This is a genomic window from Nocardia fodinahabitans, from assembly GCF_052983615.1.
Genome location: NZ_JBRJJC010000001.1, coordinates 4,974,165 through 5,087,496, shown reverse-complemented (window position 1 = coordinate 5,087,496; position 113,332 = coordinate 4,974,165). Strand labels below are relative to the sequence as shown.

General features: G+C 68.6%; 111 protein-coding genes and 3 pseudogenes (1 of these 114 running past the window's edge). 48 read left to right on the top strand and 66 right to left on the bottom strand.

The features are described from left to right. Positions 1-287 precede the first annotated feature (287 nt). A complete protein-coding gene (locus tag NV348_RS23645) occupies positions 288-953 on the top strand; it encodes a YcnI family copper-binding membrane protein (RefSeq protein ID WP_098086724.1) in 666 nt (221 codons plus the stop codon). Between the two features lie 43 nt (positions 954-996). Here the strand turns inward: NV348_RS23645 and NV348_RS23640 are convergent, their stop codons facing one another. Next, positions 997-1,596, bottom strand: a complete 600-nt coding sequence (locus NV348_RS23640; protein ID WP_098086723.1) for a TetR/AcrR family transcriptional regulator — start codon at positions 1,594-1,596, stop codon at positions 997-999. A 35-nt stretch (positions 1,597-1,631) separates the two neighbouring features. Between NV348_RS23640 and NV348_RS23635 the strand changes: the two genes are divergently transcribed. After that, positions 1,632-3,068, top strand: a complete 1,437-nt coding sequence (locus NV348_RS23635) for a hypothetical protein (protein ID WP_447148847.1) — start codon at positions 1,632-1,634, stop codon at positions 3,066-3,068. A gap of 5 nt (positions 3,069-3,073) precedes the next feature. On the opposite strand, the gene NV348_RS23630 is transcribed toward NV348_RS23635, so the two are convergent. From NV348_RS23630 to NV348_RS23620, 3 genes are all read right to left on the bottom strand, one after another. Beyond that, on the bottom strand, positions 3,074-4,009 hold the full coding sequence (locus NV348_RS23630) for a M56 family metallopeptidase (protein ID WP_098086721.1): 936 nt from the start codon (positions 4,007-4,009) through the stop codon (positions 3,074-3,076). Between the two features lie 669 nt (positions 4,010-4,678). Further along, positions 4,679-6,265, bottom strand: a complete 1,587-nt coding sequence (gene serA / locus NV348_RS23625) for a phosphoglycerate dehydrogenase (RefSeq protein ID WP_098086720.1) — start codon at positions 6,263-6,265, stop codon at positions 4,679-4,681. 325 nt (positions 6,266-6,590) lie between these two features. Continuing rightward, positions 6,591-7,256 (bottom strand): ArsR/SmtB family transcription factor, encoded by a 666-nt coding sequence (locus NV348_RS23620; RefSeq protein WP_098086719.1) that lies wholly within the window; start codon positions 7,254-7,256, stop codon positions 6,591-6,593. 110 nt (positions 7,257-7,366) lie between these two features. Between NV348_RS23620 and NV348_RS23615 the strand changes: the two genes are divergently transcribed. From NV348_RS23615 to NV348_RS23605, 3 genes are all read left to right on the top strand, one after another. Beyond that, on the top strand, positions 7,367-8,542 hold the full coding sequence (locus NV348_RS23615; protein ID WP_098086718.1) for an NAD(P)/FAD-dependent oxidoreductase: 1,176 nt from the start codon (positions 7,367-7,369) through the stop codon (positions 8,540-8,542). A gap of 42 nt (positions 8,543-8,584) precedes the next feature. Then, positions 8,585-9,847, top strand: a complete 1,263-nt coding sequence (locus tag NV348_RS23610) for an MFS transporter (RefSeq protein WP_098086717.1) — start codon at positions 8,585-8,587, stop codon at positions 9,845-9,847. An 88-nt stretch (positions 9,848-9,935) separates the two neighbouring features. Next, positions 9,936-10,394 carry a hypothetical protein gene (locus NV348_RS23605; protein ID WP_127516345.1) on the top strand — a complete coding sequence of 153 codons (459 nt, stop codon included), beginning with the start codon at positions 9,936-9,938 and terminating at the stop codon, positions 10,392-10,394. An 86-nt stretch (positions 10,395-10,480) separates the two neighbouring features. On the opposite strand, the gene NV348_RS23600 is transcribed toward NV348_RS23605, so the two are convergent. Beyond that, positions 10,481-11,059, bottom strand: a complete 579-nt coding sequence (locus tag NV348_RS23600) for a TetR/AcrR family transcriptional regulator (RefSeq protein WP_216642011.1) — start codon at positions 11,057-11,059, stop codon at positions 10,481-10,483. 250 nt (positions 11,060-11,309) lie between these two features. Here NV348_RS23600 and NV348_RS23595 point away from each other — a divergent pair, with 250 nt between their 5' ends. Next, entirely contained in the window at positions 11,310-12,773 is a 1,464-nt protein-coding gene (locus NV348_RS23595; RefSeq protein WP_172964590.1) for a cellulase family glycosylhydrolase, read from the top strand. Between the two features lie 77 nt (positions 12,774-12,850). On the opposite strand, the gene NV348_RS23590 is transcribed toward NV348_RS23595, so the two are convergent. The 3 genes from NV348_RS23590 to NV348_RS23580 are packed head-to-tail and all read right to left on the bottom strand — an operon-like array spanning position 12,851 to position 15,551. Next, the gene (locus NV348_RS23590; protein WP_253805107.1) at positions 12,851-14,275 is read right to left on the bottom strand and encodes a lipase family protein; all 1,425 of its coding nucleotides are present in this window, start codon (positions 14,273-14,275) and stop codon (positions 12,851-12,853) included. Between the two features lie 45 nt (positions 14,276-14,320). Next, positions 14,321-14,722, bottom strand: coding sequence for a hypothetical protein (locus NV348_RS23585; RefSeq protein WP_098086714.1), 402 nt, complete (start codon positions 14,720-14,722; stop codon positions 14,321-14,323). Then, on the bottom strand, positions 14,703-15,551 hold the full coding sequence (locus NV348_RS23580) for an esterase/lipase family protein (protein ID WP_098086713.1): 849 nt from the start codon (positions 15,549-15,551) through the stop codon (positions 14,703-14,705). The genes NV348_RS23585 and NV348_RS23580 overlap by 20 nt, the downstream gene beginning before the upstream one ends. 266 nt (positions 15,552-15,817) lie before the next feature. Between NV348_RS23580 and NV348_RS23575 the strand changes: the two genes are divergently transcribed. Beyond that, complete coding sequence (locus tag NV348_RS23575) at positions 15,818-16,267, top strand: MarR family winged helix-turn-helix transcriptional regulator (protein WP_447148846.1); 450 nt, start codon at positions 15,818-15,820, stop codon at positions 16,265-16,267. Positions 16,268-17,328: 1,061 nt separating this feature from the next. Here NV348_RS23575 and NV348_RS23570 read toward each other — a convergent pair. The 10 genes from NV348_RS23570 to NV348_RS23525 form a co-directional block, all read right to left on the bottom strand. Next, complete coding sequence (locus NV348_RS23570; protein WP_098086712.1) at positions 17,329-18,330, bottom strand: helix-turn-helix domain-containing protein; 1,002 nt, start codon at positions 18,328-18,330, stop codon at positions 17,329-17,331. 169 nt (positions 18,331-18,499) lie between these two features. Next, complete coding sequence (locus tag NV348_RS23565; protein ID WP_098086711.1) at positions 18,500-19,258, bottom strand: 3-hydroxyacyl-CoA dehydrogenase; 759 nt, start codon at positions 19,256-19,258, stop codon at positions 18,500-18,502. A gap of 31 nt (positions 19,259-19,289) precedes the next feature. Continuing rightward, on the bottom strand, positions 19,290-20,444 hold the full coding sequence (locus NV348_RS23560; protein WP_098086710.1) for an acetyl-CoA C-acetyltransferase: 1,155 nt from the start codon (positions 20,442-20,444) through the stop codon (positions 19,290-19,292). A gap of 23 nt (positions 20,445-20,467) precedes the next feature. Continuing rightward, positions 20,468-20,947, bottom strand: a complete 480-nt coding sequence (locus NV348_RS23555) for a MaoC/PaaZ C-terminal domain-containing protein (RefSeq protein ID WP_253805105.1) — start codon at positions 20,945-20,947, stop codon at positions 20,468-20,470. Beyond that, positions 20,944-22,464, bottom strand: a complete 1,521-nt coding sequence (locus tag NV348_RS23550) for a class I adenylate-forming enzyme family protein (protein WP_098086709.1) — start codon at positions 22,462-22,464, stop codon at positions 20,944-20,946. Before NV348_RS23550 ends, NV348_RS23555 begins: the two co-directional genes overlap by 4 nt. A gap of 392 nt (positions 22,465-22,856) precedes the next feature. Beyond that, a complete protein-coding gene (locus tag NV348_RS23545) occupies positions 22,857-24,017 on the bottom strand; it encodes an acyl-CoA dehydrogenase family protein (RefSeq protein ID WP_098086708.1) in 1,161 nt (386 codons plus the stop codon). Positions 24,018-24,024: 7 nt separating this feature from the next. Beyond that, a complete protein-coding gene (locus NV348_RS23540; RefSeq protein ID WP_098086707.1) occupies positions 24,025-24,807 on the bottom strand; it encodes an enoyl-CoA hydratase/isomerase family protein in 783 nt (260 codons plus the stop codon). Beyond that, positions 24,804-26,471, bottom strand: coding sequence for a long-chain-fatty-acid--CoA ligase (locus NV348_RS23535; RefSeq protein WP_098086706.1), 1,668 nt, complete (start codon positions 26,469-26,471; stop codon positions 24,804-24,806). Before NV348_RS23535 ends, NV348_RS23540 begins: the two co-directional genes overlap by 4 nt. Continuing rightward, positions 26,468-27,658 carry a thiolase family protein gene (locus tag NV348_RS23530; protein ID WP_098086705.1) on the bottom strand — a complete coding sequence of 397 codons (1,191 nt, stop codon included), beginning with the start codon at positions 27,656-27,658 and terminating at the stop codon, positions 26,468-26,470. The genes NV348_RS23535 and NV348_RS23530 overlap by 4 nt, the downstream gene beginning before the upstream one ends. Next, positions 27,655-28,503 (bottom strand): CoA transferase, encoded by an 849-nt coding sequence (locus NV348_RS23525; protein WP_098086704.1) that lies wholly within the window; start codon positions 28,501-28,503, stop codon positions 27,655-27,657. The genes NV348_RS23530 and NV348_RS23525 overlap by 4 nt, the downstream gene beginning before the upstream one ends. 101 nt (positions 28,504-28,604) lie before the next feature. On the opposite strand from NV348_RS23525, the gene NV348_RS23520 reads away from it, so the two are divergent. After that, positions 28,605-29,204: a TetR/AcrR family transcriptional regulator gene (locus NV348_RS23520; protein ID WP_098087157.1), complete on the top strand. Its 600-nt coding sequence runs from the start codon at positions 28,605-28,607 to the stop codon at positions 29,202-29,204. 146 nt (positions 29,205-29,350) lie between these two features. On the opposite strand, the gene NV348_RS23515 is transcribed toward NV348_RS23520, so the two are convergent. Together NV348_RS23515 and NV348_RS23510 are read right to left on the bottom strand one after the other, a co-directional pair. Next, positions 29,351-29,539 carry a hypothetical protein gene (locus NV348_RS23515; protein ID WP_127516341.1) on the bottom strand — a complete coding sequence of 63 codons (189 nt, stop codon included), beginning with the start codon at positions 29,537-29,539 and terminating at the stop codon, positions 29,351-29,353. Positions 29,540-29,558: 19 nt separating this feature from the next. Then, a complete protein-coding gene (locus NV348_RS23510; RefSeq protein WP_098086703.1) occupies positions 29,559-29,894 on the bottom strand; it encodes a DUF4333 domain-containing protein in 336 nt (111 codons plus the stop codon). Between the two features lie 651 nt (positions 29,895-30,545). On the opposite strand from NV348_RS23510, the gene NV348_RS23505 reads away from it, so the two are divergent. Together NV348_RS23505 and NV348_RS23500 are read left to right on the top strand one after the other, a co-directional pair. Continuing rightward, a complete protein-coding gene (locus tag NV348_RS23505; RefSeq protein ID WP_447148845.1) occupies positions 30,546-31,748 on the top strand; it encodes a Fic family protein in 1,203 nt (400 codons plus the stop codon). Between the two features lie 381 nt (positions 31,749-32,129). Further along, a complete protein-coding gene (locus NV348_RS23500) occupies positions 32,130-34,916 on the top strand; it encodes an AAA domain-containing protein (protein WP_447148844.1) in 2,787 nt (928 codons plus the stop codon). Between the two features lie 194 nt (positions 34,917-35,110). On the opposite strand, the gene NV348_RS23495 is transcribed toward NV348_RS23500, so the two are convergent. Further along, on the bottom strand, positions 35,111-35,470 hold the full coding sequence (locus NV348_RS23495; RefSeq protein ID WP_447148843.1) for an Rv2640c family ArsR-like transcriptional regulator: 360 nt from the start codon (positions 35,468-35,470) through the stop codon (positions 35,111-35,113). Positions 35,471-35,569: 99 nt separating this feature from the next. Here NV348_RS23495 and NV348_RS23490 point away from each other — a divergent pair, with 99 nt between their 5' ends. Further along, positions 35,570-36,088 carry an ArsI/CadI family heavy metal resistance metalloenzyme gene (locus tag NV348_RS23490; RefSeq protein WP_447148842.1) on the top strand — a complete coding sequence of 173 codons (519 nt, stop codon included), beginning with the start codon at positions 35,570-35,572 and terminating at the stop codon, positions 36,086-36,088. A 58-nt stretch (positions 36,089-36,146) separates the two neighbouring features. Here the strand turns inward: NV348_RS23490 and trxB are convergent, their stop codons facing one another. After that, positions 36,147-37,580: a thioredoxin-disulfide reductase gene (trxB, locus tag NV348_RS23480; protein WP_495885074.1), complete on the bottom strand. Its 1,434-nt coding sequence runs from the start codon at positions 37,578-37,580 to the stop codon at positions 36,147-36,149. A 116-nt stretch (positions 37,581-37,696) separates the two neighbouring features. On the opposite strand from trxB, the gene NV348_RS23475 reads away from it, so the two are divergent. Then, on the top strand, positions 37,697-38,374 hold the full coding sequence (locus NV348_RS23475; protein ID WP_447148841.1) for an arsenate reductase/protein-tyrosine-phosphatase family protein: 678 nt from the start codon (positions 37,697-37,699) through the stop codon (positions 38,372-38,374). A gap of 246 nt (positions 38,375-38,620) precedes the next feature. On the opposite strand, the gene NV348_RS23470 is transcribed toward NV348_RS23475, so the two are convergent. Beyond that, a complete protein-coding gene (locus NV348_RS23470) occupies positions 38,621-39,856 on the bottom strand; it encodes an MFS transporter (RefSeq protein WP_447148840.1) in 1,236 nt (411 codons plus the stop codon). Positions 39,857-39,859: 3 nt separating this feature from the next. Beyond that, positions 39,860-41,191 (bottom strand): FAD-dependent oxidoreductase, encoded by a 1,332-nt coding sequence (locus tag NV348_RS23465; RefSeq protein WP_447148839.1) that lies wholly within the window; start codon positions 41,189-41,191, stop codon positions 39,860-39,862. Between the two features lie 102 nt (positions 41,192-41,293). On the opposite strand from NV348_RS23465, the gene NV348_RS23460 reads away from it, so the two are divergent. From NV348_RS23460 to arsA, 7 genes are all read left to right on the top strand, one after another. Next, a complete protein-coding gene (locus NV348_RS23460; RefSeq protein WP_447148838.1) occupies positions 41,294-42,163 on the top strand; it encodes a helix-turn-helix domain-containing GNAT family N-acetyltransferase in 870 nt (289 codons plus the stop codon). Positions 42,164-42,260: 97 nt separating this feature from the next. After that, entirely contained in the window at positions 42,261-42,629 is a 369-nt protein-coding gene (locus tag NV348_RS23455; RefSeq protein WP_447148837.1) for an ArsR/SmtB family transcription factor, read from the top strand. Then, the gene (gene arsB, locus NV348_RS23450) at positions 42,626-43,732 is read left to right on the top strand and encodes an ACR3 family arsenite efflux transporter (RefSeq protein WP_447148836.1); all 1,107 of its coding nucleotides are present in this window, start codon (positions 42,626-42,628) and stop codon (positions 43,730-43,732) included. The genes NV348_RS23455 and arsB overlap by 4 nt, the downstream gene beginning before the upstream one ends. A gap of 95 nt (positions 43,733-43,827) precedes the next feature. Beyond that, positions 43,828-44,499, top strand: coding sequence for an arsenate reductase ArsC (locus NV348_RS23445; RefSeq protein WP_447148835.1), 672 nt, complete (start codon positions 43,828-43,830; stop codon positions 44,497-44,499). Positions 44,500-44,531: 32 nt separating this feature from the next. Next, complete coding sequence (locus NV348_RS23440) at positions 44,532-44,942, top strand: arsenate reductase ArsC (protein ID WP_447148834.1); 411 nt, start codon at positions 44,532-44,534, stop codon at positions 44,940-44,942. A gap of 28 nt (positions 44,943-44,970) precedes the next feature. After that, a complete protein-coding gene (gene arsD, locus NV348_RS23435; RefSeq protein ID WP_447148833.1) occupies positions 44,971-45,351 on the top strand; it encodes an arsenite efflux transporter metallochaperone ArsD in 381 nt (126 codons plus the stop codon). Between the two features lie 5 nt (positions 45,352-45,356). After that, positions 45,357-47,135 (top strand): arsenical pump-driving ATPase, encoded by a 1,779-nt coding sequence (gene arsA, locus NV348_RS23430; RefSeq protein WP_447151127.1) that lies wholly within the window; start codon positions 45,357-45,359, stop codon positions 47,133-47,135. Positions 47,136-47,204: 69 nt separating this feature from the next. Here the strand turns inward: arsA and NV348_RS23425 are convergent, their stop codons facing one another. After that, positions 47,205-47,822: a TetR/AcrR family transcriptional regulator gene (locus tag NV348_RS23425; protein WP_447148832.1), complete on the bottom strand. Its 618-nt coding sequence runs from the start codon at positions 47,820-47,822 to the stop codon at positions 47,205-47,207. A gap of 144 nt (positions 47,823-47,966) precedes the next feature. On the opposite strand from NV348_RS23425, the gene NV348_RS23420 reads away from it, so the two are divergent. Beyond that, complete coding sequence (locus NV348_RS23420; RefSeq protein ID WP_447148831.1) at positions 47,967-48,743, top strand: SDR family NAD(P)-dependent oxidoreductase; 777 nt, start codon at positions 47,967-47,969, stop codon at positions 48,741-48,743. A 123-nt stretch (positions 48,744-48,866) separates the two neighbouring features. Here the strand turns inward: NV348_RS23420 and NV348_RS23415 are convergent, their stop codons facing one another. The 10 genes from NV348_RS23415 to NV348_RS23370 all read right to left on the bottom strand — a co-directional run bounded on the left by NV348_RS23415 (position 48,867) and on the right by NV348_RS23370 (position 58,859). Next, positions 48,867-49,556: a winged helix-turn-helix transcriptional regulator gene (locus tag NV348_RS23415; RefSeq protein WP_447148830.1), complete on the bottom strand. Its 690-nt coding sequence runs from the start codon at positions 49,554-49,556 to the stop codon at positions 48,867-48,869. 28 nt (positions 49,557-49,584) lie between these two features. Beyond that, the gene (locus tag NV348_RS23410) at positions 49,585-50,277 is read right to left on the bottom strand and encodes an alpha/beta hydrolase (RefSeq protein ID WP_447148829.1); all 693 of its coding nucleotides are present in this window, start codon (positions 50,275-50,277) and stop codon (positions 49,585-49,587) included. Positions 50,278-50,362: 85 nt separating this feature from the next. Beyond that, complete coding sequence (locus NV348_RS23405; RefSeq protein ID WP_447148828.1) at positions 50,363-50,683, bottom strand: hypothetical protein; 321 nt, start codon at positions 50,681-50,683, stop codon at positions 50,363-50,365. A gap of 98 nt (positions 50,684-50,781) precedes the next feature. Further along, positions 50,782-51,702, bottom strand: a complete 921-nt coding sequence (locus NV348_RS23400) for an SMP-30/gluconolactonase/LRE family protein (protein ID WP_447148827.1) — start codon at positions 51,700-51,702, stop codon at positions 50,782-50,784. Further along, entirely contained in the window at positions 51,699-53,945 is a 2,247-nt protein-coding gene (locus NV348_RS23395; protein WP_447148826.1) for an acyl-CoA dehydrogenase family protein, read from the bottom strand. The genes NV348_RS23400 and NV348_RS23395 overlap by 4 nt, the downstream gene beginning before the upstream one ends. Before the next feature lie 142 nt (positions 53,946-54,087). Then, positions 54,088-54,900 (bottom strand): enoyl-CoA hydratase/isomerase family protein, encoded by an 813-nt coding sequence (locus tag NV348_RS23390; protein WP_447148825.1) that lies wholly within the window; start codon positions 54,898-54,900, stop codon positions 54,088-54,090. A 64-nt stretch (positions 54,901-54,964) separates the two neighbouring features. Continuing rightward, entirely contained in the window at positions 54,965-55,978 is a 1,014-nt protein-coding gene (locus NV348_RS23385) for a TIGR03617 family F420-dependent LLM class oxidoreductase (RefSeq protein WP_447148824.1), read from the bottom strand. A 98-nt stretch (positions 55,979-56,076) separates the two neighbouring features. After that, on the bottom strand, positions 56,077-56,661 hold the full coding sequence (locus NV348_RS23380) for a TetR/AcrR family transcriptional regulator (RefSeq protein WP_447148823.1): 585 nt from the start codon (positions 56,659-56,661) through the stop codon (positions 56,077-56,079). A 54-nt stretch (positions 56,662-56,715) separates the two neighbouring features. Further along, entirely contained in the window at positions 56,716-57,744 is a 1,029-nt protein-coding gene (locus tag NV348_RS23375) for a phosphotransferase family protein (protein ID WP_447148822.1), read from the bottom strand. Continuing rightward, a complete protein-coding gene (locus NV348_RS23370) occupies positions 57,744-58,859 on the bottom strand; it encodes an Rv3169 family protein (RefSeq protein WP_447148821.1) in 1,116 nt (371 codons plus the stop codon). The genes NV348_RS23375 and NV348_RS23370 overlap by 1 nt, the downstream gene beginning before the upstream one ends. A 125-nt stretch (positions 58,860-58,984) precedes the next feature. On the opposite strand from NV348_RS23370, the gene NV348_RS23365 reads away from it, so the two are divergent. Genes NV348_RS23365 through NV348_RS23355 form a run of 3 tightly spaced genes read left to right on the top strand, consistent with a single transcriptional unit; the run spans position 58,985 to position 61,754 of the window. Continuing rightward, positions 58,985-59,593 (top strand): TetR/AcrR family transcriptional regulator, encoded by a 609-nt coding sequence (locus NV348_RS23365; protein ID WP_447148820.1) that lies wholly within the window; start codon positions 58,985-58,987, stop codon positions 59,591-59,593. Continuing rightward, positions 59,590-61,140 (top strand): LVIVD repeat-containing protein, encoded by a 1,551-nt coding sequence (locus tag NV348_RS23360; RefSeq protein ID WP_447148819.1) that lies wholly within the window; start codon positions 59,590-59,592, stop codon positions 61,138-61,140. Before NV348_RS23365 ends, NV348_RS23360 begins: the two co-directional genes overlap by 4 nt. After that, a complete protein-coding gene (locus NV348_RS23355) occupies positions 61,137-61,754 on the top strand; it encodes a DUF305 domain-containing protein (RefSeq protein ID WP_447148818.1) in 618 nt (205 codons plus the stop codon). Before NV348_RS23360 ends, NV348_RS23355 begins: the two co-directional genes overlap by 4 nt. 10 nt (positions 61,755-61,764) lie before the next feature. Here the strand turns inward: NV348_RS23355 and NV348_RS23350 are convergent, their stop codons facing one another. Continuing rightward, positions 61,765-63,009: a helix-turn-helix domain-containing protein gene (locus NV348_RS23350; protein ID WP_447148817.1), complete on the bottom strand. Its 1,245-nt coding sequence runs from the start codon at positions 63,007-63,009 to the stop codon at positions 61,765-61,767. 178 nt (positions 63,010-63,187) lie between these two features. On the opposite strand from NV348_RS23350, the gene NV348_RS23345 reads away from it, so the two are divergent. Genes NV348_RS23345 through NV348_RS23325 form a run of 5 tightly spaced genes read left to right on the top strand, consistent with a single transcriptional unit; the run spans position 63,188 to position 69,137 of the window. After that, positions 63,188-64,198 (top strand): poly(ethylene terephthalate) hydrolase family protein, encoded by a 1,011-nt coding sequence (locus tag NV348_RS23345; RefSeq protein ID WP_447148816.1) that lies wholly within the window; start codon positions 63,188-63,190, stop codon positions 64,196-64,198. 22 nt (positions 64,199-64,220) lie between these two features. After that, positions 64,221-66,605, top strand: coding sequence for a beta-glucosidase (locus NV348_RS23340; protein ID WP_447148815.1), 2,385 nt, complete (start codon positions 64,221-64,223; stop codon positions 66,603-66,605). A gap of 42 nt (positions 66,606-66,647) precedes the next feature. Beyond that, entirely contained in the window at positions 66,648-68,258 is a 1,611-nt protein-coding gene (locus NV348_RS23335) for an MFS transporter (RefSeq protein ID WP_447148814.1), read from the top strand. A 43-nt stretch (positions 68,259-68,301) separates the two neighbouring features. Further along, complete coding sequence (locus NV348_RS23330) at positions 68,302-68,637, top strand: ArsR/SmtB family transcription factor (protein WP_447148813.1); 336 nt, start codon at positions 68,302-68,304, stop codon at positions 68,635-68,637. After that, positions 68,634-69,137 (top strand): SRPBCC family protein, encoded by a 504-nt coding sequence (locus NV348_RS23325; protein ID WP_447148812.1) that lies wholly within the window; start codon positions 68,634-68,636, stop codon positions 69,135-69,137. Before NV348_RS23330 ends, NV348_RS23325 begins: the two co-directional genes overlap by 4 nt. A gap of 176 nt (positions 69,138-69,313) precedes the next feature. Here the strand turns inward: NV348_RS23325 and NV348_RS23320 are convergent, their stop codons facing one another. Genes NV348_RS23320 through NV348_RS23280 form a run of 9 tightly spaced genes read right to left on the bottom strand, consistent with a single transcriptional unit; the run spans position 69,314 to position 78,563 of the window. Further along, complete coding sequence (locus tag NV348_RS23320; RefSeq protein WP_447148811.1) at positions 69,314-69,907, bottom strand: Rv1363c family protein; 594 nt, start codon at positions 69,905-69,907, stop codon at positions 69,314-69,316. A 24-nt stretch (positions 69,908-69,931) separates the two neighbouring features. Beyond that, a complete protein-coding gene (locus tag NV348_RS23315) occupies positions 69,932-71,206 on the bottom strand; it encodes an MlaD family protein (protein ID WP_447148810.1) in 1,275 nt (424 codons plus the stop codon). After that, entirely contained in the window at positions 71,203-72,285 is a 1,083-nt protein-coding gene (locus NV348_RS23310; RefSeq protein WP_447148809.1) for an MCE family protein, read from the bottom strand. The genes NV348_RS23315 and NV348_RS23310 overlap by 4 nt, the downstream gene beginning before the upstream one ends. Next, positions 72,282-73,364, bottom strand: a complete 1,083-nt coding sequence (locus NV348_RS23305; protein ID WP_447148808.1) for an MCE family protein — start codon at positions 73,362-73,364, stop codon at positions 72,282-72,284. The genes NV348_RS23310 and NV348_RS23305 overlap by 4 nt, the downstream gene beginning before the upstream one ends. Next, a complete protein-coding gene (locus NV348_RS23300; protein WP_447148807.1) occupies positions 73,364-74,428 on the bottom strand; it encodes an MCE family protein in 1,065 nt (354 codons plus the stop codon). Before NV348_RS23300 ends, NV348_RS23305 begins: the two co-directional genes overlap by 1 nt. Further along, entirely contained in the window at positions 74,428-75,453 is a 1,026-nt protein-coding gene (locus tag NV348_RS23295; protein ID WP_447148806.1) for an MCE family protein, read from the bottom strand. Before NV348_RS23295 ends, NV348_RS23300 begins: the two co-directional genes overlap by 1 nt. Position 75,454: 1 nt before the next feature. Continuing rightward, the gene (locus tag NV348_RS23290; RefSeq protein WP_447148805.1) at positions 75,455-76,819 is read right to left on the bottom strand and encodes an MlaD family protein; all 1,365 of its coding nucleotides are present in this window, start codon (positions 76,817-76,819) and stop codon (positions 75,455-75,457) included. A 9-nt stretch (positions 76,820-76,828) separates the two neighbouring features. Further along, entirely contained in the window at positions 76,829-77,692 is an 864-nt protein-coding gene (locus tag NV348_RS23285) for an ABC transporter permease (RefSeq protein ID WP_447148804.1), read from the bottom strand. A 1-nt stretch (position 77,693) separates the two neighbouring features. Beyond that, entirely contained in the window at positions 77,694-78,563 is an 870-nt protein-coding gene (locus NV348_RS23280; protein ID WP_447148803.1) for an MlaE family ABC transporter permease, read from the bottom strand. Between the two features lie 221 nt (positions 78,564-78,784). Here NV348_RS23280 and NV348_RS23275 point away from each other — a divergent pair, with 221 nt between their 5' ends. Beyond that, positions 78,785-79,540 (top strand): TetR/AcrR family transcriptional regulator, encoded by a 756-nt coding sequence (locus NV348_RS23275; protein ID WP_447148802.1) that lies wholly within the window; start codon positions 78,785-78,787, stop codon positions 79,538-79,540. On the opposite strand, the gene NV348_RS23270 is transcribed toward NV348_RS23275, so the two are convergent. From NV348_RS23270 to NV348_RS23260, 3 genes and pseudogenes are all read right to left on the bottom strand, one after another. Further along, complete coding sequence (locus NV348_RS23270; protein ID WP_447148801.1) at positions 79,532-79,747, bottom strand: hypothetical protein; 216 nt, start codon at positions 79,745-79,747, stop codon at positions 79,532-79,534. The genes NV348_RS23275 and NV348_RS23270 overlap by 9 nt on opposite strands. Before the next feature lie 11 nt (positions 79,748-79,758). Next, a pseudogene (locus NV348_RS23265) lies at positions 79,759-80,840 on the bottom strand (oxygenase MpaB family protein). A 303-nt stretch (positions 80,841-81,143) separates the two neighbouring features. Then, positions 81,144-81,461: a GYD domain-containing protein gene (locus NV348_RS23260; protein WP_447148800.1), complete on the bottom strand. Its 318-nt coding sequence runs from the start codon at positions 81,459-81,461 to the stop codon at positions 81,144-81,146. A 250-nt stretch (positions 81,462-81,711) separates the two neighbouring features. Between NV348_RS23260 and NV348_RS23255 the strand changes: the two genes are divergently transcribed. The 4 genes from NV348_RS23255 (at position 81,712) to NV348_RS23240 (ending at position 84,139) form a co-directional block, all read left to right on the top strand. Further along, entirely contained in the window at positions 81,712-82,152 is a 441-nt protein-coding gene (locus NV348_RS23255; RefSeq protein ID WP_447148799.1) for an anti-sigma factor, read from the top strand. Positions 82,153-82,246: 94 nt separating this feature from the next. After that, entirely contained in the window at positions 82,247-83,062 is an 816-nt protein-coding gene (locus tag NV348_RS23250) for an RNA polymerase sigma factor SigF (RefSeq protein WP_447148798.1), read from the top strand. Positions 83,063-83,181: 119 nt separating this feature from the next. Beyond that, positions 83,182-83,592 carry an STAS domain-containing protein gene (locus tag NV348_RS23245; RefSeq protein WP_447148797.1) on the top strand — a complete coding sequence of 137 codons (411 nt, stop codon included), beginning with the start codon at positions 83,182-83,184 and terminating at the stop codon, positions 83,590-83,592. Positions 83,593-83,641: 49 nt separating this feature from the next. Continuing rightward, positions 83,642-84,139 carry a hypothetical protein gene (locus NV348_RS23240; protein ID WP_447148796.1) on the top strand — a complete coding sequence of 166 codons (498 nt, stop codon included), beginning with the start codon at positions 83,642-83,644 and terminating at the stop codon, positions 84,137-84,139. A 46-nt stretch (positions 84,140-84,185) separates the two neighbouring features. Here NV348_RS23240 and fadD11 read toward each other — a convergent pair whose 3' ends face one another. The 7 genes from fadD11 to NV348_RS23205 are packed head-to-tail and all read right to left on the bottom strand — an operon-like array spanning position 84,186 to position 92,790. Further along, positions 84,186-85,985 (bottom strand): fatty acid--CoA ligase FadD11, encoded by a 1,800-nt coding sequence (gene fadD11, locus NV348_RS23235; RefSeq protein WP_447148795.1) that lies wholly within the window; start codon positions 85,983-85,985, stop codon positions 84,186-84,188. A 17-nt stretch (positions 85,986-86,002) separates the two neighbouring features. Next, positions 86,003-86,935 (bottom strand): alpha/beta hydrolase, encoded by a 933-nt coding sequence (locus NV348_RS23230; RefSeq protein WP_447148794.1) that lies wholly within the window; start codon positions 86,933-86,935, stop codon positions 86,003-86,005. Further along, positions 86,932-87,813 (bottom strand): short-chain dehydrogenase/reductase, encoded by an 882-nt coding sequence (locus NV348_RS23225; protein WP_447148793.1) that lies wholly within the window; start codon positions 87,811-87,813, stop codon positions 86,932-86,934. The genes NV348_RS23230 and NV348_RS23225 overlap by 4 nt, the downstream gene beginning before the upstream one ends. Next, a complete protein-coding gene (locus tag NV348_RS23220; protein ID WP_447148792.1) occupies positions 87,813-89,267 on the bottom strand; it encodes a flavin-containing monooxygenase in 1,455 nt (484 codons plus the stop codon). The genes NV348_RS23225 and NV348_RS23220 overlap by 1 nt, the downstream gene beginning before the upstream one ends. Positions 89,268-89,269: 2 nt before the next feature. After that, positions 89,270-90,790, bottom strand: a complete 1,521-nt coding sequence (locus NV348_RS23215; protein ID WP_447148791.1) for an aldehyde dehydrogenase family protein — start codon at positions 90,788-90,790, stop codon at positions 89,270-89,272. 27 nt (positions 90,791-90,817) lie between these two features. After that, a complete protein-coding gene (locus tag NV348_RS23210; protein WP_447148790.1) occupies positions 90,818-91,879 on the bottom strand; it encodes a PDR/VanB family oxidoreductase in 1,062 nt (353 codons plus the stop codon). Between the two features lie 17 nt (positions 91,880-91,896). Continuing rightward, on the bottom strand, positions 91,897-92,790 hold the full coding sequence (locus tag NV348_RS23205) for a metal-dependent hydrolase (RefSeq protein WP_447148789.1): 894 nt from the start codon (positions 92,788-92,790) through the stop codon (positions 91,897-91,899). A 97-nt stretch (positions 92,791-92,887) separates the two neighbouring features. Here NV348_RS23205 and NV348_RS23200 point away from each other — a divergent pair, with 97 nt between their 5' ends. After that, positions 92,888-93,502, top strand: a complete 615-nt coding sequence (locus tag NV348_RS23200) for a TetR/AcrR family transcriptional regulator (RefSeq protein WP_447148788.1) — start codon at positions 92,888-92,890, stop codon at positions 93,500-93,502. Between the two features lie 40 nt (positions 93,503-93,542). Here the strand turns inward: NV348_RS23200 and NV348_RS23195 are convergent, their stop codons facing one another. Beyond that, on the bottom strand, positions 93,543-94,004 hold the full coding sequence (locus NV348_RS23195) for a VOC family protein (RefSeq protein WP_447148787.1): 462 nt from the start codon (positions 94,002-94,004) through the stop codon (positions 93,543-93,545). A 93-nt stretch (positions 94,005-94,097) separates the two neighbouring features. On the opposite strand from NV348_RS23195, the gene NV348_RS23190 reads away from it, so the two are divergent. Then, a complete protein-coding gene (locus NV348_RS23190) occupies positions 94,098-95,066 on the top strand; it encodes a helix-turn-helix transcriptional regulator (RefSeq protein WP_447148786.1) in 969 nt (322 codons plus the stop codon). 97 nt (positions 95,067-95,163) lie between these two features. Here NV348_RS23190 and NV348_RS23185 read toward each other — a convergent pair whose 3' ends face one another. After that, positions 95,164-95,733, bottom strand: a complete 570-nt coding sequence (locus NV348_RS23185) for a PadR family transcriptional regulator (protein ID WP_447148785.1) — start codon at positions 95,731-95,733, stop codon at positions 95,164-95,166. Between the two features lie 120 nt (positions 95,734-95,853). Here NV348_RS23185 and NV348_RS23180 point away from each other — a divergent pair, with 120 nt between their 5' ends. Further along, on the top strand, positions 95,854-96,264 hold the full coding sequence (locus tag NV348_RS23180) for a nuclear transport factor 2 family protein (RefSeq protein WP_447148784.1): 411 nt from the start codon (positions 95,854-95,856) through the stop codon (positions 96,262-96,264). Here the strand turns inward: NV348_RS23180 and NV348_RS23175 are convergent. Beyond that, the gene (locus NV348_RS23175; protein ID WP_447148783.1) at positions 96,234-96,785 is read right to left on the bottom strand and encodes a universal stress protein; all 552 of its coding nucleotides are present in this window, start codon (positions 96,783-96,785) and stop codon (positions 96,234-96,236) included. The two genes, NV348_RS23180 and NV348_RS23175, sit on opposite strands and share 31 nt — an antisense overlap. A 165-nt stretch (positions 96,786-96,950) precedes the next feature. Here NV348_RS23175 and NV348_RS23170 point away from each other — a divergent pair, with 165 nt between their 5' ends. Then, positions 96,951-97,520 carry a TetR/AcrR family transcriptional regulator gene (locus tag NV348_RS23170; protein ID WP_447148782.1) on the top strand — a complete coding sequence of 190 codons (570 nt, stop codon included), beginning with the start codon at positions 96,951-96,953 and terminating at the stop codon, positions 97,518-97,520. Positions 97,521-97,594: 74 nt separating this feature from the next. Next, the gene (locus tag NV348_RS23165) at positions 97,595-98,617 is read left to right on the top strand and encodes a medium chain dehydrogenase/reductase family protein (RefSeq protein ID WP_447148781.1); all 1,023 of its coding nucleotides are present in this window, start codon (positions 97,595-97,597) and stop codon (positions 98,615-98,617) included. A 243-nt stretch (positions 98,618-98,860) separates the two neighbouring features. Here the strand turns inward: NV348_RS23165 and NV348_RS23160 are convergent, their stop codons facing one another. After that, positions 98,861-99,661, bottom strand: a complete 801-nt coding sequence (locus NV348_RS23160; RefSeq protein WP_447148780.1) for an alpha/beta fold hydrolase — start codon at positions 99,659-99,661, stop codon at positions 98,861-98,863. Positions 99,662-99,920: 259 nt separating this feature from the next. Between NV348_RS23160 and NV348_RS23155 the strand changes: the two genes are divergently transcribed. Next, on the top strand, positions 99,921-100,118 hold the full coding sequence (locus tag NV348_RS23155) for a three-helix bundle dimerization domain-containing protein (RefSeq protein ID WP_447148779.1): 198 nt from the start codon (positions 99,921-99,923) through the stop codon (positions 100,116-100,118). Positions 100,119-100,198: 80 nt separating this feature from the next. Further along, positions 100,199-101,188 carry an Acg family FMN-binding oxidoreductase gene (locus NV348_RS23150; protein ID WP_447148778.1) on the top strand — a complete coding sequence of 330 codons (990 nt, stop codon included), beginning with the start codon at positions 100,199-100,201 and terminating at the stop codon, positions 101,186-101,188. A gap of 4 nt (positions 101,189-101,192) precedes the next feature. Here NV348_RS23150 and NV348_RS23145 read toward each other — a convergent pair whose 3' ends face one another. Next, positions 101,193-102,875, bottom strand: coding sequence for a SulP family inorganic anion transporter (locus NV348_RS23145; protein WP_447148777.1), 1,683 nt, complete (start codon positions 102,873-102,875; stop codon positions 101,193-101,195). Between the two features lie 162 nt (positions 102,876-103,037). Here NV348_RS23145 and NV348_RS23140 point away from each other — a divergent pair, with 162 nt between their 5' ends. The 4 genes and pseudogenes from NV348_RS23140 to NV348_RS23125 all read left to right on the top strand — a co-directional run bounded on the left by NV348_RS23140 (position 103,038) and on the right by NV348_RS23125 (position 107,038). Continuing rightward, entirely contained in the window at positions 103,038-104,777 is a 1,740-nt protein-coding gene (locus NV348_RS23140) for a GAF domain-containing sensor histidine kinase (RefSeq protein WP_447148776.1), read from the top strand. Between the two features lie 86 nt (positions 104,778-104,863). Then, on the top strand, positions 104,864-105,721 hold the full coding sequence (locus NV348_RS23135; protein WP_447148775.1) for a universal stress protein: 858 nt from the start codon (positions 104,864-104,866) through the stop codon (positions 105,719-105,721). 233 nt (positions 105,722-105,954) lie between these two features. Further along, a pseudogene (locus NV348_RS23130) lies at positions 105,955-106,389 on the top strand (MgtC/SapB family protein); the annotation flags it as partial. 67 nt (positions 106,390-106,456) lie between these two features. Beyond that, positions 106,457-107,038 carry a TerD family protein gene (locus NV348_RS23125; protein ID WP_447148774.1) on the top strand — a complete coding sequence of 194 codons (582 nt, stop codon included), beginning with the start codon at positions 106,457-106,459 and terminating at the stop codon, positions 107,036-107,038. Here the strand turns inward: NV348_RS23125 and NV348_RS23120 are convergent, their stop codons facing one another. After that, positions 107,039-107,893 carry an AraC family transcriptional regulator gene (locus NV348_RS23120; RefSeq protein ID WP_447148773.1) on the bottom strand — a complete coding sequence of 285 codons (855 nt, stop codon included), beginning with the start codon at positions 107,891-107,893 and terminating at the stop codon, positions 107,039-107,041. Positions 107,894-108,038: 145 nt separating this feature from the next. Between NV348_RS23120 and NV348_RS23115 the strand changes: the two genes are divergently transcribed. The 3 genes from NV348_RS23115 (at position 108,039) to NV348_RS23105 (ending at position 109,584) form a co-directional block, all read left to right on the top strand. Then, positions 108,039-108,575: a carboxymuconolactone decarboxylase family protein gene (locus NV348_RS23115; RefSeq protein WP_447148772.1), complete on the top strand. Its 537-nt coding sequence runs from the start codon at positions 108,039-108,041 to the stop codon at positions 108,573-108,575. Positions 108,576-108,696: 121 nt separating this feature from the next. Next, positions 108,697-109,032, top strand: a complete 336-nt coding sequence (locus tag NV348_RS23110) for a hypothetical protein (protein WP_447148771.1) — start codon at positions 108,697-108,699, stop codon at positions 109,030-109,032. Between the two features lie 39 nt (positions 109,033-109,071). Further along, on the top strand, positions 109,072-109,584 hold the full coding sequence (locus tag NV348_RS23105) for a DUF1990 domain-containing protein (protein WP_447148770.1): 513 nt from the start codon (positions 109,072-109,074) through the stop codon (positions 109,582-109,584). Between the two features lie 7 nt (positions 109,585-109,591). Here NV348_RS23105 and NV348_RS23100 read toward each other — a convergent pair. Further along, a pseudogene (locus NV348_RS23100) lies at positions 109,592-110,631 on the bottom strand (beta-ketoacyl-ACP synthase 3). A gap of 89 nt (positions 110,632-110,720) precedes the next feature. Here NV348_RS23100 and NV348_RS23095 point away from each other — a divergent pair. After that, the gene (locus tag NV348_RS23095; RefSeq protein WP_355276659.1) at positions 110,721-111,302 is read left to right on the top strand and encodes a TetR/AcrR family transcriptional regulator; all 582 of its coding nucleotides are present in this window, start codon (positions 110,721-110,723) and stop codon (positions 111,300-111,302) included. Here the strand turns inward: NV348_RS23095 and NV348_RS23090 are convergent. The 4 genes in view from NV348_RS23090 to NV348_RS23075 are tightly spaced (at most 58 nt apart) and all read right to left on the bottom strand, a layout consistent with a single transcriptional unit that may run on beyond the window. Then, positions 111,299-112,195: an alpha/beta hydrolase fold domain-containing protein gene (locus NV348_RS23090; RefSeq protein ID WP_447148769.1), complete on the bottom strand. Its 897-nt coding sequence runs from the start codon at positions 112,193-112,195 to the stop codon at positions 111,299-111,301. The genes NV348_RS23095 and NV348_RS23090 overlap by 4 nt on opposite strands. Positions 112,196-112,253: 58 nt before the next feature. Further along, positions 112,254-112,802 (bottom strand): YaeQ family protein, encoded by a 549-nt coding sequence (locus NV348_RS23085; RefSeq protein WP_447148768.1) that lies wholly within the window; start codon positions 112,800-112,802, stop codon positions 112,254-112,256. Between the two features lie 22 nt (positions 112,803-112,824). Further along, entirely contained in the window at positions 112,825-113,166 is a 342-nt protein-coding gene (locus tag NV348_RS23080; RefSeq protein WP_447148767.1) for an MmcQ/YjbR family DNA-binding protein, read from the bottom strand. A 30-nt stretch (positions 113,167-113,196) separates the two neighbouring features. Further along, a protein-coding gene (locus tag NV348_RS23075) for a hypothetical protein (protein ID WP_447148766.1) crosses the window boundary here: on the bottom strand, positions 113,197-113,332 show its end. Its footprint extends 383 nt past the window's final position; the window shows 136 of its 519 coding nt (coding positions 384-519); its start codon lies beyond the right edge, outside the window; it ends in the stop codon at positions 113,197-113,199.

Genomic DNA, 113,332 nt, shown 5'->3' with positions numbered 1-113,332 from the left:
GTCCACCACGGCGCCATCAACCGCCCGGCGAGAACCGGGCGGGTCGACTCCCCAACGGGGAGCCTCGTCCCTGGCCGAGCACCGGCGACGACCGCCGTGGACATCGCCGCGTCCTGCCGCCCGCTCCGGGTGGGGCGGAGAGGCGCCGCTATCCGGCGGGCCCGCCGGACCAACGGCGGTGAGCGCGAACGCGTTCCGCGCGCGGGCAGCCGGGCAAGCCGACTCGCGCCGAGGTCCCCCAGTCGGGTCTCGGCTCCGTCTCCCGCTCTCTTTCAAGGACACATGACATGAAGACAGTTCTGCGGCGGCTCGCCGTCACCGCCGGGGCCGCCGCGTTCGCGACCGCGTTCGCCGGCGGCGTCGCCTCCGCTCACCTGGCCGTCGAGGCTCCGGGCGCCAAACAAGGCTCCTCATCGGTGCTCTCGTTCCGCATCTCCAACGAGTCCGAGACCGCCTCCACCACCGCCCTCACCGTCGAACTGCCCGGGTTGAAGACCGCGCGCACCGAACCGCTCCCCGGCTGGACCGCCGCCGTCACCCGCGACCCGGCCAAGATGGCCACGTCGGTCACCTGGACCGCCGCACCGGAATCCGGGGTCGGCCCAGGCCAGTTCCAGCGGTTCGTGCTCTACGCGGGACCGCTCCCGACGCGGGAGACGGTGGCGTTCAAGGCCGTTCAGACCTACAGCGACGGCAAGGTCGTCACCTGGGATCAAGCCGCCGCCGCGGGCGCGCCGGAACCGGAGTACCCGCTCCCGGTGCTGGCACTGTCCGCCGCACCGGCAGGCGGCGATCACTCGCACAGCACCGATGCCGCCGCTGAACACGAGGAATCCGAAGCCGGTTCCGACTCCGCGGCGCGTCTGCTCGCCGCGGGCGGCCTCGCATTGGGCACACTCGCGGCGGCAGCCGGACTGACCGCACTGGTGCGAACCCGCCGCACCGCCGGGTAAGCCGACGCGGCCGGCGCGTCCACTCGGCGCACCGGCCGGTCGGTCAGGGTTGGCTACCGGATGGTTCTGGGAGCAGACCGCGCAGCACCAGGTCCAGAATCTGCTGCCGCGCGGTTTCCGGATCCCACTCGTGACCGGCGCGTAGGTGGATATAGCCCCAGCCGACGGTGTTGAACAGCACCGTGGCCGTTACCTCCGGCGCGTCGACCGGTCGCAGGCTGCCGTCCATGGCGCCGTCGCGCAGCAGCCGTTCGAACGGCTCGGCGAACACATCGACGGACAGGGCGCGCGGTCCCGGACGATGGAAGACCTCCCCGTGGGCCAAGAACATCCCGGACAGGGTCGGCAGATGGCTGTCGGCGGTGACACAGACCGCTTCCAAGGCCGCGCGAAGTCGCTCGGCGGCGGTACCGGATCCGGTGAGAGCGGGCCAGATCTGCGTCCGAAAAGTCTCGGCCGCCCGTCCGGTGAGTGCGGCGATGAGGTCCTCACGCGTCACTCCGCGCCGATAGATCGTCGCCCGTGACATGCCCGCCTCCGCCGCCACTCGCTCGAGGGTGATCTCCGAGAGCCCCCACCGGGCGACCGCGGCCTCGGTAGCGGCGATCAAATCGTTGTCTACCAACTCTTGACGCTGTGACATGCCGAAATCATAGTTGATACATGACCGTCTCACGCGTGAGCACCAATCGTCTCGCCCTTCCCGCATGGAGCAGCGCTGTCGCCGCCGTCGCGGGGTTCGTGTCGCTGCTCGCGACCTATTGGGATGACGCGTGGCACACCGATCTAGGCCGGGACGACGCCACGATCGCGCCCCATCTCCTGCTCTACGGCTCGGTAGCCGTCGCGGGCGTCGTCGTAGCGTGGTGGGGTGTCCGGGCCTTGCTGATCACCCGCTCGCTGCCCACCGTGCTGCGGTATGGACCGGTGATGGTCGCGGCGATAGCGGGCGCCGCCACATTGGCAGCCGCACCCCTCGACGCGGCCTGGCACACCGCATTCGGGCGCGACGCCGTGCTGTGGAGTCCGCCCCACATGCTGGTGGTGCTGGCCTCGTCGGCCATGGTGCTCGGGATCGCCGCCGGCGCCCGAGGATCACGGTCCGGCCTGCCCGAAGCGGCGCTGGCCGGATTGTTCCTGGGCGGGCTGATGATGAGCGTGCTCGAGTACGAGACCGATGTCCCGCAGTTCAGCGAGGTTCTCTATCTCCCCGTCGCGCTGGTAGCAGGGCTGTCGGCGGCGGTGGTCGCCCGTCGGCTGGTCCCCGGGCGCGCTCCGGTGACCACGATGGTCGCCGTCTACGTGGTGGTGCGCATCGCGACGATCGCGGTATTGGCCGCGATGGGCAGGACCACCCCGGAGGTGCCGGTGGCCGTGCTAGGACTCGGCCTCCTCGACCTGCCGTGGCGCACGACGCTGCAGCGGTACAGCGCCGCGGCCGCCGCGATGTCGGCATTGGCGTTGACAACGGCGGCGACCGGGTTGTCGGAGCGGCCGGTCTCGGCGGTCGCGGTCGTGGCAGTGCCCGTCATGGCCGTGTTCCTGGCCTCCGTGTTGCTCGACCGACCGCGCTCTACGCCGATGGCCGCCACGATCTCGGTCGTCCTCGCGGGTGCGATCTCGCTCGCCGCGCCGATGCCCGGCGCGTCGGCGCACGATCCCGGCCAGGGCGAATCAGCCGGTGCGGTCACGGTCGGCGGCCGGTCCGACGGCAACGGCCGACTCGAATTGAGTGTCGAAGTGCCCGACACGTGCGCAGACCTCACTCCGGTGCGGATCACAGCCAGAAGGGCAGGCACCACGGTTTTCGGGCCGTTGGGTGCCATGGAGAAGTGCCGGTTCACCGGCACGGTGACCGTTCCCGACGATGGCCGGTGGTTCGTCTACGCCGAATTCCTGACCGGCGGCGGCCCCTTGGAGGTGTGGCTACCGTTGATCGCCGACCAGTCGGACACGGTGGGCGAGGCGCGGCACCTGTATCGACCGGCCGAGGCGACAGCTGCGACGCGCGGCGCCCAGGTAGGAGCGGCGATCGGCATCTACGCGGTGGGAGCCGGCTTACTCGGGGCCGCGGCGTTCGTGTTCGCCCGTCGGTCGCGCGTTCGGAGATTCTGATCGGGTCAGCCGAGGATGCACAGGCCGAGGCCGCCCATCGCGGCAAATGTCGCCGCCAGTGGACCGAGCACCACCGCGACCATCGCCATCGACGAGACCAGTCCACCCGTCGCCGCCGACGGTGACAGCCTGCGCACCCTGTCGACAAGACCCACTTCGATGGACCCGAGGTGCCCTGCCCCCTGCGAATCGGCCAGCGTGAGCAGCGCCTCCCGAACCACCAAAGGCCCGTGCACCCGGGCCGCGGCATCGTCGGCGACCATTTCGACCAGCCGCGCGACCTGAGCGGCCCCGGTCACGAACAGGTCGAGCCGGGGAAACACCCGGGCCAGCGCGCGAGTGACCGCGAGCAGGAAGTGATGATGCCCGGACAGGTGCGCACGCTCGTGTGCCATGACCGCAGCCAGTTGAACGTCGTCGAGGACGGTCACGATTCCCTGGGTCAGCACGATGGCGTGCGGATTCCCCGCGACCGAATACGCGGCAGGCTCAGGGTGATCCAGTACGACGGCATCGTGCCGATGATGACGCCGGCCCACCATGCGCGCCTGCTGCGCGTGCCGATGCGTCACCGATCGCGCCCGCAGCAGCATCCGGGTCAAACGCCACAGCACCACCGCCGCCGCGGTCAGCGCCAGCACCACCAGCGCCGCCAAGCCGAGTCGCACGACCGAGCCGTAAGCGCCCGCCGCCGCGTCGTGCAGCTGGGTGAAACAGCGACCGAGGTCCAGATGCTGCTCCGCGAGCAGGTCCCGCACCACATCGATGACGACGAACACGACCGCCGCCGCCCACGACACGAGGACCGATCCGATCGCGCTCACCCAGGCGACCAGACTCAGACGCGGACGGCGCCCGGCCCGGGTAGAGCGCACCAGCAGTGCCGGCGACAGCACCGCGACGATCATGCTGTAGGCCAGCAGACACACCGCGACACTCATGACGCCCGCGCCATGGCCGCGATCTCCGTAGTCGAGCGGATCCACACAGACGGCACCAAAGGCTCCTTTGCCGGGCCGAAGTCAAGACGCTGACCAGCGGCGTTTTACGTACTTGCAACATACTATCGACTCGCCGAAAGTGGTCGGAAGATCGGGATGGACGCCGCCGAACAGGAACTGGCCAGCGAAATACGGGGTTGCATGAACCACCTCTACTATCTACTATCTACTGACGTAGATAGTATTCGTGTCGTTCGACCAACTCGACACGAAGCCGCCCCGACTGAGCCACGGGACGGTGACCGGCGCGGCGGCTGACGTGATACCCCCTCATCCATCACGTCAGCCTTCTCACGGTCACAGGAGCGGGGATGGCCCACCGAACACCAGCCCCGCGGACTGCTGTCTACGAATCGGGCGCCCCGACAGGATGTCTCATCAGCACCTCGTCGGTCCGCGCCCCGATCCCAGAAGGTGGGGGTGATCCGGTGATATCGCCCCCACCTTCTGCTATCCCACGCTTCGGTGGGCGAGCCGCATCGCCGGCTACGCCCTCACCTCTTCGGCCCAGGTGCCAATTCCACCTCCGACCGCGGATACAGGAGCGCGCCGTCACCGTGAGGTGACGGCGCGCAGCTGCCGATGTCCCGGAGACCGGGACCTCACAACTCAGGCCAGGTCGACCAGGACGACCTTGGCGGCGCCGACGGCCTCGGCGATCGCGGTCTGCACCTCGGCGGGCACCTCGCGGTTGACGCGCAGCACCACGGTGGCGCCCTCGGCGTCCACGTCCTGGCTCAGCTGCGCGGCCAGGATGTCGATCTCGGCCTCGCCCAGCTTGGTGCCGATCTTGCCCAGCGCGCCCGGCTTGTCGCTGTAGTTCAGCACGGCCAGGTTCAGGCCCTCGGCGCGCATGTCGTAGTTGCGGCCGTTGATGTTGACGATCTTCTCGACCAGGTTCGGCTCGGTCAGCGTGCCCGCCACGTTCAGGGTCGAGCCGTCGCCGAACACGGCGCGCAGATCGACGACACTGCGGTGGTTCGGGCTCTCGGTGGCGGTGGTGACCTCGGCGGTGATGCCACGCTCCTTGGCCAGCGCCGGAGCGTTGACGAAGGTGACCTGGTCCTCGACCAGCGCCGAGAACACACCACGCAGCGCCGACAGCTCCAGCACGGCCACGTCCTGCGAGGCCAGCTCACCACGGACCTGCACCTCGACGCTGACGGGCAGCTCGTTGGCGATGGCCCCCAGCAGCGCGCCCTGCTTGCGGACCACGTCCAGCCACGGCGCGACCACGTCGTTGACGGCACCACCGGTGACGTTCACCGCGCCCGGCACGAACTCACCGGCCAGCGCCAGCAGCACCGACTTGGCGACATCGGTGCCCGCGCGGTCCTGGGCCTCGGCGGTGGAAGCGCCCAGGTGCGGGGTCACGACGACCTCGGGCAGCTCGAACAGCGGGCTGTCGGTGCACGGCTCGGTCTCGAACACGTCCAGACCGGCGGCACGCACATGACCGGACTTGATCGCATCAGCCAGCGCCTGCTCGTCGATCAGGCCACCGCGCGCGGCGTTGACAATGATGACGCCCGGCTTGGTCTTGGCCAGGGTCTCGGCGTTGAGCATGCCCTTGGTCTCAGGGGTCTTGGGCAGGTGGATGGAGATGAAGTCGGCGCGCTCGAGCACCTCTTCCAGGCTCAGCAGCTCGATGCCCAGCTGGGCGGCGCGCGCGGGCGAAGTGTAGGGGTCGTAGGCGACGATCTTGGTCTCGAACGCGGCCAGACGCTGCGCGAACAGCTGACCGATGCGGCCCAGACCGATCACGCCGACGGTCTTGCCGAGGATCTCGACACCGTTGAACTTGCTGCGCTTCCAGGTCTTCTCGCGCAGGGTCGCGTCGGCGGCCGGGATCTGGCGCGCGGCGGCGAGCAGCAGGGTGACCGCGTGCTCGGCGGCGGTGTGGATGTTGGAGGTCGGCGCGTTGACGACCATCACGCCACGCTCGGTGGCGGCGGGCACGTCGACATTGTCGAGGCCGACGCCGGCACGGGCGACGATCTGGAGCTTCTTGCCCGCCTCGAGCACCTCGGCGTCGACGGTGGTCGCGGAACGCACGAGCAGCGCGTCGGCCTCGGGCACCGCGGCGAGCAGGGCCGGGCGGTCGGGGCCGTCGACCCAGCGAACCTCGACACCGTCACCGAGCGCGTCGACGGTCGACTGGGCGAGCTTGTCGGCGATCAGAACTACAGGGCTCACTGCGGATACTCCTCTTGGCTTGGTTCGGTGGCGGATTCGCACCGAATATATCTACGTAGTTAGACAGTAGATACCGGCCGGCGGGTGCGGCAACCGAACCACGATGTGGCGCGCGCCATGCGCACGCGTCCACTTCCCGCCCTCGACCACCCTCCGATACCGGCCGCCGGCGGTGCAGCTTCCAGCTCGGCCGGCCGAACACGGAGCCGGGATGCTGACTGCGCAGCTCGCCCCGTAGATCGCATTCGTGCCGGCCAGTCCGGGACACCACACCTATCGTGCAGCGAAGATCACCTCGAGCAGTACGCCTAAGACTGGGATCCGGTCAGGCGACCGGCCCGGTATCCACCGGCAATCCCGCCAGCGCCCATTCCAGCATCCCCTCGTCAAGTCGCTTCATATCTCGGCCCGCGGCGTGGGCGATGCGGACCGCATCGGGCGCCATCACACAGAAGGCACCACGGCAGTAGGCGACGATGTCGTGGTCGGCGGGAAGTTCGGCGAGCCGGTCGGCGAGCTCGGCGACCGGGATGTTGATCGCGCCCGGGATGTGCCCGGCCTCGTATTCCTCGTGCGGCCGGACATCGATCAGGGTGATCTCGCCGGTTTCGCGCCTACCGATGAGCTCCGCACGGGTGACGGCATCGTCGGGCGACCCGAGCACCTCGGCGGCCGAGCGGGCCACATCGGCCAGGTGCGCCTCGGCCACGGTTTGCACGAGAGCGAACAGCCGCGCGACGTCGGCACCCGCGAGCCGGTAGTGCTGGCGGGTGCCGTCGCGCCGGGAGTGGACCAGGCCGCCCGCCTTGAGTGACTGCAGGTTCGCCGAAGCGGTGGTCAGGTTCATGCCGGTCGCCGTGGCGATCGACTCGACCGTCCGTTCACCCTGGGCGAGCAGGTCGAGGATCTGCAGGCGACGACCATTGCCCAGCGCCTTGCCGACGCGGGCGATCTCGTCGAAGAGGGCGGCCTTGCGGGACAGCTCACTCACGCTTGCTTCTCCAATACTCTTTGGAATATCGTATTCCACAGCTCCTTGGAACAACAGGGAACAGCGCGATTGTATTCACCGCCCGCTCTACCCAGAGGAAGCGAGAAGCCATGAGCAAGACCGTCGTCGTTCTCGGCGCGGGTGTGGGTGGGCTCACCACCGCCGCCGAACTTCGCGATGTCCTTCCCGTCCAGGACCGGGTCGTGCTGGTCGACCGTTCCTTCACCGGCCGCCTCGGCCTGTCCTTACTGTGGGTGCTGCGCGGTTGGCGCACCCCCGAGCAGATCACCGTGCGTCCCACCGCGGCGACACTGCCCGGCGTCGACATGATCACCGGCGACGTCGCGCGCATCGACCTCGCGGCGCGAGCGGTGGACTGCGGCGCGGCCGGGATGATTCACTACGACGCGCTCGTAGTCGCACTGGGCGCCGAGCTCGCGCCCTCTCTACTCCCCGGCCTGACAGAGGCGATCGATACGGGCGTGGCGGGCCAGTTCTACACCGTCGACGGTGCCGCCGACCTCCACAAACGCGTCGAGGCGATGGACTCTGGTCGGATCATGGTACTGGTGGCGGCGGTGCCGTTCACCTGCCCCGCCGCGCCGTTCGAAGCCGCGTTCCTGCTCGCGGACCAACTCGACGAGAGCGGGAACCGCGCCGCGGTGCGCGTCGACGCGTTCACGCCGGACCCACTGCCGATGCCGGTGGCGGGACCCGCGATCGGCAACGCGCTGGTGGCCATGATGGAAGTTCACGGCATCGGCTTCCACGGCGGCAAGTCCGCCGTCGGCATCGACCCGGAGGCAAGGACGGTCGAATTCGCCGACGGCACCACCGAATCCTTCGATCTGCTCGCCGTCGTGCCGCCGCACGTACCCGGCGCGGCGGTGACCTCGACCGGTTTGGGTCCGCGGGGCTGGATTCCCGTCGATCCCGCCACGCTGGCCACCACCGCCGCGGGAGTGTTCGCGATCGGCGACAGCACCGCATTGCCGCTGCCCAGCGGCAAACCCCTGCCGAAGGCGGCGATCTTCGCCCGAGCCGAGGCCGAAGTCGCCGCCCACCAGGTAGCCCGCTATCTGGGCTACGACGCCCCCGACACCCGGTTCACCGGCGAGGGCGCATGCCATGTGGAGCTCGGAAGCGGGTTCGCGGCCAAGGCGGACGGCAATTTTCTGGCCCCGCCTACACCACAGGTGAGCCTGCGCGGACCGTCCGTCGCCTATCACGAGGAGAAGGTGCAGCAAGAGCGAGCCTGGCTCGCCCGCTGGAATATCCAGGACTGATCGAACGACTCGCCAACGCTCCGACGTCCAGGAAAGCACCCCGTGTCCCCCAGCACGACCGGCACCACGGCAGATTCCCACCCGCCCGAGACCGCGCAGGCGCAGCGAAAGACCCTGATCGTCCTGGTGTGCGCGCAGATCCTCAGCGGCGCGGGTTTGACCGCCGGCATCACCGTCGGGGCACTACTTGCCCAGGACATGCTCGGCTCCACCAGCCTCGCCGGTCTACCCAGCGCACTGTTCACCGCGGGATCCGCACTCGCCGCGGTCGCCGTCGGGCGCTTCTCCCAGTCCCGGGGTCGCCGTCCCGGGCTGGCCGCCGGGTATCTCACCGGCGCGATCGGCAGTCTCGGTGTCATCGCCGCCGCCGTCCTGGACAACCCCGTTCTGCTGTTCCTGACCTTGTTCGTCTATGGCGCGGGGACCGCGACCAACCTCCAAGCCCGGTATGCCGGAGCCGATCTGGCCACCGCGTCGCATCGCGGCCGTGCGGTGTCCACCGTGCTGGTGGCCACCACCCTCGGCGGTGTCGTCGGCCCCAATCTCGCCGCGCCGACGGGTGCGCTGGCCCGCGCCCTGGGTATCCCGTATCTGGCCGGGCCTTTCCTGCTCGCCGCACTCGCCTACGGCGCCTCCGCGCTCGTGCTGACGATCTGGCTACGACCGGACCCATTGCTGCTGGCACGCGAGCTGTGCGGGGCCGAGATGATCACTGTCCCGGGCCCGGCCGATCCTCCCGTCGCCCACCCAGGAAAGGGAGTAGCGGTGGGCGGTTTCGTGATGGCGGTGACACAGCTGGTCATGGTCGCGATCATGACCATGACCCCGGTTCACATGATCGAGCATGGGCACGGCACCGTGGCGGCCGGTGCGGTGATCGCGGTCCACGTCGGTGCGATGTATCTGCCCTCACCGCTGAGCGGCTGGCTCGTCGACCGCTACGGCCGACTTCCCGTCGCCGCCGCGTCCGGGCTGACATTGCTCGCCGCTGGGACGCTCGCCGCGTCCGCGCCGGAAGACTCGGTCGCGCTACTCGCGCTGGCGCTGGCCATCCTCGGGCTCGGCTGGAACCTCGGCCTGGTGGCGGGCACGGCTGTCGTCACGGACACGGTTCCGCTGGCCATCCGCGCGAAATCCCAAGGTGCGGTAGATGTTTCGATCGCCATCGCCGGAGCCACCGGTGGCATGGGTTCGGGTCTGATAGTCGCCGCCACCAGTTACCCGGCCTTGGCCCTGGCCTGCGGCGTCCTCGCCATGGCCGTGGTCCCGGCAGCGGCCCTCACCACACGATCGCGGCGGTCCTGACCCACCGGCTGCGCGTAGCCCTTTTCCTCCTCTCCCGCGACCGACCGCACCCGGACTCGAATCGCCGACCGGCCCTCGATTGCCGTCGGTGGAGCGACGCCATGTCCCGGGCGGACGGGTACCGTGTGGTCGCAGCTCGACGATCCGCCTGGCCAAGCGCATCGGCGACGGCGGATACGTGGACGCGAACGGCTATGTGTTCGTGGTGGGCCGGCTCGAGGACATGATCATCACCGACGAGGAGAACATGTACTCGGCCGAGGTCGAGAACGCGCCGGCCAAGCACCTGACGGTGGCGCCGCTGGCCGTCATCGGGGTGCCCGACGAACGGTGGGGCGAGCGGGCACACGCGGTGATCGCGGGCCAAATCCGACGAAGCGGCCGCCGAGGAGGAGCTGCGCGATCTCACCCGCGAGCTGATCGCCGGCTACAAGGTGCCTCGGTCGGTATCGTTCGTAGACGCCCTGCCGATGTCGGGTGCGGGCAAGATCCTCAAGAGAGAACGCGCGGTCGGTGCTGGGCCGACAACGCGCGCAACGTCCAGTGAGCTCGCGTCCCTGATCACGTCGACCCCGCCCGGTCACCCCGGGCGGGGTGGCCCGCGGAATGCCACCCCCACGCGGCGACGCCGGGTCAGGTCGCCGGCCCCATGGCGATCCGGGCGAGCAGGCTCACCGCGTCGACGAAGGCGTGGTGGCGGACCCGGTCGGGATCGGTGTGGGCCAGCGCGGCGATTCCGTTCTCCAACCCGAGGACCGCCAGCGCCAATTCCGATGCGGGAGCGGGTAGTTCAATGGCGTTGTGCCGCGCGGCCACCTCGATCGCGTCGGTGTACCAGCTCAGCTGCCGCCGGTCCAGCTCCGCGAGCCGTTCCCTCACCTCCGGTCGGCGCATCGCGTAGAGCCGGAATTCGGTGAGGAGCATGAACTTTCGCCGATCGGCGAATCTGTTGCCCTCGTGGGTCGCCAGTTCGTTCAGCACCTCGTCGGTGCCCCCTGCACTCTGGATCACCTCGCCACCGGCGATCTGCTCGTCGAGCCACAGATCCAGGACCGCGATGGCCAGTTCGTCCTTCCCGGCGAAATGCGCGTATACCGCGCCCCTGGTGTAGCCGGCCCGTTCGGCGATCTGCTCGATCGAGGTGCCCGCGATCCCTTTCTCCGCGAAGACCTCCTGGGCCGCCGTCAGCACCTGAGCCCGGGTGCGGGCCATGCTCTCGGTCCGCGACAACCTAGCCACGCTCACCTCGGCTCGACGTCGCGCTTGACAAGAACATGTGTCGTCCACCACCCTTTCAGAGTCACTGATGTATCTGGATTCAGTATCGACTCGATCGCTGCCTCCGATCCAGTATCCCGAACGGAGATCAGTATTGAGGCGTCCCCGTCTCTCTCGCGCCATTTCGGCCGCACCACCGCAGCACCGACCGCGAGAAGCGCGGCGACGCACCACCGCGGCAGTCGTGCGCACCGCGGGCCTGCTCGCCACCGTCACCCTGACGCTCGGCCTCGTCCCCGCCCTCGACCACGGCACCGCGGCGGCGACGCCGGGACCGGGGCAGACGCTGCAGCGGGCCGGGCGCTGGTTGGTCGACGAGTACGGGCGGGTGGTCATCGTGCACGGCGTGAACCTGGTGTGGAAACACGCACCGTACGTCCCGCCGGACGCGCCAACCGGTTTCACCGCCGCCGACGCCACCTGGCTCGCCGAGCACGGATTCAACGGCGCCCGGCTGGGGACGCTGTGGGCAGGCATCACCCCTGATGCGCCGGACACCGTCGACGCGGGCTATCTCGACGCCTGGGCGCGGATCACCGAACAGCTTGCCGCCCAGCGAATCTGGATGCAGTTCGACCTGCATCAGGACCAGTGGAACGAGGTCTACGGCGGCGAGGGAGCACCGGACTGGGCCGCGCGACGCCCTGTGGGCTACGAGACCGCGCCGGTGTTCGCGCCGCGCTTCCCCCAGGGCTACTTCACGCCCGAGCAGTCGGCGAAGTTCGACGACTTCTGGGCCGGACGAGACGGCCTGCGGGACGGCTGGATCCGAGCGATCGGCGCGCTGGCCGCCCGCTTCCGCGATCACCCCTACTCGATGGGCTACGACCTGCTGAACGAACCCTGGTCCGGGTCCTCCTGGCCCGAGTGCCTGGTCACCGGATGCCCGGACCACTATCGCGACCGCCTGCAACCGGCCATGGAACTGGGCTTGCGGGCGGCCAGGGCGGCCGATCCCGACGGGCTGGTCTGGTTCGAGCCCGACCAGCTGACCGGCGGCCGCGCGACCCCGACGTTCTACGGCCCGGTCGCCGGGGAGAATCAGCTCGGCTACTCGTGGCACAGCTATTGCCCGCAGGGCTTCTTCCGCTCCCAGGGCCTGCCGCTCGGCTCGGTCGAGGACTGCGCCGCGTTCAGCGCCGACATGAACAGCAGGGCCGCGGCGCAGAGTGAGCGGATGAACGCCGTCGGGCTGATGTCCGAGTTCGGCGCGACCGACGATCTCCGGCTGCTCGACATCGACACCGCCGCCGCGGACAGCGCGTTCACCAGCTGGATGTACTGGTCCTACAAGGGCTGGAACGATCCGACGACCGCCGACGGATCACAGGGCCTGTTCACCGAGGACGGCGACCTCACCAGCGGAAAACCGAAGCTGCGCACACTGGTTCGCACCTACCCGCAGGCGACGGCGGGCATCCCGCGGGAGCTGAGTTTCGATCCGGTGACCGGCGACTTCCGCTACAGCTACGCCCCGGCCGAACTGGGCGTGCCCACGGAGATCTTCGTCAGCCCGCTGCACTATCCGAACGGCTACGACGTGATCGTCACCGGCGGCACGGTAGACCCGGCGCCGGAACGCAACCGGGTGCGGGTCGTGGCGACCGGCGTTGACCCGGTGACCGTCACGGTCCGCGGCCGGGCCTGATCCCACGAACTGCGACCACCCGGTCGAGGACGCGATGTCCTCGGCCGGGTGGTCGTCGTCGTGGGTCGACGCGCGGCTCAGCGCGCGCCGATGGCCTTACCGAACAGTGCGGCGACGGTCTCGCCGACCACCGAGGCGAAGTAGGCCTGCTGCTCGGCGTCGCCGACCATGGACGGCACGTCCTGCACCGAGCAACCGGCGTCGACCGGAACCTCGTTCAGGCGATCCCGCAGCCACAGCATGGCGCTCGGGAATCCGGCGATCCCGGCGATCACGTGCTCGCTGAGGTGGTCCCTGGTGTAGCGCACCGTGGCGTCCGGATTCCGGCAGTAGGAGTCGACGAGCTGATCGGTCGCGGCCAGCGGGAGGACCTCGTCCAGGGCGGAGTGCCACAGGAACATCGGCATATCGGGCAGCTCGCTCCCCATCCGGGTCTCGTCGAGCATGGCCGCGACGACGGGCTCACGCAGGGGATCTCCCGGCGTGCGCATCATGCCCTTGATGTTGAGGAACGGCAGCACCGCGCCCTGATACTGCACGCACAGTGGCGCTTTCGCCGCCAGCAGCGTGCGGCCGACGGGGTCCATCTTCTCCTCCAGGAAGGCCTCGAATTCCGGGTATTCGCGGGACAGGCCGAGCACCGCGGCCAGCACCACACCGGAGGTGGCCTGGCCGTTCGCCATGTCCACCGCCATCCCGAGATCGGCGCCGACACCGCCCGCCGCGGCGCCCTTGATGTTCAGTTCGGGCGCGTAGCTGGAGTGCAGTTCGGCGGCGTGGACGGTCGGAATCGACCCGCCGGAGTAGCCGTACATCCCGACCGGCGCCGTGGGCCCGACCTCGAGCGGCGCGAAAGACGTTGCCGCCCTGATGCCGTCGAGGGTGATCCGCGCCGCGAGCGGGCCCGCCGCGAAAGCCGATTCCGGTCCCTGATGGTCGGGGATGACCAGGGCCCAGCCCTGCTGCAATGCCCCCTGCGCGAGGATGAACTCGCCCGGGACGTCGAGCTGTCCGCCCAGCGCTGACAGCGACAGATGCTGCAGCCCGTAGGACGGCGTGCAATACCCGGCGGTGGAGTCCTCCGCGAGCTGCATCGAGAGGAGTTTGCGCGGTTCCGGTGCGACACCACGCGGCTTGATCAGTGTCGCGACCGCCGAAATCGGTTCGTCCCGACTGTTGTTCGATCGATAGGCCACCTGCCAGGCGTCGACATTGAGGGGAAAGACGCTGAAGTTCGCCAGCGTGACCTGGCGGACCGCGATGATCCCGCCGGGCGCGGTCGCCGCGAGAACTTCCGGGGGCTGGTGGTAGAAACCCGGATCGAGTTCCGGCGGCAGGGGTAGCGGTCGCGCCGGCGAAATCACCGGCGGCGCATCGGATTGCCCGGGATCGGCGAACGCGGGCATCGAGACGCCGACGGTCGTCCAGCAGGCGGTGAACGCCACGGCGACCGAGGCGGCGACGACTCGCCGCCTCTGCCTGGTGGGGAGAGTTATCCGCATTGATCTCTTCTCTCTTCATTTTTCGGCGATGAATGCCCGCGACGGCTACCCGCGCGCGAGTTCCTGGATGGCGAGCAGCGCCCGCCGCAACTGCCCCAACTCCTCGGTGAACGACGACATGATCGTCTCCAGGCGGTGCCGAACGGTCCGCTCGTCCTCCAGTTCGGCTGCCAGACAGTCGTTCTCGACTTGCAGGGACCGCCGCCGTTCGATGACAGCCCGCGTCGCGTCGGCGGTCGACACCTGCTCGGCCACCTGCTGCTGAAATCGGCGGACGGCGCCGGAGTGCTGATAGACGACATCGCGGCGCAGCCCGGATTCGGCGATCAGATCACCGATCGTCCGGTCGCCGAGGGGCACGACCGAGGCCGTGTCGGTCAACAGCCGTGCCGCCGCGGCGGCGATCGCTGCCCTGTCGGCGATTCGGTCACGCCGGGCCCGCGCCATGCCGGTCGTTCGTCGCCGCCGCGTCGGCCAGGGTGTCGGCGACCCAGTCGATGACGACCGAGTCCTGGGGCAGCCGAGCATGTTCCACGTACCGGTTCGGCGCGAGATCCTGCAGGAAGACATTGGCCACGGCCGGTTCGTCGATGAACGAGGCCTGCCCGGCCGGGGTGACGACGAGGTCGTCCCGGGTAGCGAGCACCGCGTACCGGATGCCCGGAACCGTCACGGACGGGGTGGCGAGGCGCTGAATGAATGGCGAACCCGCCTGCAGATCGCGGCAGACCGGGCAGACGCCGGCGGCCAGGATGCCGTCCACGGCAGGCCGCGCGCCCGTGCCGTTCGACAGGTCGACCGCGCCATCGAGGGTCGTGCCGTGGGTCGCCGGAGCGAGCAGGACCTCGGTGTCGATCCGGTCCACCAGCGTCGGCTCCTTGGCCAGCGCCAGTGCGATCACCCCGCCCTGCGAATGCCCGACCAGGTCGACGCGCGCCGCGCCGGTCCGGTCGAGTACCAAGGTGACGAAATCCCTTGTCTCACCGACTGATCGCTCGATCGGCGCGTAGCCGTTGATCAGGCCGCCCGTCGCCGGGTCCTTGCCGTAGTCCAGCGCGTAGACGCAGTGTCCCGCCGCGGTCAGCCGAGCGGCGAGCGCGGCCAAGGCCTGCGTGCTGTCGGTGGTCCCGTGCAGCAGCACCACGGGATCAGGATGGGCCGCGGCCGGAACGCAGGCCCGATGATCGGCGAGCGGCCCGTCGGCCGCAGCGACCGCCGTGGCTCCGAGGATCGACGCCGCGGCCACGAGGGGCACCGCCGGGGACAACCACCGCATGGGTTGAGTCCTTCCCTTTTCACATACGTTTGTGTATCCACATCTAGTTGTGTATCCGATAGTGTGGCGTGCGCTACAGGTCGGTGTCAACCGAGCGGGTCTCCGTCTGAGACGCTGCGCTAGCCCATGGACCGATAGGACGCCGTCGTCGAATAGTCCATTCCATGGAATGAATATTCGGGCTCTGCCTGAAGCTGTTTTCCTGCATCTTTACGACATCTCGATTGATACCGTGGAGGAAGAATCAATCTGAGGGATGGATATCAGTGGCAGCCAGCGACCCAGCCACAGCGTTCGACCGTCTTGTGCGCGTCGAGACACTGCTGTGGACCCGACTCGATGAGCGTCTCCGGGCCGAGCACGGCATCCCGCTGTCGTGGTACGAGCCGATGCGGGTCGTCGAGGAGCTCGGGTCGGCCCGCGTCCGTGATATCGCGGACCGGTTGATCATCACCGAGGGCGGCGCCAGCAAGCTCGTCGATCGGCTGCAGAGCGTCGGCCATGTCGAGCGGAAACCGGATCCCGGCGACGGCCGGTCACACCGCATCGCGTTGACAGCATCCGGCGAGCAGGTGCTGGCGGCCGCGGGCGCCACCGTCACCGATGAACTGCACCAGCGCATCGGCACCGTCCTCGGCTCGGGTGCGCTGGCCCAGCTGGATGCGGCGCTCGAACTGTTGCGCGTCAGCAATCTCGGCGACCCACATACCCCCTGACCTGCGGAGAACACATCCGATGGGACAACACGATCGGTCGATCGAGGCCGCGGCGACCTCGGCGGCCGCCGCCCGGCTGCTGACCCGCACGCCACTGATCTCGACCTCGGGAAAACTGACCGTCAGCAAACTCGTCATCGAGTCCGGCCTGTCCCGGCATGCGGTCTACCGCCACCGGTGCATCGTCGAGCAGTTTCGCGAGACCGCGGCCCGAAATACCGCACCCCAGGACGTTTTACGCGACACCATCGACCAGTGCAGCGCGCTCGAACGAGAGCATGCGGCGACTGCGCCAGGAACTCCGAGACGAGCGGGCGATTGGACAGCGGTGGCGCGCCATGGTCACCAGCACAAACACCGAGCTCTTCCGACTGCGCCAGAGCCCCGCCACCATCGCCGACCTGGCCAGACCGATCCCCCGGCACCGGCCGTCCGGACGCAAACTGTCCGGGACAGTTGACGGTCAAGTTCGACGGCCGCTGCGCGGCGTCGCATGACGCGGCCGATCGACGCCGTCGCGACTCGAGTCGGTGCGCCATGGACGCGCTGCGGTCGCTGTCCTGTTATCGAACAGAGACCACGGCATCCCGATGCGCGACAGCTGTCACGTCAGGATCAGCGGTTCGGCCAGGTCTTCGGCGAAGACGGTCGCGTACCTAAGTGTGATGCGTCATATGTGGAGCGTTTTGGACCAGCGTGATGAGGCGGGTGAACCGCAGTGTCCAAGGCGCACTGTCGGAATCGCGGCGACGGAGCCGACGGGAGCAGATCCGATACACAGATCGCGTGATAGGGCGCGAGGTGCGTTGTACGTCCCTCAACAAGGCTACGGGCGCACCTCGCCACGACTACTCGATCACGTACCTCTCGCGCACGACCTCTTTCACGAGTGCCCAAATCAAATGCGACTCGGATCGATTGGACGCGATCTCGATGCCAGCTGTCGAAGAGCCGGCCGCAGCAATGAGTCTCGATCGGAGAGAGTGGCGAACGACTACGGCGACGAGCGCTTGTTCATGAATCCCAAGGACGGGCGCTCGACATCACACCCGGGTCTCATCTCATTCGGCTGCACCCTTGCGTGGATGTCGAAAGGCGATCTCACCGCGTCGGACTGCGTTACCGCTGCGCTGTCTGTAGGTCGCTGGCGGCATCCCGTACATATCTTTGAATGCGCGACTGAAGTGGCTCGCATCTGCGAAGCCGAACCTGGACGCGATCGAAGCAACCGGGATGTCGGTGCGGCACAACTCCGCCCGCGCCCGCACGATCCGGCGTCGGCGAACCATCGCGCCAAGGGATTCACCAGACTCAGCGAAGGCCCGGTGCACCGTTCGCACCGAGACTGCGTGTGCCGCGGCGACTGAAGCCGGGGTGATCTCGTCGAACAGATTGCGCTCGATCCATTGCTCAATCGTCGCGCGAAGCGCAGCCACGGAACTGCAGGCAGAGGCGCCGACATCCGGACGTAGTGCGCCGGACAAAAGCTCGAGGGTGGCGTTCCGGGCGGAAGCCAGAGCCGTGCCCGACAGGTCGGCGACGGACTCGGTCAGCGCGTCGATGAAGTGTGACAGCAGTCGGGTGGCAGGCCCACTCTGGCGCGCAACGACGCCCAGCGGCCCTAACGACACACCGAGGTCTTTGAAGGTCGCCTCAGGAATGAGCAGTACCCGCTTGCTGACGTTGTCGTCGAAGTCGAACCGGACTGGTCGGCGAGTGTCCCACACCGCCAAGTCACCGGGCCTGAGCGCGATTCCGGCATCGCCCTGCGACATTTGCTCCACGCCGCCCCGGATCGCCGCAACCGCTACGAGATCGGTGGCTGCACGCGCAATCGACCGCCTGGTCCGCGAAAGCGTGAGGGGTCCGCAGTGGAAGTCGACAAGAAGGATCTCGTCAAGCGGCGTGTGCCGGTGCAAGTGCTCCGATGCGACGCGAGGGCGGGCCGGTACCGATGCCTCGAGAGCGATCCCGATATTGGATATGGCTTGTTCCCATTGTGCAGCACGCGTCGCCGTCGAGTGGCCGTCGATCTCGACTATTTCGGCACCCGTATCAGTCATTCGATCTGCCCCTTTTGAACGTGATCCCAAGACGGTCTGTAAACGGCGACCGGCGCCGTCTCGGGTGTGTCGAGGCCGCTTTTGCTCAGGGCCGAGGATCACATGGTGATTGTCAACCAGTCCACCGCGGACGTCGAGACGACCGCGGTGGTGACCTGGAGTGTCGGGGTCAGCGTGGCGCCATGCGGATCGCCCCGTCGAGACGAATGGTCTCACCGTTGAGCATGGGGTTGCTGATGATGGATTCCACCAGAAGGGCGTACTCGGCGGGGTTACCGAGACGGGATGGGTGCGGCACCTGGGCGCCGAGCGCTTCCTGCACATGACCGGGGAGGGTGCCGAGCAGCGGAGTCTTGAACAGACCTGGGGCGATGGTGTTCACCCGGATTTGAAGTGACGCGAGGTCACGGGCGATAGGGAGTGTGGCACCGACGATGCCGCCCTTGGATGCCGAATACGCGGCCTGTCCGATCTGTCCCTCGAATGCCGCGACGGATGCAGTGTTGATGATTACACCGCGCTCGCCATCGACGGGCTCGTTCGTCGACATCGCATGCGCAGCAAGGCGAATGACGTTGAAGGTGCCGACGAGGTTGACCTCGATGACCTTCTTGAACGCAGCGAGGGGGAACGGCCCAGTTTTGCCAACGGTCTTGACGGCATTGCCGATGCCTGCACAGTTCACGGTCACGCGCAGGGTGTTGTCGGCATTGGCGAGGGCAACAGCCGAGAGGACGGCATCTTCGTCGGTGACGTCGGCAGGAGCGAATTGCACGGCGTCGCCCAGCGCGTCGAGTGCCTCGGTATTCGCGGTGGATAGGTCGAGTGCGACGACGCGCGCACCAGCTTTGGCAAGCGCGGTCACAGTGGCCAGACCGAGCCCGGAGGCGGCGCCGGTGACGAGGGCTGTGTTTCCTGCAATGTCCATGTCGTTGACTGCTTTCTGGGTGAGAGGAAGGTTAAGAAAGTCGTTCGATGATCGTGACGTTGGCTTGGCCGCCGCCCTCACACATCGTCTGCAGCCCATAACGGCCGCCAGTGCGTTCGAGTTCGTGGAGCAGCGTCGTCATGAGTCGAGTGCCGGTCGCACCGATCGGGTGTCCGAGCGCGATCGCGCCGCCGTTCGGATTCACCCGTTCTGGATCGGCGTCGAGTTCGTTCAGCCAAGCCATGACCACCGGAGCGAACGCTTCGTTGATCTCGACGACATCGATGTCATCGATGGTCAGGCCGGTCCGCTGCAATGCCCGCTGGGTCGCGGGAATCGGGGCGGTGAGCATGAGAACGGGGTCAGCGCCGAGAACGGTCAGGTGGTGGATGCGGGCACGGGGGGTAAGGCCGAACCGGTTCACGGCATCGTGGGATGCGATGAGCACCGCCGACGATGCGTCGGAGATCTGGCTCGACACAGCGGCGGTCAGGCGTCCTCCCGGGGAGAGAGTGCGGAGCGCCGACATCTTCTCCGCAGAGGTGTCCGCGCGTGGACCTTCGTCCGAGGTCACACCTGCGAAGGGGGCGATCTCGGCAGCGAACCGGCCCGCATCGATGGCATGCAGCGCGCGGCGATGGCTTTCGAGCGCAAACTCCTCCATTGCGGATCGCTCGAGACCCCATTGCTCGGCGATCATCTCGGCGCCCCGGAACTGGGAGATCTGTTGATCGCCGAATCGGGCCCGCCACGTTCGCGATCCGGAGTACAGATCCGGTGAGCCGTAGGGCTCGCCCGCGGTGATCGCCGACAGCAGCGGGAACTGGCTCATCTTCTGTACCCCGCCCGCGACGATCAAGTCGGCCGTCCCGCTCATCACAGCTTGTGCGGCGAAATGTACCGCTTGTTGCGACGATCCACACTGACGGTCAAGGGTGACACCGGGGACCGATTCGGGTAGTCCGGCGGCGAGAGCTGCGGTGCGGGCGATGTCGCCGGCCTGTGCACCGATGTTGTCGAGGCAGCCGAAGATGACGTCGTCGATTCCGGTCGGGTCGATGTCGTTGCGCCCCACAAGAGTGGCGATGACGTGCGCGGCAAGATCGATCGGATGGGTTTCGGCGAACCCTCCCCCGCGTCGGCCGACGGGCGTGCGCACAGCGTCGATGATGTATGCGTCGGGCATGAGGCCTCCGGACAGAGTCGTATTCACAAGATGTGCGGTGGTCGGGCACGGACATAGGCCTCGACGTCCACGCTCAACACCGGCCGGGCTTGGCCATCGGTCAGCTCGGCCGCGGTAGTGACGAGGGCCCGATCCCGGTCGTCGAAGGTGACATCCTGGACAACCACGGTGCCGGTGAGCGTGTCCCCCGGCCGGACGGGCCGCAGAAACCGGACCTCGCGCAGTCGTCGTCCGGCGATCACGCTCCAGCCGGAGAACACGTCCAGGACCGCGAGCCGCTGATACACCGCGAGGGTGTGCAGGCCACTGGCAATGAGCCCCTCATATGCCCCGGCCTCAGCTACGTCCTTGTCGACGTGGAAGCCCTGGGGATCCCACAACGCGGCGAAGTCGACCAGAGCGCGCTCGGAAATCGTGTACGTACCCAGCCGGTACTGGCGACCCACCTCGATGTCTTCCCCATACACCACACCGGACTGGACGGTGTCGAAGTAGTCGGTCACTGCGCACGCACCTCCGCCCGGAGAACGTGTTTGAGGATCTTCCCCGATGGGTTGCGAGGGATCGACCGGAGTACGAGGTCACGCGGCAGCTTGTAGTCGGAGACATACTCGGCCGCGAACACGCGGAGATCGTGCAGCGTCACCTCTCGTCCTTCGACCGGTGACACGACGGCGACGATAGTCTCGCCGAACGTGTCGTCGAGGCGGCTGACGATCGCGACGTCCTGCACGTCCGGATGCGCTGCGAGCGCGTTCTCGACCTCGACGGAATAGACGTTGCGGCCTCCGGTGATGATCATGTCCTTGAGGCGGTCGACGATGGTGATGTATCCGTCCGCGTCCCGGACTGCCATATCCCCGCTGTGCAGCCAGCCACCGCGCAGCGTCTCGGCCGTAGCGTCCCGGTTGTTCCAGTATCCCTTCATGATGGTCTCACCGCGCACGATCATCTCGCCGGTTTCGCCGACGGCGACGTCGTTGCCGTCGAGGTCGACGAGCCGCACCTCGGCGTTGGTGATTGCCCACCGCCCCGTGGCGTCGGGACGTGCCTTCACATCATCGGGTGTCGAGTAGATGCCGGTGGGGCCGCCTTCGGTCTGGCCGCACAGCTGAAAGAAGCCCACGTCCGGCAGGGTCGCAACGAGCTTCTCGACCGCGCTCGGCGGCATCGGTGCGGCTCCGAAGAACCCGAGCCGCCACGCCGACAAATCCCGGTCCGGCAGATCGGGCAGCGTCAACAGCATCTGATACATCGTCGGCACACCCAGGAACACGGTGACGCGGTGGTGTTCGAGTGCGTCGAGCACTGCGTTGGGCTCGAATGCCGGCAGCACCACATGCGTAGTGCCCATCGAGAACCCGGCCAGCACCATGAGTACGAGTTCGGCGCAGTGATACATCGGTGCTACGTGCAGCTGCCGGTCGAACGAGTTTAGCCCCAGTGCGCTCATCGAGTGTCCGACCCAAAGCATTCGATGGTGGTCGAACAATGCGCCCTTGGGTGATCCTGTGGTGCCCGAGGTGTAGATGATCATGCAGTCGTCGTGCTCGACGACCTCGACTGACGGCTCACCATCCGGCATCTCCGCGGTGAGCTGAGTGAAGTCGTCAAAGCCGGCCGCTCCGTCCAGCGAGTAGATCCTGGCGGTCGGCTCCGGACCGAGTTGGATCAAACCCCGGACGGCGCTGTCGGTGTCACCGCCGAACAGCAGCATGCACGCGCCGGAATCGTCTAGCAGATATCGCAATTCACGCGCTGTCGCACGCGGGTTCAGTGGGACGGCGATCGCGCCGACCTTCAACGCCGCGTACAATGCGAGCAGGAAGCGGTCGGAGTTCGGCGACAGTACTGCCACACGATCGCCCTTCGTCACACCCAGAGACAGCAGGGCGTGGGCGTACCGATTGATGTCCGCATTCAATTCGCGGTAGCTGCGTTCGGTCTTGCCGAACACAAGCGCGCATCGGTCCGGGTGTCGACGCGCATTGATCGACAGTTGTCCGCCGAGTGTTGCCATGGTTTCTCCGTCAATTGACTGACTGACTTCAGGGTTGGTGGTGGATTTCGCCCGCGCGAGGCAGCGGCGATAAACCTTCGAAGCCCGGAAGGGACCGAAACTTCGATCTGTGGGCCATGTCCTCGCTCCCCGAACCAATTTCGAGGCGCCAAGCGTTGACTCGGGCCGCGCCTCTCTGTCATTTGCAGCTCGCGGTGCAGCCGGGCGGCGAGTGCGCTGGCGCCGGCCTCCAGCTGTGGGTCGGAATTCGTCAGGATGCGAGCCCGGTACTCTCACGGCTTCGGTTGCGCGGAATCGCTCACCGAGCAAGACCGTGGCGCTGACGAGGGACACGCCGGACCGCGGTGGTGCGCCCGGTGACCACGGGGACCGTGGGACCGGTGGCCGCTCGGTTACAGCGTCCGCCCGATCAGCACCTTCATGATCTCGTTGGTGCCGCCGTAGATCTTCTGCACGCGTGCCGCCGCATACATCTGTGCGATGGGGTACTCCATCATGTAGCCGTAGCCGCCGAAGATCTGCAGGCAGCGGTCGATGATCTCGACCTGTCGCTCGGAGCCCCACAGTTTGGCCATCGACGCGGTCGCGGCATCGAGCTTGCCGTCGATGTACTGGGTGATGCAGTGGTCGATCAGCGTCTTACCCGCCAGCACCTCGGTCTTGCATTCGGCGAGGACGAACTGAGTGTTCTGGAAGTCCAGGATGGGCTTACCGAACGCTTGACGCTCTTTGGCGTACTTGATGGTCTCGACAACTGCGGCTTCGGCCATCGCGATTCCCGAGACGCCCAGGATCAAGCGTTCTCGGGGGAGTTGCTCCATCAGCTGGTAGAAGCCCTGGCCTTCGACCCCGCCGAGCAAGTTCTCGGCAGGTACCCGCATGTCGGTGAACGACAGCTCGCGGGTGTCCTGACCGTGCTGGCCGATCTTGTCGAGCACTCGCCCTCGCTCGAATCCCTCGAGATCCCGGGTTTCGGCGACGAGCAGTGAGATGCCTTTGGCGCCGGCCGACGGGTCGGTCTTGGCGACGATGACAAGCAGGTCGCAGTGAGTTGCGTTGGAAATGAAGGTCTTCGAGCCGTTGACGACGTAGTGGTCGCCGTCGCGGATCGCGGTGGTGCGGACCGCCTGCAGATCCGAACCGGTGCCCGGCTCGGTCATGGCGACACCGATGACCATCTCGCCGCCGGCCATCTTCGGGATCCACCGCTTCTTCTGCTCTTCGGTGGCGTAGGCGGCGATGTAGTGCGCGACGATCGTCGAGTGCACATTGAAGCCGAAGGCGGTGTCGTGGGCGAGGGCGAGTTCCTGCTGGACGACCGCTTCGTGGCCGAAATTGCCTCCGCCGCCGCCGTATTCCTCGGGCAGACCGAGGCAGAGCAGTCCGGCGGCTCCAGTTCTGGTCCAGAATTCGCGGTCCACCTGGTGCTGGCGGGCCCATCGTTCCTGGTTGGGGGTGGCTTCCTTGCGGAAGAACTCGGCGGCGTGCTTGCGCAGCACCGCCTGATCGTCGGTCTCCCACGGGGATCGGTAGTCGGGGAACAGTTCGCTCATGACGGGTCTACTTTCCGGTGAATTCGGGCGCGCGTTTGCCGAGGAACGCGGCTTGGCCTTCGTGGCTGTCCGCGGAGCGGAGGGCGATGTCGAAGTTGCGCTTCTCGTGTTCGAGTCCTTGCGACAGTGACGTCTCGAAAGTGCGCACCGCAGCGTCTTTGGCGAGCGCGACGGCCAGCGGTGAGTTCCTCGCGATACGTTCGGCCATCTTCAGTGCGTGGGCGAGTGCTTCGCCGTCCGCGACGACGTCGGCGACGATGCCGGCGTCGCAGGCCTTCCGGGCCGAGACGAGGTCACCTGTCAGCAGCATCGCCATGGCTTTGGACTTGCCGACGGCGTGGACGAGTCGTTGTGTGCCGCCACCCCCGGGGATGACACCGAGTTTGACTTCGGGCACGCCGAACTTCGCGGATTCGCCGGAGATGACGATGTCGCAGGCCAGCGCCAGTTCGCACCCGCCGCCGAGCGCGAGGCCCTCCACGGCCGCGATGACCGGTTTGGGGTAGGTGCCCAGGTCGGCCCAGAGGGTGCCACCCAGGGCAGGCCGGTCACCGAGCAACGGTTGGGCGCGCAGGGTGTCGAAAGCGGTGATATCGGCGCCGGCGCAGAACACCCCGCCGGCGCCGGTGAGCACGACGGCGCGCACGGTGTCGTCGACGCGCAGGCGGGCGAGTTCGGTGTTCAGTGCCGTGAGGAGTTCCTCGTCGAGGCTGTTCTTCGCGGCGGGCCTGCACAGTTCGAGGACCGCTACCGCGCCCTGTCGCGTGCTCTGCAGGACTGTGGTGTTCATCGTGTCTCCGTGTAGATGTCGGCGTGGCGCGCGCGCAGTACCTTCTTGTCGAGCTTGCCGACGCTGGTGCGGGGCAGGTGGTCGACGTACAGGACGATGTCGGGTAGCTGCCACTTGGCGAACTGGCCCGCGAGCAAACCGTGGATCTCCTCGATCGGAAGCTCGTCACCGTCGACGGTGACGACGAGCGCGACGGGACGTTCCTGCCACTTCGGGTGATCGACGCCGATCACGGCGGCCTCGGAGACCTTGGGGTGTCCGACGATCGCGTTCTCCATGTCGATCGACGAGATCCACTCGCCGCCGCTCTTGATGACGTCTTTGAGGCGGTCGGTGAGCTTGAGGTAACCGTTGGGGTAGATCGTGCCGACGTCTCCGCTACGCCAGTAGCCGTCGAGGAACCGGTCGGCATCATCGTCGAGACGGTGGTAGCGCTCGGTGATCCACGGTCCGCGCAGCAGGATCTCGCCTTGGCTGGTGCCGTCGTGCGGCAGGTCGTTGCCGTCGGCGTCGACGATGCGGATGTCGACGCCGTTGACCGGCAGACCCTGGCATCGCTTGAGGTTCCACTTCTCGTCGTCGGAGATCGTGCCCTGCAGTGAACGTTTGAGACCCATGTTCACCGCGACGACGGGCGTGGTCTCGGTAGCGCCATAGGCGTGGATGATGTCGGCTCCGGCGATGTCGTAGAACTCGCGCATCAGCGAGAGCGCGGGTTCGGTTGCGCCCGAGAGCAACCGGGCGCGGCTGAAGTCCGGCGTGACGTCGAGGGTCTTGATGTAGTCGAGCATCGGCTGGAAGATCGCGGGCGCACCGTTGGCGACGGTGACCTCCTCGGCGATCATCGCCTCGACCAGCACCGAGGTGTCCTCTGCCTGGTAGCGGCCGGGGAGCACGATCTTGGCGGCGCTGTAGACCGCGGACTGCGGCAGACCCCAGCTCTGCCCGTGGAACATCGGCGTGATGAGCATGGCGGTGTCGTCGCCGCCCATCCGCAGATTCGCGGCCTGTGCCATGGTGTGCAGATAGATGCCGCGGTGGGAGTAGTAGACGCCCTTCGGCCGCCCGGTGGTTCCGGTGGTGTAGCAGGCGCTGTACGCGGAATGCTCGTCGATGACCGGCCAGTCGTAGGAGTCGGCCGCCTGTTCCATCAACTCCTCGAAATGGCGAACGTTCGGCAACGACGTGACGATCTCCGACAGCGGTTTGTCGGTCATGACGACCCACTCGCGCACCCCAGTCGCCGTGGTCGCCAACGCCTCGGCGACCGGCAGCAGCGTCTCGTCGACGAGCACGACCGACGCACCACTGTGGGCGGCGACGTATCCGAGGTCTTCCGGCGCCAGCCGAAGGTTCATCTGCAGCATCACCGCGCCGGTGCCCGGGATCGCCCAGTACAGCTCGAAGTGCCGCTTACTGTTCCAGTCCAGGATTCCCACCACGTCGCCGGCGCTGACACCGAGCGAGCCGAGCACGTTCGCGGCGCGCTCGATCCGGGTGAACGCCTCGCCGTAGGTGTAGCGGTCCCAGCCGCCGTCCGGGGTGCGGAAGACGATCTCCTGCTCCGGGTAGGTGCGTGCCGAATGGCGGATCAGGGTCGTTGTGTTGAGTTGGTAGCTGTCACCATGGGTCGAGGGCAAGCCCCGGACGATCTCGGCGGTCATTTCGCGCCCTCTCGGATTCGTTCGATGATGGTGGTGTTGGCGGTGCCTGTCGCCTCACAGATCGTCTGCAGGCCGATGTTCGCGCCACTGCGCTCGAGTTCGCAGAGCAGATCGGTGAGCATTCGCGCACCGGTGGAGCCGAGCGGATGGCCGAGCGCGATCGAGCCGCCGTTGACGTTGAACTTGTCGTCGGGCACGCCGAACTCGCTCTGGAACATCAGCGGCACCCCGGCGAAGGCCTCGTTGACCTCGAACAGGTCGATGTCGTCGACCTCGAGCCCCGCGCGCGTCAGCGCCTTGTGGGTGGCGTCGCAGATGGCGGTGAACTGGATGACCGGATCCGCCGCGGCGACCGACAGAGCTCGGAACCGGGCCCGTGGGGTGAGTCCGTGCCGCTCGGCGAACGCACGGTCGGCGATCAGCAGCGCGGCGGCGCCGTCGCTGAGCTGTGAGGAATTGGCGGCCGTCGTTCGGCCGTTCTCCGCGAATACCGAAGTCAGCGAGGCGATCTTCGCGGGGTCGACGTGTTCGCGGATCCCTTCGTCAGCGGTGACCAGCGGGGATGACGGATCGGCCGGATCGCGACGGATCGGTACCAGCTGATCAGCGAACCGGCCCGCGCGGGTTGCCGCGAGGGCCCGCTGGTGGCTGCGAATACTGAAGGCGTCCAGGGTGTCTCGGCCGAGGTCGAACTTCTCGTTCAACAGTTCGGACGAGGCGCCCTGCGCCATCAGCCCACCGTCGTACCGGGCGAGCTCACGTGGACTGTACTGGGGGCCGAGCGGAGCGCCGGGCACCATCGCCGGGGGCATCGGCACCTGCGACATCGACTCCACACCGCAGGCCACGACGAGGTCGTGGGAACCGGCCATGACGGCCTGCGCGGCGAAACTGACCGCCTGCTGCCCCGATCCGCACTGCCGGTCGATCGTCACCGCGGGTACCGACTCCGGGAACCCGGCGGCCAGGACCGCGTGCCTGCCCAGGTTTCCGCTCTGCTGTTCCTGCTGCAACACGCACCCGGCGATCACGTCTTCGATGAGAGCCGGGTCGATGGCCGCCCGCTGGACCAGTTCGGCGAGGGTGGCGCCGAGCAGATCCACCGGATGCCACCGGCTGAGGGCGCCGCCGCGGCGGCCGACCGGGGTCCGCACGGCACCGACGATCACTGCTTCTCTGACGCTCATCCGGCTACTCCTGCGTGTGTACGACGAATTTCGTTGATCGGTATGTCTTTTCGGGTAGCGAGGCTCACCCAATGAGCGGTCGGGCGGGCGCGGAACACCTGCTCGAGTTCCTCGCGGGTCGTGGCACCGACAGCGGCGGTGAGCCGAGCACGAAAATGTGGCTCGATCGCCGCGACGGCCACGTGGCCGTCCGCCGTCGAGTAGATGCCGTACGCGGGATCGGCGCCGCCGAGCGGTGCGTCGTGACCCATCAGCCGGTGCCGCACAGCCGCACCGGCATCGGCCGCCGCATCCTCGAGGACGATGCGCCGAGACTCTCCCCTGCCCGTGCGCTGACGGTTCATCAGCGACAGCAATGCCGCGGCGATCGCCCGTTCCGCGCCGAGCAGGTCGGCCACCGGCACGGTCGGCATCGTCGGCGGAGTCAGCGTGCCGTGGGCGGCCTGATAGGTCAGGTCATGACCTGGGGCTTCGGCGAGTTCTCCGTCATGGCCGACGATCTCGACGATCGAGAGCTCCGGAAAACGCCGCCCGATGTCGTGCAATCCGAGACGTTTCGTCGCGGATGGTCGCATCGCGGTGACGAGAAGATCCGACTGCGCGAGCTCACGGTCGAACAAGGCCCGCTGATCTGGAACCTTGAGGTCCCATCGGACGACCGTTTGCCCGGAGACGAGGTCTGCGTACCAGCGCGGCGCCGCGGAGGCCAGCGGATCTCCGGTCGGCGGCTCCACCTTGATCACCTGCGCCCCCAGCGCGCACAGCCGCGCGACCGCGAGCGGACCGGGCAGGTTGATGGCGAGCGAGACAACACGCACGCCGGCCAGTGGCAAATCTTGTGACAACGAACACTCCCTTCACTGCAATACAACTGTACAGCTTCAAATGCAGATGTAAAGGGAATGGGGTGATCTGTATCATCCATGCTCATGACAGGTGGACAACCGTGACCGACCCCCGCGCCGGCGTCAACGACCTCACGGCAAAAGCGAAGATCCGGAATGCTGCCCTCGATCTCTACGCCGAACAGGGCGAAGACCGCGTTTCGATGCGCGCCGTCGCGGCCGCGGCGGGCGTCACGGTCGGACTGGTTCAGCATCACTTCAAAACCAAGGACGGACTGCGCAACGCTGTCGAGCAACTGGTCGTGGACTATCACGCGCAAGCCATCGCAGATGCGCCCGGCGACGGCTCGCCCGCAGAAGTAGCCGCCGCGCGCGACGAGGCGGTTCGGCGGATGCTCGAGGACCATCCGCCAGTCGTGAACTACCTGCGTCGAGTTCTCCTCGATCCAGCCGGCGCCCACAGTCGACTCCTGGCGCGGCTCACAGAGCTGAGCCGGACCGAGGTGTCCAAGCTCCGCGAGGCAGGCAGCGCCTCCACCCGGAGATCCGAAGCCACCCAAGTCGTCGGCCTCATGATCCGCCAACTAGGGCACCTATTCCTCCAGCCCATGGTCGACTCGATGTGGGAACAACTGGCAACTCCGGAGACACCGGAGACGAGCAAACCCAAGTTGAAGGTACTCATCGAGACCGTCGAGTGACTCCGTAACCCGACCTCCGCGAAACGGGCGAGCTCGTCCCACGCTACGTCCGCGGCTCACGGCCAGGGTGTCGTAGCAACAATCTCGGTTTGCCGCTCAAACAGCGTGGTGATCTGGCCGGCGCCGAGTCCTGATACCGCAAAGCCTCAGAGGCCGGAAACAACGACGCGATGCCCAATCTCGGCATTCTGCTCGGCGAGCGTGACGGCGGGTGACGGATCGAGAGGTTCTACTAACGCGGCGCGGTGTCCCCGATACGGCGCCGCGCTCCCTGCGGACGGTGTTCGTAAGCGACCGTTTTCGAACACGCCGAAACCGAGCAGATGCTGGATCAACTCGAATCCCGGGCTCCTGTCACGACCTAGTGACCTTGATCTCGCCCTGATCGCTGACGATCTCAACATGCGCCTTAACCGAACGCAGGTAATCCCATGTCTCGCAATCGAACTGGTTACCGACGACGACCTGAACGGAACCGGGACAGGTCACCCGGCCCACTGGCTTGTCCCCCACGCCCTGCAACCGGGTTGCCACCAACTGTTCCAGCGCCGCCTGGTCCAGCACCCGCGGTGGTTCGGCTGGGTCGAGATCGGCGCCCGCCACCTTCACCGTCACTACCACCGCGCACACGGCGACCACAACCGATGAGACGGCCATGATGATCCGGGCAACACTCTGCTGATCAGCCACCCGATATTCCTAACCGCCCTCCATCCCGCTGGCAAGAGCCATCAGTACCGGACAGTCATGCCGCTCTCTCTGCGCACTGTGCGGTTATCGAGCATCGGGCCCTCCAGCAGGCTGACATCGTTACAGGCCTGGCGGACGAAATCGAGAAATTGACCCACCGAGGCGCTGGAGTTACCCATGGCCCTGAGCGATGCACACAGCAAGGTCAACCGAACTGCCTCGTGGGGCCAAGGTGATCTGTCACGGGCATTGGGCCAGCGTCGGGTTTCAGATCAGCGCTTGATCGTCTCGATAGACATCGACTACCGTTCGATGCGATCGAACACACCGAATCGGTAGATCTGCCGCACTGAGGGGTTCAAGTCCCCTCTCGCGCACAGATTCCTGGCTTTCGGGCCAGATCAGGGCCCTCCGCGTTCGAGTGCACTCGCACACGGAGTGGACAGGATGACCGCAACGGGCACAGACACACCGAATCTGCCGACGAGTGGCATCGGACTACTCGATTCCGAGGGATACCGCTGGTTGGCGCCGGTGTCCGGCACCGGCAGCAGTGCCGGCGGGGACCAGCGTCGAGGTCCACTGAATCACTTGCCTCAAAGTGACATGATCGAAGCAGCTATGTCACTGAAGTGCCTATAGAGTGACATTGTGGACCTCAGTATGTTCCTCAGCAGCGAAACCGGATCTCTCGTCGACATCTGGGGCACAGATCCAGTCTTCGGTGACTGGAAGCACAAAGCGTTCGTCGCGGCACCACTCCCCGCTGTCATGCCGGAGCTGAGCGTTCCCACCATTCTCGCAACGACCGCAGCGCGAGCCGCTCTGGCTGCGCTCGACAGCACAGCCGCCCAGCTACCGAACCCGCAACTTCTCCGGCTACCGACGCTGCGTCGCGAAGCGCAGAGCACATCCGCACTGGAGGGAACCTACGCGCCGCTCGCCGAGGTGCTGACCGCCGACGAAGAGGCTCCGGCAAGTGCCGAACTCACGGAGATCCTCAACTACGTACGTATGGCCAACTACGCGTTCTCCTGGATCTCCGACGACCGTCCAGTAACCACGTCCCTGCTCAGCAGTCTTCAAGGCATTCTGATGCGACAGACTGCGCTGGAGTCGGAGTCCGGCCGGATCCGCGACCGACAGGTCGTGATCGGCCGCAGAGCGGACGCAACCCCTGGGATGGCGCCAGTGCACGCCGCACGGTTCATCCCACCACCGCCCGACGACAGCTTGAGCATCGGCGTCCAGGACCTCGTCGACTGGATTCGCGAAGACCACTCCGCCATGATCGATCCGGTCGTCGCAGCAGCGATGTCGCACTACCAGTTCGAGTCACTCCATCCCTTTCGCGACGGCAACGGCAGACTCGGTCGCCTGCTGATCGTCATGCACCTCCAGCTCACCCAGGTGCTGGCCGAGCCTACGCTCACTGTCTCACCATGGTTCGAGGCCAGGCGCGACGATTACTACAACCGGCTCCTCGCGGTCAGCACCCGAGGCGACTGGGACAGCTACATCCGGTTCTTCGCGCAAGGTCTGCGAGAGGCAGCGGAATCGACTCGGCGCCAGATGATCGCACTCGTCAGAGTCCAGAGCGAGTTGAAGGAAGTCGTACGAAGCTCGACATTGCGAGCTGATAGCGCGCACACGTTGATCGATCTCGCTATCGCGAACCCATCATTCACCGTGCGCCAAGTCGAGGCCGAGCTCGGAATCTCGTACGGCCGAGCGAACAAGCTCGTCGGTCAGCTCATCGATCTGGGGATACTCCGGGTGGCGAACCCGAACGCCTACAAACGCCGCATCTACGCACCACGAGTCCTCCAGGTACTTACGCAGGCGACCTCCTGAGGCCAACCGCCGGTCGCGTCGGTGTAGCGATCGGCGGGGTCGACGCGACGATCTGTGTCGAGACCGTTGCTCTCCGACAACGCCTGGAGGACTGACGAATTCAACGGCGAGCGGCCGCTGATCCCGTCGACGCCCAGCAGCAATGCACCGGGACCAGGCACAGCTCGGCGCGTTCGAGCAGCGACGTCAACAGCACCGAGCAGGAGTTGCCGCGGCGGCGGGCACCCTGCTGATCCACGTGGTCTCGGCGAAGTCCGCTGCTAGGCAGAGACTTTCGGCCGCGCCCGGTAGCCTTTGCGCTGCGTGCGTATCGAGCCGACGACAAGGCTACGGGTACGAAATCAAGCATGGTCCGCTGGGGAGCTGGGGCGAGGGGGTTCGGTGGTTGATCCAAGGGTTGTCGCGGTTGTCATCCGACGGAGGCAGGACTGGGTCCCCGAGGACAAGACCCTGGAGATCACGGCATACGAACCGGAGCCGCACCGGGTCCGAGTGCGCTTCGGCATGCCGAAGAAATATCTGTTCGGATGGGAGCGAGTAGCGATTCTCGAACAACCCACGCTGGTATCACTCGGGCCCCACGCACGGTTGCTCGTCGACGGGTACCCGCAGGAAGCGACTGCGGCATACCTGTTCACCGGCCCGCCGGAGTTCGGATCGTGGTGGCACGTGACGAACAACAGGGGCGGATGGAACACCTACAGCGCGAATCGGGTGCAAGTGCTGCCGAATGCCGCCGACCTGCCACGTTCCCGCGATGTGCTGGCCTACTGGCGTGCCGTGGCCGAGAAGCTGGGCGGCGACTCCGGTGTCCTGCGCCGAAACCACCAGAACCTGGACTTCGTTCACCCCGACAGTGCATTGGCCCGGATTCTCGCGCAGGCGCCGATCGAGTCGCGGGCTGACGACGAGGTGCCGATGCCGGTGTATCCGTTCCGCACCAACATCAGTCAGAGCGAGGCGGCCCGTAATGCGTTGCGCTCGCCGATATCGGTGATCGATGGGCCACCCGGTACCGGGAAGACGCAAACCATCCTCAACATCATCGCTTCACTGATCTGCCGACCCGGCATGACGATGGGGGTGGTGTCCTTCAGCAACTCCGCCGTCGACAACGTCTTCGAGAAACTGACCGAGGAAGGCTTCGGGATGGTGGCGGCCAATCTGGGACGAGCCGAGAAGCGGCAGGAATTCTTCGACAGGCAGGGACCACGCAACGCGGGTGTCGATGCGCTTCTGCGCGTCCCCATCCCCACGGCCACGGCTACCGATGCCGCCGAGGAACTCGGTAAGGTGAACCAGCGCCTGATGGAACTCCAGGACCAAGACCGTCAGCGCGCCCTGCTACGTCGACAACTGCACGCATACCAGCTGGAACAACAGCACTTCCAGTCGTTCTTCGACCGGCACGAGGTTCCGGACGCCGAGGATCTGCCGCTGCTGCGTCGCTACAGCGCGGCCAAACTGCTCGACTTCATCGCCGACACCGATCCGCGCTGGATCCGCGATAGCGGTTGGGGCCGAATGGTCGACACAATGAATCGGTACTTCAAATACTGGGCGCTGCGCAAGGTCGATGCCGACGATACCGAGGTAGTGCTGCGTATTCAGCGGCTGTATTACGAGAAGAAGATCGCAGAACTCCTGCGGCAGACTCAGCAACTGACCAAGACCCTGGAGGGCAAAAACTTCGACACGCTGCAGGCCGACCAGACGCGGCTGTCCCGGCAGCTGCTCGAGGACGCGCTACGAACCCGCTACGGTGCGCTGCCCCGGACCGTCTACACCGCTCGATATCGACAACAGTTCGGGCAGTTCGCGCAGGACTACCCCCTGATCCTGAGCACCTGCCATTCGCTGCAGAACAGCATCGGGCGTGCGACCCTGCTGGACTACCTGATCATCGACGAAGCATCACAGGTCGATCTGGTGACGGTGGGCCCGGCCCTGGCCTGCGCGCGCAATGTCATCGTGGTCGGTGATCTGGAACAGCTGCCACCGGTCACGAAGAAGCTCACCGACGCGCCCCCCGCGCCGGATCCCGTCTTCGACTACCAGCGCAGCATCCTGTCCTCGATCCTGGACCTCTTCCCCGAGGAACTGCCGCGCCAGCTGCTGCGGGAACACTACCGATGCGATCCCGACATCATCGAGTTCTGCAATCGGAAGTTCTACGACAACGAACTGATCCCTTATACCCGCAGCACACCGGGGCTGGCTTCGATGCGTGTGGTGCGGACCGTTCCGGGCAACCACATGCGCCGTACCTACGGCGACGACGACCCGATGTCGCCGGGACGGAGCAATCAGCGCGAGATCGATGTGATCCGACGCGACGTCATGTCCTGGGTGACCGCCGATATCCCACCACACGAAGTCGGAGTCACCACGCCGTATCGCCGCCAGGCCAACAAAGTGGCCGACGCCCTGATCGAGTCCATCGAATCCGACACCGTGCACAAATTCCAGGGGCGGGAGAAGGACGCGATCGTCATGACGACGGTCCTCGACGACACGCCCAGCGGCGTGGCGGCACTGGAGTTCGCCGACGACCCGAAACTGATCAACGTGGCCGTATCCCGGGCAATGCGTTTGTTCGTCCTGGTCACCCACCCGTCCGAGCTACCCGCGAGCAGACACCTGCGCGACCTGATCGGATACATCCGGTACCGGGACCCCCACAACGCGGTCATCGACAGTGACGTGATGTCGATCTTCGATCTGCTCTACACCGAATACAACGAGCGGCGGCGCACCCATCCCGCTATCGGATGGGGACGAACCAAATGGGATTCCGAGGACATCGCCCTCACGATGCTCGAAGGGGTGCTCACCGAATCCGGTCACGGACATCTGGCATTCCATGCACAGGTCTATCTACAGAATGTATTCCCGCGCAGGCTGGATCGACTCGACGACGAGCACCGCGAATTCATCCGGCACCGAGCGTCGTTCGACTTCGTCCTCTACAACCGGATCACCAACCAGAACATGGGCGCCATCGAAGTAGACGGCTTCAGCACTCATGAAGCGAACCCGGTCCAGCTGGCCCGTGACGTACGGAAAGACGAGATCTGCCGTCGCTACAACTTCCCGCTGCTTCGCCTGCCGACTACCGGAAGCCAGGAAGCTGCGAAGGTCCGCCGGTTCCTCGACCAGCTGACTTGACCAGGCCTCGCCAGAAGGCGGGTTCGGGGCCGCGACAGCCGGTTCGTGGCCTTCGGGCCAAGGGCCCGACCCGGGTCCCCTCCCCGGCCGCGCTCGAGAGACCAGCGCCTGGCACACCCGCTGGAGAAGGGTCCGAGGAGACAGAGCCCGCGTCGCGATGCAGGGCATACCGCCCGGACCATCGAGCGGCGCGGTCAGGTGCAGCAGTTGGGGTCCAGGACCGTGCACAGCGCGGACAGTGCGTCGCGGCGGGCGCGGTGGAAGGTGTTCATCCCACGTCGCTCGGACTCCACCAGGCCGGCCTTGCGGAGCTGGCCGAGATGGTGGGAGACGGTGGACTCGCCCAGACCGACCTCGGCGGCCAAATCGCCGCCGTTGCGTTCCCCCTGCGGGCTGGTGAGCAGCAGCGACAGCAGCTTGACCCGGACCGGGTCGGCGATCGCCTTGAGCCGCAACGCCACCTCGAGGGCGGCGGCGTCGTCGACCGGTCCCGCCGCGACGGGGGCGCAGCAGACCGGGGCGGACATGTCGATCACTGGTAGTGCCTTGGGCATGAAATCGAGACTACCCGCGGTATTGACATATGTCGAAAAGGTGAGCAGACTCGGCAGCAGAAGTTCTTCGATATATGTCACACAAGTGGAGGTTCGATCATGTCTCGCATCCAGCTCGCCCTCAATGTCGACGACCTCGACACCGCTGTGCAGTTCTACTCGACTCTGTTCAACACCGAACCGGCCAAGCGCAAGCCCGGCTACGCCAACTTCGCCATCGCCGAGCCTCCGCTCAAGCTCGTGCTGATCGAGAACGCCGGACAGGGTGGGTCCCTCAATCACCTCGGCGTCGAGGTCGAAAGCTCCGAGCAGGTCCACGGCGAGATCGCCCGGCTCTCGGAAGCGGGCCTGTTCACCGAGGAGCAGATCGCGACCACGTGTTGCTTCGCCACCCAGGACAAGGTGTGGGTGACCGGTCCCGGCGCGGAGCGGTGGGAGGTCTACACCGTGCTGGCCGACAGCGAAACCTTCGGCACCGCACCCGAACTCAGCCCCACCGACGCCGAAGCGGTAGACGTGTGCTGCGGTACCGCCGCCGAAGCCGAGGCCGAAGGCGCCTGCTGCGGCAGCCAGGCGAAGGAGAAAGCCGTCGCCTCCGGCGCGAGCTGCTGCGGCTGACCCGCCCCTCCTCAGGCGAGTGCGCGGCGATCAGGCCGGGTCCATCGGTCGGTATCGCCTATGCCGATACGGTCGACCCGGTCCGGATCCGCTCGGCGAGCTGGGCGACCCGGGCGGCGATGTCGTCGCGGACGAGCCGCATGCGTTCGATCCCGTCGATGCCCCGGTCGGCGGGCTCGTCGGTGATCCAGGTCTGGACGGGAACCCCCTCGGGGGCTTGGACTTTCGCCTCGCGGCCGAGGACGACGACGAGGTCGATGCCGGAGTACAGGTTCTGGTCGATGGGCTTGGGGTGTTCGCCGGCGGTGCCTGCGCCGACTTCGTCGAGTACTCGCACCGACAGGGCGTTGAGGTCGGTGCCGGGATCGGTTCCGGCGGAGTGGACTTCGATGTCGGTTCCGGCGGTCTGTCGCATCAGCGCGGCGGCCATCTGGGATTTGCCGCTGTTGCGCACGCAGACGAACAGCACGCTGGCCGGTTTCGCGGCGGGACCGGCGGTCTGGTGGGCGAGCCAGCGTTCGGTGTCGATCGCCGCGGCGCAGCCGGATCCGGCGGCGGTGATGGCTTGCCGGTACCGGTGGTCGACGAGGTCTCCCGCGGCGAAGACGCCGGGCAGTGAGGTGGCGGTCGAGGCGGGCGCGACAGTGACGTAGCCGTTGTCGTCGAGGTCGACCTGGTCGGCGACGAGTGCGCTGCGTGGCTGGTGACCGATCGCGACGAACACCCCGGTGACGGGCAGTTCGCGGGTGTCGCCGGTGGTGGCGTCGGCGATGGTCAGGCTGGTGACGGCGGCTTCGCCGTTGACGTGCTCGACGGTGGTGTCGGTAAGGAAAGTGATCTTGTCGTTGTGGCGGGCCCGGTCGAGCATGATCCGGGAGGCACGGAAAGTTTCGCTGCGGTGGATGACGGTGACGCTGCGCGCGAACTTGGTGAGGAAGATGGCTTCCTCCATCGCGGAGTCACCACCGCCGATGACGGCGATGTCGTGGTCGCGGAAGAAGAAGCCGTCGCAGGTCGCGCAGGCGCTGACGCCGTGGCCGAGCAGTTCTTGTTCGCCGGGGATGCCGAGGTAGCGCGCAGCGGCACCCATGGCGAGGATCACCGCCCGTGCCCGGTACCGGACGCCCGCGGCGACGATGGTTTTGATCGGGTCGCGCAGGTGGAGTTCTTCGACGTCCTCGGTGCGCAGGTCGGCGCCGAAGCGCTGGGCCTGCTCGCGCATTTCGGTCATCAGTTCGGGGCCGGTGATGCCGGTGCGGAAGCCTGGGAAGTTCTCGACCTCGGTGGTCGTCATCAGCGCGCCGCCGAATTGGGTGCCTTCGAATACCAAGGGCGCGAGTTCGGCGCGGGCGGTGTAGATGGCGGCGGTGTATCCTGCCGGCCCGGATCCCACGATGACGACGTCGTGGACGCGGTCGTCGTCGACCACCGTCGGCACCGGCGGGTCGGTGGTGATGGCGGGGGCCAGGGTGATCCCGAAGTCGGCGGGCATGGGTCAACGCTCCTGAGACGAGGTGATCGCGACAGTCGCCGCGGGATGTCGGTGAAGAGTGCGGACTGCACAGTCCGTCCTTGATTCCACAGTATTAGTCAGTCATCATTGAGTCAATGAACGCTGAGTGGAATGATGATGTCTTGGCGCGGCGGGTCGCGGTCCATGCCGCGCTGGCCGATCCCGCGCGCCTGCGGATCGTCGACGCGTTGTCGGTGGGCGACGCCTCCCCCACGGACCTGGCGACGATGTTGGGAATGCGCTCGAACCTCGTCGCCCACCATCTGCAAACTCTCACCGACGCCGGAGTCGTGACGCGGCGGCGGTCCGAGGGTGATCGCCGCCGCACCTACGTGCGACTGCTGCCGCACGCGCTGGCGCCGTTGTCGGCGTCGACGGTGCTGTCGGCGCGACGCGTGTTGTTCGTGTGCACGGCGAACTCGGCGCGCTCCCAACTGGCGGCAGCCCTGTGGTGTCGGGCCAGCGAGCTCCCGGCAACCTCGGCGGGCACCCATCCTGCCGTGCGGATCAACCCGGGCGCGGTCGGTGTCGCGCAGCGGCGCGGGCTGGCGCTGAAATCGGCAGCGCCACAGCGTCTCGACGAGGTGCTGAGTGAAGGCGATCTGGTGGTGACGGTGTGCGACCGCGCACACGAGGAACTGCCCGATGTTCCGATGCTGCATTGGTCGGTTCCCGACCCGGTCGGCGCGGAAGACGGCGCCGCCTTCGATCTCGCGTTCGACGATCTGTCCACCCGTGTCGACGCCTTGTCCCGGCACGTCCGCTGCGCTTGACCCTCGTCGTCTCGATGCGGCCGATCGAGCGGCGCACCGCCGATCATGGTGCGCCGCTATCGAATAGGCGCAGTCCGCAGAGGCTGGGTGGCGAGGCGGTCGACGAGCCACGCCGCGTCACGTCCGACGCCTCGTAGTGAGGCGGAGGGCAGACTGCGTTGCCGTTCGAGTCCGAGGTAGCCGAGTCCGGAGTGGGTGGAGATGCCTTTGCGGTGGCGCCGACGATCACCGCGTCATAGGTGGTGATCACAAGGTCCTTGACGAGTCGACGGGTTCGGGAGTGCGCGGGATGGTGGCGACGGCGATGACGGCCGCGACCGCCGCGATCAGGGCGAGAACGAGGTAGGTGCGCGACCAGGTGCCGGTCCAGCTCATCAGGGCGGTTCCGGCGAAGGGCGCGGTCGCCATCACGATCACCACGGGGGCCGACAGGAGGCCGTTGAGGCGGCCGTAGTGGGTCGCGCCCCAGCGGTCGGTGATCGCGGTGGCCTGCACCAGGGTCATGATCCCGCGGATCAGGCCCGCGCCGATCGACACCGCGATCAGCGCGAATACCGTTGTCACCCAACCCAATAGTGCGGTAGCGACGGCGGTGGTGGCGAAGGCGCCGATGATGCGCGTTGCGGGGGTGGTGCGGGTCATCAGTGGGAGGTAGCCGAGGCGGCCCAGGACTTGTCCGGCGCCGCCGAGGCCGAGGGTCAACGCGGCCAGCGAGGGCGAGAAACCGCGTTCGATGAGCAGCGGGACCAGGTTGAACACACCGGCGAAGGCCGCGAACGCGCCCAGACTCAGGGCGATCACCAAGGCCAGGAACGCGGGGCTGCGAGCGATCGCCCGGTGGTCGTCGTCGTGCGGCGTGATCGGCGGGGGTGCGGGTGGCCACGGCCCCCGGAGGCCGAACAGATGACCGGGCACGGTCACGACCGCCAGCACGACGGCGAGGACGAGATAGGTCGCGCGCCAATCGGTGCACTGGACCAGGGCCGCGGTCAGCGGCGCGAAGACCGTGCTGGCCAGCCCCGCGGCCAGCGTCAGGATCATCAGAGCCTTGACGTGGTCGGTCCCGAACCAGCGGGTCAGCGCCGCGAACGCGGGCGGGTACAGCACCGCGCCCATGGCGACCCCGGCGGCGAGCCAGCCGAGGAAGAACACCAGCGGATTCGGGGCGAGGGCCACCACGATCAGGGCAGGGATCGCGAGAACCGATCCCGCGGTCATGACGGCGCGTGGGCCGATGCGATCCAGGACGCGCCCGACCGGGATACCGGTCAGCGCGGCGGCGAGCTGGCCCAGCGAGAAGGCGGCGGTGAGCATCGGCAGCGACCAGCCGGTGTCGGCCGAGATCGATACCGACAGCACCGGGAAGGCGTAATAGAGGATGCCCCAGCTGGTGATCTCGGTGAAGCACAACGTGATCAAGACCCGCCGGCGCAGACCGGGTCCGGTGGACCCGGTCTGCGCGGCGATGGTGGTGGTCGCCATGGATCAGCGGCTGACCGCGGGCACACTCAGGGTCAGTACTTCGGGTGCGGAGCCGCAGCAACCACCCGCGGCTGCGTCGTCGGGATCGTCGAACACTCCCGCGCCGCCGCAGACTCCGGTCTCGGGCAGCGTGAGTTCGACCTTGGCGGCGGATTCGTGGTCACCGGCGAGTTCGGCGACGATGGAGCGGACCTGCTCGTAGCCGGTCATCGCCAGGAACGTCGGCGCGCGGCCGTAGCTCTTCATTCCAGCGAGATAGACGCCGGGTTCGGGGTGGGTCAGTTCGGCGACGCCGTGCGGGTAGACGGTGCCGCAGGAGTGCACGTTCGGGTCGATGAGCGGCGCCAATCGGACCGGGGCTTGCAGGACGGGATCCAGGTCGAGCCGTACTTCCGACAGCCAGCCGAGGTCGGGCCGGAAGCCGGTCAGTGCGACGACATTGTCGATGTCGTCGATGCGACGGCCGTCGTCGGCGACGAGCGAGACCCGCCCGTCGTCGCCGGATTCGATTGCCGCGGTGCGGAATCCGGTGACCACCTCGAGCAGTCCGTCCTCGACGGCCTGGCGAGCACGCAGGCCGAGCGCGCCGCGTGCGGGCAGTTCATCGGCTTCGCCGCCACCGAACGTCGCATCGGTGGCGCCTCGCCGCAGCACCCAGGTCAGCCGCGTTCCCTGCCGTTCTCGTGCCACCTGCGACAGCGCGACGATCGCGGTGAGCGCCGAATGTCCGCTGCCCGCGATCACCGTGTGCGCCCCGGCGTAGCGGTCGGCGTGTTCGGCGGACTCGACATCGGGAACCCGGTAGCTCACCACCTCGGCAGCGCGTTCGCCGAGCGCGGGAAGCCCCTCTCCGCCCAGCGGGTTCGGCGTCCCCCAGGTGCCCGAGGCATCGATCACCGCGCGCGCCAGGATCCGGTCCTCGGTTCCGTCGGCACGGCGCAGATGAATCGACAGCGGTTCGCTGTCGCGGCCGGCATCCACGACCCGGTCTCGGCCACGCCGGGCGAGACCGACGACCTCGGTGTCGTAGCGGACGGACGCACCCAGCGCCTCGGCCAGTGGGACCAGGTAGTCGCGCACCCAGTCCTGGCCGGTCGGGTAGTCCTCGTCGGCGGGAGCGGCCCAGCCGCGCTGCTCGAGCAGGCGTCGTCCGGCGGGGGCGATCAGTTCGGCCCAGCGGGAGAACAGCCGCACGTGATTCCACTGCGCGATCGCGGCACTGGCGCGCGGCCCGCGTTCCAGAACCACCACGTTCATGCCGCGTTCGCGCAGTTCCGCGGCTGCTGCCAGGCCCACGGGGCCGGCTCCTACGACGACGACAGGCAGATCGGTCATCACAGACTCCATTCATCGACACTCATCGATCTAATGCGAAGAGACTGTATCGACCAATGTCTATGAATGCAACCATCGATTGTCGTCGATATAATCGCGAACATGACGTCTCTGGACATGCCCGTCGTACGCGACGCAGCCACCGTGCGCGTCGACGCGTTGCCCGTCGACGACGCCACGACCTACGCCGAATGGTTCGCCTGCCTGGCCGACCCGACCCGGGTCCGGCTGCTGCACCTGGTCGCCACCCGACCGGCAGGGATCACGGTGCGCGAGCTGACCGATGCCCTCGACATCACCCAGCCGACGGTGTCGCATCACGTGCGCAAGCTCGCCGACGTCGGCTTCGTCACCACGCACAAGAGCGGAACCTCGACGATCGTGGCGGTCAACCCGACCTGCTGCACGGGCCTCCCCCACGCGGCCGACGCCGTCATGGGGCTGCTCGCGCCACGACCGTGCTGCCCCGACGACCTGCCCGCCGATGTGTCGGTTCGGGCGATGCGCGACGACGACTGGGACTCGGTGTTGCGCATCTACGGCGAAGGCATCGCCACCGAACTGGCGACGTTCGCCACCGAGGTCCCCGATCGGACCACCCTGGATGCCCAGTGGCTGCCCGATCATCGCTGGATCGCCGAGGCCGACGGAGTTGTCGCGGGCTGGGCCACCTTGAGCCCGGTGTCGGGTCGCGCCTGCTACGCGGGTGTGGCCGAGAACTCGGTCTACGTGGCCGAGGGAATGCGCGGCCGCGGTATCGGCACATCACTGCTGCGCGCCCAGGTCGTCGCCGCCGACGACGCGGGCCTGTGGACTCTGCAGAGCGCGATCTTCCCGGAGAACCGCGACAGCATCGCACTGCATCACTCGGCGGGATTCCGAACCGTCGGTGTGCGCGAGCGCATCGCACAGCTCGACGGAATCTGGCGCGACACCGTCCTGCTCGAGCGTCGCCGCGCCACCGATTCCTGACCACCGCCAGCGGTGGTGACCAGCTTCACCTCGCCCCACGCACCTGTTCACCAGACGTTTGCTTGCGCACTGAATCGATGTACATCAATATCGAAGAATGTCTAAGTCCGAGCTGAACCTCACGCCGGTCACGGCGTGCGAGACCGAGCCGGTCGTGCGCGATCCGTTGACCGCCGCCGAGGCCGTCGAACTCGCCGCCGTGTTCAAGGCGCTGTCGGATCCGGTGCGCCTGCGGTTGTTGTCGCTGGTCGCCAGCCGGTCCGGCGGCGAGGCGTGCGTGTGCGATATCTCCGACGGTGTCGAGGTCAGCCAGCCGACGATTTCCCATCACCTCAAGGTGCTGCGCGAAGCCGGCCTGCTCACCAGCGAGCGGCGCGCGTCGTGGGTGTACTACCGCGTCGTACCCGAGGCGTTCGCCCGCGTGTCGAGCACACTGATCGCCGAGACCACGGCGGTGGGAGCGTGAGCGCGACCACCACGCCCGAGCACGCGCCCGTCGTCGGCAAGCTGTCCACCCTGGACCGGTTCCTGCCGCTGTGGATCGGCGCGGCCATGCTCGCCGGAATCCTGCTGGGCCGCATGATCCCCGGACTCGGTGACGCGCTCGGCGCCGTCGAGATCGACGGGGTTTCGCTGCCGATCGCGATCGGCCTGCTGATCATGATGTACCCGGTGCTGGCGAAGGTCCGCTACGACCGCCTCGACACCGTCACCGGCGACCGCAAGCTGATGATCGCCTCGCTGGCGCTGAACTGGATCCTCGGTCCCGCGCTGATGTTCGCCCTGGCCTGGATCTTCCTGCCGGACCTGCCCGAATACCGCACCGGCCTGATCATCGTCGGCCTGGCGCGCTGCATCGCGATGGTCATCATCTGGAACGACCTGGCCTGCGGTGACCGCGAGGCCGCGGCGGTGCTGGTCGCGTTGAACTCGGTGTTCCAGGTGTTCATGTTCGCTGTGCTCGGCTGGTTCTATCTGTCGGTGCTGCCCGGCTGGCTGGGCCTCGAGCAAACCCACATCGATACCTCGCCGTGGCAGATCGCCAAATCGGTGCTGATCTTCCTCGGGATCCCGCTTGTCGCCGGATATCTGACGCGCCGCTTCGGCGAGCGAGCCAAGGGCCGCGCCTGGTACGAGTCGAAGTTCCTGCCCAAGATCGGGCCGTGGGCCCTGTACGGGCTGCTGTTCACGATCGTGATCCTGTTCGCCTTGCAGGGCAAGCAGATCACCTCGCACCCGTGGGATGTGGCGCGCATCGCGCTGCCACTGCTGGTGTACTTCGCCGTGATGTGGGGTGGCGGATACCTGCTCGGTGCGCTGATGGGGTTGGGCTATGCCCGCACCACGACGCTGGCCTTCACCGCCGCGGGCAACAACTTCGAACTCGCCATCGCCGTGGCGATCGCCACCTACGGTGCCACCTCCGGCGAAGCGCTGGCCGGTGTCGTCGGCCCGCTCATCGAGGTGCCGGTGCTGGTCGCCCTGGTCTACGTATCGCTCGCGCTCCGTAAACGCTTTCCCGGCACCGCTGGTGGGCCCGCGACCCAGCCGGTCGCCGCCGCCGAATGAGCGAAGGCCGGGTCGACCCCGTTCCCGGCCTACGAATACCTGTTTTCCGAGATCACCTTCCAACACCACAGCGGACCCGACCAAGGGACAGTGCCATGACCGACAGCCCGGTTGCCCAAGCCCACTACCATCGCGACGATCTGACCCTCGACCAGCGCCATGCCCTCACGACCGCCGCGACCCGGCTCCAGCGGGAGTTCGAGGGAACTTTCGGCATCGAGACGATCGACCGGTTCCTGCACTCCTCCTACGACCAGTTCGCCGGTCGCGCCACGGTGGTGAACTTCCTGCCACTACTCGCCGAGCGGTTCGCCCGTCAGCGACTGGTCGCGTTGGCCCGGGTCGAGGGCAAAGCCAACACCGGCAAGCCGACGGTGCTGTTCCTGTGTACTCACAACGCCGGGCGCTCGCAGATGGCGCTGGGGTTCTTCACGCACCTGGCCGGGGACAACGCGGTGGCCTGGTCGGGTGGTTCCGAACCCGGCGACGAGATCAACCCGGCGGCGGTGGCGGCGATGGCCGAGGTCGGTATCGACATCACCGGCGAATTCCCCAAGCCGTGGACCGAGGAGATCCTGCGGGCCGCGGACGTGATCGTCACGATGGGCTGCGGTGACGCCTGCCCGCTGTACCCGGGTCGTCGCTACGAGGAGTGGCAGCTCGACGATCCGGCCGGTCACGATGTCGCCGCGGTGCGTCCGATCCGCGACGACATCGAGACCCGCGTGCGGCACCTGCTCGCCGAACTCGACATCCCCACCCACTGACGCTTCTCCCCTACCGAAAGGTATTGCACCCCATGTCGACCAAGCCCAGTGTGCTCTTCGTCTGCGTCCACAACGCCGGACGGTCCCAGATGGCACAAGGCTTCCTGAGCCACCTCGCCGGGGACGACATCGAGGTCCGCTCCGCGGGCAGTGCCCCTGGTGATGCCCTCAATCCCGCCGCGGTCGAGGCCATGGCCGAACTCGGTATCGACATCACCGCCCAGACGCCGAAGATCCTGACCCCCGATGCCGTGGAGACCTCGACCGTGGTGATCACCATGGGCTGCGGCGATGCCTGCCCGTATTTCCCGGGTGTCGACTACCGCGACTGGAAGCTCGAGGATCCCGCGGGCAAGGGTGTGGAGTCGGTGCGTCCGATCCGCGACGAGATCAAGAAGCGCATCGAGGAATTGATCTCCGAGCTGCTGCCCGCCCGCGCCTGATTTTCCGACGAGAGAAAGCGATACGTTGATGAGCAAGATCGAGGTATTCGAGCCCGCGCTGTGCTGCAACACCGGCATCTGCGGACCCGACGTCGACCAGGCGCTGGTGAACTTCTCGGCGGATCTGGACTGGTTGCGCAGCCAGGGCGGCGACATCGCCCGGTTCAACATGGCATCGGAGCCGCTGGCCTTCGCGGGCAACGACGCGGTGCGCAGCTTTCTCGAAGTGTCGGGCTCGCAAGGGCTTCCACTGGTCCTGGTCGACGGGGTGACCGCGCTGACCGGCCGCTACCCGACCCGCGAGGAGATCACCCGGTGGTCGCGGACAACGCAGATCAGCGCGCGACCGCAGGGGGTGGCGTTGCTCGACATCGCCGAAGACGGTTGCAGCGGACCCGGGTGCTGCTGATCGCCATGGACGTCCCCGACTTCTTGACCGATGCCCCGCGCTTCGTGTTCTTCACCGGAAAGGGCGGGGTCGGCAAGACCTCGGTCGCGTGCGCCTCGGCTGTCGCGCTCGCGCGCGGCGGTGCCCGGGTGCTGCTGGTCAGCACCGATCCCGCCGCCAATGTCGGACAGGTTTTCGAGACGACCGTCGGCGCGTCGGTCACCGCGATCCCCGCGGTGACCGGTCTGTCGGCGTTGGAGATCGACCCGCACCAGGTCGCGGCGGCCTACCGGGAACGGATCATCGCGCCGGTGCGGGGATTGCTGCCCGCCGCGGAGATCGACGCCATCACCGAGCAGTTGTCGGGCTCGTGCACGACCGAGATCGCCTCGTTCAACGAGTTCACCGCGCTGCTCGATCCGGCGGCGACCCGGTTCTCGCAGTTCGATCACATCGTGTTCGACACCGCCCCGACCGGGCACACCATCCGGTTGCTGCAACTGCCGGGCGCGTGGACGGACTATCTGTCGGGCAGTGGCGATGCCTCCTGCCTCGGGCCGCTGTCGGGGCTGGACGCGCAACGCGAAACCTATGCCGCGGCTGTGCGCGCGTTGACCGACCCCGATCTGACGCGGCTGGTCCTGGTCGCCCGCGCTCAGGAGTCGGCGCTGCGCGAGGTGGCCCGAACCTATGACGAGCTCACCGATATCGGCGTGCGCGCCGGTCACCTGATCATCAATGCCGTGCTGCCGCAGCCCGACACCGGTGACGAGCTCGCGACGGCGATCGCTCGCCGGGAGGCCGCGGCCATCGCGGCGATGCCCGCGTCGCTGGCGCAGCTGCCGTGCGACCGGATCCCTCTCGCGCCGGTCGAGATGGTCGGTGTGGAGGCGCTGAGCACCCTTTTCGGTCCCACCCCCGCCGCAGCCGCACCAGCCGACTCCCCTGAACCGGTCATCGCGTCGGCCCCGCTGGCGGCGCTGGTCGACGAGCTGGCCCTGGACGGCTCGGGCCTGATCATGTGCATGGGCAAGGGCGGCGTCGGCAAAACGACCATCGCCGCGGCGATCGCGACCGGCTTGGCCGCCCGTGGCCACGAGGTGCACCTGAGCACCACCGACCCCGCCGCACATCTGGCCGACACCATCGGCGAAGCCACCGCCACCGTGCGGCTCTCGCGGATCGACCCCGCCGAGGCGACCGAGCAGTACCGGCAGCGAGTGCTGCGCACCCGCGGAGCCGATCTCGACGAACAGGGACGGGCCGCACTCGCCGAGGACCTGCGCTCGCCCTGCACCGAGGAAGTCGCGGTGTTCCAAGCCTTTTCACGGCTGGTTCACGAATCCCGCCGACGCTTCGTCGTCGTCGATACCGCCCCGACCGGGCACACGCTGCTACTACTCGACGCCACCGGCGCCTATCACCGCGAGATCAGTCGCAGTCTCGGCGCCGATCGCGGTTTCACCACGCCACTCATGCGGCTGCAGGATCCCGCGCAGACCAAGATCATTGTGGTCACCGCACCGGAATCGACACCGATCCTCGAATCGGTCGAGCTGTGTGCGGATCTGCAGCGCGCCGGCATCACGCCCTGGGCCTGGGTGGTGAACAACTCCCTCGCCGCCGCCCACCCCACCGATCCCTTGCTGCGCGCCCGGGCCGCGACCGAGCTCACGCATATCGACGATGTCGCGCATCGCCACAGCACCCGGTATGCGATCGTCCCGATGCTGAGCGCGGAGCCGACCGGCTCCGATCGACTGGCCGAGCTGTCCGGCGCGGTCGTGGTGCCGGCGGGCGAATGACCGCCAACAACGAGATGCGTCAACTCGACGAAGCCGGGTGGGCCGGGCCGGTCGAAGACCGCCCGGCAGTCACGTTCCGGCGTTCGCCGGGGCAGGGTCGGCGACCAGGCCGGGGAGCAGGTAGCGGCGCACATAGCGCAGCACGGCGGGGTTGTCGTCGATGTCGATGGTGTCGCCGGGGACGGTGCCGAGGCTGATGAGAACGCGAGCGACCCATTCGGCGACTTCGGCGAGATCGTGGCCGGGATGGATCTCACCGCGCACGACGGCAGCCTGCGCGTAGGGCAGCCAGAACGCGGCGAGGTCGGGGACGAGGCCGGAGACGCCGGCGCCGGTGCACAGGGCGAATTCTTCCGGCTCGTCGTTCCACAGCCGCATCACCAGCGCGCCCGGGTCGTCGTAGGCGCCACGACCCAGACGGACACCGGCCGCGAGTTGTTCGGCGAAGGTGTCGAGCGTGTCGAGTTCGGCGCGCGAACCGGTCCACAGCGCGTCGTTGAGCCGGACGATGGCGGCGCCGAGCAGGGCGGTCTTGTCCGGGAAGTGGCGATAGAGCCAGGCGCGCGAGACGCCGGCTTCCTCGGCGATCTCGATCATCGTCGTCGCCCGGATACCTTTGCGCGCCAGCAACTTCTGAGCCGCGGCGATCAGTCTGTCGCCGACGCTCACTGTTCCCGGCTCGGTCACTCGGCTCAACCCTCCCGGACGGCTCATCAGTCCCGCTCGGACAGAGAATAGCAAGGCGGTAGACATTCTCGAGAATGTGTCTACGATCACTGGACAGTTTCAGAAATCTGTCTAGTGGGCAGTGGCACAGCATCGAGGAGCACCATGACCACCAACCAGCGCACGGCCATGGTGATCGGCGGCGCGTCGGGCATCGGCCTGGCGACCGCGCACGCGTTGACCGCCGACGGTTTCCACGTGATCGTCGCCGATGTCAACGAGGCGGCGGCGGCCGAGGCGGCGACCGCCCTCGGGCCGACGGCGTCGAGCATCCACCTGGACGTCACCGACGAGGCCTCGGTCGAGGCCGGTTTCACCGCCGTCGAGAACCTGACCGCGGTCGTCAGCTGCGCCGGATTGTCGATGACCGGCCCGATCACCGACCTCGAACTCGCCCACTGGCAGCTCACTCTCGACGTCTGCCTGACCGGCACCTTCCTCGTCCTCAAGCATGCTGCCCGGCACATCGCCGATGGCGGCAGCATCACCTGCATCGCCTCGCTCAACGGACGCCAGCCCGGCACCGGCATGGCCGCCTACTGCGCGGCCAAGGCGGGCGTGCTCATGCTGGTCGAGGTGGCGGCATTGGAACTGGCGCAGCGCCAGGTCCGGGTCAACGCCATCTCCCCCGGCCTCGTCGACACCCCGCTGGTGGCGGGCATCGCCTTCGTGCCGGGGCTGACCGAGGACTACCTGGCCAACACCCCACTCGGTCGCAGCGGGCGGCCCGAGGAAATCGCCGACATGGCAGCCTTCCTCGCCTCGGACAAGGCGTCCTGGATGACGGGCTCGGCCGTCGATCTCAACGGCGGCGCCCACCTGCGCCGCTACCCCGATGTGCTCGGCCATGTGCGCGCGCTCATGCAGAACCCGCCTGCCTGATCAGTGCCGATGCCGACCAAACGCCGGGCATGCCCGCGTGACGCGGCCTCAGCTCGACACCGTCTCCGGCCGCCACCCTCGCAAGCTCGTGTCCAAGGCCGAGGAGGCTCCCGAGGCCGGGGTTCATGACGTGGGGCTTTGTGTCGCCGATCGAGGTTGCGGGCGTGGGAGGCGGAACAGTTGATGCAGGCGGCGCAGCGCTTGCCGGTCTCCGGAGGCGGAAGCGGCGCCGTCGCTGATCGCTTCCGCGAGGGTCGACCGGCCGGCGGCGAGGTCGCGAAAGACCTCGCCGCCGATCGTGATGGTCACGTCGGGGTGCTGGGCCGGGCCGTGCACCGTTTCGATGGTGCCGTCGTCGATGCGGGCGTGGAAGATCTCCTCCTCGACCCGGAACTCGTACAGTGCGCGCAGGCCGGTGGCTGCCTCGGCGTCGAAGCACGCTCGCAGGCCGAGCACGGCCCAACCGGGGTGGAAGGTCTCCTGTTCACGGGGTTCGCCCATTGCCCATTTCAGGCCCCACCGGGCCAACGCCAGCACCGCCGGGCCGAGCTCTTCGCCGGCCTGGGTGAGGGCGTAGGCCTGGGTGCGGGCCGGTGGGGGGAGAGTGATCTTCTGGATCAGCCCTTCGCGTTCCAGATGTTTCATCCGCGCGGCCAGTAGGCCGGTGCCCAGGCCGCGCAGGCTCTGCTGCAGGTCGCCGAAGCGTTTTGGGCCGGTCAGCAGTTCGCGGATGAGGAGCAGGGTCCAGCGTTCCCCGACGAGATCGAGGGTGCGCGCGGTCGCGCAGTACTGGTTGTAGGTTCGCTGTTCCACTTCAGCATTCTAGTTCTCGAACTTCTTCTTATTGAACGGCGAAAGCGTGAGCCTCCGTGAGGAGGCGGGCCAGCGCCTGCGGGTGGGTGAGCATCACGTCGTGCGGACCGTCCACGGCGAGGGTCCGGTACCCGATCTCCGTGGCGAACCGGTCGAAGGCGAAAGTCTGCGGCCGGCAGTAGATGCCGGTGCCCGGTATCCGGTCGACGGCGCCACTCAACCGGGTCGTCTCGGTGAAGGTGCGCAGCGGTTGGGGTTGCAGGCGAGGGCCGAGCCAGGCCGCGTCGGCCGCGTCGGTGATGCCGAACATCGCCGGAACAGGTGCTGGGATCTGGTTGTCCGCGCCGGCGTCGGCGGCGGACTGGATCGCGTTGACGAAGGCCGCCGGTGCCAGGCCGAACATACTGGCGCCGTCGGCTCCGGCCCAGCCGTCGACCAGGATGATGTGGTCCACCAGGTCGGGTCGCAGATCGGCTGCCTGCCGGACGACCAAGCCCGCGTAACTGTGCCCGACCAGCACCAGATCGCCGGCCGGGCCTTCTTCGGCTGCGGTATCGAGAGCGGTGACAACCTCCTGGACGTGGGTGTCCAAGCCGATGTCACTGTTCATGGTGAGGGCCGGGGTGACGGTGCGCGCTCCGGTTCGGTGCAGGAACGGGGACAGGCGGTCCCAGGCCCAGGGGCCGTGCCAGGCGCCGTGTACGAGAACGAAGGTGGTCATCGGTGTCCTTTCGTGCGGATCAGGGGCATCACGAGGTCGGCGAACTCTTCCAGTCCGGCGTGGCGGTCGTCGGCTACCAGGCGGATCACCAGGTGGTGCGCGCCGGGCGCCGGCGTAGGCGTCGAGCCAGCCGGGCGGCCGCAGCGGGCGTGCCGGCGAACAGGGTCTGGATGGTCTCGACGGCCGCCAGCGGGGCGTTGTAGTAGCGCTCGATGCCGGCCCGCAATCGCCTGCACGCACGCTCGGGGTCGTCGTCCAGGCACAGCGTCGCGTACAGCGCCGGGGTGAGCGCGCGGGCCGCTGACTGCTCGAGGACGGCCAGATCGCGCGCGTAGCCGTGCGCGGCGGGCGGATAGGGCAGCCGGCCTCGGCCCAACAGCAGGTAGCCGATCTTCACTGGAGTCATGCGGTCGCCTCTCGGAGCCATTCGCCTCCGATACTAGGCGTTCACTTCCTGATTATGAAGTAGCAGATTCATTTTCAGGAATCACACCAGGCGAGCGGCTACCTCCGGCGAGGCGGTGCCGCCAAGGTGGCCGCGGTAATCGCGATCGAGGAAGCCACGTTCGCGGTCATGCCGGGTGCGCGATCACGCGGAGGTGAGCCGGAGCAGGCTGCCGGTGCCCGCGGCGGTGACGAACAGTGCGGGGCCGGGGGCGAGGCAGACGTTGGTGGGCATGCTGCGGGGCGGGGGGGGTGCTGGGTCAGGGGAATGCCTTCGGGAGTGAGGACGTCGATGCGGTCGCCGGTAGTGGTGGCGATCCACAGGCGGCCCGTGGGGTCGACGGCGAGTCCGTCGGGATGCGCCGTGGTGAGGGTGGCGAGGGTTCGGCCGGGTTGGAGCGCGCCGGCGACGACGGGGTAGGCGGTGACGTGCGAGTGCACGGTTTCGGTGACGTAGAGGGTGCGGCGGTCGGGGCTGAAACCGATGCCGTTGACGAAGATCGGGCCCTGCGCCATCAGTTCGGGTCGGCCGGTGTCGAGGTCGATGGCCCAGACCTGGCCGGGTGAGGTGGTTTCCGGGTGGCGGAAGTCGGCGTCGGCGCGGGAGTCGGTGACCCACAGCCGGCCGTCGGGTCCGAAGACCAGGTCGTTCGGTGACTCCAGGCCACGGAACGCGTAGTCGACGCGGCCGTCGCGGATGACCTGGATGCCCGGGGCGGCGGCGCCGCGGGCGGCGAAACGGCCGCCGTTCTGCGCGACGTACAGCGCGCCGTCGGCGCCGACGACGAGACCGTTGGGGCCGCCGCCGGTTCGGTGCTCGGCGGCGACGGTGCCGTCGGGGTCCAGGATCAGGACGCTGCCCCGGCTCATCGAGACCAGGGCGATCCGGCCGTCCGGGAGGACGGCCGGGCCTTCGACGAATCCGAGTCCGTCGGCCACGACCTCCACGCGCAGTGGTCCGTCGCCGAATCGCCCTGTCATCGGGGCAGACTCAGTACACGGCGGGCGATGATGTCGAGCTGGATCTCGATGGTGCCGCCGCCGAAGAGGATGGCGGGCAGGCCGAGGAAGTCGAAGGTGTAGGGCTGTTCGGGGTGGCCGACGGCGGCGCGGGGGCCGAGGACCGAGACCAGGGCGCGGGAGGCGTCGCGCTGGGCGATGGCGTGCCAGACCTTGCGGACACTGTTACCGGAGGTGTTGGCGTCGGCGGTGCCGTTCATCCTGGTCACCGCGTTACGCAGGTTCAGGGCGGCGACCGAGAGCTCGAGCGCGGCATTGCGGCCGAGGACGCGCACGACATCGTCGCGGGTGCCCGCGTGGTCGCCGGATTCCAGGAGCCGGCGGACCAGGGCGCTCGAGCCGTGGCCGAAGGTGGCCGAGCCCATGGCGAGTCGTTCGTTGGACAGGGTGGTGACCGCGATCCGCCAGCCGTCACCGGGGTTCGCGACCACCTGGTTGTCGGGCACGAAGACCTCGTCGAGGAAGACCTCGTTGAACTCCCAGATCCCGGTGACCTGCCGCAGCGGGCGGACATCGACGCCGTCGGCGTTCATCGGGATCAGGAAGTACGTCAGGCCGGCGTGTTTGGGCACGGTGGTGTCGGTGCGGGCCAGGCAGACGGCCCAGTCCGCTTCCACCGCTTGGGAATTCCATACCTTTTGACCCGTGATCACCCACCCGCCGTCCACCTTGCGCGCGGCGGTGGACAGGCCGGCCAGATCCGAGCCCGCGCCGGGTTCGGAGAACAGCTGACACCAGATGATCTTGCCGAGCAGGGAGTCGGCGACGAACCGCGCGCGCTGCTCGTCGTCACCGTGCTCGATCAGCGTGGGCAGCACCCAGCCGCCGATGCCGAGCTCGGGCTGGGCCAGGTCGCGGCGCGCGAATTCCTCGGCGATCACGGCCTGTTCGGCCGGTCCGGCGCCGAGCCCGTACGGCGGCGGGTAGTGCGGGGCGACCAAGCCGTCGGCGGCCAGCCGCGCTCGGCGCGACGCGCCGCGCGCGGGTGCCCAACCCGCCGTGGGGATCTCGTCGTCGGGCAGCGCGAGCACCTCGTCGAGCACGGCGCCGACGGTGGCGCGCAACGCGGGCAAGGTCTCGGCGGTGACGAACCCGAAGTCCCGCTCGGCGCCCAGGCACCGCTCCCCCAGCTCGCGGGCCGCCGCGTCCTCCCCGCCGGCCACGGCGGCCAGCGCGATGGCGCGACGCCAATACAGGTGGGCGTCGTGTTCCCAGGTGAATCCGATGCCACCGAGCAGACTCACGCAGTCGACCGCCTGATCGATGGCGGCGGGCAGTGCGGTCAGCGCGGCGCTCGCGGCGGCGAGGAGCCGCTGCCCGGCCGGTTGGTTCTCGGCGCGGGCCGCGTCCCAGGTCGCCGCGGTCGCCACCTCGGCACGGACCAGCATCAGCGCTGTCTTGTGCTGCACCGCTTGGAAACTGCCGATCGGACGACCGAACTGGTGCCGGACGCGGACGTAGTCGACGGTGGTGTCCAGGCACCAGCGGCAGATCCCGATCGCTTCCGCCGCGGCGAGAGTGGTCGTCCACAACTGAGCCACGGAGGGGTCGATACCGTCGAGCACCCGCGCCGGGTCCACCCGATAGGTGTCGAACGCGACGCGTCCCAGCGATCGGGTCAGGTCGACGGCTTCGGCGGTGGTCAGCTGCACCGCTGCGACTTCGCTGCCGGAAGGGGAGGGCGCGCCGGGGGCGAACCAGAACCACAGGCTCGCTGCCGGATCGCCGTCGATGGCGGCGCGCACCAGCACCCGCTGGGCGCCGGGCAGGCCGATTGCCGGATCGGAGCTCCCGGACACCACCCAGCTGTCGCCGTCGCGCGTAGCTCGCAGACCGGAGCCGGTGGCGATCGCGCCGGTCATGCCCGCGCCGAAGTCCGACAGCAATGACTGGGCGTCCGCCGCCATGGCGAGCGCGCTCGCGGTCACCGTCGGCAGGTACGGACCGGGGAACAGGGCTGTGCTCAGTTGCTCGACGGCCACCGCGAGGGTGGCCAGCCCGCACTCGTCGCCGCCGTAGGCCGCGGGCAGATGCAGTGCGTGCAATCCCTGCTCGCACAACGCCGTCCATACCTCGGCAGGCATGGTGCCCGCCGCGTAGCCGGACAGGTGTTCGCGCGTCTGCGACAGCGGAGCGATCTTGCGCGCGAACGCGGCGACCGATTCCGCCAGTGCCTGCTGATCTGCGTCTACGGCTAGGGACATCTGGGACTCCTGGGGGACTGAAATTCGAGTGCCTGATCGAATGTCGTCAGCACTGTGTGGGTTCGGGATGAATGAACGGGCAGCCGGACGGATTCGCCGGTGATTCGAGCTTCCGGCCGGACGAGCACAGGTCGACCTGGCATCACGGCTGTGGCAAGTCCTGCCATTCGCTCGACAGCTGGGCAGACCACACCGGTGTGCGGTGGTCGAGCCTGGCCCGCATTCCTTCCGAAGCGTCGGGGCTACCCATCACCCGCAGGTGCAGCTCGGTTTCGAGGTCGGCGACGCGGGTGGGGTCGTAGCCGTGGATCGCGGTGTCCCACAGCAGTCTTTTGCTCAGCGCCGCCGACATCGGCGCGACATGGGTGGCCATGTCGGCGGCCATAGTGAGGGCGGCGGGGAGCACGTCGGCGGCGGGCAGGCTGCGGGTGGCGAGGCCGAGGCGGACCGCTTCGGCACCGTCGAAAGTGCGGCCCGACAACAGGATGTCGGCCGCGACCGACATACCGGCGACCTTGGCCACGGTCCAGTGCGCCATCGCGTCGGGCACCACACCGAGGCGCACCTGCGGAATGGCGTAGCGGGCGTCGTCGGCGACCAGGCGAATATCGGCCTGCATCGCCAGGGTGAGCCCGATGCCGATCGCGTGCCCGTTGACCGCGGCGATCACCGGCTTTCGCAGAGCGAAGGCGGGCGGGTCGACCGGCGACGCGGAGAAGGCCGGGCGGTCGGGCCGGTCGAAGGTCGACGTGCCGCCGCCCAGATCCGCTCCGGCGCAGAAGGCCGGGGCGGCGCCGGTCAGCACGATCACCCGGACCGCGTCGTCGGCGTCCAGCTCACGGTAGGCCCGGCCGAGGGCGCGGCCCATCGCGGCGGTGAAAGCGTTGCGGCGCGCGGGCCGGTCCAAGGTCACCACCGCGACGCCGTCGGCGATCTCGATCCGCACCTCGCTCATGCCTCCGCCTCGCCGGCGCTCGGCTGCGGCATGCGCGACGCGCCCTGGCACATAATTCTCTCGCTCACGCGACCTGCAATTCGGTGACCAGGTCCCGGATGTGCGCGTCGGCGACGGGATAACCCGGGAAATAGCAACAGATCCGCTCGGCGACCTTGCCGAAGCGCGCCACGATCTGGGCGGCGCACTCCTCGGGCGTGCCGAAGACGGCGAGGGTCCGCAGCATCCGCTGATCGATCAGCTCGGTCATGGCGGTGACCTCGCCGCGCTTGGACAGCGCGTTCAGCGCGGGCTGGAGCTCACCCCACCCCTCGACCTCGAGGACCGGCCGGTAGGCGGGCGTCGATCCGTAGAAGGCGAGCAGCCGGCGGACACCGACGGCGGCGGCCTCGAGTTCGCCCGCGGTCCGCCCCATCGCGACGATCACCTGCGGATAGATCGCCAGGTCCGCGGCATCGCGCCCGGCGCGCGCGAGACCTTCCCGGATGGCGGGCATGGTGCGCTCGGCGAAATGGCGGGCACTGTTGAACGGCATGACCAGCAGTCCGTCGGCCACCTCGGCCGCGGTTCTCGTCATGATCGGGCCGAGCGCGCCGAGGCAGATCTCGGGCACCCCATAGGGATTGGGGCCGGGATCGAAGGTGGGCGGCATCAGGGTGTGGCGGGTGAATTCGCCCTCGAAGCGCAAGGGGGTGCCGTGCTGCCAGGATTCGAGGATGGCCTTGACCGCCAGGACGATCTCGCGCATCCGCGCCGCAGGCCGGGACCACTCGCCGCCGTACCGCTTGTCGATGTGCGCGCGGGTCTGCGAACCCAGGCCGAGCCGGAACCGGCCGCGACTGAGCAGCTGCAGATCGTAGGCCGTATGCGCCAGGTGCATCGGGCTGCGCGGGAGGGCGATGGCGACATTGGTCATCAAGTCGACTGGTTCGGCGCCGGTGGCCGCCAAAGTCAGTGGCAGGAAGACGTCATGGGGGCCTTCGAAGGTGAACAGGCCGTCGGCGCCACACGCGATCAATTCGGCTGCCCGCGCGACGGCTTCGTCGGGACGGCCGTTCAGCTGGAGATCGACCTTCATCGATCCGCCGTGCACTGCCGGAGCACTACGATCATAATTACATAGTAGCATGTAACGTTATCGAGCGGGTGCCGTGAGTCACAGCCCCCGCGCGGGACTCAGCCCGCGGTCACGAGCGCGTACAGCGCGTCGGCCATCCTCGACACGAACCGGTCGGCCTCTTCGCTCCCCCGCGAGAGCGCGTGGAATGTCGTTGTCCCCGCGAGTATTTCGAAGACGAGTTCGGCATCGGCGCCGCGCCCGATCCGGCCGTCGTCGACCGCGCCCGCCAGCAATTCGGCGAACGCCTTGCGCACCGGCGCCCCGATCGCCAGCAGCCGCCGCCGCGCCTCCTCGGTCTGCGAATCGGCCAGCAGTCCGGGCACCCCGGCGCGCGCGGCGGGACTGTCCGCGCGCGCGAGGAAGATGCGCACCCAGGTCGCCAGGTCGGCGCGCAGGTCCCCGGTCGGCTCGGGCGGCGCGTACGCGCCCGGACCGTGGATGGCCTCCTCCAGCAGGGCCTGCCGAGTCGGCCAGCGCCGGTAGATCGCCGGCGAATTCACCCCGGCGCGCTTGGCGATCGCCACCACCGTGGTCTGCGGGTAGCCCACCTCGGCCAGCAATTGCCGGGCCGCGATGAGCACGGCGAGGTCTTTGTCGGCATCACGCGGCCGACCGGGGCGCGGCGAAGTCTCCGAAGTCACCATTACATACTAAGCTGTAATGTTATTCGGAGCCGCCGCGACCCCTGACCACACCTAATCCTCGGCCAGCAACTGCTCGATCCGCTGCGCGCAGAACGCGGTCACATCGATCTCCGGCGGCAGCTGTAGCCGGTGCGCCATCCGCAGCAACGGGATGCTGAGCAAGACAGCCGCCAGGATCTCGTTGTAGCGCAGGTTGCGCACCTTCATCCCACTGCGCTCTTCGTAGCGCGCGATGGTCTCTTCCCTGGTCGGCGTGCCCGCAAGGCGCTCGGTGTTCTGGAATTCCGAACACGCCCAGTCCAGGAACAACATCCAGGCAAGGTCGGCCTCGTGGTCGCCGATGTAGGCGATCTCCCAGTCGAGCACGCCGGTGACCCGGAAGTCGGTGTCGTAGAGGATGTTCGACATGCGGGCGTCGCCCCAGCACAGCGTGACGTGCTCGGGTTCGTAGAGATTGGCGCGCAGCCAGTCCACGGCCCGGCGCAGCGCGGGCGACTGGGTGGTGGACGCCCAGTCGAGTGCGGCGTCGACATAGCCGATCATCTGTTCGAGCGGCGCCGTCCCGAATTTCGGGAACGACAGGAAGTCCAGATTGAGGGTGCGCCAGTCGAGCTGGTGGATCTCGGCGATGGTGTCGACGCAGCCCCACCACATCTTCGCGCGATCGGCGGGCTCGGCGTCGAAGTACAGTCCGGCCGCGTGGTAGGACGGCAGGTCGCCGGGCGCGCTGCCCTCGATCCGGTCCATCACGAAGTACGGACTGCCGAGGGCGTCGGTACCGCGATCGAGCCAGCGGACGGTGGGAACGGCCACGTCGGTGTCGGCGAGCCGGCGCATGACCAGCACCTGCCGCAGCAGGTCGTAGTCGGGAAACAATGCCACCTCGGGCGGGCGGCGCAGCACCAGCGACACCGGCTCGGCGTCGTCACGTTCCAGGTCGAACAGGAAGGTCTCGGTCGCCAGCCCACGCGGGCTCGCCGACCAGTTCGACACCCGGGCGGAGTCGGCGCCGGGAAATCCGTCGCGCAGCACGGGAACGACGGCGGTGGGCAGATCTTCCGCCGCGGGTCGAGCGGTCATCAGTAGCCCTCGTATCCGTAGCGGGCGTTGCGCCCCATGAACACCATCTCCACCAGGCCGTAGCCGACCTTGCCGTCGCTGCTCTCGACCTTGCAGAAGGTCTCGGTGAGCATGCTGACCTGACGCAGTTCGTCGGTGTCGTCCAGATCGACGGTGAAGCCGTCGCTGTAGGACTCGCCCTTCCAGATGCCCGAGGCGTAGCCGCGGTACATGTCGTAACCGGCCAGGCCGGGCCAGAAGTCGTGCAGCGCGGTGACCGAGAAGGTGCGGACGCTGCCGTCGGCGGCGTTCGTGGTGAAGGCGCCCTCGGTGACGATCCGGAAGTCGTCGCGGAACTTCAGGTCGTGGGTCACGCTGACGATTGGCACGACCGGCGCCTGCGCCTCGATGGGCTGCTGGATGGAACCTTCGAAGTGCCAGCGCTGCCCGTCGGCGGTCTCGCGCTGGGCGAAGTGCACCAGCTCGTCGTCGAACTGGAAGATGCCCATGAAGTACAGGACGCCGTCGGGGATCTCCGAGGGCTGCAGGCCACCGCCTTCACCGAGGCTGCCGCCGCCACCGCCGTGCCGGGTGCCCCACGAGTGGTCGCGACCGAACCACCAGGTGCTCGGATCGATCTCGATGCGCTCGCCGTCGACCTCGAGCCAGCCGGAGATCTCACCGTTCTGGTAGTAGCGCCGCGCGTCCTCGCGGACCCGGCCGCGGGTGCGGAAGAAGGCGGGTTCCTGCTCGTAGGCCGGGAACTGGCCGGCGAAGTTCAGCTCGAGGCGCAGCCCGTGATCGTTGTCGCCGAGGCTCGCGCGCACTCCGCGCAGCGGCTCGGTGATCTCGTAGCGGTAGGGGCCGACCTGCCAGGCGCCCAGGTCGTCGTACTTGCCGCTGATCTCGCGGGACAGGCGCGCCACGTGCGCCTTGCCGTCGATGGTGACCATCGCGTAGGCGTCCATGACATTGCGGTTGGGGTAGCGGGCCATGCCGGTCATGACGCTGACCCGGCCGGTGGTGTCGAAACCGTAGAGCACGATGCGTTCGGTCCAGCGCAAGTCGCTCTGGACGACGTGGTCGAAGGTCGTCGGCAATTGGTGGCAGAGCAGTTCGTCCTGGGGAGTCAGCATGGCGTTTCCTTCACGAGTGGGGGTGGAACAGGTTTCAAGTTAGCTAATTCGAATACACCATGAAGCGTTTTTAATAAGATCCGATCTCGGCTACGCTCGGCCCCACGCCAAAGGAGGAGTGAACGGTGAGTGAACGCCGCGAGGCCCGTCCGGGACCGGGCCGCCCCCGCGACCCACAGCTGGACGACCAGGTGCTACGCGCCACCCAGGAACTGCTGGTGGAGCAAGGTTTTCAGGCCACCACCATCCAGGGTGTCGCGCGCCGGGCCGGGGTGGTCGCCACCTCGATCTATCGGCGCTGGCCGAACAAGATCCACCTCGTCGAGGATGCGATCTTCGCGCTCGAGACCGGCGCTGTCCCGCAGCCCACCGGCGACATCGGCGCGGATCTGCTCGCCTGGACACGGTTGTTCTTCGACGCCGCAAGCCACCCCGCGGCCCGCTCCGGCATTCCCGGTCTGCTCTCGGCCTACCACGACGACGAGCAGAGCTACCGGCGGCTGCGCGAACGCGGCGAGGACCTGGCCCGGGTCGCGCTGCGCGCCACCATCGACGCGGCCATCGACTCCGGTCAGGCCGCCCCCTCCTGCGATCCGGACCTGCTCTTCGAATTCCTGCGCGGCGCCACACTGCTGCGCGCCCTCACCCGCGGCGACGAAGACGGCGAGCAGTTCTGCCGTCAGACCGCCGCGGCCCTGGTCACCCTGGCCACCCACCACGAAAGTACGACATGAGAACTCCCTATCGCCGCCTGCTCACCGCCGCCGCGGCCGTGCTGCTGGTTCCCGCCGCGATCGTCATCGCCGAGCCCGACTCGTCCGGGGTCGTCCTGGAGAGCCGCGATATCGCCGATACCGCCGTCGCCCGCGCGAACTGTGCGGGCGACGCGCTTCCCGAACCCGGCCTGCAGGGCGACGTGCCCGCCGCCGACCGCGACAGCGGCCGCAGCACCCAGGGCTACCGGTGCAATATCAGCCGCATCGGCGGCTACTCGGGTCGCGGCGCCGGGATCACCTCGACGCAGTTCGACCACTGCGTCTACCTGGGTAGCTTCTTCCCCGGCAATCTGCTCGGTCCGGCGCAGGGCGTGCAGGTGATCGACGTCGCCGATCCGGCGAATCCGGTGCTCACCGCCACGCTCACCGAGCCGGCCATGCTGGCGGGTACCTGGGAGAGCCTCAAGGTCAACGCCGAACGGAAGCTGCTGGTCGGTACCGGCGTGCCCGCGTTCACCGGCGCCGGGCTGATCTCGGTCTACGACATCTCCGATTGCGCGCACCCGCGCCTGCTCAACCCGGGCCCCGGCACCGATCTGAACCTGCCGGTGCAGATCACCGCACACGAGGGCGGCTTCTCCCCCGACGGCCGCACCTATTGGGCCTCGGGCGTCATCCCCGGCATCGTCAGCGCCGTCGACCTGACCGATCCGGCCGACCCCCGGGTGATCTGGCAGGGCATGCCGGGCCAGTCCATGCACGGCATGGGCCTGCGCGCCGACGGCAACCGCCTGTACCTGGCCAACAACATGGGCGGGCTGACCATCCTGGACACGTCCGCGGTGCAGCGGCGCGACCCCGACCCGCAGGTCCCGATCATCTCCCAGCTGACCTGGACCGACGGCTGGGCCACCCAGCAGAACGTCCCCGTCACCTACAACGGGGTGCCCTACCTGTTCACCGCCGACGAGGCGGGCTCCGGCGGCGTCAAACTCATCGACATCTCCGACGACACCCACCCGCGCGTGGTGAACACGATCAAGCTGGAGATCAACCTGCCGCGGCACCGCGACAGCGCGATGGCCTCCAGCATGGGCGGCTCGCTGTTCGCCTACGACGCCCACTACTGCTCGTCCGACCGTCCGGTGAACCCCACCGCGCTCGCGTGTGGCTGGATCTCCTCCGGTATCCGGGTCTTCGACGTGCGTGATCCGTTGCAGGTGCGCGAGATCGCCTACTACAACCCGCCCGCGCGCACCGGCCAGAACAGCGAGCTGTGGAACTCCCCGCACGCGCTCGCCTCGATCATCGGTATCCCGCTGCTCAGCGCGCCCTCGGTCATGCAGGCCGTCGAGTCGGGCGCCTTCGATCCCGAGCAGGCGGCGAGCTCGCGCACCGGCGACGTCGCCTTCGGTGACCTCTCCACCGACTGGTGCTTCTCGGCTCCCGAGTGGCGCGGCAATCAGCTGTGGGCCGCCTGCGCCGACAACGGCCTGCTCACCCTGGAGTTGTCGCCCGAGGTGTACACCCCGCCCGCCGACCAGCACTCGACGGTCGGCTCGTGAGTCGGCGGGTACTGCTGGGCGCCGCGGCGGCCGCGTCGATCGTGCTCCTGCTGGTGCTCGGCGCGGCCCTGCGACCGCTCGTGGTATCCGAGACCGCCACGGCCACAACGGTATTGACGCCGACCGAGATCGGTTTCGTGCAGGACATGACCGGCCATCACCAGCAGGCGCTGATGATGGCCGATCGACTCGCCGCCGACGTCGACCCCACCGTGCGGCAACTGGCCGACCAGATCGCCGACGCCCAGCGCCTGGAGATCGGCATGATGCTCGGCTGGCTCCGCCTGGCCGCGGCGACCCCGACCAACCCGCGCCCGATGTCGTGGATGCCCACCGGTCACCACCACACCGCGTCGGCGACGATGCCCGGCATGGCCACCCGGGCCGATCTCGACGCGCTCGCCCAGGCCGACGGCGCCGAAGCGGAGACGATGTTCCTGCGGCTGATGTATCGCCACCACCAGGGCGGCGTCGCCATGGCCCAGACCTTCGACGAGCTGTCCACCGGCGGCCCGGTCGAACAGGCGGCCCGCGACATGATCAGCACCCAGAGTCAGGAGTCCGGGCTGATCGGTCTGCTGCTCGGCCGGCGCGGCGCCACCGCGACCGGCTGAGCACCCGGGCTCAGGGGTGCGCGACCAGCTCGCGGATCGTCGCGCGGACCGCGCCGACGGCCGGGAGCGCGGCGAATTCGGCCGACTCGTGCAGGAAGTCCGACAGCCGGGCGGCCGTGCGGCCGGTCGGGTGGCCGTCCAGCGACAGCGCCGGTCCGATCTGCTCGACCGCCTGCTCGGGCTCGCCGAGCATCAGCTGCAGGCGGGCCGAGGAGATCGCGACCATCGCCGGTGTCAGGAACTCCTGCGGCACCGGTGGGTGGACATCGCCGAAGGCGATCCGGGCCAGGTCGGGGCGGGTGGCGATGAGCCGGCGGTAACTGTGCCCGAGTAACCGCGACTGCTGCCCCGGCCCCGGCCAGTCCCGGCGCGGGCCGAGCAGCATCGCGATGGTGGCCGCGATCAGACTGCGGTCGGCGGGGTGGTCACCGGCCGCGGTCTGCGCGGCTTCGCCACGGCATTCCGCCGCGACGACGATCGCGCGCTGGAACGCGGCCTGTTCGCCGAGGATGCCGTGCGCGTAGGCCTCCAGCTCGGCCAGGGCGACACGCAGCAGGGGTGTCGCCGTGCGGCGCGAGAGATACTGGGCGAGCTGGGCGACCTCCAGGCCTTCCGCCGGACTGCCGCTGTCGAGGAGCTGCCAGGTCGACTCCGTGAGGATCGCGGCGGTCAGCACCGTATCGCCCGCCGTGTGGGCCAGCCGCGCGGCGATGACCGAATACCGGCGCGCGGCGGCGATATCCTCCACGTCCCAGCTCATGGCGGCGGCGATATCGGCCAGTTCCGCACCGACCCGCAGGGCGCGACCGTGCCGATGTCCGTCCGAGAGCAGCTGCAACCGGGGCAGATTCGCGGCCAGCCACGCCGTGACCGCGTGGCGCGGCGCCTGCCCGTCGCCCCACTGCCTGCCCCGCGCCCAGGCCACGAGCTGCTCGGCGGCCACCAGTTCGGTCGTGGCGAAGGTGGGGTGCTCACCGCGCGTGTGCGCGATGGGCGGCAACAGCAGCGACGACAGCTGGGTGGGCAGATCGTCGAGTTCGTTGACCGATTGCACGGTCAGCCGGTCGTGCAGATGATCCAGCGACGTGTGCAGCGCCGACTCGTAGGCGGCCACGTGCTCGGCACGCACCGCTCGGGCCCCGGTCTCGAGCTGACCGAGGTACGGCTTGGAATAGTTCGTACGCGCGGCCATGCCCTGGAGGCTGATCCCCGCCGCCGTGCGCGCGACACGCAGCGCCGAGCCGACCTCGCTCATGACTCCACCGCGCCGGCGCTCGGCTCCGTCGTGACGAGGTCCGCGGCAATGCGGGCCGACTCGTTCATCACTTCGAGAATACGTCGCCGGTATCACCCCACGTGAGGTGTCTGCAAACAGTCTGCAAGACGGCGCGGCACGCCTTGCGCGGCCGTTGACCTCCCTATCGTCCGAGATCGTGAGCAACAACACTGTTTTGTCCGGTCGGCGCCCGCGCGATGGCGCTCGGGCCGCGCTGATCTCCTTCGCGCTGCTGGTCGCCGCGGCGACCGGGGTGACCCCGGCGGCGGCGACGCCCTACCAGCCCGCCGCCCAGGTCGAAGCCACTTATTACGCGCCCGGCCCCTGGGCGGTGGCCGAGCGGACCGGTGTCGACTGCTGCACCTCGACCGGCGACAGCTACGACATCTGGTACCCGGCCGACCTCGGCGCGGGCGGTGTCGTGCACCCGGTCATCACCTGGGGCAACGGCACCATGGCCCACCCGCGCGAGTACGCGTACCTGCTCTCGCACCTCGCGTCGTGGGGATTCGTGGTGATCGCCGCCGACCGCACCGACACCGGCACCGGCGTGCAGATGCTCGACGCGGTGCGGTACCTGGCCGCGGAGAACAGCGACCCGAACAGCGTCTTCCACGGCAAGATCGACGCCACCACCGCCGGCGCGACCGGGCATTCGCAGGGCGGCCTCGGCGCGATCAACGCGCTCACCCGCGGCGGTGGCGCCGTGCGCACGGCGGTGACCCTCGAGATGCCGTTGTCGGCGGTCTGCGCGTCGCTGCCGACGGTCGACGGCCAGAGCTCCTGTATCGATCCCGCCGCGGTGACCTCGGGTTCGGTGCTGCTGGTCAACGGTTCGGCCGACGGTATCTCGCCCGCGACACAGCAGCTGCCCGCGGACCTGATCGGCATGCAGTCGATGCAGGCGTACTACGACGCGCTGCCCGCCGGGATCCCCAAGGCCCGCGCCGCGGTGGTGGGCGCCCAGCACAACGACATCCAGGGCCAGCCGGACTGCACCAACTACAGCTGCACCGAGGGCGTCTACCGCTATCTCGGCTACCTGACCGCCTGGTTCATGGACCGGCTGCGCGGCGATGCCACCGCGCGCAGCGCGTTCCTCACCGGAACCGGCGAGATCCTGCACAACCCGCACTGGTCCGATCAAGCCAGCACCATCACCCGCTGACCGAGGAAAGGCTGCCTCTTCCATGGAAGACCACATCGAGGAACTACTCGCCAAGCTGGATCTGGACGGCAAGCTCCGGCTGATCTCCGGCGCGAGCCTGTTCCGGATGGCCGGCGATCCCGCGCTCGGACTCGCCGAGATGCCGGTCTCCGACGGGCCCTCCGGTGTGCGCGGCGAGAACTGGGACGAACGCGACCCGTCGGTGAGCCTGCCCTCGGGCACCGCGATCGCCGCGACGTGGGATCCCGCGCTGCTCACCGAGATCGGTGCCCTCATCGCCGCCGAGGCCCGCCGCAAGGACGTCTACGCGGTGCTCGGCCCGACGATGAACCTGCACCGGTCCCCGCTGGGCGGCAGGCATTTCGAATGCTTCTCCGAAGACCCGCTGCTCACCGCCGAGATGGCCGAGGCCTACGTGCGCGCCGTGCAGGCGCACGGGGTCAGCGCGTGCCCGAAGCACTACGTGGCCAACGATTCCGAGACCGATCGCTTCACCGTCGACGTCCGCGTCGACGACCGGGCCCTGCGTGAGCTCTACCTGTACCCGTTCGAACGCACCGTCGAGGGGGGCGCGTGGATGATCATGGACGCCTACAACTCCGTCAATGGCACCACCATGACCGAGAACCCCCTGCTCGACGAACCGCTCAAGGGCACGTGGGGCTTCGACGGCGTGGTGGTCTCGGACTGGACCGCCGTGCGCACCACCGAGAGCGCGGCCCTCGGCACCGATCTGTGCATGCCCGGCCCGCCGTACCTGTGGGGTGAGCCGTTGGCCGCCGCCGTGCGAGCGGGCGAGATCGCCGAGTCGGCCATTGACGACAAGGTACGCCGTATCCTGCGCTTCGCCCAGCGGGTCGGCGCCCTGGACGGAACACCCCAGCCCACCCCGGTTTTCAGCGACGAACAAGCCCAGGATCTGGTCCGCCGGGTCGCCGCGCAGGCGATGGTCCTGGTGCGCAACGACGGCGCCCTGCCGCTGGCCCCGGAGACGACCGTCGCCCTGCTCGGCCCGTCGGCGGGCGAACCCCGCTTCCTCGGCGGCGGCAGCGCGACGGTGATCCCCGGCCACACCACCACCCCGGTGGAGGGCCTGACCGGTCGCCTGCCGATGACCCACACCGCCGGTGTGCACCTGTCCGAGGACCTGATTCCGGCGCCGCTGGCGCTCATGACCGATCCCGAGACCGGCGAGCCGGGCATGTCCGCGCGATACCTGAAGGACGACACCGAGCTCGGCACCCAGCACCGCACCACCAGCCGCCTCGTGCTGCTCGGAGAACCGCTGGCCGCGCAGTCGAACATCGTCGAGCTGCGCACCCGCCTGCGGGCCGACCTGGCCGGCGACTGGCAGATCGGTTTCGGCGGCGTCGGCCACATCCGGCTCGACATCGACGGCGAGACCGTGCTGGACGAGGACGTGGCCCTGGATTCCGGCGATCCGGCGGCGGCGCTGCTCAACCCGCCCCAACGTCACGTGACTCGCACGCTCGCGATCGGCGACGAGGTCCACGTGCGGCTCGTGACGAGCATCGAGGACGCGATGCCTGGCCTCGGCATCATTCTCGGCGCCACGCTCGGCATCCGGCGTCCCCAGCGCGACGACGACGAGGAATTCGCGGCCGCGATCGAACTGGCGCGCGCGGCCGAGGTGGCCGTGGTCGTGGTCGGCACCACCGAGCAGATCGAGAGCGAGGGCGTCGACCGCACGTCCCTGCGACTGCCCGGTCGCCAGGACGAACTCGTCGCCGCCGTGGCCGCGGTGAACCCGCGCACCGTCGTGGTGGTGAATTCCGGTGCGCCGGTGGAGATGCCGTGGCGGGACGAGGTCGCCGCGGTGCTGCTGTCCTGGTTCCCCGGTCAGGAGTTCGGCGCGGCGCTGGCCGACGTGCTCACCGGCACCGCCGAACCCGGCGGCCGGCTGCCGACCACCTGGCCCAAGTCCATGGCCGACGTCCCGGTCCTGAGCACCACGCCGGTCGACGGTGTCCTCGACTACCCCGAGGGCATCCACATCGGCTACCGCGCGTGGCTGCGGGCGGGCACCGAACCCGCCTACCCCTTCGGCCACGGTCTCGGCTACACGACCTGGTCGACCGAGGACCTCGCCGTCGACGGGCGCACCGTGTCGATCACAGTGACCAACACCGGTGATCGCGACGGCAAACAGGTCGTGCAGGCCTACCTCTCGCGCCCGGACAGTGCCGTGGATCGACCGGTCCGCTGGCTGGCCGGCTTCACCGCCGTCACCCTGGCGCCCGGCGAATCCCGCACCGTGTCGATCACCCTGCCCGACCGCGCCTTCCAGCACTGGGGCCCCGACGGCTGGGAGACCGAACCGGGCGAATTCACCGTGCGGGTAGGCACTTCCGTCGCCGACCTCCCGCACACCGCACTTCTCTCCTGACCCTTCTGCTAGACCATCTCGACCGAACAACGGAGCGTGGCCATGTCCACCAGTACCTCTCAACTCGACAAAGACGACTACAACGACACCGGGCGGCTGGACGGCGCCTCGCGCGCCAGGGTTTTCACGGTGCTGGCCGTGATCGTCCTGTTCTCCGAGATCGCCCCGATGCAGTACACGATCGTCGCGGCGGCACTGCAGAAGATCGCGCCGAGCTTCCCCGGTGTCGGGGCCAACATCAACTGGGCCATCATCGTTTTCGGGTTGATCGGCGCGGCCGCGTCTCCGTTGATCGGCAAGATGAGTGACGTCTGGGGCAAGAAGCGGATGTTCCTCATCTGCGGTGCCCTGTTCGTCATCGGCTGTCTGCTCGACGCGACCACCTCGAGCTGGGCGGTGTTCCTGTTCGGTCGCTGCCTGCAGGCCACCGCCATCGCCACCGCGGTGATCGCCTACGGCCTCATCCGGGACCTGATGCCGCGCAAGATGATTCCGCTGGCACTCGGACTCACGGCGACCGGTTTCGGGGTCGCCTCCATCGCGGGCCCGATCCTGGGTGGCTACCTGGTCGACAACCACAGCTGGCGGGCCATCTTCTGGGTGCTCGCCGCGTTCACCCTGGCGATGCTGCCGCTGGTGTGGATCATCGTGCCCGAATCCAAGCTGCGGGTGAACGAACGGATCGACGTCGTCGGCGCCGCGCTGCTGTCCGGCGGCGCCGCGCTCACCCTGATCTATGTCGACAAGGGCCACGATTGGGGCTGGTCGGAGCCGACCACGCTGGCCTGGCTGATCGCGGGCATCACCCTGCTCGTGTTGTTCGTCGTCGTCGAAAAGCGTGTGACGACACCGATCATGGACATGCAGCTGCTGTTCCATCCGCGCGTCGCGCTGGTGCTCGGCGGCGCGCTCCTGGCGTCGCTGCAGATCGGCATCGTCTCCTACGCCATCGCCTACATGGCCCAGACCCCGCCGGAGGCGACGGTCGTCGCCGGTGTTCAGCAGGGGACGCTGGCCGAGATCCAGAAGCTGACGGGTCAGGCGCTGCCGCCCGAGGCGGTGCAGGTCGCCCTCGATCCGGGCTACAGCTACGGCAGCGGGTACTCCCTGCTCGAGTTCGCCTTCCGGATCGCGCTGATCGGTTCGGTGATCACGATGATCTTCGGCGTGGTGGCCGGCGTGCTGGCCAAGCGGGTCGGCGCCCGGCTGCCGCTGGTCGTGGCCCTGGTCATCTTCGCCGGTGCCGGCATCGCGTTCGCGGTACTGCCGCTGACCACCACCACCTTCCTGATCGTGAACTCGATCTTCAGCATCGGTTTCGGCATGTACTACGCCTGCATGCCGATCCTGCTGGTCGAGGCGGTGCCGCAGGAGCAGCAGGGCATCAGCCTCGGCATGCTCGGGGTCATGCAGTCCATGGGTGTGGCGATCGGTCTGGCCATCGTCACCGCATTCCTGCACAACTTCGGCATGAGCGCCCTGGTATCCGTCGGCGGGCAAGCCCAGCCGCCCACCCCGCTGCCCGACCTGTTCGGTGATCACGGCTACCGCCTGGGCTTCTGGGTCTGCGCGGTCGCCTCGGCACTCGCCCTCTCCCTGGCCCTGGTGATGAAGCACGGCCGCACCCCGGCCACCGGCGGCACCGCGCACTGACACGGTCTTGCGCCCGAGCTTTAGAAAGCGCACACTTACGAAAGTGGAGGCTTTCAAAGATGTGGATCTGGCGATCCTGGGCGATCCGACCCGCAAGGTGATCTTCGAGCGCCTCGCCCGGCGACCCTCGTCGGTGGGCGAGCTGGCCGAATCGCTGCCGATCACCCGTCAGGCGGTATCGCAGCACCTGCGGGTCCTCAAACAGGGCGGTCTCGTGGTGGCCACACCCGAGGGCACGCGGCGCATCTACCGGATCAACCCCGAAGGCCTCGCCGCGATCCAGGCGTATTTCCAGCACCTCTGGGACGACGCGTTGACCGCTTTTCAGAAGGCCGCCGAGGCGGCGGCCACCGATCCCGAACAGGAGAATCGACCATGAGCAGCACTGGGCAGCAACTTCCCGTCCTGGCCGGACAGGCCACCGTCGCGATGAGCCCGGACCGGGCCTTCGCGTTCTTCACCGAATCGTTCGGCAGCTGGTGGCCGGCCGCCTATCACATCGGCCAGGCCGACATGGCCGACGCGATCCTGGAACCGCGCGAGGGCGGGCGCTGGTTCGAACGCGGCGTCGACGGGACCGAATGCGACTGGGGCCGGGTCCTGGCGTGGGAGCCGCCACACCGGCTGGTGGTGACCTGGCAGATCAACGGACGGTGGGAATTCGACCCCGACCCTGCCCGCGCCAGCGAGATCGAAGTCCGGTTCACCGCCGACGGCCCCGAGCAGACGAGTGTCACCCTCGAACACCGCCATCTCGACCGGCTCGTCGACGGCAAGGCCATCCAGGAGACCATCGTCGAACGCGGTGGCGGGTGGAGCACGGTGCTGGAAATGTTCACCAAGGCCGCCGAAGCGCGCCGCCCGGGTGCGCTGTCGTGAACTTTCCCGCTACCGGGCGCCGCTGACCATGGCATGCACACGCTCGCAGCGATCGACCCCGCGGCGCCGATCGGCATGTGGGGATACTCCGGCGTGGCGTCGGCCGACGGGCCTGACCTATCTGGCCGACCGATTCGCCGCGAAACCGGCGGCAACTACCCGCTGAGCAGCGTGCTTCACTGGTTGGTGCGCAGCAGGGGTGAGGAGACTTTGCTCGTCAGCCATCGGTCGCCGGACTTGTCCAGCGACAACGTGATCGACAGCTGACCGCGGCGAGGCTGCTGCTGCGTGCCGACGCCGGCGATGGATTGGTCGACGACGACGATCGCTTCGGCCGTATCGGTGCCGCTGGTGGCGATCGCGCACTCGACGGTGCCCGCGGTCGATTGCACCTGGCCCTGGATCAGGACCTCGCGCAGGTCGGCACTGGTGGACTCGAATTCTTGTTTCCACGCGCCGGTGGCGCGGTCGAGCACGGCGGCGAAGTAGGAATCGAGATCGGTGGCGTTGTAGGTCGACAGCACCGAGCCGTACGCGCAGGCGGCCGCCCGTGCCTCGGTGCGAGAGCGCTCGAGTTCGCCGACACGGTGGTTCTGCCACCCGAAGTAACCGCCGGTCGCCGTTCCGCCGACGCCGAGGGCGATAGCGAGGGCGACGCCGATCGCGGTGGCACGGTGGCGCGGCGACCGGCTGGTGGATGGTGTTGCGGTAGTGGTGGATTCATCGGATCGGTCCGGCACGGGGCCTGCCGATTCCTCGGTGTCGGTCATGGGGTTCCTCTCGGTAACAGGGGTTCAGCGGCCGGGCAGCGGTACGGACCGCTCGTCGCCGGTGCTTCCCGGCGGCGGTCCGGCGGTGTTGTCGGGCGTATCGGGTCGCGGCGCGTTCGCCGACCCCCGGACCTGCTGTGCGGGATCGCTGGTGACGCAGTAGTTGTAGAGCCGGACGCTGCCGTCGGAGACGGTGGCGGGCGATACCGGGATGGTGTCGTACTCGCAGAACGGTCGCGGCCAGATGTCCACCATCGTGTGGAAGGCATTGTCGTGCGCCGGAACTCCGAGCAGGGCGGTGCCGGATCGCAGTGCGGGGAACAGTGCCGTCAGTGCCGGTGTGCGCAGCCGGGCCGCCCGGGTGATGGCCCGGAGGTTGGTCACCAGATTCGTGATCGGATCGGTGGTCTCGGCGACCACGCCGCCGAGCGTCGCCAGCTGTCCGGGGCCCAGGTCGAGTATTCGCCGCAGTTCCTGGTCGGCGGCGGCGAACTGCCCGAACAGCACTCCCGACCCCGCGACGAGGGTGCGCAGATCCGGCTGGGCGTGCGAGGTGGTCTCCGCGATGATGGACAGCTTCTCGACGAGATTGCGGGTTTGCGGTAGCAATTCCGTCATTCCCACCATGGCCTGGCTGATCCCGCTGATCACGGTGCGCAGCTGATCCGGCCCGCCGGCGAGCGCCCTGTCGAGTTCGGCGACGATGACGTTCAACCGCCGCGGATTCAAGCCGTCGATGAAATCGGCGGTGTTGGTGAGGAACTCGTCGATGGTGACCGGCGTCGCGGTCCGGGCCGACTCGACGACCGCGCCGTCGGTCAGATAGGGAGCGTCGCTGGAATCGGGCCGGATATCGAGGTACTGCTCCCCCGCGGCCGACAGCCGAGCGACGACGACCGCGCCGCCCGCGGGGATGCGGAAACCGGCATCGATGTCGGCCACGGCGGTGACGCCGGTCTCGGACAACTCCAGCGACCGCACCGTGCCGACGCGCACGCCACGGAAGGTGACATCGGAATGCTCCAGCAGCCCACCGGAACCGGTCAGTTCCACCCGGACGGTGAAGGTGTCACGCAACGGGTCGACCCGGATGACATCGACGAGCAGATATCCGCCGCTGACCACCAGCGTCGCCACCAGCCCCGCCGCCGCGACACCGTTGACGTGCCGTTTCGCCCAGCCCGCGGCCCGGAGCAGGAATTCGGCGGCGACCTCGAGCGCCACACCGAGGAGCCGGACACCGAGGGCGACGACGAGCGCCGGCGTGTATCGGACACTGCGGCGGGGATACTCGATCATCGCCCGCCGCCCTGCAACCGGCCGAGGACCCGCGCGAGGACTTCGGCGAGACTGCCGACGAAGGCGCCGGGATCCGATCCGTCGGGCAGCCTGCTCCCGTTCGGGTCGGTCAGGGCGCCGATGCTGAGGTAGGACACCGTCGCCGCGACCGCGAGGCTCGTACCCTGGGTGGTGGCCAGCAGCGACGGGTTCAGCGCGTGCAGCTGGTCCAGCGCCCCGGCCAGGTGGTCGCCCATCTGGGTGAAGCCGATCATCAGGGCCTGCACGCTGTCGAAGAGCCCGACGAAGTCCGCACTGCTGGTGGCGGTGAACTCGCCCAGCGCATCGAGGGTGGTCGAGACCTCGGTGGTGAGTTCGGTGATGGCGCGGTTGTTCTCGGTGAGCACCGAGATCAGCGGCGGGAAGGTGTCCGCCGCCTGGCCGAGCTCGGCCCGGCGCTGGTTGAGGGTGGCGCTGAGCGCGTCGAGCCCGTGCAGCACGGAGTCGATCTGCCCGGTCCGCGCGTTGAGCGCGGTGAGCGTGGCGGTCAGCTCGGTGAGCAGGTGCGAGAGCTGGGGTCCGCGTCCGGCGAACATCGAGTTCGCCTCGCTGGTGATCCGTGCCACCTGGCTGAGCGCACCGCCGTTGAGCAGCATCGACAGCGACATCATCAGTTCCTCGACCGAGGCGCCCGCCGAGGTGTGCTCCTGATCGATGACGTCGCCGTCGGCCAGCATCGGTGTGCCGGAACCGAGTTCGGGCAGCACGATGGCGACGTAGATGTCGCCGAGCGGCGTCGGTTGCCGGAGTTCGGCCCGCGATCCGCGCGGCAGCCGGACGTCGCCGCGGATCTCGAGCTCGACGGCGGCCACGAAATCGATCGTGTCGAGGCCGGTGACGACGCCGATGTCGGTACCGCCGGTCTTCACGTGCGCGCGGTCGGGCAGATTCAGCGCGTTGTCGAACAGTGCCCGCACGGTATAGGTGGGGCCGTCGAGGCCGGGTTTGGGCAAGGGCATGGAGTCGACGGTCACCGCGCAGCCGGCGACCGAGCAGGCCGTCAGCACCAGGACCGCCGCGCGAGCGAGATGGTGTCTCATCGGGTCAGTCCCAACAGCGCGGCGAACAGTCCGAAGTCGGGGCCGAAGTCCTGCAGCTTGCCGGTTCGGCAGCCGTCGGCCCGTAGCTCGACCCGCTGGCAGAACAGCGCGAGCAACTCGTTGTCGAGCAGGCTCTTGTCCGTCAACAGGTGGAGCCGAACGGCCCCGGTTTCGGGACTCACCGCGTTGCCGAGGTTCCCGAGGAACAGCGGTGCGATGTCGACGATCTCGGTGAGTCCCCGCGCGTGGTCGCGCATCTGGGCGGTGATCGTGATCAATCGCAGCAGCGCGTCGGTCAGCGGCTTCTTGTTCTCCCCGACGACCGCGCTGGTGTTGGCGACGAAGTCGTTGATCTGGGCGAGCACGGCCTGTAGTCCCGGCGACTGCTCGCGCATCAGGGTGACCAACTGGGTGAGCCGGGCGCTGAAGTCACGGACCGTCGCGTCGTTGTCGGCGAGGATCTGGGTGACGTCGTTGAGCCGGACGATCGCGTTGGAGATCTGGTCCTTGTTGGCCAGTGTCACCGCGAAGGCACCGGAGAGCGCGTCCAGGGTTTCGCTGATGCGGTCACCGTTGCCGTCGAGCAGCGGGAACAGCACCCGGCTGGCCATCGGTCCGTCGGAGTTGTTGCCCGCCAGCGCCTTTCCGATGTCGTCGAAATTGCGCAGAATCCGGTCCAGCTCGACCGGTGTTCTGGTGCGGGCGAACGGGATGTGGCTGCCGTCGAGCAGGGTGGGGCCGCCGGTGTAGGCGGGGGTGAGTTCGATGTGGCGGTTGGTGATCATCTGTGGTGAGACCAGCGCCGCGATCACGTCGGCGGGCAGATCGACCTCGGCATCGACGACCATGTGCACCTGCACGTACTCGCCTCGGGGGACCAGCGCGGTCACCCGGCCGACGGGCATGCCGAGGACGGAGACTTCGTTGCCGACATACAGCCCGGCGACGTTCTCGAAATCCGCCGTGATGGTCTTCTCCTCGCTCAGCAGCGAGGTCAGGCTGTGCGGCAGCGCCGAGCAGCCCGCCGACAACACGGCGACAGCGGCCAGGACGGCCAGGCGGACGAATGTCGTGCGCATCAGCGGCAACCTTCCACGGCCTGGACGGCACACAGCCAGTTGTCGGGGAACATCCAGGGCAGATAGATCTCCCCGTAGGGCCCGTTGCCGAGCGTGTTGTTGAACTGCCGGAGGGTGACCGGCATGATCTGGAACAGGTTGTCCAGGTTGGCCTTGTTGTTCTGCAGGCCCGCCGCCATCGTGTTCAGATCGGCGATCAGTGGTGCGAGCTGTCCCCCGTTCTCGATGCCCATCTCCTGCAGGTCCTTCGAGACCGCGGCGATGCTGTCGAGCAGCTGGGTGACCAGGGATTGCCGTCGGGCGACCGCGTCACCGATGGCCTGGCCACGGGTCAGCAGCAGCAGGACCGCGTTCTGGTTGTCGGACACCACGCTCGAGACCTTGTCGATATTGCGCAGCAGCTGCTCGACCTCGTCGCGGCGATCACTGATGACCTTCGCCAGCGAACCCACCGAGTCCAGCGCCGCCGCGGTCAGCTGCGGCGAGTCCCCCATCTGTCGAGCGAGCGCGTCCAGCGAGGCCCGCAATGCCACGGGATCCATCCGCTCGAGGTGCTCGAAGGAGTGGGTGTATTTGTCGTCGTTGACGACCTTGGCCAGGTTGTAGGGCACTTCGGTCCGGTGCAACGGAATTCGCCTGCTCTCCGGCGCCGTGGGCGCGCCGGGATCGAGTTCGACGTGCATCCGGCCCAGGATCGTCGACATCTTGATCGCGGCCCTGGCGTCGTCACCGACCCGGATTCCGCTCTCGATCGAGAGCGCGGCTTCGATCCGGTCGCCGGCCAGTCGCGTCGACTTCACCGTGCCGACTTCGATGCCCGCGATAGCGACGCTGTCGCCGACGCGGAGCCCCGCGGTCTGGGCGAATTCGGCGTGCACGGTCCGGTGACCGAGATCGAACCAGGTGAGCGCGCTCGAACCGAACAGCAGCAGCACCACCGCCGCGCCGGCGCCGAGGCCGAGCCACCAGTGGCGATTGCTCGAATAGCTCGGTATCGCCTGCCACACTCGCCGCACGGTGGGCAGCAGCGTGCGCGGGCGCTCGGATGGTCGGGTGGACGTCATTACCGGCATACCTCCGAATGGGAATTGCCACCGATCTGGTCGAACGTCCCGGGCGGCAGCAGCACACCCCACAGCGAGACATCCAGACTGCAGACGTAGGAGTTGATATAGGTGCCGTTGCCGCTGATCCGGGCGAGACCGGCCAGCACGAACGGCAGCTCGGCGGCCGTGATGTCGAGGCGGGCGCCGTTGGAGATCAGCAGGCGCACACCCTCGTTCGCGGACTGCTGCGCCTGCGCGAGTCCGGGTCTGATCCGGGCGATGAGGTCGGCGAGCTGCCTGGTCGACCCCGAGGCCTGCTCGACCGCGGTCGCGAGCGTCGTGCCCTGCTCGTAGAGGTCGACCGTGAGCGTGCGCGTCTGGGTGATCAGCGTTTCCAGCTCACCGCTGCGGTGGGCCAGACCCTCCACCACGCCACCGAGATTGGTGATCACCTGGCCGAGAATCTCGTCACGGTCGCGGAAGGTACCGGCGAGTTGCGCGGCCTGGGTGACCAGCGCGCTCAGCGACACTCCGTCACCCTGGAGGGCTTGGATCAGCGTGTGCGACAAGGAGTTGATGTCGTCGGGTTCCAGGGTGGCGAACAGTGGTTCGAACCCCGCCAGCACCGTGGACACATCGAAGGACGACTCGGTGCGCTCGTAGGGAATAGCGCCCTCCGGCGGCAGACGGTCCCCACCCCGGTCCCCGGCGGCCAGCGCGACATACCGCTGCCCGATCAGGTTCTGATAGCGGATCAACGCCTTGGTGGTGGTCGTGAGCTGTTGGCGTGCCTGCACGCGCAGCACCACCGAGGCGCGCCGGTCCGCGTCGAGCTCGATGGAATCCACCCGGCCGACCCGGATTCCGGCCATCCGGACGTCGTCGCCCACGCGCAACCCGAGGACGTTGCCGAACGTCGCGGTGTAGCGGACGGTATCGCCGCTGACCCCGCGCTGCAAGGTCGAGAAGATGGTGTAGGCGGCGATCAGGGCCAGTCCGGCGAACAGCGCCGAGATCAGCACCGCGGTGCGGGTTTTCATCATGTCAGTTCCCCCGGGGCTGGGCGTCGGCGTAGGTGACGTTGATTTCCCCGTCGGCCAGCACCGGTGTGAGCAGCACCAGTTGCGCGGCGTTCGGCGGTCGACCGACGAGCGCCTCGATGGCCTCGATGCCGCGCAGGGCAGCGGGCCCGGTAGCGGACGCCGGGGCCGCGGCGGGGCCGATCGGTGTCAGGCCGGGGATCGCCGGGAGGGTAGGGAGCCCGGGAACAACGGGGAGCGGGCCCGCAGCTTCCAGTCGGCGCGGCAGCAGCTGCGTCGGAAGATGTTGTTCCGGAGCGGTATACGGCACCGAGGAGCCGCCGCAGCGGGGCCCGGCGAGATCGCCGTATCGGGGGCAGTCCGCGGCGGTGTACTGGGTGAACGGGGTGAAGCTCACGTCGACGACCCAGCGCATCTGCTTGTCGGGTCCCCAGTTGAAGACCGTCGCCAGTCGGCTGAGCGCGGTATCGAGATTGGCGACCGCGGTGCCGATGGCGCCGGAGTCGGCGGCCAGCGCGCCGAAGGTCTCGTGCAGCCCGCCGGCCAGTTCCGGGCCCGCGTCCGGATTGCGCTCGAACAGGGTGTTGGTGACGCCGACCGCGCCACGAGCGGCGGTCAGCAGCGAGATCAGGTTCGCGCGCTTCTCGGTGAGGGTGCGCGCCGCGGTCACCGACGAGACGAGGGTGTCGACCAGTTGCGGCGCGGACTCGTTGACCGCCGAGGCCGCGGCGCCGAGATCGCCGAGCAGATCGCCGATTCCCGGCGTCGCCCGAACCTGGGTGGTCCAGGTGTCGAGTCGTTCGATGGTGGAGCCGGGCATGCGATAGGTGGGGTCGAGCGCGTCGGCCAGCGTGCCGAGCACGGTGGCCAGCCGGATCGGATCGATGGCGTCGAGAACGGTCCGCAGGGTGGTCAAGGTCGTCTGCAACTGGGCGCCCACCGCGCTGGTGTCCTGGGCGATGGTGGCGCCGTCGCGCAATCGGTCCGGCGCGGGTCCGTTGTCGATGAGGACGACGGCCGTGACGCCGAAGATGTTGTTCGGCACCACCCGGGCGGTGACCGTGGCGGGAATGCGTTGGGCCAGCGCCGGTTCGATGCGCAACCGCACCTCCTGGCGCTCGCCGCTGGCGGCGATGCCGGTGCCCGCGGCCTGACCGACCAGCACCCCACGGAAGGTGACGTCGGCGCGCTGGGGCACGCCGTCGCCGGTGCTGGTCATGGCGGCGGTCACCTCGACGGTATCGAGGAACTTGCCGTTGTAGCGCAGTCCGAGCAGGTAGACGACGGTGGCGAGGAGCGCGGCGATGAGCACGCCGAACAGGCCGAGCCGCAGGGCACTCGGGCCGCGGCCGCTGGGGTCGATGATCATGGTCGAGGCCTATCCCGTGATCCTGATACCCGGGTCGATCCCCCAGATCGACAGGGAGATCAGGAGATTGACGAACACGACCGTGACGATGGTCATGCGGATCGCGCGGCCGGAGGCGACTCCGACACCTTCGGGCCCGCCCGCCGCGGTGTAGCCGTAGTAGCACTGGATGAACGTCGCCACGGCGGCGAAGATGATGATCTTGAGGATCGAGTAGGCCACGTCGACCGGGTCGAGGAACTGGTGGAAGTAGTGGTCGTAGGTGCCCAGCGTCGTCCCGCCCAGGACGGCCACGGTGATTCTCGTCGCGATATAGGCGATGGCCAGACCCGCGGTGTAGAGCGGCACGATGGCGACGACGGCCGCCAGCATGCGCGTCGTGATGAGGTAGGGCAACGGCCTGATGGCGATCGACTCCAGAGCGTCGATCTCCTCGGAGATCCGCATCGAGCCCAGTTGCGCGGTGAACCGGCAGCCGGCTTGCGCGCCGAACGCCAAGGTCGCCAGCAGCGGTGCCAGTTCCCGCGTGGTGGCGAATCCGGAGATCGCGCCGGTGAGTGGACTCATGGTGAGCAGGTTCAGCGCGGTGTGCGATTCCATGCCGACGGTGATCCCGCCGAAACCACAGAGGATGACCACGACGCCGATCACCCCACCGCCGACGATCAAGGAGCCGTTGCCGAAGCTCACATCGGTGATCAGCCGCAGCAGTTCCTTGCGATAGTGCTCGAGGACGAAGGGAATCGCCGCGACCGACTGCGCGAACACCAGTCCTTGATGACCGAGCCGCACCGGAACGCTCGCGGACGCGGCGGCCGCGGCGCGCAGCCGGCGCACCGGACGCAACAGGGGCGGAACGTATTCGGCGGCCATCTCAGAGCACCTTCGACGGAAACACCGCGTTGTAGAGCTGGGTGAGGATGATGTTGGCCGCGAACAGGACGATCGCGGAGTTGACGACCCCGGAGTTCACCGCGTCGGCCACGCCCGCCGGTCCGCCCCGGGTGTGCAGCCCGGTGTCACAGGCGATGATCGCCGCCAGCGCACCGAAGACCGCGGCCTTGACCATGGCGACCACCAGATCCGCGGCCACGGCGAACGAGGCGAAGGTGCCGACATAGGAACCCGGCGTCCCGTCCTGGATGTAGACGTTGAACACGTAGCCGGTCGCGAAGCCGACGAACACGACCAGCCCGCACAGCAGGGTGCTGACCACGACCGCCGCGGCGAGGCGAGGGGCGACCAGGCGACGCACCGGATCGACACCCATCACCTTCATGGCGTCGATCTCTTCCCGGATGGTGCGCGAACCGAGATCCGCGCAGATCGCCGAGCCCACCGCGCCGGCGATCATCAGCGAGGTCACCAGCGGGGCGCCCTGGCGGATGATCCCCAGTCCGTTGACCGCGCCGATGAAGGTGGTCGCCCCGACCTGGCTGACGAGCGATCCGACCTGGATCGACACCACGACCGCGATGGGGATCGCGACCAGCAGCGTCGGCGACGCCGACACACTGGCCATGAACGCGCACTGCTTGACGAACTCCGTGGCGGGAAAGCGCCGGGTGAACAGGGCACGGACCAGTTCGGCGAGCGCCCGGACGGTCATCAGGACCTGGCGCCCGGCCGTCTCGACGGCACGTTGCGGGTGTTCGCGCCAGTACGTCAACCCGACGGTGAGGACCTGATCACGGGCATCACCTACCCGCGGCGGAGCTGTTGCCCCGGTGAATTCACCAGACATTCTGGTCGACGACTGCTGCACGATTGTTCACTCTCGGCGGTTGCTGATGGATCGGACCGATCTGTTGCCGTCGCGGCTTTCGAGACCTGAGTTCGGCGCGACGCCTGATTCCCCGCGGACTTTTCTACTTAGTCGTAGTTATTATTACTACGCTAGAGTAGATATGTGGACACTAACAGCGCCGGTGACGCGGCACCAGGGCTTTGGGGGATCATTTCTTGATGAGCATCGAAGAGGACACCGACGGCGTCTGGCGGATCGCCCCACCGCGTCCCGCCCGGCCGCGGCGCCGCAACGGCCCGCGACTACCGCCGGAGGAACGCCGCGAGCAACTGCTCGACGCGGCCCGCGCGGTCGCGGGCCGGGACGGCTTGGCCGAGCTCACGATGCAAGCGGTGGCCAAACAAGCCGGCGTCGCCAAACCCGTGCTGTACGCGATCTATCCCACCGCACCCCAGTTGCTCGACGCGCTGTTGCGGCGCGAACACACCCGGGGCATCGCGCAGGTCCTCGAGGCGCTGCCCGCGGATTTCGACGATTCCGATCCGGACGTGGAGTTCGAGGAAGCCGTCATCGCCTTCCTCACCGCGGTCCAGGAAGATCCGGTGCGCTGGCGATTGATCCTCATGCCCGCCGACGGCGCTCCCGCCTCCTATCGCGGCCTGCTCGCCGGCGCCAGGGAGAAGGTCGTCGCACGCTGCGCCGAACTGCTCGAGACGGGCATCGCGCGGCGCGGTGGCCCCAGCGACGTGGACGTGGAACTGGCCAGTCGCGTCATGCTCGGGTTCATCGAATCGCTCGGCCGACTGGTGCTGTCGAATCCGGAACTCGCTTCCCCTCGCGCACTTCGACCCACGGTGCGGGCACTGACCCGGACATTGCCCAAGGACAGCTCGGGTACTCGGATCCCGGTCGGCGGATCGGTGGTCTCGGCCTGGCAGGCCGAGAACGCGCCCGACCGACCGGCGTCACCGTAACCGGATATCCGCGATCAGCAGCGGTGGCCAGGCGATGACCTCGCCGATCGCCGAGAACAGTTTGTCGATCCCCTGTAGGTCGCCGAGGTGCTCATGGTGGGTCCCCAGCCAGAACAGCCCGATCAGGAAGTACGGCACGCCGAAGGCGATACCGAGGAAGATGAGCTGGCGGAGGCTGATGCGATAGCCGAGCAGTTCTTCGATCATTACCGCACCTCTCACGAAATCTCGCCGAGCACGGCCTGGGACTCGATCAGCCCCTGATCGTCCGGCGCTTCCCCGCGACCGAAGACCCGAGCGCGCTGCTTGTCCCGCAGCGCCTGATGGGCATGCGCGGGAATGTCGTAGCCGTAGCGCTGCTGCGCTTGCCGCGGGGTCATCGTGGTCGCGCTCGCCGGCGGAATCTTCAGCAGGACCGGACCGGCCACCGGAACCGACATCGGCGAGATCAGGCGCAGCAGCTGAACTTGCAGGCGCGCGTTGAGACTCACCAGCGTGAAGGCGACGCTCATCGGCGTCGTGACGAGCGCGTCGAGCAGCCGGCCGGTCGGCAAGCCGGCCATCTCCCGCATCCATCGCGGCATGGTGGCCAGAGTGCCCCGGCGCAGGAAGGCGTACACGACCTTGAACATCGGCCGGAGCGGGAGCGGGATCTCCGGCATCATCACCTCCGCCTGCAGCAGGTGGCGCATCGCCTTGCGGGCGATGTCGGACCCGATCAGCTGCGGACGCATCTGCTCGAAGTACTCGCTGATCCCGGCCCTGGTGCGCGGCACGTCCGCCGGGTCGCAGGTCTGCAACTCGGCCGCACGCGCGCACTCCGCCCAGTACTGGAGTTCGTCGGCCTCGCTAGCCGGCCGGGACCGTATTTCTCGTAGGCGACGAGGATCGAATGCCATGCCGTCAGGTGGATCCACAGCTGCGACCGCGGATCGTTCGCGTCGTAGGACCGCTTGGTGACGGGGTCGACGCCGATTCCCTTGGAGTGGATCTTCACCAGAATGTCGGCCGCGTGCGCGGTCGACCGGCTGTCCGCGAACATCACCATGGCGAAATACCGCAGCGTGCGGTCGTATCGGGTACGCGGCCGGTCGTAGATCGCGTGAGTGGCATCCACCGAGGCCACCAGCGCCGGGTCCAGTTCCTCGATCACCACCGCCCGCTGGAAGCCGACGGTCAAGCTGGTCGGGTAACTCCAGACCCGCCACGCGACCGACTCGGGGCCGAAGAAACCGTAGTCCTCCGCGGGCGTCAGTGGGGGTATCGACAGCCACTCACGCAAGGAAGCACCTGTTGCCATTGCGGGTTTCCCATCATTTCCTACTCATGCGTAGAAGTATTACTACGCGTGAGTAGGAATGATAGTCCTGCGATAGGCCCCGAGTCAACGACCCGAGGGCAACTTGTCGAGGATTGACCCAGACAGCTGAGAACTCAGGCGCCCACTCGAATCGGCTGGCAAACACCTCCTTCACACACGGAGCCGCCCAGCTCCGAGGATTCTCCCCCATCGATCAGGGCACCGTCCGGCAACAAACTCAGACAGAGCTGTCGCACGACGTGGTGACCCTGATCGATCCGAGCGGGGCGAGACCCAGGCTGGTTACTCCGGCGGCCGATAGGTGACATCCAGCGCCGCGGCGGCATCGATCTGTTCGGGAGTGAGCAGACCGACGGTGTGCGAGACGGCGGCACCGGCGGCCGCGGTGCGAATTGCGAGTGCCGCGGCGGCCACCTCGTCCGGGACATCGCCGATCACGAACAGATCGTCGTCACCGAAGGCGAAATAGCAGGCTTCCACCCGCCCACCCACACTCTCGACCATCTCGGTGATGGCCGTCCGGCGTGCGCTACCGCCCTGTGCGAGTAGGCCGTTGGCCCCGTCTTGTAGATAGCTGACCCGCCACATGTACTTGGGCATACCTTCGAGCCTCCTCTGACTGGGACGCGATCTCGGCGACAAAAGCCTAGGTCACTCCCCGCGCGATGGAGCGCGGCGCGAGCAGCCGCGGCCGCAATGATGCGCCAACGTGACGGCGGCGATACCCCCCTGTCCCGGATTGCTACCGCTCGCCTCGGCGCACAGCGATTGGCCGGGCGTGGCGTGGGTATGCGCCGTGTGTAGTTCCTCGCACTGGAGTCAACCGGCCAGCGACCCGAAGGGAGGCGGCGTGCAGGACGACGACCATGACCGAGCGCCGCGGTCGCGAGCTGTCGGCTTCCAGATACCGGCCGACCTCGACCGGTTGACCATGGCGCACGCCCTCGCCGAGACGATCCTGCTCATCGACGGATTCGCCCTGGACGAGGTCACCGATCTGCTGCTGGCGATGGACGAGGTAGTCACCGCTCTGGTGCTGGCCGCGGTCCCGGACACGCACATCGACTGCGTGTTCACCGGGCACGACGGCGCACTCGGCGCGCGGGTCAGCACGCTCGCGCGGGCGCCCTTCGCGATCGACGAGAACGCCTTCGGCTGGCACGTCGTCGCGACCCTGACCGACGCGCTGAACACCGACTACGGCGACTACGACGCGGCGCGGCGCGGCTACCCGACGACCATCGAATTCGGCTGGATTCGCCGAGCTCACAGGCCCGCGCTCCCCGAATAGACCACACTCCGGGCATAGCCGGGGCCCTGATGGGTACCCCATCGACATCCGACTCCGCCCGGAAGCGAGGTACGTGGCGATGGCAGTGGAAACGATGGCAGTGGAAACAACGACAGTCGGCGATACGAGCGTCCGGCGATCCCGGTCCAGCGGTGACAGCTACGACAACATCGAACCCTGGTTCGAGAAGCTGCGGGCACTGCCGCCCGGCGACCCGCAGTACGACGCCCTGCGTGACGAGGTGATCCGGCTGTGCTTGCCGCTGGCCGACCACATCGCCCGCAAGTTCACCGGCCGTGGGGAGGCGTTCGACGATCTGGAGCAGACGGCCCGGGTCGGGCTCGTGCTCGCCGTCGACCGGTTCGACGTCACCCGCGGCTTCACGTTCCTGTCCTTCGCGATCCCCACCATCATGGGTGAGGTCCGCAGGCACTTCCGCGATCGCACCTGGGCCGTGCACGTGCCGCGCAGGCTCAAGGAACTCCAGCTGCGGATCGGCCCGGCCACCGAGGAGCTGTCCCAGCGCCTGGGCCGGATGCCCAACGCGCCCGAGCTGGCCGCGGAACTCGAGGTCGACCTCACCGACGTCACCAAGACGCTCGTGGCGAGCAACGGCTACCAGGCCAACTCGATCGACGGGATCACCGACGACGATCGCGACAGCCCCACCCCGCCGATTACCGAGACCCTCGGTGCCGACGAACCCTGCTACGAGCTGACCGAGAACGCCATCGCGGTGGCACCCTTGATCGCCGCGCTGCCCCGGGAGAGCAAGCGGGTCCTGATCATGCGGTTCGCCGAGAACCTGACGCAGAGCGAGATCGCGCAACGCCTGGGCGTGTCCCAGATGCAGGTCTCGCGCATCCTCGCCAAGACGCTGGGCGAGCTCCGCGAACAGGCGCTGGGCTGAACCCACGGGGTCGGTGACAGCGGCGCCCGCGCGTGCCAGAATTGTCCCCGGTTGAGACTTCCAGCCGACCGGCTCTTCGCCGACCCGGCGATCCGGTGTGCTCTTGTGTCGGAGGTCGGATGTCTGTCCTGACGGGTCGTCGGCGTGCGAGCCGACTGCGCTGGTATCCCGGACCGCCGCGCGGCGGTCTGGTCCAGCGGCTGCGCCGCCGTGCCAGGCCGGGATGCTGGGTGCTTTTCGCGGGAAACGAGCTCGATGCCGCCCATCAGCCCCACCTTCGCGCGCTGCTCGAGCGCTCGATCCGGGACCGTGCCCGGGTGATGGTGCTCGACCTGCGCGAGACGGAATTCTTGAGCATTCGGGTGGCGGGCTCGCTGTCGGCGGCCAAGGCCGAGGCCTGGGGACACGGCGTCGAGCTGCGCCTGCTCGCCGGCGGGCCGGGCGTGGAACGGGCGCTGGAGCTGGTCGGTGTTCGCCCGCTGTTCCGCTACTACACCTCGCTCGACGAAGCGTCGAAGTCGCCGGGCTGAACGCCCTGGGCGCCCTGCCCGCCGAGTCCCATCTGCCTCGCCCGCGCAGGTGGAGACCGTCTCGTACACCCCCGATCTGCCCGAGTTCGCGGCACCGCAGCCCGCCGCCGTCGAGGTCGTGGCCGACGCCGCGCCCATCGAACATCTTGCCGCGCAGCCGGTCTCCTCCTTCGACCCCGAGTCCACGCTCGTAGCGGATCACGGTGACCCCGCCGAACTCGATGCCGCGCAGCCGATCACGGACACCCGGTCGATCGCCACGGCGGCACCCATCGCCAGCCCGATCGAGAACGCCACGTTCCTCGGCTCCACCGCCGGACAGGTGATCGGTGGCCTCGCCGGTGCCGGACTCGGCGCGGCGGGCGGAGCGGCGCTGGCCACCCCGCTGGCCGTACCCACCGCCGGACTCGGCGTGCCGGTCGGCGCGGTCGCCGGTGGCATCGTCGGTGGTGTGGTCGGCACCTACGCCGGCTACTACGCCGGTGCCTACCTCGGCACCCTGGTCGCCCAGCAGGCACCCCAGATCATCCCCAACGTGCTGCCCTGACCGCCGGCGCGAGGTGGCGGGCCCGGTGCGGCCCGCCACCGATACGCTAGGCCGGTTCCTGGACCCGGTCGGACGGGTTCTCGGCGTAGAGCTCGGCGATCTCGGCCGTGTACTTCTCGGCGATCACCTTCCGCTTGAGCTTCATGGTCAGCGTCACCTCGTCACCGCCGGCTTCCCAGAACACCGGCAGGATCCGGAAGCGCTTGACCTGCTCGACCCGGGAGAGCTTGGCGTTGCCCGCCGCCACGCCCGCGGCGATCTGCTCGAGCACGTCGGGGTTCGTGGCCAACGCGGCGGCCGACGCGTCGGGCAGATCGTGCTGGGCCGCATACGGTTCGGCGCTCTCGGCGTCGAGGACGATCAGCGCGGTGTTGTAGGGCCTGCCGTCGCCGATCGTGGCCATGGCGCCGATCAGCGGGGTCGCGGCCTTGATGGCGTGCTCGATCGTCGTCGGCGACATGTTCTTGCCGGAGGCGTTGATGATCAGTTCCTTCTTGCGGTCGACCACCCGCAGGTAGCCGTCGTCGTCGACGGTCACCACGTCACCGGTGCTCAGCCAGCCGTCGGCGTCGACGGCCTCGGCCGTCTTCGCCGGCTCACCGCGGTAGCCCTTCATCACCAGCGGGCCCTTGACCAGCAGTTCCCCGTCCTCGGCGACACGGGATTCCATGCCGGCCAGCAGTCGCCCGACCGTGCCGAGCCGGGTATCGCTCGGGTGGCTGACGCTACAGATGCACGACAGTTCCGACATGCCCCAGATCTCGGAGATCGGGACACCGAGCCCGGCGAAGAAGCCGAGCGTCTGGGGCGGGATCGGTGCCGCGCCCGACAGCGCGAAGCGCAGCCGATCGAAACCCAGCTTCGCCCGCAGCTTCGACAGCACCAGTTCATCGGCCTTCGCCCATTCGGCGGCGACCTCGTCGGGGATCGGCTGCCCCGCCAGCTGGTACTCACTGCGCTTGGCGCCCACCGCCAGCGCCCACTGCATGCCCTGCCTGCGCGTCTCGTCGGGTTCGTTCGCGACGACGAATTCGATAGCGGCCTTGAGCTTTTCCCACACCCGGGGCACCGCGCCCCAGATGGTCGGCCGCAGGTCCGCGAGCGCGGCGGCGATCAGCTTCGGGTCCGATACCGCGGTGACCTGGGTGCCGAACACCTCCTGGAGGTAGAGCGCGGTGAGCCGGTCGGCGATGTGGGCGCTCGGCATGAACGAGGTGATCGAATCGCCGAACTCGAAGCCGAGCACGTCACCGAGGCCGTAGGCCTGGAACATCAGGTTCGCGTGCGTCGTCTCGACGCCCTTCGGGTTGCCGGTCGTGCCCGAGGTGTAGATCAGCGTCGCCACATCGCCCGGCTCGACCGCCCGCCAGGACGCGTCGAAGTCGAAATCCGCTGCGCCACCGGCGATCATCTCCGCGACCGATACCGTGCCATCGACCGCGTCGTCGAGACACACGAGGTGATCCAGCGCCACGCCGCTCTCGCGCAGTCGCGCCACATACTGCGGCTCGCAGATCACCACGCGCGCACCGGCGTTGCCGAGGACGTGCGCCAACTGGTCGGCGGAGAGGGTGTTGTAGACGGAGAACGAGGTCGCGCCCACGTGCTGGGCGCCGACTTCGAGCGGATAGAACTCGACGCGGTTGCCCATCATCAGCGCGACGGTGTCGCCGCGCCCGACGCCGAGCGCCGCCAGACCGGCCGCGGTGGCGCGCACGCCGTCGGCGTACTCCCGCCAGGTCATGGTCTGTCCGTCGCCCGGGGTGCGCAGCGCGACAGCATCGGGATCGACAGAGGCATTGTGCTGGAATGCGGCACAGAGGGTTTCGAAACGTTGCGTAGGCATAGTGGGTCTTTTCGTGTTCAGACCGCGGTAGCGGCTTCGGTATCGAGGAGTGTGGTGACGAATCGGCCCGCGGCGCCGAAGGCGAAACGGGCCTCCGGCGCGAGGGCGGGCATGACCTGGAAGACGTGCATCTGATCGGGCCACACCTGGAGTTCGCACGCCCCGCCGACCTGCCGGAGGCGATCGGCCAGTTCGATCGCGTCGGCGGCGAAATACTCCGCCCCGCCGGTCTGGATCAGGGTGGGCGGCAGGGTCATGCCCCGTTCGGGGCGGAGTTCGAGACGCTCGCTGGTGAACTGGGCGACCGCTTTGACCGACAGCGCGTAGGAGATCACGCCGTCGCGGTTCCGGTCGCCGGTGCGGGCGACCCGCAAGCCGAGATCGGCCATCGGCGAGAACAGCACCAGCCCAGCCGGTCCCGGCCTGCGCAGGCGGGCGTTGGCGAGCGCGAGATCCGCGGCCAGGAACCCACCGGCGGAGTCGCCGGCGACCACGATCCGGTCCGCGGCGAACCCGCGCCGCAGCAGCCACCGATACGCCCGCGCCACATCCAGCTGGGCGCACGGGCTCGGATACTCCGGCGCCAGGCGATAGTCGACGACCAGGACCGGCGTGCGGGTCGTGGCCGAAAGCCGCGACGCCACACCGCGATACGCCGCGACCGAGCCCGCGACGAAGCCGCCGCCGTGCACGTACAGGACCACCCCGTCGCGGCGGTCGGCCTTCGGCCCGGTGACCATCTCACCGCGCACCGCGCCGTCGTCGACGCGCTCCACGGAGGTGCCGGCCAGGCTCGGCCCGACCACCCGCATCGCCGCGTCGATGGCCAGCCGGGCCATCGGCAACGTGGCGGGGTTGACCGGGATCGCGGCGGCCAACGGCTTGACCGTGCGTTCGGCCACCAGCCGGGTGGCCCTGGTGCGCAACGACCCCCGCTCCGGCGCGGTCACCGGCCGTTCCGTTGCTCGACCCGGTCGAGCAGGTCCTTGACCTTCGCGCTGCCCGCGAGCTGCGCGTCGAGCACCACGTTGACCGCACCGCGCAGCAGCGCGTACGGCTCCCACCCGCTGGGGGCGACGGTCCGGGCCGCGCGCCTGCCGATGCCGTCGGCGATCACGGTCGCCGCGTGCGACGCGGTGATGCGGACGTTCAGCGGCCACGGCAGCATCTCGTCCAGTTCCCGGCCGAGATCGTCCTGGTCGAGCATGGCGTGGGTCATCTCGGTCTCGACGACGCCGAAGTAGGCGATGCCGGCGCTGGCGCCCGCCGCGGCGAGTTCCACCCGCAGCGCGCGCCCGAACTGTTCGACCGCCGCCTTGCTCATCATGTACGGCGACCCGGCCATGCCCGGCGCGAACGACGCGCACGACGAGACGACGACCACGTGACCCCGAGCCGCGACGATGTGGTCGAGGGCGGGATGCACCGTGTTGAAACAGCCGTCGAGATTGATCGCCATCACCCGGTCGAAATCGGCCGGGTCCATCGTGCGCACGGTGGCGGGCTTCGGCGTCACTCCGGCGTTGGCGACGACGACGTCGAGGTGGCCGAAGGTGTCCACCGCGAGCCGGGTGGCGGCCACCATCGCCGCGCGGTCCCGGACGTCGGCCGTGACCGCCAGCGCCCGTGGCCCCAGTTCGCCCGCGGTGACCTTCGCGCCGATCTCGTCGATGTCGACGACGACCACGAAAGCGCCACGGGCATAGAGGATCCTGGCCAGTTCGAGGCCGATCCCCTGCCCGGCGCCGGTGATCAGCGCCACCTTGCCGCGCACGTCGTAGGACCGGCGCGTGAGCAGGCTCAGCGGATTGAGTGCGGTGATGTCCATCAGGCACTCACCTCGTAGGACTCGGCATCGAAAGCGCTGGTGCGCTTGCGGTATTCGAAGCTCCAGTTCGGGTAGAGCCCGGCGTTGCGCCCGTCCGGGGTGGTGTAGTAGCTGTCGCAGCCACCGGTGAGCCACACTGTGGACGCGCTGCGCCGATGCATCTCCTCGACGAAGTCGTCCTGAACCTCCTGCCGGACTTCCACCCGGTGAGCGCCCTTGTCGCGCAGCGTCTTCAGCGCGTCGACGATGTAGGCGACCTGGGATTCGATCATGAAGACCGCCGACTGGTTGCCCGCCGCGCCGAACGGTCCCAGGGTGAGGAACAGGTTGGGGAACCCGGCGACGGCGGTGCCCAGATAGGTCCGGCGGTGCTTGCGCATGACGTCGCCGACGGACACCTCGTCGCCGCCGACGATGCGGTCGTAGGACGAGGGCGCCGGCTCGAACCCGGTGCCGTAGATGATCGTGTCGACGGGGATCTCGATTCCGGCGCGGGTGACGATGGAATGCGGGCGCACCTCGGCGATGCCGTCGGTCACCACGTCGACATTGTCCTGGTCGAGGGCGGGCAGGTAGGCGTCGGCGAAGATCGCGCGCTTGCAGCCGATCATGTAGTCCGGCGTCAGCTTCTTGCGCAGCTCCGGATCACGCACCTGCCGGCGCAGCTGCCAGCGCCCGAGCAGCTCGTAGGGGTGCCGGAAGCGGTTGTCGACGAACCCGACCAGCCCGAAGCCCTCGATCGCGGTGTACCAGGCACCGCGAATGGCCTTGCCCGCCAGCGGAATCCGGCGCAGCGCGAAGCGCTCCACGGCCAGCGTCGGCCGGTCCATCCGGGGGACGATCCACGGCGCGGAACGCTGGAAGACGGTGAGCGCGGCCACCTTCGGCTGGATCTCCGGCACGAACTGCACCGCCGACGCGCCGGTGCCGATCACCGCGACCCGCTCACCGGTGAGATCGTGGTCGTGATCCCAGTGCAGGGAATGGAACGTCGTGCCCGCGAAGGTGTCCAGACCGGGCAGCGTGGGGTACTTGGCCTCGGCGAATACGCCGGTGGCCGAGATCAGGTAGTCGGTGGTCAGCGCACCCCGGGAGGTCTCCAGACGCCACAGCGAGCGCTGCTCGTCCCAGCGGGCCTCGAGCAGTTCGGTGTCGAGCCGGATGTGCCGGACGACATCGAATGTCGTCGCCACGCCGCGGAGGTAGGCCAGGATCTCCGACTGCTTGCCGTAGGTCCGCGACCAGTCGGGATTGGGCGCGAACGAATAGCTGTAGAGCTGCGATGGCACATCACACGCGCACCCGGGATAGGTGTTGGCCTGCCACGTTCCGCCCAGATCCGCAGCGCGTTCGAGGACGACGAGATCGTCGAAGCCGGCCTCGCGCAGTTTGATCGCCAGTGCGATGCCGCCGAATCCGGCACCGATCACGACGATGTGACGGTGTTCGGTCATGGTTACCGATTCCTTCCGTGCAGCGCAGTGACCAGGCGATCGACGATCGCGTCGGTGGTCTCGCCGCGGGTGAATGTGGTCAGGGCCAGCGGCAGCGCGAACCGCTGCCGTGTCGTGGCCTTGGCGTAGGTGAACTCCTTGAGCCCGTCCTCGCCGTGCACCCGGCCGAAGCCGGAATCGCCGACGCCGCCCAGCGGTAGCCGCGCGATGGTGGCATGGGCGACATAGGCGTTGATGGACGTGCCGCCCGCGCGGATCCGGTCGGCGATCCGCCTGCCGTTGCGGCGCGAGAAGACCGTGCTGCCGAGCCCGTAGGGCCCGGCGTTCACGCGCTCGATCGCCTCGTCCATATCGCGCACCCGGGCGACCGTCAGCGTCGGGCCGAAGGTCTCCTCGGTGACGGCGGCCGCGTCCTCGGGGACATCGACCAGGATGGTGGGCTGCACGAACTGTCCGTCGATCGCGCCTGCACCCCCCAGCAGTGCCCGCGCGCCGCGCGCGAGCGCGTCCTCGATGTGGTGCCGGATGATCGCGATCTGCTTGGGCATGGTGATCGGGCCGATCTTCGCGGTGCCCGTACCTGCGCGCAGATTCTCCGCGCGGGCAACGAGTTTCGCGAGGAACTCGTCGTAGACCTCGGTGTGCACGTACACGCGCTCCACGCCGAGGCAGGTCTGCCCCGCGTTCGACATGCCGCCCCACACCGCGGCGTCGGCCGCCGCGTCCAGGTCGGCGTCGGCATCGACGATGAGCGCATCTTTGCCGCCGAGCTCCATCAGTACCGGCGTCAAGGACTCCGCGCACGCGGCCATGACCCGCTTGCCGGTGGCGGTGGACCCGGTGAACCCGATCTTGCCGACACCGGCGCGGCACAGGGCGGCCCCGGTCTCTCCCAGACCCGTGATCACCTGGAACACCGGCTGTTCCGGCACGACCGCCGCGAACCGATCGGCGAGCCAGTGCCCGACACCCGGGGTGTACTCGCTCGGCTTGAACACCACCGCGTTGCCCGCGGCGAGGGCGAACGACACCGAACCCAGCGGGGTGAACACCGGGTAGTTCCACGGTCCGATCACACCGACCACCCCGAACGGGCGGTATTCGAGCGTGCATTCCTGATTCACGGCGAGCAGACCGGGCCGCACCGAACGCGGACCGAGCACTCGCCGCGCGTTGCCCGCCGCCCACGCCAGATGTTCGAGCGCCATCGCGATCTCGAGTCGGGCGTCCGAGAGCGGCTTGCCCATCTCCTCGTGGATGAGCTGGGCGAGTTCGGCTCGCCCCCGGGTGATCTCGCCCCGCCAGGCGTCCAGTCGCCGGGCCCGCTCGGTGAAACCGATTCGCCCCCACCAGTCCGCGGCCCGGCGCGCGTCGGCGACCGTGGCGGCGACGTCGGCCGGGGTGTGGATCGGATAGGTACCGACGACGGCGCCGGTCGCGGGCGAGACGACGTCGAAGGTCGAATCATCCTGCGTGGGTGCGGTGCGCACGGGTGCTGCCGAAGGAAGTGGTGTTCGCCCCATGGACGACCTTTCTCGTTCGTGCCCTGCTCAGAGATCGAGGACGAGGGACGCGCCTGCCGCGCGGGAGACGCAGGTCAGCATGTGATCGCCGCGCTCGGCGTCGAGGAGTTTGCGGTCGCGGTGGTCGACCTCGCCGGCCAGGACCGCGACCTTGCAGGTGCCGCAGAACCCCTGCCTGCACGAGTACAGGGCGTCCGGCCGCACCCTGGTGATGGCGGCCAGCGCGGTCTCGTCCGCGCCGACCCGGACCGTGGTTCCCGAACGGGCCAGCGTCACCTCGAACTCCCGGCCGTCGACCACCGGCGGCGCGGAGAACCGCTCGGTGTGCAGCGAACCCGTCGGGTTGACGGTGAAGGCGTGGCGATGCGCGGCGTCGAGCACGGGCGGCGGACCGCAGACATAGATCGCCGCACCGGGCGCGGCCCGGCCGATCAGTTCGCCGACGTCCGGGGTACCGAACTCGTCGTCGGGGCGGATGTCGACCCGGCTACCGCCGAGGACGGCCAGCTCGTCGAGGAACGGCATGGTCGCCCGCGAACGCCCCAGGTAGACCAGCTGCCAGCGCGCCCGTGCCCGCGCCGCCGCCCGGACCATGGGCAGGATCGGCGTGATCCCGATCCCGGCCGCGACGAACAGGTACGACGGCGCCGCGATGAAGTCGAACGCGTTGCGCGGGCCGCGGATGCGCAGGGTGTCGCCCACCGCCAGGCGGTCGTGCACCTCGACCGATCCGCCCTCGCCGTCGGCGATGCGGCGCACCGCGATCCGGTAGCGGCGGCGATCGGCGGGATCACCGCACAGCGAGTACTGGCGCTGCTTACCGGAGGGCAGCACGATGTCGAGGTGCGAGCCGGGCCGCCACGGCGGCAGCGGCGTACCGGTCGGCGAGGTCAGCGTCAGGGCGTGCACGTCCACCGCTACCGGCTCGATGCCGGTGATGGTCACCGGAATCTCGAAACCGTTGTGCCGCAACGGGTTCGGTCGCGAGATGAGCGAGGCCGCGCGGCCCGCGACGAACAGCTGCCGGTAGCCGTCGGCGACGGCGCCGATCGCCCGCAGGGCGACCGGCGGGGTGTACCGCTGCGCCATCGTGTCCACCGTCACCGTCACCGCTGGGCCGCGCGGGCAGCGGGCGAATGCGCGAGGTAGCGCAGCGCGCGATCCATCGGCCCCAGCTGGGACGGATGGAAGCCCGGCCGCAGGTAGCGCGGGATCTCGCTGAGGAACAGACCGAAATTCGGCACGATGCCGCGGGCGGTCGCCCGGACGAATTGCACCGGCCAGAACGGACCCTTGTGCGGCTCGGGGTCTTTGGCATAGAGGTAGGCCGAGGCCACCATGAAGGTGGCCAGCAGCGACACGCTCGCCGCCACCGCCGTGCGCGCTTTGCGCACATAGCCACCGTCGACGTACATGTAGGCGTCGTAGACCACGCTGCGGTGCTCGACTTCCTCGGCGCCGTGCCAGCGGATCAGATCGAGCATGGTCGGATCCATACCCAGGTCCTCGAACTTGTCGTTCTCCAGCAGCCACTCCCCGATGACGGCGGTGTAGTGCTCCATCCCGGCGAAGAGCGCGAGCCGTTCCTTGAGCCATTCCTCCTTCGCCCGGCCGGTCAGGCCGTGGTCGCCGAGGATGCGATCGACGAACCAGGCGAAGGTCTCGACCATCGGCTCGACGTCGAGACCGATGGCCTGGAGGTGATCGCGCGCGCCGGCATGGCTGCTGGCGTGCATCGTCTCCTGGCCGACGAAGCCCTGCACCTCCTCGCGCAGCCGCTGGTCGTCGATGTAGGGCAGGGCCTCGGCGAGCGCCTGTGCCATCGCCCGTTCGCCTTCCGGCAGTACCAGGTGCATGACATTGATGACGTGCGTCGCGAAGACCTCGCCGGGGATGTAGTGCATCGGCACATCACCGAAGTCGAAGTGCACGTCCCGAGCGTGGATCGCGTGCGCTTCCTCGCGGTGATGACGCCTCGTTGCGTCAGCGGAGTGAGCCATGCCTCAACCGTACGATGCAACACAAATGATTGCAATGTTGCAGCAACAAATTGTGTGGATATGTTGCATCGGGCGCGCGGTTGCTACCGTGGTCGATATGACCGCGGCGTCCCCCACCTCGACGAACACACCCGAAACCGACGATTCCGCGGCGGCCCGCATCCTGGACGCGGCCCTGGTCCAGTTCGAGCAGGTGGGCGTCAAGAAGACGACGGTCGAGGACATCGCCCGCCAGGCCGGCGTCGACCGGGCGACCGTGTATCGCCGGGTCGGCTCCCGCGACGACGTGGTCACCGCGGTAGTCGCCCGGGAGGTCGCGCGGGTACTCGCCGACCTGCGGAGCCTGCCGGGCAAGCACGACAACCTCGACGATCTCGTCGCGGACATCCTCGTGACGGTCGTCGGCCGGTGGCGTACGCACCCGCTGGTGCAGCGGCTGCTGGTCCTGGAGCCGGATCGGGTGATGCCGCACCTCACCACCGACAGCGCGTCGACGTTCACGATGTCGATCCTGACCACCGAGTCCATGCTCCGGGAGGCGATCACGGCCGGGCTGCTGGCCGAGACACCGGACCTGCTGGCCCGCGCCGAGGTGCTGTGCCGCGTGGTGCACTCGCTGATCCTGGCACCGACCGGTCTGCTCCCGCTGCGGACCGACGACGAACTCGACGCGTTCGCGCGCACCTATCTCGTGCCGATCATCAGCCACTGACCCACCGCCGGGCCGCGTCGGCCCGGACAGTCGGCTCCGGTCAGTCGAGGCAGAATTCGTTGCCTTCGGGGTCTGCCATCACGATGAATCCGAAGCTCATCGGGGGCTCGGGCTCGAAGCGGCGCAGCCGGGTGGCACCCAGCGCGACGAGTCGCTCACACTCGGCTTCCAAGGCGGCCATCCGCTCGTCGCCCTGGAGCCCTGGCGCCACGCGGACATCGAGGTGGACGCGGTTCTTGGCGGTCTTACCCTCCGGCACCTGCTGGAAGAACACGCGCGGACCGTGCCCTTCGGGGTCCTCGATCGCCGAGCGGGTGTTGCGCTGATCCGCCGGCACGCCGATCCGGGCGAGGAATTCGTCCCAGGCGGCGAGTGGATCCGCACCTTCGGGCAGCTCGACACCGGGCGGTCCGGGGTGCACATAGCCGAGGACCTCGCGCCAGAAGGTCGACAGCGCCTTCGGGTCGGCGGCGTCGAAGGTGATCTGGAGATGGCGGCTCATCGGGTTGCTCCCTTTCGTTCGGCTGATTCCCTACGCCTACTCTGGCAGTAATAGCGGACAGATCAGGTCCGCTTTGTCGGACAGGCTGACGAGATGACGACCGCGGACCAGGAACGGGGGCAGACCGAGCGGGTGCTCACCCTGCTCGGGCTGCTCCAGCAGCGTCAGGTGTGGACCGGACCCGAGCTGGCCGAACGGCTGGGGATCACGACGCGCACGGTCCGGCGCGATATCGAGCGACTGCGCGCCCTCGGCTATCCGGTGCGGGCCGGGCACGGCGTGGGCGGCGGGTATCAGCTCGGTCCCGGCCAGGATCTGCCACCGCTGCTGCTCGACGATCAGGAGGCGATCGCCACCGCGGTCTCCCTGCTCGTCGGCGCGGGCGGGGCGGTGACCGGTGACGGTGCGCTGCGGGCGCTGACCAAGCTCGACCGGGTGCTGCCGACCCGGCTCCGGCACGAGGTGCGGGCGCTGACCGGGTCGGTGGAGTCGTTCGGGACCGGGCACACGCCGGTCGACCCGGCAGCGCTGATCACCCTGGCCAGGGCCTGTCGCGACGAAGTCGAGGCGGGGTTCGACTATCCGTCCTCGGGCGCGACGCGGCGCAGGCGGGTGGAGCCCTATCGCCTGGTCGCCTCGGATCGGCGCTGGTATCTGTTCGCCTACGACCTCGATCGCGCCGGCTGGCGCAGCTTTCGCGTCGACCGGATGACCGAGGTCGCCGCGCGCACCTGGCGGTTCCGTCCGCGCCCCGCGCCGGACGCGGCGACCTACGTACAGGAGGGCGTGGCGAGCCGGGTCTACGCGAAGCAGGCGCGCTTCCGCGTCCACGCCACCGCCGACACGGTCCGAACCCAGCTCCCCGGCTCGACCGCCGTCGTCCGGGAGCACGACCGGACATCGTGCGAAATCCTCAGCGGTGCCGCCGATCTCGACGTCCTGTTGGTGCGGATCCTGCTGCTCGGCCACGATTTCGAGGTCCTCGACCCGCCGGACCTGGCGGCGCGCTGTCACGCGCTGGCAGACCGGCTGCGGGCCGCGGGCACGTCACCGCCCACGTAGCCGAGGCGTCCCCGGCCTGGCAGCGCATCGCCGAAACCCTCGTCCACCGAGCCGAACAACGTCGAATCGCACTGCGTGACACCTGAAGTGCGCTGCGTCAGGACCTGGCGTGCGCGGCGAGGCGGCGGTCGATGACGGCCAGCGCGAAGTCGGCCCAGCGGATGTTCTCCTGCTCGAAGGAGATGCCGCGCATCAACGTCAGATAGGGGCCGACGCGCTCGGCTTCTTCCAGGTACGCCTGTTCGGTGCGGCCCGCGAGCAGGCGGGTGCGCAATCGTTCGTAGCGGGCGAGTTTGGCGATCGACCATTCCCGCTTCTCGGTGACCGCGGCACGCACGGCAGGCGCGTCCGCGGTCTCCATGCCCTGCACCTTGACCATCAGCTCGTCGCGGATCGCGGTCGGCTTGGCGTCGCTCGCGACGAACTCCCGCAGCGCGGCGCGTCCGGCGGCGGTGAGGGAGTGCAGGCGTTTGTTGGGCCTGCGTTCCTGCTCGACGACCCTGGTGTCGACCAGTCCGTCGGCCGCCAGCCGGTCCAGCTCGCGGTAGAGCTGCTGGGGCGTCGCGATCCAGAAATTGGCGACCGAGGCATCGAAGATCTTGGCGAGGTCGTAGCCGGACGCCTCGCCGTCGAGCAGGGCGGCCAGGATCGCGTTACGCAGTGCCATGGGCCGAGGTTATCACCGGAAATAGACAACTCGGTGACTGATCGACCCTGGACATCACCAGGCACGTGGGACTACCGTTCCGGGAACCTAGTCAACAAAGTGAGTAATCGAGGTGTGGACATGCATCCTTTCCGAGCCGCGGTCGAAGCGCGCGACACCGACGCGATCGAAGCCTTGCTGGCTGATGATGTGGTGTTCACCAGCCCGGTCGCCTTCCAGCCGTACCCGGGCAAGGCCATCACCGCGGCGATCCTGCGGGCGGTGATCCGGGTGTTCGAGGATTTCCGCTACGTCCGGGAGATCGGCGACGGTCGCGACCACGCGCTCGTCTTCGAGGCGAGTGTCGACGGCAAGCAGCTCACCGGCTGCGACTTCCTGCACTTCGACGACGACGGCCGCATCGACGAGTTCATGGTGATGGTGCGCCCGCTCTCGGCGGCCACCGCCCTCGCGGCCAGGATGGGCGAGCAGTTCGAGCGCATCAAGACCGAAGCGATCGCTCAGGTCGAGCGCGAGGCGGCCGGGGCCTGATTTCCGCCGCCGGGGCCTGCCGGGACCAGCAGCACCGGGCGGTGGGCGTGGCGGACCAGCCGGGTGGAGACCGACTCGCCGAGCAGGCGCTCGACGAGCGACTGCAGCCCGTGCCGGGGTGCGCCGATCACGATCATCGACGCGTCGCAGGTCTCGGCGAGGGAGTCCAGCACATGCGCCGGGTTGCCGCGGCGCGCGTAATAGGTCCAGTTGTCGGGTAGTTCGGCGAGCCGGGCGCAGGCGGCGGCACGTTCGCGGTCGACGATCTCGGCCACGGCCCGGTCCCAATCCGCCGCATCGGGGTCGTCGGGCACATCGTCGGCGTCGATGACGTGGACGACGTGCAGGTGGGCGTCGAGCTGGGTGGCCAGGCCGATCGCGACTCCGAGGGCGACCGCACCGGCCCGATGCCGGTCGTAGCCGACCACCAGATGCGTAGCTGCCGCCGAGGCGCCGACAGGACCGTCGACGCGCAGCACCTCGCCGCGATCCCGCGTCCATGGTTCGGAATCGTCGGCCATCGGTCCTCCTGGGAAGTCGGGCCGGGCCCACCGAGGCGGCTACCCGTCCATCGCTCGCTAACCCCGCCCCACCATCATGCGCCCAGCGGCCGAGACCTCCGCCGGACCGCGGCACCTCACCGTTCGTGTTGCCCCTCCCGAAAGAGTGAGTGTACAGTCACTCACATGAGCAGGAGCGGAGCCACTCTCTCGAAATCGGACGTGCGGCGCGATGCCGTGGTCGATGCCGCGATCATCGAGTTCGCCAGGACCGGTTATCACGGCACGCCGATCAGCACGGTGGCGGCGACGGCTCAGATCTCACCGGCGTACGTGTTCAAGCTGTTCCCCGGCAAGGTCGCCCTGTTCGCCGCGGCGCTCGAGCGGTGCTTCGACCGGATCGTGGCGGCCATGTCCAGCGGCGCGGCCAGGTCCACCGGCGAGAGCCCCGAGCAGATCCTCTACGACATGGGCGGCGCCTACGCCGAGCTCATCGGCGACAAGAGCCTGCTCATGCTGCAGGTCCACGCCCAATCGGTGGCGGACGTGCCGGAGATCGGCGCCGCGCTGCGCGACGGACTGGCCCGGGTGACCGAGCTCGCCAAACAACGCTCGGGTGCCGCGGACGAATTCGTCCAGCGCTTCATCGCCTTCGGTCAGCTCTGCCACCTGATCACCACCCTCGGCCTCGACGGCGACAACAGTCCCTGGGCTCAGATCGTCACCGCGGGCATCCGCCACCCGAAGCCCCACTGAACCGCCGATGCCCCTCGCGGGGCATTTTTTCGACCCATCGAGTGATTGACCAGTCACACACTAGGAGTATCGCCATGTCCATCATCGCCACCGAAATCGTTCTGCCCGGCCGCGTCGAACCCGAGGGACTGCTGGTCACCCGGCGCGAACTGCCCGCGCCCGCCGCCGGGCAGGCACTCGTCCGCGTCGAGGCGAGTGGCGTGTCCTTCGCCGAGCAGCAGATGCGGCGCGGCAAGTACTACGACCAGCCGGCGTTCCCGTTCGTGCCGGGCTACGACCTGGTCGGGACCGTCACCGCGATCGGGGCCGACGTCGACCCGGCCCTGCTCGGCACGCGGGTCGCCGCGCTCACCAAGATCGGCGGCTGGGCCAGCCACGCCGTACTCGACGCGGCCGACCTGGTGCCGGTGCCCGCCACCCTCGACGCCGCCGAGGCGGAGACCTTCGTCGTCAACGGGATCACCGCCTGGCAGATGCTGTTCCGGACCGCGAAGGTCCGCGCCGGGCAGACGATCCTGGTGCACGGCGCCAACGGCGGTGTCGGCTCGACGCTGGTGCAGTTGGCCCGCGCCAACGGAATTCACGTCATCGGGACGGCCTCGGCCCGTCATGCCGAAGCCGTGCGCGCGCTCGGCGCGACCTGGGTGGACTACCGCGGCGAGGTGGCACAGCAGGTTCGGGCGCTCGCCCCCGCCGGGGTCGACGCCGTCTTCGACCATGTCGGCGGCCCCGGGATCGCCGTCTCGTTCGCGCTACTCGCGACGCACGGCACGCTGGTCTCCTACGGCACCGCGGCGACCAAGAACGACGCAGGCAATTCCCGGTTGCCGGTGCTGAAGCTGTTCGCGCGGCTGATGCTGTGGAACGCGGTGCCCAACAAGCGCCATGCGCACTTCTTCAACCTGTGGGCGGGCAAGCGCGACCGCGCCGGCTTCCGTGCCCGTATCGCCGAGGACCTGAGCCAGGTCTTCGCGCTCGCCGTGCGCGGCGACCTGCGCGCCCAGGTCGCCGCCCGCATCCCGCTCACCGAGGCCGCCCGTGCCATGGAACTCGCCGAGTCCCGCACGGTCGTCGGCAAAGTCGTCGTCGTCGCCTGATCCGCCCGCCCACACCAAGGAGATCCGTGATGTCCCAGCCCGCTGGCTGCTCGGCCACGGCGCCTACGCCCTGTCCCACGGCGCCGATCCGCTGCTGCGGCTGCCCTCGGCGCTGCCGAGCGCGCTGCTGATCGCCGGGCTGCTGATCGCGATGGTGATCACCAGCGTGGTGACGTCGCCGCAGCTGTCGAACCCCGCCGACGGGCCATGGCCGCCTGACGCTGCCGTGCGGGCATCGGCGGGTCAGCTCGCGGCGGCGCGCTCGATGACCTCGGCCACGGCCTGTGGCTGCGCGACGAGGGAGGCATGCGAGGCGGGAATCTCGCTGGTGGTGGCGCCGATCCGGTCGGCCATGAAGCGCTGGGACGCGGGCGGGATGACCCGATCCGCGCCCGAGACCAGGTACCAGCTCGGCAGGTGCTGCCAGGCGGCGGGACCGGACAGCTCGAGATTGGCGGCGACGGCGATCGAGCGCTGGTGGGCGATCATGTCGGCGGCGGTCGCGTCGTCGACGTCCTGGGCGAACACCTGGTGGAACGACGCGGGATCGACGTAGCCGTCGAGGTTCTTGCCCGCGAGGCCCTGGCTGTCGTCGACCAGTTCGAGTTGCAGGACCGGGGGCTGCAACTGGCTGCCGGGGAAGCGGATCGGGTCGAGCAGGAGCTGGGTCGGCTCGCCCTGCACCGGGGCGAAGGCCGCGATGTAGACCAGGGCGGTCACGTCGGGATCGTCGACATTGGTGATCACCGCGCCGCCGTAGGAGTGGCCGACCAGCACGATCGGCCCGTCGATCCCGGCGATGGCACGTTCGACGGCCGCCGCGTCGTTGGCCGGGCCGCGCAGCGGGTTGTCCGGCACGACCACGCGATAGCCGTCGGCGCGCAGGGCAGCGGCGACACCGTCCCAGCTGGTGGTGTCGGCGAACGCGCCGTGCACCAGCACCACGGTCGGAGTCTCGGCGGCCAGGGCGGGCGCGGCGGTGAGCACGCAGGCGCTCAGGCCGGCGGCCAGCGCGACGGCGGTACTCGGTCGGATTCTGCTCATGATCGGTCTACCTCTCGCGGCGATCTTCGGATGACATGCTGCGCGGATCCAGGCGACATGGCGACATCACGGGTCCCGGCCGTGGCCGGGACGACACATCGGCGATCGCCCGGTGACCAGTATCGTCCGCCGACGACGGTCCCCGCACACCGGATCACCTCCGCGGTCACCCGTGTCGATCACCACGGCTCGGCAACATCTGGCAAACGATGTCCGCCAACCGATTGACCCCCGGTCGACCCACGCTGACCATTGACTCATGACCACCGATGAAGCGCAGCAGATCGACGATGTCGTCGTCCGCCTCACACAGCGATATCCCAGCATCGCCCCCGAATTCATCGCCGACACCGTCCACACGGCCTACGATCGATTCGCCGATGTGCACGTCCGCGACTTCGTCCCGCTGCTGGTCGAGCGCCGCGCCAGCCGCAACCTGTCGACCCCGCCCACCTGAGCCGATGAGTGACTTCGGTCCCCGGCGACAGTGCGCAACGGCCGTATCGGCCGTTCGGATCGCGGACCAAGCTGGATGACATGACCGAGCAGCCGGTTCCCACGATCCCCGACCACCCCACGGTGCGCGCGGCGATCCGGCTCGGGTGCCGAGCGCCGTCGGTGCACAACACCCAGCCGTGGCACTGGGTGTTCGACGGCGCCGCGCTGGAGCTGTTCCGCGACACCACCCGCCAGCTGACGGCGGCGGACCCGACCGGACGACAGGCCGTGATGAGCTGCGGGGCTGTGCTGCACCACGTACGGACCGCGTTCGCCGCTGCCCACTGGCACACCGACGTCACCCGGCTACCCGATCCCGACCGCCCGGACCTGCTGGCCCGCATCGAGTTCCAGCCGTGGCCCGATCCGCCGATCGGCGAACTGCGCCGCGCCGAAGCGATCGACCGCCGCTTTACCGACCGGCTGCCGATGGCGGCGCCGATCGGCTTGTCCTCGGTCATGTCCACCATCGGGGCACTCGTCGCTCCGTACGATCTCGACGTGGACCTGCTCCCGGAGGACACGCATCCCCGGTTGACCACCGCGTCCGAGCGAGCGGGCGCGCTGCGCCACTACGACATGCAATACCAGGCCGAACTACGCTGGTGGGCAGGACATTCCGAACAATCCGCCGGTGTGCCACCCACGGCGCTGGCCTCGGAATCCGAGCGCGCCCGGGTGGGCGTCGCGCGCGCGTTCCCGACACCGAGACGGTCCGCGCGACGCGGCGACCTCGACGACGATCACGCCCGCCTCGCGGTGCTGTCCACCGACGCGGAATCGCCCCTGGACTGGCTGCGGGCGGGCGAGGCGCTCTCGGCGACGCTCCTCGAGTGCACCGCGTCGGGCCTGTCGACCTGCGCGCTGACCCATATCACGGAACTCGGCGCGAACCGGCGGCTGCTGGCCGGGATGGCCGGGCAGCCAGGCGTGCCGCAGGTCGTCGTCCGGATCGGCATCGCCCCCGCCGGCGAGCAGCCCCCGCCTACCCCGCGTCGACCGCTGACCGAGGTGCTCACCGAGAAGTGAACGGCTACGTGGCTTTCCGGAAGGCCGCGACCGCGGTCGGCAGGGTGGGAAACAGGCGGTCGGTGCCGATGCGTTCGGTGAGGCCGGACGCGTCCAGATCGTCACGCAGATCCTGTTTGACCCGCGCCATCGCGAACACCACACCACGCGAAGCCAACTCGGCACGGACCTGGTCCACGGCGTCGAGAGCGGTGAGATCGACCTCGACATTGGCTTCGGCGTTGAGCACGAACCAGCGCACCGGTTCGCCGCTGCGCTCGGTCCACCAGTCGACGGCGGCCAGGGCGCGTTTGCGGAAGTCTTCGGCATTGGCGAAGCACAGGGGCGCGTCGTAGCGGTAGACCACGAGTCCGGCAAGGGGTTTCGCGGCGGGGTAGTCGTCCACGTCGTGCATGCCCGCGAGGTCGGGGACGAAGCCGAGGATGGCGTCGTGCCCGCGGGCGATGCGGCGCAGCAGGTCGAACACCGACAGCGCGATCGCGACGAGCACGCCGTAGAGGACACCGAACACCAGCACCGCGACGACGGTGCCGAGCGCGAGGACCAGCTCGCTGCGCCGGAATCGGGCGATCCGGCGGAACTCCCGCACGTCGATCAGCCGCAGTGCCGCGTAGACGACCAGCGCGCCCAGCGCCGCGAGCGGGAACTCGGCCAGCACCCCGGTGGCGCCGAACAGCACGGTCAGCACCGCGGCGAGCGTGACCAGGGCGTAGAGCTGGGTGCGGGCGCCCATCAGGTCGGCGATGGTGGTGCGGCTGCCGCTACAGCTCACCGGGAATCCGTGGGTGAACGCGGTCGCCACGTTCGTCGCGCCGAGGGCGGCGAGCTCGGAATTGGCCTGGATGTGGTCACCGTGCCGGGCGGCGAAAGCCCGCGCGGTCAGCGTGTTGTCGGAGAAGCCGACGACGGCGATGCCCGCGGCGGGCAGCACCAGGGCCGCGATATCGGCGAACGCGATGGCGGGCAGCCCCGGCGTCGGCAGACCGGCGGGCACCTCCCCCACCACCTCGATGCCGAAGTCCTGCAACGAGAACACCGCGACCGCCACCGTCGCGGCCAGCACCGCGAGCAGTGGGCCCGGCGCCCGCGGCGCCCACCTGGCCAGGACCAGCAGGGCCGCCAGGACGGCACCGGACAGGAGGGCCGTCGCCGGATGCCACTGGGTGATGTTGGCCGCGAACGAGCGCACCTGCTCGATCACCGTGGTGCCGTCCACCGGCACGCCGGTGACCCGTCCCAGCTGACCGGCGATCATCAGCCCGGCGGTGCCCGCCAGATAGCCGATCAGCACCGGCCGCGACAGCAGATCGGCCAGCACTCCCAGCCGCGCCACCGCGCCCACCAGGCACAACACCCCGACCAGTAGGGCGAGCAGCGCGGCAAGCGCGGCGTAGCGGCCCGGGTCGCCCGCGGCCAGTGGCGCCAGCGCGACCGCGGTCAGCAGCGCCGTCGTCGACTCGGGGCCCACCGAGAGCTGCCGCGAGGTCGCCAGCAGCGCGTACACCGCCAGCGGCGCGATCGTGGCCCAGAGCCCGACCACCGGCGGCAACCCGGCGACCGTCGCGTAGGCCATCACCTGGGGGATCAGATAGGCGGCGACCGTCACACCCGCGACCACGTCCGAACGCAGCCACGCGCGCCGATAGTTCCGGAACTGCCGCAGGCCGGGCAGTATGCGCTCCAACACAGTGCGGATATTGTGCGCCGTCGCATCCGCGCGCGGCGGCGACGTCACCGGATCGGGACGTGAGTTCTCGCTCACGCCGGCGCCGGGAGCTGATCTACCCGGTGCGGCCGGCAGCGGGACGACGTCGGCCGATGCTCGCCGAACCGTGGAAGAATGCCCCGCATGGACAACGAATCGGCGGCTGCGGGCCGGCCTCCGGTCACCGAGACCCTGTCCCAGCTGCGTCTACGTGAACTGCTGGCCGAGGTACAGGACCGGATCACCCAGATCGTCGACGTCCGTGACCGGATGGACCGGCTGATGGAGGCCATGCTCGTCATCACCGCGGGCCTGGATCTGGACAACACCCTGCGCACCATAGTGCACACCGCGATCGAACTCGTCGACGCCCGCTACGGCGCGCTCGGCGTACGTGAGACCGACAAGACCAGCAACCAGCTCGCCGAATTCGTCTACGAGGGCATCGACGACCGCACCCGGGTGATGATCGGCGACCTGCCGCGCGGGCACGGCGTCCTCGGGCTGCTCATCGCCGAGCCGAAACCGATTCGGCTGACCAATCTCTCCGACCACCCGTCCTCGGTCGGGTTCCCGGACAACCATCCACCGATGCGGACTTTCCTCGGCGTTCCGGTCCAGGTGCGCGACGAGGTGTTCGGCAACCTCTATCTCACCGAGAAGGCCGACGGTCTCGAGTTCACCGAGGACGACGAGGTCGTGGTGCGGGCACTGGCCGCCGCCGCCGGCATCGCGATCGAGAATGCCCGCCTCTACGAGCAGTCGCGGGTGCGCCAGCAATGGCTGGAAGCGATCCGGGATGTCGCCACCGAGCTGCTGGCGGGCAGCCCGTCCGAGGACGTCCTCGAGCTGATCGCCGAACGCGGCCGCTCCCTGACGAATTCGGCGTGCACGTTCCTGGCGCTGCCCGAGGACCCCGATGTTCCGCACGCGGAGATCACCGAATTGGTGGTGGTCGCGGCGGCGGGTGCCGACGCCGGCGTCCTGGTCGGCAGATCCGTTCCGCTGACGGCGAGTTCACCGGTAGCGGCGGCGTTCCGGTCGGGCAGGCCGGTCACCTCCGATGCCCCCGACCATGATGCGGTCTTCGTCTCGATCGCCGACTTCGGGCCGGTCCTCATCCTGCCGCTGCGAGCGAACGGACTGGTCACCGGCGTACTGACCACCGTGCTCCCGGCCGGGGCCACGCCGCCGAGCGAGGCGGACCAGTCCTTGATGACCACCTACGCCGACCAGGCGGCGGTGGCCTTGCAGCTGGCCGCGACCCAGCGCCGGATGCGCGATCTGGATGTGTACGCCGACCGTGACCGCATCGCCCGCGGGCTGCACGATCACGTCATCCAGCGGCTGTTCGCGGTCGGCCTGTCGCTGCAGGGCACGCTGCAGCGGGTCAGGACACCGGAGGTGCGGACCCGCCTCGACGAGACCATCGACGACATCCAGGCGATCGTGCAGGACATCCGCTACTCCATCTTCGACCTGCAGTCCAACACCACCACCGACTCCTCGCAGTACCGGAAACGCCTGCACCACATCATCACCGAGATGACCGACGAGACCGGGCTGCGCACGACGGTCCGGCTGGCCGGACCGGTCACCGTGCTCGAGCCGCCGCTGTCCGATCACGTCGAGGCGGTGTTGCGCGAGGCGGTGAGCAACGTCGTGCGGCACGCGAAGGCGAGCACGGTCGCGGTGGAACTCGTTGTGCGCGACGAGGTGACGATCGAGGTCGCCGACGACGGCATCGGTATCGCGCCCGAGGTGACCCGGCGCAGCGGGCTCGCCAATCTGGCTGCCAGGGCCGCGGACGCGGGCGGTGTCTTCGCCGCGACCGCGCGCGCCCAGGGTGGCACGCTCCTGCGCTGGTCGGCGCCGCTGGACTGAGGGACCGAAGTCCCTGCGGCCCAGGCCCTGTGGCCCTGTCCCGGTCTGATGGCCCGGACGCACGGTGGAGAGGACAGGAGGCCGCCATGTCCCTTCCCGAGTATCCTTGCCGCCCGGTCGTCGTCGGTGTCGACGGTTCGGCGCAGGCGCTGATGGCGGTGCGCTGGGCCGCGGAGTACGCCGCCCACCATCGAGCACCGGTGGAGCTGGTCTCCGCCATCGAGGTCCCGATCGACTACGGGCCCGGACTCAGCGGTCCGCTCTTCGACGGCGAAGCGCTCTACGCCCACGGCGAATCGGTGGTCGCGGAGGCGGCGGCGCTCATCGACCACGATCAGCTCACCGTCGGCACGACCGTCGAGATCGGGGACGCGCGCGCGATACTGCGAGACCACAGCGAACGGGCCCGGCTGGTGGTCGTCGGCAGCCGCGGCTTCGGCGCGTTGCGGCGCACCCTGCTCGGCTCGGTCAGCACCGCGATCGCCCGGCACGCGGCGTGCCCGGTGGCGGTGGTGCCGGAATCGCCGGTCACCACCGGTGCGGTGGTCGTCGGCGTGGACGGTTCCGGCGTCAGCGCGGACGCGATCGCGCAGGCCTTCGACGAGGCGAACCGGCGCGGTGTCCGGGTGATCGCGGTGCACGCCTGGTCGGAGTTCTTCCGCTACGAATCGCGGCCGACGATGCGCGCCGAAGCCGAAGCGGAACTCTCCGCGAGCCTGGCCGGCTACCGCGAGAAATACCCCGACGTCCGCGTCGAGCGCATCGCCGTCGAGGACCGCCCAGCGCGCGCGATCCTCACCGCCGCCGCGGGCGCCCAGCTGATCGTCGTCGGCAGTCACGGCCGCGGCGGTTTCGCCGACGCCGCCCTCGGCTCGGTCGCCCAAGCCGTCCTCCACGGCGCCACCTGCCCCCTGCTCATCACCCGCCCGGAATCCCCCCACTGACCGGGACCGCAGTGTGATCCACGCCCTAAACGGGTTGCGCGATCGCGGAGCCGGGAGTTGACTGCTCGACGGCCCGAGGGCTGCCGAGTGGCAGCGAACCGTGGGGGTCGTGTGAGGAGGTGGTTGTCGTGTCCGACGGAAGTCCTGGGGCTGTGCTGTCCCTCGTTCACACGGTGGTCGCCTCCGCGTCTGTGCGGTAGCGGCGCCGCCTCACGCCGGAAGGTGTGGTCGTCATGTCGACTCTGGAAATGCTGCTCCGCCTCGGTGCGGGAATCGGTCTCGGTGCGCTGATCGGGATCGAGCGTCAGTATCGTGCCCGGATGGCCGGGCTGCGGACAAATGCGCTCGTCGCCGCGGGGTCCGCGTTGTTCGTTCTTCTGTCCGTCAATGGTTTTCACGGTGGTGATGCCGATCCGACGCGGGTGGCGGCGCAAATCGTCTCCGGGATCGGGTTTCTCGGGGCCGGGGTGATCCTGCGGGACGGGGTCAATATCCGTGGGCTGAATACCGCGGCCACGCTGTGGTGCGCGGCGGCGGTGGGCGCGCTCGCCGGTGCGGGCATGTACGCCACCGCGGCGGCGGGCACCGTCGCCGTCGTCGTCACCAATGTGGCGCTGCGCGCGGCCGGGCGCGCGGTGGATCGGCAGCCGGAATCCGAACCGGCCGCCGGGTGACGCGGCGCGGGGTCAATTCTGTTGCCCTGCAGCCCGCTCCGCGAGTCCGTAGCCTGGAATCGTGATTACGCTGAAGAAGGAAGACGGCGCGGCCGACCTCGCCGGCATCACCAAGATGAGTGTGGGGGTGAGCTGGGATCCGTCGGCCGGATCCAGCGGTGGCCTGCTCGGGATCGCGCGGCGCAAGCGGGGTGTCGACCTGGATCTGATCGCCATCCTGCTGCAGGGTGGCGAACCCGTCCGGTTCGCCGGGCTGGATTCGCTGAATCCGCTGGGCAACGGTTCGGTGGTGCACACCGGTGACGAGCAGACCGGCGCCGCCGCGGGCGACGACGAGACCGTGCACGTCACCTTCGCCGACGTCCCGTCCGGCATCGACGCGATCGTGTTCGTCGCCGCCGCCTTCAAGAAGGGCACCTCGTTCGAGAAGGCCAACAACGTCTCGTTCAAGATCTACGACGCCACCGGCACCGACAGCCAGCCGGTCGCCGATATCTGGCCCTCGCTGCTCGGCCAGGAGAACGCCAACGCCATCGCCAGGGCGTTCCGCAACGGCCCGGTCTGGCAGCTGGAAGTGCTCGACCGCAAGGGCAAGATCAAGCAGGGCGACCGCCAGGCACTGCTGCGCTTCGCGATCCAGTAGTCAGTCGCTCAGCTCGGCCAGCCAGGCCGTCGGCGACCTGCCGACCCGCTGGGTGAAGACCCGGGACAGGGCCGAACTGTTGGCGTAACCGAGCTCGGCGGCAACGACTTTCACCGAGTGACCGGTCTGCAGACGCAGCTGGGCGAGCGTGAGCCGCCATGCGGTCAGGTAGTCCAGCGGCGTCTGCCCGAGGACTGCCCGGAACCGGGCGGCGAAGGCGCTGCGCGACATCGCGGCGTGCCGAGCCATGCTCGCGAGTGTCCAATTGTCGCCCGGCGCTTCGTGCATGGCGAGCAGCGTGGGGGCGAGCTGGGGATCGGCGATTCCGGTGAGCAGGCCGGGCGGCATCGCGACATCGCCCGGGTGATCGAGCAGCCAGCGCAGCAGTTGCAGGAGCACCACTTCGAAGAGGCGATCCGCGAGCACCCGATGCCCGCACCGATGCCGGTCGATCTCGCCGAACAACAACTCCAACGCCTGATCGAGCCCGTCGACCCGCGCGAGCGGAACGACCACCACCGCAGGCAGCGCCCGGGCCAGCGGATGATCCGGCCCGCCGTCGAAATCGACCGTGGCGCAGGCGAAATCGGTATCACCGTGGGCGTCGGTGTGGAAGACGTGCGCCAGCGGCCGGGGGTAGAACAGCACGCTCGGCTCGGTCACCGCCAGCCGGTGCGGCGCTCCGAGCGGATCACGATGCTCGACGGTCAGCAGTCCGGCGCGGATCAGGTGCAGGAACCCCCGCCCCTGCTCGGCGCCGAATCGCGTGACCCCGCACAGCGGTCCGGTGTGCAGCACGTGTGCCCGCACCCGGAACTGTTCGAGCAGAGGTGACAGCCGGTCGACCGAAGACATCTCCCAAACTTAGACGATCCGGTACTCATTGCGGACTTTTCGTACCCGTTCAGCCGAGCTCGACGACGAAGCTGAAGACATGCCCAGGCATCCGCCGGAGCCGGTCGGCCCCCGGCGGCACCCCTCGCACCACGGAGGAATCACCATGTCGCATGTCTCGCTCATCGCCCGGACCGACACCACGGGCGGCACTCGCGAGCTGCTCGATCAGATCGACGGCGCTTTCGGCACCACCCCGGCCATGTTCCGGGCGGTGGCGAATTCGCCCGCGGCGCTGCGCAGTATGTGGGGATCGTTCCAAGCACTCGGCGACGGCACCTTCGGCCCGGCGCTGACCGAACTGATCGCGGTAGCCGTGGCCAATCGCAACAGTTGCGAATATTGCCTGGCCGCGCACACCGGCCTCGGCCGCAAGGCCGGACTGTCCGCCGCCGCGTTGGCCTCGGCCCAGATCGGCGCCGCCGACGACCCCAAGACCGCCGCACTGCTCGGACTCGCACTGGAGCTGGTCGAGCAGCGCGGAAACGTCGGCGACGAGCACTTCGACCGGGCCCGCGCCCTGGGCTGGACCGACGCCGAGCTCGTCGAACTCATCGCGCACGTGGCACTGAATCTGTTCACCAACTACGTGAACGTGGCGCTGCGCGTGCCGGTCGACTTCCCGGCGGTCGCCCTGCGATAGCGCGCCTGCGATCCGCCGGACGGCCGACCCCGCCCGGCGGATCGGAGTGACTTTGCGAAGTTTGGTCAAGGGCACTCGATTTCGGTGTTCCCTGAATAGTTGCTGGGCTACCGTTTCCCGCATGGACGACATCGAGTTGGATTTGCCGAGCGTCGCTTCTGCCCATAACGCCGGACGAATTCTGGAAATCGGCGCGGTCGGTCTGCGCAACCCGCTCCCCGTCGACGGTGAGCAGACACACGCCTACGTGTCCTGCGTCGACGGCACCACCCTGCGGCTGCCGGATTCGCTGCGGAACTGGGCGATGCAGACCCTCGCGGCGAACTACGACCTACGCTCCACCGGCCTACCCTCCCTGTTCCCGTGCCGATTCGAATTCGGCATCCGCGACGGCGCCGCGTACGCGATCCCGGTCACCGAGAAGCGAGCACAGCGCACCCCACAGCCCACCGCCTGAACCCCACGGCGGCGGGCGGCGAACTCTATCGTCGAGGCCATGCCCGAGGCACTCACCTATCACCCGGCGGGGGCAACCTGCCCCGCCGAGGAATCCTGGACGACGGAACTCCCCGGGTTCCGCCGGTTCGAGACATCGGTGGTGATCGGGCACGGCGACCACGCCTGGACCGCCGCGACCGAGACGATCCTGCACTGGGGCATCAAGCGCCGCAGCGGTTTTCGCGTGGCGCCCGACACCCCGGTGACGACCGGCGCCGACTACCGGATCACGGCGGGCTTCGGCCCGATCGTCGTGCACGAGCCGGTCCGGGTGGTGGCGGTGGTCGACACCGACGACCGATGCGGCTTCGCCTACGGCACCCTGCCCGGCCACCCGGTGACCGGCGAGGAGGCGTTCGTGGTGCAGCGGCGTCCCGACGGCGCCGTCGTACTCACGCTGCGGTCGCTGACCAGGCCCGCGCAGGCGGGCTACTGGCGCGCGGTGTTCCCGATCCTGCTGCTCGCCCAGCGCTGCTACCGTCGCCGGTACCTGCGCGCACTGGTGGACTGAGCACCGCTCAGGCGATGGGCGGCAGGTGCACCACCTGACCCGCGTAGGCCAGGCCCGCACCGAAGCCGAGCAGCAGCGCGGTGTCGCCCGGCTTCGCGCCGCCGGAGCGGAGCAGCTGCTCCATCGCCATCGGGATCGACGCGGCGCTGGTGTTGCCGGTCTCGATGATGTCGCGCGCGACGGCCACCGACTCGGGCAGGCCGAGAGAGTGCGCACCAGCGCGTCGGTGATGCGAATATTGGCCTGGTGCGGGACGAACGCGTCGAGATCGGCCGCCTCGACACCGGCGCGATCGAGCGCGGCCCGGCACGCCTTCTCCAGGAACGTCACGGCCCAGCGGAACACCTCGGTCCCGTTCATCCGGATGTACGGGCGCACCGACGTGCCACCGTTCGCCTCCGCGGCGGCAACTTCGGCGAAGTACTCGAGGAAGTCCTTGTCCTGTTTGATCGCCGAGGTCCGGCTGCCGTCCGAGCCCCAGGCGACCGGGCCGATGCCCTCCTGCTCGGCCGCGCCGACGACCACCGCGCCCGCCCCGTCGGCGAAGATGAACGCGCAGCTGCGGTCGGAGGTGTCGAGCAGGTCGGACAGGCGCTCCACACCGATCACCAGGACCTTGCGGGCCTGACCGGAGCGCACCAGGTTCGCGGCGTCGCCCAGGGCGTAGCAGAAGCCCGCGCAGCCGGCGGAGATGTCGTAGGCGGCGGTGTCGTCCATGCCGAGTTCGGTGGCCACGACCGCGCCCGCCGACGGACCGAGCACCATCTGCGACGACGTCGCGAGCACGACGACGTCGATCTCCGCGGCCGCCACGCCGGCCGCCGTCAGCGCGTCACGGGCCGCCGCGACGCTCATCCCGACGATGGTCTCGTCGGGCTCGGCCCAGTGCCGGGCGGCGATCCCGGAGCGGGTCTTGATCCACTCGTCGGTGGAATCGATGGCCTCGACGATCTCGGCGTTGGGCACGACCCGGCGCGGGCGGTACACGCCGAGGCCGAGAATTCCCGTATGGGTGACCGGAACTGCGGTGGCGATGGGGGTGGGCATGGCATCCTCTCCATATGAACCGATCGGTTCACGCTGGAATAGGTCTAACATGGACCGATCGGTTCAATCAAGGGTTGGGAGGAGATCGGATGGCAGCCGGACCACGCGCCCGACTGATCGAACACACCATCAGCACCGTCCAGCAGCACGGCGTCCACGCGGCCGCGCTCAGTGAACTGCTCAAACGCAGCAACACCTCACGCAATTCGCTGTATCAGCACTTCCCTTCGGGCAAGGGCGAATTGGTGCAGACCGCGGGCCGGATCGTCTCGCGGCTGGTCTACTCGCACGTGAGCACCATGGCCGACGCCCTGCAGACGGCGCCCTCGGTCCAGCAGTGGCTCACCGACCTGCTCGCCTTCTGGCGCATTCCGCTGGAGAAGTCCGACTACAGCGCGGGCTCGTTCATGATGGCCGCCGCGCTGGACGAACTCGATCCGGCCGTCCAGTCGATCGCGGGCCAGGCCTTCGCCGAATGGACCGCGCGCCTGGCCGACGGCATCGTCGCGACCGGCATCGAACGCGCCACCGCCGTCTCCCTGGCCGGCTTCCTGCTCACCACCATCGAGGGCACCATCGTGCACAGCCGTGCGCTCAAGTCCCCGCACCCGTTCGATCAGGCCGTCACCCAGCTCACCATCCTGCTCAACCTGCATCTGTCCCAGCGTTAGAGATGGGCGCGCAGCGTCTCGACGATGGTGCGGCGGGCGGCGGCGCCTTCGGGGGTGGGGGTCAGCGGATAGACGTGGACCAGGCCGTCGGCCTCGTGGTAGTCGACCTCGACGCCCGCCGCGCGCGCCTTGTCCACCAGCAACCGGGTGTCGGGGTTGAGGATGTCGTAGGTGCCGCTGAACACGGTGAGCGGGCCGAGGCCGGTGTGGTCGCCGAACAGCGGGCTGACCATCGGATCCTTCATCGGCAGCTCGCCGCTCCACAGTTCGCCGAAGACCAGGGCGCCGTCGCGACCCAGCCACGGATCGCGCGGCAGCACCTCGGTGATCTGCGGATTCTCCAGCGTGAGGTCGAGCGCGGGGGAGATCAGGACGGTTCGTGGCAGCGTGATCGACCGGGTGTCGCGCAGGTGCAGGGCCGTCGACAGGGCGATCTGGCCGCCCGCGGAATCCCCGGCCACGAAGGTGGTGCCGTGGCGCTGGGCACTCGCGGCGACGATCTCGGCGAACCGCGGAATCACCTGCGCGGCGGTTCCCGACGGGATCAGCGGGTAGATCGGCACCGTGACGGTCAGCCGCAACTGGGCGGCCAGCCGGGCCGCGAGCTGCCAGTGCTGTGGCGCGATCTCGCCGACCCAGCCACCACCGTGCGCGTAGACGAGCCCGCCGCGCGAGTCACCCTCGGCCGGGGTGAGCGTGTAGACCGGCCAGCCGCGATCCTCGACCATCGACACCGCCACCCCGCGCAACCGCTTGGGCGGGGCATAGTCCACCGGCGCCGCGCTCAGCTTGCGAACGTGCTCGCGCGCGACCTCGGCGTCGAGGTAGCGGCGATTGCGCCGGGTGATCCGCAGGAAGGCGGGGAGCACGATCCTGCTCATGACACTGGGCACCGGCAACCTCCTGGTCAATTGTCCGAACCGAGGATAGGCCACGGGCCCGGATCGCGGGTCAGACCTGGCCGAGCCGGTACTCGGTGATGTCGCCGCGCAGGCTGGTCCCGTTGAGGTCCAGGTAGAGCACGCCCTCGGTGACCGAGAGGCCGACGGTGTTGCGCCGATCGATCAGCGGCACGGCCGCGTCGATGAACCCGCGGTCGATGCCGTAGAGCGGGATGTCCTCGGCGCGGTGGATCTTCTTGCCCGCGTACTGCGCCAGCACCTTCGCCGGATCGCGATGGGTGTAGACCGCCGCGCGACCGGCCAGCTTGCTGCCGCGATGCACGCGCTCGGCGTCGGGCGCACCGACCTCGATCCAGGCGGTGACCCGGCCGGTGAGATCCCGGATCTGCACGGCGGGTTCGTCGGTGGCCGAGATGCCACCCTCGCTGAAGACGATGCCCTCCTCGTACTGCAGGCAGTAGGCGAGGAGGCGGGTGAGCATGTACTCGGGGGTTTCCGACGGATGACGGGCGACCCGCAGCTCGAGGTCCTCGTAGACGCCACGGTCGACGTCGGCGAGCTGGACGGCGAAATGATGCAGGGTTGCGCTGAGTGCCATAGGAGTTCCGAGGCTACCGTGGCTACTGATCCACGTTCTCGAGCAGGGCCCGCGGCGCGGCCAGCCGCCAGGAGTCGGTGACGATCGCCGTCAGTTCCGCGCGATCGTCCAGGGCGGCCAGCCGAACCCGGACCCACGGATTGCCCGCCTCGTGCGCGGCGATCCAGAACTTGTCCGGCTCGGCGACGACCAGTTCGTCACGGTCCACGATCGGGCAGCGCACCGCCATGGAGGTCTCGTCCTCGGGCAGCGTCAGGAACAGCTTGCCAGCGACCTTGAAAATCGGCATGCCCCAGGCGAACTGCTCCACCGTCTCCGGTAGCGCGGCGACGATCGCCCGGACATCCTCCCCAGTGGCCTTCATGGCCGTCATCTTGCCAGCAGCCGCCGACACTCACCGCTCGGCCAGCAGTGCCTTCCACCGTTCCCCGACCGGTCGCGCGACGGGTGCGGCCCAGGGCGGCAGGGTCGCCCGGCGGCAGAACGCGACCGGCTCCGCGGTGCGGGAAACCCCGAACCAGGCGGTGGAC

Excerpts from the sequence above, each read along its gene's own strand:
- NV348_RS23645 (WP_098086724.1), top strand. The coding sequence starts at position 288 with ATGAAGACAGTTCTGCGGCGGCTCGCCGTCACCGCCGGGGCCGCCGCG.
- NV348_RS23215 (WP_447148791.1), bottom strand. The coding sequence starts at position 90,790 with ATGGGGCGAACACCACTTCCTTCGGCAGCACCCGTGCGCACCGCACCC.
- NV348_RS23540 (WP_098086707.1), bottom strand. The coding sequence starts at position 24,807 with ATGAACACCACAGTCCTGCAGAGCACGCGACAGGGCGCGGTAGCGGTC.
- NV348_RS23110 (WP_447148771.1), top strand. The coding sequence starts at position 108,697 with ATGGACGACATCGAGTTGGATTTGCCGAGCGTCGCTTCTGCCCATAAC.
- NV348_RS23580 (WP_098086713.1), bottom strand. The coding sequence starts at position 15,551 with ATGCGGTGGTTGTCCCCGGCGGTGCCCCTCGTGGCCGCGGCGTCGATC.
- NV348_RS23590 (WP_253805107.1), bottom strand. The coding sequence starts at position 14,275 with ATGCGGATAACTCTCCCCACCAGGCAGAGGCGGCGAGTCGTCGCCGCC.
- NV348_RS23455 (WP_447148837.1), top strand. The coding sequence starts at position 42,261 with ATGTCTAAGTCCGAGCTGAACCTCACGCCGGTCACGGCGTGCGAGACC.
- NV348_RS23335 (WP_447148814.1), top strand. The coding sequence starts at position 66,648 with ATGTCCACCAGTACCTCTCAACTCGACAAAGACGACTACAACGACACC.
- NV348_RS23360 (WP_447148819.1), top strand. The coding sequence starts at position 59,590 with ATGAGAACTCCCTATCGCCGCCTGCTCACCGCCGCCGCGGCCGTGCTG.
- NV348_RS23340 (WP_447148815.1), top strand. The coding sequence starts at position 64,221 with ATGGAAGACCACATCGAGGAACTACTCGCCAAGCTGGATCTGGACGGC.
- NV348_RS23270 (WP_447148801.1), bottom strand. The coding sequence starts at position 79,747 with ATGATCGAAGAACTGCTCGGCTATCGCATCAGCCTCCGCCAGCTCATC.
- NV348_RS23460 (WP_447148838.1), top strand. The coding sequence starts at position 41,294 with ATGACGTCTCTGGACATGCCCGTCGTACGCGACGCAGCCACCGTGCGC.
- NV348_RS23400 (WP_447148827.1), bottom strand. The coding sequence starts at position 51,702 with ATGACAGGGCGATTCGGCGACGGACCACTGCGCGTGGAGGTCGTGGCC.
- NV348_RS23465 (WP_447148839.1), bottom strand. The coding sequence starts at position 41,191 with ATGACCGATCTGCCTGTCGTCGTCGTAGGAGCCGGCCCCGTGGGCCTG.
- NV348_RS23300 (WP_447148807.1), bottom strand. The coding sequence starts at position 74,428 with ATGACGTCCACCCGACCATCCGAGCGCCCGCGCACGCTGCTGCCCACC.
- NV348_RS23295 (WP_447148806.1), bottom strand. The coding sequence starts at position 75,453 with ATGATGAAAACCCGCACCGCGGTGCTGATCTCGGCGCTGTTCGCCGGA.
- NV348_RS23135 (WP_447148775.1), top strand. The coding sequence starts at position 104,864 with ATGTCCCTTCCCGAGTATCCTTGCCGCCCGGTCGTCGTCGGTGTCGAC.
- NV348_RS23205 (WP_447148789.1), bottom strand. The coding sequence starts at position 92,790 with ATGGCTCACTCCGCTGACGCAACGAGGCGTCATCACCGCGAGGAAGCG.
- NV348_RS23250 (WP_447148798.1), top strand. The coding sequence starts at position 82,247 with ATGGCAGTGGAAACAACGACAGTCGGCGATACGAGCGTCCGGCGATCC.
- NV348_RS23220 (WP_447148792.1), bottom strand. The coding sequence starts at position 89,267 with ATGACCGAACACCGTCACATCGTCGTGATCGGTGCCGGATTCGGCGGC.
- trxB (WP_495885074.1), bottom strand. The coding sequence starts at position 37,580 with ATGCCCGCCGACTTCGGGATCACCCTGGCCCCCGCCATCACCACCGAC.
- NV348_RS23080 (WP_447148767.1), bottom strand. The coding sequence starts at position 113,166 with ATGAAGGCCACTGGGGAGGATGTCCGGGCGATCGTCGCCGCGCTACCG.
- NV348_RS23275 (WP_447148802.1), top strand. The coding sequence starts at position 78,785 with ATGAGCATCGAAGAGGACACCGACGGCGTCTGGCGGATCGCCCCACCG.
- NV348_RS23155 (WP_447148779.1), top strand. The coding sequence starts at position 99,921 with ATGACCACCGATGAAGCGCAGCAGATCGACGATGTCGTCGTCCGCCTC.
- NV348_RS23195 (WP_447148787.1), bottom strand. The coding sequence starts at position 94,004 with ATGAGCCGCCATCTCCAGATCACCTTCGACGCCGCCGACCCGAAGGCG.
- NV348_RS23095 (WP_355276659.1), top strand. The coding sequence starts at position 110,721 with ATGGCAGCCGGACCACGCGCCCGACTGATCGAACACACCATCAGCACC.
- NV348_RS23160 (WP_447148780.1), bottom strand. The coding sequence starts at position 99,661 with ATGAGCAGAATCCGACCGAGTACCGCCGTCGCGCTGGCCGCCGGCCTG.
- NV348_RS23570 (WP_098086712.1), bottom strand. The coding sequence starts at position 18,330 with ATGACTGATACGGGTGCCGAAATAGTCGAGATCGACGGCCACTCGACG.
- NV348_RS23375 (WP_447148822.1), bottom strand. The coding sequence starts at position 57,744 with ATGACCGCTCGACCCGCGGCGGAAGATCTGCCCACCGCCGTCGTTCCC.
- NV348_RS23545 (WP_098086708.1), bottom strand. The coding sequence starts at position 24,017 with ATGAGCGAACTGTTCCCCGACTACCGATCCCCGTGGGAGACCGACGAT.
- NV348_RS23150 (WP_447148778.1), top strand. The coding sequence starts at position 100,199 with ATGACCGAGCAGCCGGTTCCCACGATCCCCGACCACCCCACGGTGCGC.
- NV348_RS23120 (WP_447148773.1), bottom strand. The coding sequence starts at position 107,893 with ATGTCTTCGGTCGACCGGCTGTCACCTCTGCTCGAACAGTTCCGGGTG.
- NV348_RS23420 (WP_447148831.1), top strand. The coding sequence starts at position 47,967 with ATGACCACCAACCAGCGCACGGCCATGGTGATCGGCGGCGCGTCGGGC.
- NV348_RS23560 (WP_098086710.1), bottom strand. The coding sequence starts at position 20,444 with ATGCCCGACGCATACATCATCGACGCTGTGCGCACGCCCGTCGGCCGA.
- NV348_RS23550 (WP_098086709.1), bottom strand. The coding sequence starts at position 22,464 with ATGGCAACACTCGGCGGACAACTGTCGATCAATGCGCGTCGACACCCG.
- NV348_RS23290 (WP_447148805.1), bottom strand. The coding sequence starts at position 76,819 with ATGATCATCGACCCCAGCGGCCGCGGCCCGAGTGCCCTGCGGCTCGGC.
- NV348_RS23320 (WP_447148811.1), bottom strand. The coding sequence starts at position 69,907 with ATGACCGACACCGAGGAATCGGCAGGCCCCGTGCCGGACCGATCCGAT.
- NV348_RS23530 (WP_098086705.1), bottom strand. The coding sequence starts at position 27,658 with ATGAGCGTCAGAGAAGCAGTGATCGTCGGTGCCGTGCGGACCCCGGTC.
- NV348_RS23615 (WP_098086718.1), top strand. The coding sequence starts at position 7,367 with ATGAGCAAGACCGTCGTCGTTCTCGGCGCGGGTGTGGGTGGGCTCACC.
- arsA (WP_447151127.1), top strand. The coding sequence starts at position 45,357 with ATGGACGTCCCCGACTTCTTGACCGATGCCCCGCGCTTCGTGTTCTTC.
- NV348_RS23585 (WP_098086714.1), bottom strand. The coding sequence starts at position 14,722 with ATGGCGCGGGCCCGGCGTGACCGAATCGCCGACAGGGCAGCGATCGCC.
- NV348_RS23280 (WP_447148803.1), bottom strand. The coding sequence starts at position 78,563 with ATGTCTGGTGAATTCACCGGGGCAACAGCTCCGCCGCGGGTAGGTGAT.
- NV348_RS23565 (WP_098086711.1), bottom strand. The coding sequence starts at position 19,258 with ATGGACATTGCAGGAAACACAGCCCTCGTCACCGGCGCCGCCTCCGGG.
- NV348_RS23475 (WP_447148841.1), top strand. The coding sequence starts at position 37,697 with ATGAACGCTGAGTGGAATGATGATGTCTTGGCGCGGCGGGTCGCGGTC.
- NV348_RS23535 (WP_098086706.1), bottom strand. The coding sequence starts at position 26,471 with ATGACCGCCGAGATCGTCCGGGGCTTGCCCTCGACCCATGGTGACAGC.
- NV348_RS23105 (WP_447148770.1), top strand. The coding sequence starts at position 109,072 with ATGCCCGAGGCACTCACCTATCACCCGGCGGGGGCAACCTGCCCCGCC.
- fadD11 (WP_447148795.1), bottom strand. The coding sequence starts at position 85,985 with ATGCCTACGCAACGTTTCGAAACCCTCTGTGCCGCATTCCAGCACAAT.
- NV348_RS23600 (WP_216642011.1), bottom strand. The coding sequence starts at position 11,059 with ATGGCCCGCACCCGGGCTCAGGTGCTGACGGCGGCCCAGGAGGTCTTC.
- NV348_RS23350 (WP_447148817.1), bottom strand. The coding sequence starts at position 63,009 with ATGAGCGAGGTCGGCTCGGCGCTGCGTGTCGCGCGCACGGCGGCGGGG.
- NV348_RS23260 (WP_447148800.1), bottom strand. The coding sequence starts at position 81,461 with ATGCCCAAGTACATGTGGCGGGTCAGCTATCTACAAGACGGGGCCAAC.
- NV348_RS23180 (WP_447148784.1), top strand. The coding sequence starts at position 95,854 with ATGCATCCTTTCCGAGCCGCGGTCGAAGCGCGCGACACCGACGCGATC.
- NV348_RS23495 (WP_447148843.1), bottom strand. The coding sequence starts at position 35,470 with ATGCCCAAGGCACTACCAGTGATCGACATGTCCGCCCCGGTCTGCTGC.
- NV348_RS23225 (WP_447148793.1), bottom strand. The coding sequence starts at position 87,813 with ATGGACATCACCGCACTCAATCCGCTGAGCCTGCTCACGCGCCGGTCC.
- NV348_RS23470 (WP_447148840.1), bottom strand. The coding sequence starts at position 39,856 with ATGGCGACCACCACCATCGCCGCGCAGACCGGGTCCACCGGACCCGGT.
- NV348_RS23445 (WP_447148835.1), top strand. The coding sequence starts at position 43,828 with ATGACCGACAGCCCGGTTGCCCAAGCCCACTACCATCGCGACGATCTG.
- NV348_RS23325 (WP_447148812.1), top strand. The coding sequence starts at position 68,634 with ATGAGCAGCACTGGGCAGCAACTTCCCGTCCTGGCCGGACAGGCCACC.
- NV348_RS23140 (WP_447148776.1), top strand. The coding sequence starts at position 103,038 with ATGGACAACGAATCGGCGGCTGCGGGCCGGCCTCCGGTCACCGAGACC.
- NV348_RS23190 (WP_447148786.1), top strand. The coding sequence starts at position 94,098 with ATGACGACCGCGGACCAGGAACGGGGGCAGACCGAGCGGGTGCTCACC.
- NV348_RS23405 (WP_447148828.1), bottom strand. The coding sequence starts at position 50,683 with ATGACTCCAGTGAAGATCGGCTACCTGCTGTTGGGCCGAGGCCGGCTG.
- NV348_RS23370 (WP_447148821.1), bottom strand. The coding sequence starts at position 58,859 with ATGCTGACTCCCCAGGACGAACTGCTCTGCCACCAATTGCCGACGACC.
- NV348_RS23245 (WP_447148797.1), top strand. The coding sequence starts at position 83,182 with ATGTCTGTCCTGACGGGTCGTCGGCGTGCGAGCCGACTGCGCTGGTAT.
- NV348_RS23285 (WP_447148804.1), bottom strand. The coding sequence starts at position 77,692 with ATGGCCGCCGAATACGTTCCGCCCCTGTTGCGTCCGGTGCGCCGGCTG.
- NV348_RS23640 (WP_098086723.1), bottom strand. The coding sequence starts at position 1,596 with ATGTCACAGCGTCAAGAGTTGGTAGACAACGATTTGATCGCCGCTACC.
- NV348_RS23115 (WP_447148772.1), top strand. The coding sequence starts at position 108,039 with ATGTCGCATGTCTCGCTCATCGCCCGGACCGACACCACGGGCGGCACT.
- NV348_RS23410 (WP_447148829.1), bottom strand. The coding sequence starts at position 50,277 with ATGACCACCTTCGTTCTCGTACACGGCGCCTGGCACGGCCCCTGGGCC.
- NV348_RS23315 (WP_447148810.1), bottom strand. The coding sequence starts at position 71,206 with ATGATCGAGTATCCCCGCCGCAGTGTCCGATACACGCCGGCGCTCGTC.
- NV348_RS23310 (WP_447148809.1), bottom strand. The coding sequence starts at position 72,285 with ATGAGACACCATCTCGCTCGCGCGGCGGTCCTGGTGCTGACGGCCTGC.
- NV348_RS23305 (WP_447148808.1), bottom strand. The coding sequence starts at position 73,364 with ATGCGCACGACATTCGTCCGCCTGGCCGTCCTGGCCGCTGTCGCCGTG.
- NV348_RS23490 (WP_447148842.1), top strand. The coding sequence starts at position 35,570 with ATGTCTCGCATCCAGCTCGCCCTCAATGTCGACGACCTCGACACCGCT.
- arsD (WP_447148833.1), top strand. The coding sequence starts at position 44,971 with ATGAGCAAGATCGAGGTATTCGAGCCCGCGCTGTGCTGCAACACCGGC.
- NV348_RS23210 (WP_447148790.1), bottom strand. The coding sequence starts at position 91,879 with ATGGCGCAGCGGTACACCCCGCCGGTCGCCCTGCGGGCGATCGGCGCC.
- NV348_RS23200 (WP_447148788.1), top strand. The coding sequence starts at position 92,888 with ATGACCGCGGCGTCCCCCACCTCGACGAACACACCCGAAACCGACGAT.
- NV348_RS23630 (WP_098086721.1), bottom strand. The coding sequence starts at position 4,009 with ATGAGTGTCGCGGTGTGTCTGCTGGCCTACAGCATGATCGTCGCGGTG.
- NV348_RS23390 (WP_447148825.1), bottom strand. The coding sequence starts at position 54,900 with ATGAGCGAGGTGCGGATCGAGATCGCCGACGGCGTCGCGGTGGTGACC.
- NV348_RS23165 (WP_447148781.1), top strand. The coding sequence starts at position 97,595 with ATGTCCATCATCGCCACCGAAATCGTTCTGCCCGGCCGCGTCGAACCC.
- NV348_RS23395 (WP_447148826.1), bottom strand. The coding sequence starts at position 53,945 with ATGTCCCTAGCCGTAGACGCAGATCAGCAGGCACTGGCGGAATCGGTC.
- NV348_RS23185 (WP_447148785.1), bottom strand. The coding sequence starts at position 95,733 with ATGGCACTGCGTAACGCGATCCTGGCCGCCCTGCTCGACGGCGAGGCG.
- NV348_RS23170 (WP_447148782.1), top strand. The coding sequence starts at position 96,951 with ATGAGCAGGAGCGGAGCCACTCTCTCGAAATCGGACGTGCGGCGCGAT.
- NV348_RS23085 (WP_447148768.1), bottom strand. The coding sequence starts at position 112,802 with ATGGCACTCAGCGCAACCCTGCATCATTTCGCCGTCCAGCTCGCCGAC.
- NV348_RS23385 (WP_447148824.1), bottom strand. The coding sequence starts at position 55,978 with ATGAAGGTCGATCTCCAGCTGAACGGCCGTCCCGACGAAGCCGTCGCG.
- NV348_RS23175 (WP_447148783.1), bottom strand. The coding sequence starts at position 96,785 with ATGGCCGACGATTCCGAACCATGGACGCGGGATCGCGGCGAGGTGCTG.
- NV348_RS23440 (WP_447148834.1), top strand. The coding sequence starts at position 44,532 with ATGTCGACCAAGCCCAGTGTGCTCTTCGTCTGCGTCCACAACGCCGGA.